97 protein-coding genes, 1 tRNA gene and 4 other RNA genes (2 of these 102 running past the window's edge) are annotated in these 115,343 nt (G+C 64.8%); 57 read left to right on the top strand and 45 right to left on the bottom strand.

The window, feature by feature from the left end; genetic code table 11:
- The 4 genes from VC212_RS01020 to VC212_RS01035 all read right to left on the bottom strand — a co-directional run.
- Positions 1 to 329, bottom strand: partial view of an efflux RND transporter permease subunit gene (locus VC212_RS01020; RefSeq protein ID WP_115553422.1) — the beginning only. The gene continues 2,842 nt to the left of window position 1, outside the view; only the first 329 of its 3,171 coding nucleotides appear in the window; the start codon lies at positions 327 to 329; the stop codon falls past the left edge of the window.
- Between the two features lie 104 nt (positions 330 to 433).
- The gene (locus VC212_RS01025; protein ID WP_115512092.1) at positions 434 to 1,624 is read right to left on the bottom strand and encodes an efflux RND transporter periplasmic adaptor subunit; all 1,191 of its coding nucleotides are present in this window, start codon (positions 1,622 to 1,624) and stop codon (positions 434 to 436) included.
- Complete coding sequence (locus tag VC212_RS01030; protein WP_161963029.1) at positions 1,621 to 2,394, bottom strand: SDR family NAD(P)-dependent oxidoreductase; 774 nt, start codon at positions 2,392 to 2,394, stop codon at positions 1,621 to 1,623. Before VC212_RS01030 ends, VC212_RS01025 begins: the two co-directional genes overlap by 4 nt.
- Positions 2,391 to 2,618, bottom strand: a complete 228-nt coding sequence (locus tag VC212_RS01035) for a hypothetical protein (RefSeq protein ID WP_115512094.1) — start codon at positions 2,616 to 2,618, stop codon at positions 2,391 to 2,393. The genes VC212_RS01030 and VC212_RS01035 overlap by 4 nt, the downstream gene beginning before the upstream one ends.
- A gap of 129 nt (positions 2,619 to 2,747) precedes the next feature.
- Here VC212_RS01035 and VC212_RS01040 point away from each other — a divergent pair, with 129 nt between their 5' ends.
- Positions 2,748 to 3,779: a LysR family transcriptional regulator gene (locus VC212_RS01040; RefSeq protein WP_055844956.1), complete on the top strand. Its 1,032-nt coding sequence runs from the start codon at positions 2,748 to 2,750 to the stop codon at positions 3,777 to 3,779.
- A gap of 238 nt (positions 3,780 to 4,017) precedes the next feature.
- On the opposite strand, the gene VC212_RS01045 is transcribed toward VC212_RS01040, so the two are convergent.
- The 9 genes from VC212_RS01045 to VC212_RS01085 all read right to left on the bottom strand — a co-directional run bounded on the left by VC212_RS01045 (position 4,018) and on the right by VC212_RS01085 (position 16,627).
- On the bottom strand, positions 4,018 to 4,743 hold the full coding sequence (locus VC212_RS01045) for an OmpA family protein (protein WP_115528244.1): 726 nt from the start codon (positions 4,741 to 4,743) through the stop codon (positions 4,018 to 4,020).
- 267 nt (positions 4,744 to 5,010) lie between these two features.
- Positions 5,011 to 6,429 carry a deoxyribodipyrimidine photo-lyase gene (locus tag VC212_RS01050; RefSeq protein ID WP_115512095.1) on the bottom strand — a complete coding sequence of 473 codons (1,419 nt, stop codon included), beginning with the start codon at positions 6,427 to 6,429 and terminating at the stop codon, positions 5,011 to 5,013.
- Between the two features lie 252 nt (positions 6,430 to 6,681).
- On the bottom strand, positions 6,682 to 8,112 hold the full coding sequence (locus tag VC212_RS01055; protein ID WP_055844967.1) for a replicative DNA helicase: 1,431 nt from the start codon (positions 8,110 to 8,112) through the stop codon (positions 6,682 to 6,684).
- A 221-nt stretch (positions 8,113 to 8,333) separates the two neighbouring features.
- Complete coding sequence (locus VC212_RS01060; protein WP_115512096.1) at positions 8,334 to 8,888, bottom strand: NADPH-dependent FMN reductase; 555 nt, start codon at positions 8,886 to 8,888, stop codon at positions 8,334 to 8,336.
- Positions 8,889 to 9,147: 259 nt separating this feature from the next.
- Positions 9,148 to 11,088 carry an asparagine synthase (glutamine-hydrolyzing) gene (gene asnB / locus VC212_RS01065; protein WP_055844972.1) on the bottom strand — a complete coding sequence of 647 codons (1,941 nt, stop codon included), beginning with the start codon at positions 11,086 to 11,088 and terminating at the stop codon, positions 9,148 to 9,150.
- A 19-nt stretch (positions 11,089 to 11,107) separates the two neighbouring features.
- Positions 11,108 to 11,746, bottom strand: coding sequence for a glutathione S-transferase family protein (locus VC212_RS01070; protein ID WP_323514099.1), 639 nt, complete (start codon positions 11,744 to 11,746; stop codon positions 11,108 to 11,110).
- 149 nt (positions 11,747 to 11,895) lie between these two features.
- Entirely contained in the window at positions 11,896 to 14,439 is a 2,544-nt protein-coding gene (locus VC212_RS01075; protein WP_323514274.1) for a DUF3857 domain-containing protein, read from the bottom strand.
- Positions 14,440 to 14,527: 88 nt separating this feature from the next.
- A complete protein-coding gene (locus tag VC212_RS01080) occupies positions 14,528 to 15,703 on the bottom strand; it encodes an acyl-CoA dehydrogenase family protein (protein ID WP_323514275.1) in 1,176 nt (391 codons plus the stop codon).
- Positions 15,704 to 15,835: 132 nt separating this feature from the next.
- Positions 15,836 to 16,627 carry a glycine zipper 2TM domain-containing protein gene (locus VC212_RS01085; RefSeq protein WP_115553418.1) on the bottom strand — a complete coding sequence of 264 codons (792 nt, stop codon included), beginning with the start codon at positions 16,625 to 16,627 and terminating at the stop codon, positions 15,836 to 15,838.
- Positions 16,628 to 16,771: 144 nt separating this feature from the next.
- Between VC212_RS01085 and VC212_RS01090 the strand changes: the two genes are divergently transcribed.
- Together VC212_RS01090 and VC212_RS01095 are read left to right on the top strand one after the other, a co-directional pair.
- Positions 16,772 to 16,987 carry a DUF6116 family protein gene (locus VC212_RS01090; protein WP_115512099.1) on the top strand — a complete coding sequence of 72 codons (216 nt, stop codon included), beginning with the start codon at positions 16,772 to 16,774 and terminating at the stop codon, positions 16,985 to 16,987.
- Positions 16,987 to 17,754 carry a TatD family hydrolase gene (locus tag VC212_RS01095; RefSeq protein WP_323514100.1) on the top strand — a complete coding sequence of 256 codons (768 nt, stop codon included), beginning with the start codon at positions 16,987 to 16,989 and terminating at the stop codon, positions 17,752 to 17,754. Before VC212_RS01090 ends, VC212_RS01095 begins: the two co-directional genes overlap by 1 nt.
- 33 nt (positions 17,755 to 17,787) lie before the next feature.
- Here the strand turns inward: VC212_RS01095 and VC212_RS01100 are convergent, their stop codons facing one another.
- Positions 17,788 to 18,621: a tRNA threonylcarbamoyladenosine dehydratase gene (locus tag VC212_RS01100; RefSeq protein WP_323514101.1), complete on the bottom strand. Its 834-nt coding sequence runs from the start codon at positions 18,619 to 18,621 to the stop codon at positions 17,788 to 17,790.
- A gap of 71 nt (positions 18,622 to 18,692) precedes the next feature.
- On the opposite strand from VC212_RS01100, the gene VC212_RS01105 reads away from it, so the two are divergent.
- Together VC212_RS01105 and VC212_RS01110 are read left to right on the top strand one after the other, a co-directional pair.
- Positions 18,693 to 19,121 (top strand): hypothetical protein, encoded by a 429-nt coding sequence (locus tag VC212_RS01105; RefSeq protein ID WP_323514103.1) that lies wholly within the window; start codon positions 18,693 to 18,695, stop codon positions 19,119 to 19,121.
- Positions 19,122 to 19,251: 130 nt separating this feature from the next.
- Positions 19,252 to 19,734, top strand: a complete 483-nt coding sequence (locus VC212_RS01110; RefSeq protein WP_055844992.1) for a glycine zipper 2TM domain-containing protein — start codon at positions 19,252 to 19,254, stop codon at positions 19,732 to 19,734.
- A gap of 90 nt (positions 19,735 to 19,824) precedes the next feature.
- On the opposite strand, the gene VC212_RS01115 is transcribed toward VC212_RS01110, so the two are convergent.
- On the bottom strand, positions 19,825 to 20,040 hold the full coding sequence (locus VC212_RS01115) for a cold-shock protein (RefSeq protein ID WP_055844995.1): 216 nt from the start codon (positions 20,038 to 20,040) through the stop codon (positions 19,825 to 19,827).
- Positions 20,041 to 20,269: 229 nt separating this feature from the next.
- Here VC212_RS01115 and VC212_RS01120 point away from each other — a divergent pair, with 229 nt between their 5' ends.
- The gene (locus tag VC212_RS01120) at positions 20,270 to 20,755 is read left to right on the top strand and encodes a DUF456 domain-containing protein (RefSeq protein WP_115553414.1); all 486 of its coding nucleotides are present in this window, start codon (positions 20,270 to 20,272) and stop codon (positions 20,753 to 20,755) included.
- Between the two features lie 217 nt (positions 20,756 to 20,972).
- Positions 20,973 to 22,103, top strand: coding sequence for a phospholipase A (locus tag VC212_RS01125; protein WP_115553413.1), 1,131 nt, complete (start codon positions 20,973 to 20,975; stop codon positions 22,101 to 22,103).
- 201 nt (positions 22,104 to 22,304) lie between these two features.
- Here the strand turns inward: VC212_RS01125 and VC212_RS01130 are convergent, their stop codons facing one another.
- The 5 genes from VC212_RS01130 to VC212_RS01150 all read right to left on the bottom strand — a co-directional run bounded on the left by VC212_RS01130 (position 22,305) and on the right by VC212_RS01150 (position 26,207).
- On the bottom strand, positions 22,305 to 22,943 hold the full coding sequence (locus VC212_RS01130) for a carbonic anhydrase (RefSeq protein WP_193552589.1): 639 nt from the start codon (positions 22,941 to 22,943) through the stop codon (positions 22,305 to 22,307).
- A gap of 189 nt (positions 22,944 to 23,132) precedes the next feature.
- Entirely contained in the window at positions 23,133 to 23,768 is a 636-nt protein-coding gene (locus VC212_RS01135; protein WP_323514104.1) for a glutathione S-transferase family protein, read from the bottom strand.
- Positions 23,769 to 23,781: 13 nt separating this feature from the next.
- Positions 23,782 to 24,246: a hypothetical protein gene (locus tag VC212_RS01140; protein ID WP_323514105.1), complete on the bottom strand. Its 465-nt coding sequence runs from the start codon at positions 24,244 to 24,246 to the stop codon at positions 23,782 to 23,784.
- Between the two features lie 297 nt (positions 24,247 to 24,543).
- Positions 24,544 to 24,620, bottom strand: a non-coding RNA gene (locus VC212_RS01145) — sX9 sRNA.
- A gap of 69 nt (positions 24,621 to 24,689) precedes the next feature.
- A complete protein-coding gene (locus VC212_RS01150; protein ID WP_055845008.1) occupies positions 24,690 to 26,207 on the bottom strand; it encodes a fumarate hydratase in 1,518 nt (505 codons plus the stop codon).
- A 423-nt stretch (positions 26,208 to 26,630) separates the two neighbouring features.
- Here VC212_RS01150 and VC212_RS01155 point away from each other — a divergent pair, with 423 nt between their 5' ends.
- Both VC212_RS01155 and VC212_RS01160 read left to right on the top strand, forming a co-directional pair.
- Complete coding sequence (locus VC212_RS01155; RefSeq protein WP_115527466.1) at positions 26,631 to 28,511, top strand: ABC transporter ATP-binding protein; 1,881 nt, start codon at positions 26,631 to 26,633, stop codon at positions 28,509 to 28,511.
- Positions 28,512 to 28,727: 216 nt separating this feature from the next.
- Complete coding sequence (locus VC212_RS01160) at positions 28,728 to 29,507, top strand: ferredoxin--NADP reductase (RefSeq protein ID WP_005988314.1); 780 nt, start codon at positions 28,728 to 28,730, stop codon at positions 29,505 to 29,507.
- A 708-nt stretch (positions 29,508 to 30,215) separates the two neighbouring features.
- Here the strand turns inward: VC212_RS01160 and VC212_RS01165 are convergent.
- Positions 30,216 to 30,701 (bottom strand): glutathione peroxidase, encoded by a 486-nt coding sequence (locus VC212_RS01165; protein WP_115553409.1) that lies wholly within the window; start codon positions 30,699 to 30,701, stop codon positions 30,216 to 30,218.
- Positions 30,702 to 31,070: 369 nt separating this feature from the next.
- Here VC212_RS01165 and VC212_RS01170 point away from each other — a divergent pair, with 369 nt between their 5' ends.
- Positions 31,071 to 33,269 (top strand): M3 family metallopeptidase, encoded by a 2,199-nt coding sequence (locus VC212_RS01170; protein WP_323514106.1) that lies wholly within the window; start codon positions 31,071 to 31,073, stop codon positions 33,267 to 33,269.
- 90 nt (positions 33,270 to 33,359) lie between these two features.
- Here VC212_RS01170 and VC212_RS01175 read toward each other — a convergent pair whose 3' ends face one another.
- The 3 genes from VC212_RS01175 to VC212_RS01185 form a co-directional block, all read right to left on the bottom strand.
- A complete protein-coding gene (locus tag VC212_RS01175; protein ID WP_055845019.1) occupies positions 33,360 to 33,860 on the bottom strand; it encodes a MarR family transcriptional regulator in 501 nt (166 codons plus the stop codon).
- Positions 33,861 to 33,926: 66 nt separating this feature from the next.
- A complete protein-coding gene (locus VC212_RS01180) occupies positions 33,927 to 34,772 on the bottom strand; it encodes a hypothetical protein (RefSeq protein WP_323514107.1) in 846 nt (281 codons plus the stop codon).
- Positions 34,773 to 34,812: 40 nt separating this feature from the next.
- Positions 34,813 to 35,097, bottom strand: coding sequence for a GNAT family N-acetyltransferase (locus VC212_RS01185; protein WP_323514108.1), 285 nt, complete (start codon positions 35,095 to 35,097; stop codon positions 34,813 to 34,815).
- 212 nt (positions 35,098 to 35,309) lie between these two features.
- On the opposite strand from VC212_RS01185, the gene VC212_RS01190 reads away from it, so the two are divergent.
- Positions 35,310 to 35,510, top strand: a complete 201-nt coding sequence (locus VC212_RS01190; protein ID WP_055845030.1) for a hypothetical protein — start codon at positions 35,310 to 35,312, stop codon at positions 35,508 to 35,510.
- A gap of 140 nt (positions 35,511 to 35,650) precedes the next feature.
- Here the strand turns inward: VC212_RS01190 and VC212_RS01195 are convergent, their stop codons facing one another.
- The gene (locus VC212_RS01195) at positions 35,651 to 36,259 is read right to left on the bottom strand and encodes a rhomboid family intramembrane serine protease (RefSeq protein WP_055845033.1); all 609 of its coding nucleotides are present in this window, start codon (positions 36,257 to 36,259) and stop codon (positions 35,651 to 35,653) included.
- A gap of 7 nt (positions 36,260 to 36,266) precedes the next feature.
- Positions 36,267 to 37,832, bottom strand: coding sequence for an oligopeptide:H+ symporter (locus VC212_RS01200; RefSeq protein WP_323514109.1), 1,566 nt, complete (start codon positions 37,830 to 37,832; stop codon positions 36,267 to 36,269).
- 284 nt (positions 37,833 to 38,116) lie between these two features.
- Between VC212_RS01200 and VC212_RS01205 the strand changes: the two genes are divergently transcribed.
- The 4 genes from VC212_RS01205 (at position 38,117) to VC212_RS01220 (ending at position 43,739) form a co-directional block, all read left to right on the top strand.
- A complete protein-coding gene (locus tag VC212_RS01205; protein ID WP_323514110.1) occupies positions 38,117 to 39,886 on the top strand; it encodes a M14 family metallopeptidase in 1,770 nt (589 codons plus the stop codon).
- A 123-nt stretch (positions 39,887 to 40,009) separates the two neighbouring features.
- On the top strand, positions 40,010 to 42,256 hold the full coding sequence (locus VC212_RS01210) for a beta-glucosidase (RefSeq protein ID WP_323514111.1): 2,247 nt from the start codon (positions 40,010 to 40,012) through the stop codon (positions 42,254 to 42,256).
- A 131-nt stretch (positions 42,257 to 42,387) separates the two neighbouring features.
- Positions 42,388 to 42,474 (top strand) — tRNA-Leu (locus VC212_RS01215).
- A 341-nt stretch (positions 42,475 to 42,815) separates the two neighbouring features.
- Positions 42,816 to 43,739 (top strand): DUF2884 family protein, encoded by a 924-nt coding sequence (locus VC212_RS01220; protein WP_323514112.1) that lies wholly within the window; start codon positions 42,816 to 42,818, stop codon positions 43,737 to 43,739.
- Positions 43,740 to 44,021: 282 nt separating this feature from the next.
- On the opposite strand, the gene VC212_RS01225 is transcribed toward VC212_RS01220, so the two are convergent.
- The 5 genes from VC212_RS01225 to VC212_RS01245 form a co-directional block, all read right to left on the bottom strand.
- The gene (locus VC212_RS01225) at positions 44,022 to 45,581 is read right to left on the bottom strand and encodes a serine hydrolase domain-containing protein (protein WP_323514113.1); all 1,560 of its coding nucleotides are present in this window, start codon (positions 45,579 to 45,581) and stop codon (positions 44,022 to 44,024) included.
- A 462-nt stretch (positions 45,582 to 46,043) separates the two neighbouring features.
- A complete protein-coding gene (locus tag VC212_RS01230) occupies positions 46,044 to 47,624 on the bottom strand; it encodes a DHA2 family efflux MFS transporter permease subunit (RefSeq protein ID WP_115512116.1) in 1,581 nt (526 codons plus the stop codon).
- A 6-nt stretch (positions 47,625 to 47,630) separates the two neighbouring features.
- Positions 47,631 to 48,824 (bottom strand): efflux RND transporter periplasmic adaptor subunit, encoded by a 1,194-nt coding sequence (locus tag VC212_RS01235; RefSeq protein WP_323514114.1) that lies wholly within the window; start codon positions 48,822 to 48,824, stop codon positions 47,631 to 47,633.
- Positions 48,825 to 48,834: 10 nt separating this feature from the next.
- Complete coding sequence (locus VC212_RS01240) at positions 48,835 to 50,349, bottom strand: efflux transporter outer membrane subunit (protein ID WP_323514115.1); 1,515 nt, start codon at positions 50,347 to 50,349, stop codon at positions 48,835 to 48,837.
- On the bottom strand, positions 50,346 to 50,786 hold the full coding sequence (locus tag VC212_RS01245) for a MarR family transcriptional regulator (protein WP_316691754.1): 441 nt from the start codon (positions 50,784 to 50,786) through the stop codon (positions 50,346 to 50,348). The genes VC212_RS01240 and VC212_RS01245 overlap by 4 nt, the downstream gene beginning before the upstream one ends.
- Before the next feature lie 122 nt (positions 50,787 to 50,908).
- Here VC212_RS01245 and VC212_RS01250 point away from each other — a divergent pair, with 122 nt between their 5' ends.
- The 3 genes from VC212_RS01250 (at position 50,909) to VC212_RS01260 (ending at position 55,506) form a co-directional block, all read left to right on the top strand.
- Entirely contained in the window at positions 50,909 to 51,760 is an 852-nt protein-coding gene (locus VC212_RS01250; RefSeq protein ID WP_055845056.1) for a helix-turn-helix transcriptional regulator, read from the top strand.
- Between the two features lie 60 nt (positions 51,761 to 51,820).
- Positions 51,821 to 54,064 carry a DNA topoisomerase IV subunit A gene (parC, locus tag VC212_RS01255; protein ID WP_323514116.1) on the top strand — a complete coding sequence of 748 codons (2,244 nt, stop codon included), beginning with the start codon at positions 51,821 to 51,823 and terminating at the stop codon, positions 54,062 to 54,064.
- Positions 54,065 to 54,849: 785 nt separating this feature from the next.
- The gene (locus tag VC212_RS01260) at positions 54,850 to 55,506 is read left to right on the top strand and encodes a thiopurine S-methyltransferase (protein WP_115527454.1); all 657 of its coding nucleotides are present in this window, start codon (positions 54,850 to 54,852) and stop codon (positions 55,504 to 55,506) included.
- Positions 55,507 to 55,792: 286 nt separating this feature from the next.
- On the opposite strand, the gene bfr is transcribed toward VC212_RS01260, so the two are convergent.
- Complete coding sequence (gene bfr, locus VC212_RS01265) at positions 55,793 to 56,278, bottom strand: bacterioferritin (protein WP_074059611.1); 486 nt, start codon at positions 56,276 to 56,278, stop codon at positions 55,793 to 55,795.
- A gap of 265 nt (positions 56,279 to 56,543) precedes the next feature.
- Between bfr and VC212_RS01270 the strand changes: the two genes are divergently transcribed.
- From VC212_RS01270 to hpaM, 4 genes are all read left to right on the top strand, one after another.
- Positions 56,544 to 58,949, top strand: coding sequence for a penicillin acylase family protein (locus VC212_RS01270; protein WP_323514117.1), 2,406 nt, complete (start codon positions 56,544 to 56,546; stop codon positions 58,947 to 58,949).
- A gap of 470 nt (positions 58,950 to 59,419) precedes the next feature.
- Positions 59,420 to 59,488: non-coding RNA, sX9 sRNA (locus VC212_RS01275), on the top strand.
- A gap of 171 nt (positions 59,489 to 59,659) precedes the next feature.
- Entirely contained in the window at positions 59,660 to 61,801 is a 2,142-nt protein-coding gene (locus tag VC212_RS01280; protein ID WP_323514118.1) for a TonB-dependent siderophore receptor, read from the top strand.
- A 300-nt stretch (positions 61,802 to 62,101) separates the two neighbouring features.
- Entirely contained in the window at positions 62,102 to 63,154 is a 1,053-nt protein-coding gene (gene hpaM / locus VC212_RS01285; protein WP_323514119.1) for a type III secretion-associated outer membrane-bound protein HpaM, read from the top strand.
- 66 nt (positions 63,155 to 63,220) lie between these two features.
- Here the strand turns inward: hpaM and asnB (VC212_RS01290) are convergent, their stop codons facing one another.
- From asnB (VC212_RS01290) to map, 7 genes are all read right to left on the bottom strand, one after another.
- Positions 63,221 to 64,915 (bottom strand): asparagine synthase B, encoded by a 1,695-nt coding sequence (asnB, locus tag VC212_RS01290; RefSeq protein ID WP_055845080.1) that lies wholly within the window; start codon positions 64,913 to 64,915, stop codon positions 63,221 to 63,223.
- Positions 64,916 to 65,210: 295 nt separating this feature from the next.
- Positions 65,211 to 66,341, bottom strand: a complete 1,131-nt coding sequence (gene dapE / locus VC212_RS01295) for a succinyl-diaminopimelate desuccinylase (protein ID WP_323514120.1) — start codon at positions 66,339 to 66,341, stop codon at positions 65,211 to 65,213.
- A 209-nt stretch (positions 66,342 to 66,550) separates the two neighbouring features.
- Positions 66,551 to 66,907, bottom strand: coding sequence for an arsenate reductase (locus tag VC212_RS01300; protein ID WP_115512125.1), 357 nt, complete (start codon positions 66,905 to 66,907; stop codon positions 66,551 to 66,553).
- A complete protein-coding gene (locus VC212_RS01305; RefSeq protein ID WP_323514121.1) occupies positions 66,904 to 67,371 on the bottom strand; it encodes a hypothetical protein in 468 nt (155 codons plus the stop codon). The genes VC212_RS01300 and VC212_RS01305 overlap by 4 nt, the downstream gene beginning before the upstream one ends.
- Positions 67,368 to 68,564, bottom strand: coding sequence for a 2,3,4,5-tetrahydropyridine-2,6-dicarboxylate N-succinyltransferase (dapD, locus tag VC212_RS01310; RefSeq protein WP_323514122.1), 1,197 nt, complete (start codon positions 68,562 to 68,564; stop codon positions 67,368 to 67,370). The genes VC212_RS01305 and dapD overlap by 4 nt, the downstream gene beginning before the upstream one ends.
- A gap of 17 nt (positions 68,565 to 68,581) precedes the next feature.
- Complete coding sequence (locus VC212_RS01315; RefSeq protein ID WP_323514123.1) at positions 68,582 to 71,191, bottom strand: [protein-PII] uridylyltransferase; 2,610 nt, start codon at positions 71,189 to 71,191, stop codon at positions 68,582 to 68,584.
- Positions 71,188 to 71,964 (bottom strand): type I methionyl aminopeptidase, encoded by a 777-nt coding sequence (gene map / locus VC212_RS01320; RefSeq protein WP_055845099.1) that lies wholly within the window; start codon positions 71,962 to 71,964, stop codon positions 71,188 to 71,190. The genes VC212_RS01315 and map overlap by 4 nt, the downstream gene beginning before the upstream one ends.
- Positions 71,965 to 72,282: 318 nt before the next feature.
- On the opposite strand from map, the gene VC212_RS01325 reads away from it, so the two are divergent.
- The 16 genes from VC212_RS01325 (at position 72,283) to bamA (ending at position 90,288) form a co-directional block, all read left to right on the top strand.
- Positions 72,283 to 72,807 carry a spore coat U domain-containing protein gene (locus VC212_RS01325; RefSeq protein WP_055846220.1) on the top strand — a complete coding sequence of 175 codons (525 nt, stop codon included), beginning with the start codon at positions 72,283 to 72,285 and terminating at the stop codon, positions 72,805 to 72,807.
- 8 nt (positions 72,808 to 72,815) lie between these two features.
- Positions 72,816 to 73,583, top strand: coding sequence for a molecular chaperone (locus VC212_RS01330; RefSeq protein WP_055845102.1), 768 nt, complete (start codon positions 72,816 to 72,818; stop codon positions 73,581 to 73,583).
- A gap of 16 nt (positions 73,584 to 73,599) precedes the next feature.
- Complete coding sequence (locus VC212_RS01335; RefSeq protein WP_323514124.1) at positions 73,600 to 75,948, top strand: fimbria/pilus outer membrane usher protein; 2,349 nt, start codon at positions 73,600 to 73,602, stop codon at positions 75,946 to 75,948.
- Positions 75,945 to 76,979, top strand: coding sequence for a spore coat U domain-containing protein (locus VC212_RS01340; RefSeq protein ID WP_323514125.1), 1,035 nt, complete (start codon positions 75,945 to 75,947; stop codon positions 76,977 to 76,979). The genes VC212_RS01335 and VC212_RS01340 overlap by 4 nt, the downstream gene beginning before the upstream one ends.
- A gap of 48 nt (positions 76,980 to 77,027) precedes the next feature.
- Complete coding sequence (locus VC212_RS01345; RefSeq protein ID WP_323514126.1) at positions 77,028 to 77,354, top strand: hypothetical protein; 327 nt, start codon at positions 77,028 to 77,030, stop codon at positions 77,352 to 77,354.
- A 2-nt stretch (positions 77,355 to 77,356) separates the two neighbouring features.
- Entirely contained in the window at positions 77,357 to 78,064 is a 708-nt protein-coding gene (locus VC212_RS01350) for a fimbria/pilus periplasmic chaperone (protein ID WP_323514127.1), read from the top strand.
- Positions 78,065 to 78,378: 314 nt separating this feature from the next.
- Positions 78,379 to 79,230 carry a 30S ribosomal protein S2 gene (gene rpsB, locus VC212_RS01355; RefSeq protein WP_115512133.1) on the top strand — a complete coding sequence of 284 codons (852 nt, stop codon included), beginning with the start codon at positions 78,379 to 78,381 and terminating at the stop codon, positions 79,228 to 79,230.
- A gap of 170 nt (positions 79,231 to 79,400) precedes the next feature.
- Entirely contained in the window at positions 79,401 to 80,279 is an 879-nt protein-coding gene (gene tsf, locus VC212_RS01360; RefSeq protein ID WP_055845120.1) for a translation elongation factor Ts, read from the top strand.
- Between the two features lie 280 nt (positions 80,280 to 80,559).
- The gene (locus tag VC212_RS01365; protein ID WP_115553379.1) at positions 80,560 to 82,083 is read left to right on the top strand and encodes a GGDEF domain-containing protein; all 1,524 of its coding nucleotides are present in this window, start codon (positions 80,560 to 80,562) and stop codon (positions 82,081 to 82,083) included.
- 106 nt (positions 82,084 to 82,189) lie between these two features.
- On the top strand, positions 82,190 to 82,912 hold the full coding sequence (pyrH, locus tag VC212_RS01370; protein ID WP_046963035.1) for a UMP kinase: 723 nt from the start codon (positions 82,190 to 82,192) through the stop codon (positions 82,910 to 82,912).
- 199 nt (positions 82,913 to 83,111) lie between these two features.
- On the top strand, positions 83,112 to 83,669 hold the full coding sequence (frr, locus tag VC212_RS01375; protein WP_055845126.1) for a ribosome recycling factor: 558 nt from the start codon (positions 83,112 to 83,114) through the stop codon (positions 83,667 to 83,669).
- 17 nt (positions 83,670 to 83,686) lie between these two features.
- Complete coding sequence (gene uppS, locus VC212_RS01380; RefSeq protein WP_323514128.1) at positions 83,687 to 84,448, top strand: polyprenyl diphosphate synthase; 762 nt, start codon at positions 83,687 to 83,689, stop codon at positions 84,446 to 84,448.
- Positions 84,445 to 85,272, top strand: a complete 828-nt coding sequence (locus VC212_RS01385; protein ID WP_323514130.1) for a phosphatidate cytidylyltransferase — start codon at positions 84,445 to 84,447, stop codon at positions 85,270 to 85,272. Before uppS ends, VC212_RS01385 begins: the two co-directional genes overlap by 4 nt.
- Positions 85,273 to 85,274: 2 nt before the next feature.
- On the top strand, positions 85,275 to 86,465 hold the full coding sequence (locus tag VC212_RS01390; RefSeq protein WP_115512138.1) for a 1-deoxy-D-xylulose-5-phosphate reductoisomerase: 1,191 nt from the start codon (positions 85,275 to 85,277) through the stop codon (positions 86,463 to 86,465).
- A gap of 26 nt (positions 86,466 to 86,491) precedes the next feature.
- A complete protein-coding gene (gene rseP / locus VC212_RS01395; RefSeq protein ID WP_323514131.1) occupies positions 86,492 to 87,838 on the top strand; it encodes an RIP metalloprotease RseP in 1,347 nt (448 codons plus the stop codon).
- A gap of 83 nt (positions 87,839 to 87,921) precedes the next feature.
- The gene (gene bamA, locus VC212_RS01400; protein WP_055845140.1) at positions 87,922 to 90,288 is read left to right on the top strand and encodes an outer membrane protein assembly factor BamA; all 2,367 of its coding nucleotides are present in this window, start codon (positions 87,922 to 87,924) and stop codon (positions 90,286 to 90,288) included.
- 75 nt (positions 90,289 to 90,363) lie between these two features.
- Here bamA and VC212_RS01405 read toward each other — a convergent pair whose 3' ends face one another.
- Positions 90,364 to 90,555, bottom strand: a complete 192-nt coding sequence (locus VC212_RS01405) for a hypothetical protein (protein WP_115527438.1) — start codon at positions 90,553 to 90,555, stop codon at positions 90,364 to 90,366.
- Positions 90,556 to 90,682: 127 nt separating this feature from the next.
- Here VC212_RS01405 and lpxD point away from each other — a divergent pair, with 127 nt between their 5' ends.
- From lpxD to VC212_RS01450, 9 genes are all read left to right on the top strand, one after another.
- Positions 90,683 to 91,696, top strand: coding sequence for a UDP-3-O-(3-hydroxymyristoyl)glucosamine N-acyltransferase (gene lpxD, locus VC212_RS01410; RefSeq protein WP_323514132.1), 1,014 nt, complete (start codon positions 90,683 to 90,685; stop codon positions 91,694 to 91,696).
- Positions 91,693 to 92,151: a 3-hydroxyacyl-ACP dehydratase FabZ gene (gene fabZ / locus VC212_RS01415; RefSeq protein ID WP_055845149.1), complete on the top strand. Its 459-nt coding sequence runs from the start codon at positions 91,693 to 91,695 to the stop codon at positions 92,149 to 92,151. The genes lpxD and fabZ overlap by 4 nt, the downstream gene beginning before the upstream one ends.
- Before the next feature lie 25 nt (positions 92,152 to 92,176).
- Positions 92,177 to 92,968: an acyl-ACP--UDP-N-acetylglucosamine O-acyltransferase gene (gene lpxA / locus VC212_RS01420; protein WP_055845151.1), complete on the top strand. Its 792-nt coding sequence runs from the start codon at positions 92,177 to 92,179 to the stop codon at positions 92,966 to 92,968.
- A gap of 29 nt (positions 92,969 to 92,997) precedes the next feature.
- Positions 92,998 to 94,284 carry a lipid-A-disaccharide synthase gene (gene lpxB, locus VC212_RS01425; protein WP_323514276.1) on the top strand — a complete coding sequence of 429 codons (1,287 nt, stop codon included), beginning with the start codon at positions 92,998 to 93,000 and terminating at the stop codon, positions 94,282 to 94,284.
- Between the two features lie 77 nt (positions 94,285 to 94,361).
- Complete coding sequence (locus tag VC212_RS01430) at positions 94,362 to 95,027, top strand: ribonuclease HII (RefSeq protein WP_323514277.1); 666 nt, start codon at positions 94,362 to 94,364, stop codon at positions 95,025 to 95,027.
- Positions 95,028 to 95,310: 283 nt separating this feature from the next.
- Positions 95,311 to 98,901: a DNA polymerase III subunit alpha gene (gene dnaE, locus VC212_RS01435; protein ID WP_323514134.1), complete on the top strand. Its 3,591-nt coding sequence runs from the start codon at positions 95,311 to 95,313 to the stop codon at positions 98,899 to 98,901.
- A 177-nt stretch (positions 98,902 to 99,078) separates the two neighbouring features.
- Positions 99,079 to 100,038: an acetyl-CoA carboxylase carboxyltransferase subunit alpha gene (locus tag VC212_RS01440; protein WP_055845163.1), complete on the top strand. Its 960-nt coding sequence runs from the start codon at positions 99,079 to 99,081 to the stop codon at positions 100,036 to 100,038.
- Between the two features lie 64 nt (positions 100,039 to 100,102).
- Entirely contained in the window at positions 100,103 to 100,858 is a 756-nt protein-coding gene (locus tag VC212_RS01445) for a tetratricopeptide repeat protein (protein WP_055845166.1), read from the top strand.
- A gap of 359 nt (positions 100,859 to 101,217) precedes the next feature.
- Positions 101,218 to 101,294, top strand: a non-coding RNA gene (locus tag VC212_RS01450) — sX9 sRNA.
- A 29-nt stretch (positions 101,295 to 101,323) separates the two neighbouring features.
- On the opposite strand, the gene VC212_RS01455 is transcribed toward VC212_RS01450, so the two are convergent.
- Positions 101,324 to 101,770, bottom strand: a complete 447-nt coding sequence (locus tag VC212_RS01455; protein WP_115512148.1) for a CopD family protein — start codon at positions 101,768 to 101,770, stop codon at positions 101,324 to 101,326.
- A gap of 74 nt (positions 101,771 to 101,844) precedes the next feature.
- Here VC212_RS01455 and VC212_RS01460 point away from each other — a divergent pair, with 74 nt between their 5' ends.
- Positions 101,845 to 102,447, top strand: a complete 603-nt coding sequence (locus VC212_RS01460) for a class I SAM-dependent methyltransferase (protein WP_323514135.1) — start codon at positions 101,845 to 101,847, stop codon at positions 102,445 to 102,447.
- A 418-nt stretch (positions 102,448 to 102,865) separates the two neighbouring features.
- Entirely contained in the window at positions 102,866 to 104,209 is a 1,344-nt protein-coding gene (locus VC212_RS01465) for a polyhydroxyalkanoate depolymerase (protein ID WP_005993627.1), read from the top strand.
- 132 nt (positions 104,210 to 104,341) lie between these two features.
- Here the strand turns inward: VC212_RS01465 and VC212_RS01470 are convergent, their stop codons facing one another.
- Together VC212_RS01470 and VC212_RS01475 are read right to left on the bottom strand one after the other, a co-directional pair.
- Positions 104,342 to 105,256, bottom strand: a complete 915-nt coding sequence (locus VC212_RS01470) for a sensor domain-containing protein (RefSeq protein WP_161963873.1) — start codon at positions 105,254 to 105,256, stop codon at positions 104,342 to 104,344.
- Positions 105,256 to 105,618 carry a PadR family transcriptional regulator gene (locus VC212_RS01475; RefSeq protein WP_323514136.1) on the bottom strand — a complete coding sequence of 121 codons (363 nt, stop codon included), beginning with the start codon at positions 105,616 to 105,618 and terminating at the stop codon, positions 105,256 to 105,258. Before VC212_RS01475 ends, VC212_RS01470 begins: the two co-directional genes overlap by 1 nt.
- Before the next feature lie 378 nt (positions 105,619 to 105,996).
- Between VC212_RS01475 and VC212_RS01480 the strand changes: the two genes are divergently transcribed.
- From VC212_RS01480 to VC212_RS01500, 5 genes are all read left to right on the top strand, one after another.
- Entirely contained in the window at positions 105,997 to 107,550 is a 1,554-nt protein-coding gene (locus tag VC212_RS01480; RefSeq protein ID WP_323514138.1) for an alginate export family protein, read from the top strand.
- 225 nt (positions 107,551 to 107,775) lie between these two features.
- The gene (locus VC212_RS01485; protein ID WP_055845184.1) at positions 107,776 to 108,450 is read left to right on the top strand and encodes a DUF502 domain-containing protein; all 675 of its coding nucleotides are present in this window, start codon (positions 107,776 to 107,778) and stop codon (positions 108,448 to 108,450) included.
- 4 nt (positions 108,451 to 108,454) lie between these two features.
- On the top strand, positions 108,455 to 109,231 hold the full coding sequence (locus VC212_RS01490) for a queuosine precursor transporter (protein WP_115553365.1): 777 nt from the start codon (positions 108,455 to 108,457) through the stop codon (positions 109,229 to 109,231).
- Between the two features lie 61 nt (positions 109,232 to 109,292).
- Positions 109,293 to 109,368: non-coding RNA, sX9 sRNA (locus tag VC212_RS01495), on the top strand.
- Between the two features lie 228 nt (positions 109,369 to 109,596).
- Positions 109,597 to 111,546: a DUF885 family protein gene (locus VC212_RS01500; protein ID WP_323514140.1), complete on the top strand. Its 1,950-nt coding sequence runs from the start codon at positions 109,597 to 109,599 to the stop codon at positions 111,544 to 111,546.
- A gap of 188 nt (positions 111,547 to 111,734) precedes the next feature.
- Here VC212_RS01500 and mmuM read toward each other — a convergent pair whose 3' ends face one another.
- Together mmuM and mmuP are read right to left on the bottom strand one after the other, a co-directional pair.
- Positions 111,735 to 112,697, bottom strand: a complete 963-nt coding sequence (gene mmuM, locus VC212_RS01505; protein ID WP_323514141.1) for a homocysteine S-methyltransferase — start codon at positions 112,695 to 112,697, stop codon at positions 111,735 to 111,737.
- Entirely contained in the window at positions 112,694 to 114,091 is a 1,398-nt protein-coding gene (gene mmuP, locus VC212_RS01510) for an S-methylmethionine permease (protein WP_323514142.1), read from the bottom strand. Before mmuP ends, mmuM begins: the two co-directional genes overlap by 4 nt.
- A gap of 139 nt (positions 114,092 to 114,230) precedes the next feature.
- On the opposite strand from mmuP, the gene VC212_RS01515 reads away from it, so the two are divergent.
- From VC212_RS01515 to VC212_RS01525, 3 genes are all read left to right on the top strand, one after another.
- Positions 114,231 to 114,398 carry a hypothetical protein gene (locus tag VC212_RS01515; RefSeq protein ID WP_323514143.1) on the top strand — a complete coding sequence of 56 codons (168 nt, stop codon included), beginning with the start codon at positions 114,231 to 114,233 and terminating at the stop codon, positions 114,396 to 114,398.
- The gene (locus tag VC212_RS01520; RefSeq protein WP_323514144.1) at positions 114,395 to 114,784 is read left to right on the top strand and encodes a VOC family protein; all 390 of its coding nucleotides are present in this window, start codon (positions 114,395 to 114,397) and stop codon (positions 114,782 to 114,784) included. The genes VC212_RS01515 and VC212_RS01520 overlap by 4 nt, the downstream gene beginning before the upstream one ends.
- Before the next feature lie 151 nt (positions 114,785 to 114,935).
- Positions 114,936 to 115,343 carry the 5' end (the start) of an ABC transporter ATP-binding protein gene (locus tag VC212_RS01525; RefSeq protein ID WP_323514145.1) on the top strand. Its footprint extends 486 nt past the window's final position, so only the first 408 of its 894 coding nucleotides appear in the window; it begins with the start codon at positions 114,936 to 114,938; its stop codon lies off the right edge, out of view.

Below are 115,343 nucleotides of genomic sequence, written 5' to 3' on the forward strand. Positions count from 1 at the left end.
TGCACCTGCACCTGTGCCTGGTCCGGATCGGTGCCGGGCTTGAAGGTCACGGTGACCACCAGCACGCCGTCCGAGCCGGCCACCGACTTCATGTACATCATGTTTTCGACGCCGTTGATCGCTTCTTCAAGCGGCGTGGCGACGGTCTCGGCGATGACCTTGGGGTTGGCGCCCGGATACACCGCACGCACCTGCACGCTCGGCGGTACCACTTCGGGGTATTCGCTGATGGGCAGCAGCGGCATGGCGATCAGGCCGGCCGCGAAGATGATGATCGACAGCACCGCGGCAAAGATCGGCCGGTCGATGAAAAAACGGGAAAAGTCCATTGGGGTGGTCCTGAAAGAGGTTGCCGCCGGGTGGCGGCGCGGCACAGCGGCCCCGATCCGGTCTGGGTGTCAGGCCGGTGGTCGAAGCGCGATGCAGCGATGAATCAGTTCGACGCGGTGCGTTTGTCCGATGCGGCGGCCATGGCCACGGCCTTGGCATCGACCGGCATGCCGGGCATGAAGATCTTCTGCACGCCATCGACCACGACGCGGTCGCTCGCGGCCAGACCCTTGCGCACGATGCGCAGCCCATCCGCACTGCGACCGAGCTCCACATCGCGACGCTGCGCCTTGCCGTCCTTGTCGACCACGTACACGTACTTGCGGTCCTGGTCGGTCAACACGGCTTTTTCGTCGACCAGCATGGCCTTGAACTGGCCGCTGCCCAGCAACTGCACGTGCGCATACAGGCCCGGCGTGAACTGCCGCTGCGCGTTGTCGAGCACGGCACGCACGCGGATGGTGCCGGTGCTGCGGGTCACCTGGTTATCCAGGAAATCCACGCGTCCGGCGTGCGGGAAGCCCTGCTCGCCAACCAGGCCGATGCGCACCGGCAATTCGCCGCCGCGTTCGTCCGGACGCTCGCCGTTGCGGGCCATCTGCGAGTAGCGCAGGAAGGTGCCTTCGTCGGCATCGAAGTAGACGAACACCTTGTCCAGCGACACCAGCGTGGTCAGCACGCTGGCGCTGTCGCCGGCGGTGACCAGGTTGCCGGCGGTGACCATCGCGCGCCCGGCGCGGCCGTCGATCGGCGCGCGCACGCGGCTCCAGTCCAGATTGAGCTTGGCGGTGTCCACTGCCGCTTGTGCGGCCAGCAGATCGGCATCGGCCTGATCGGCGGCGGCGCGGCGCTGCTCCCAGATTTCGGTGGAAATGGCCTGCTGGTCGGAGAGTTTGCGCGCACGTGCCGCTTCGCTGCGCGCCAGCGTGGCCTGGGTGCGGGCCCGCACCATCGCTGCGTTGGCGCGGGCGAAATCGGCGCGGTAGCTACGGTCGTCAATGCTGAAGAGCACATCGCCCTTCTTCACTTCGGCGCCTTCGGTGTAGTTCACCTTGTCGATGTAACCGGACACGCGCGGGCGCAATTCGACGCTTTGGACCGCCTCGATGCGGCCGCTGAATTCGTCCCACTGGCTGATCTCCTTCATCAGCACCGGCGCGACGCTGACGCTGGGCGGCGGCGGTGCGCCGGTCTGCGCGGCACCGCCGCCGCAGGCGGCAAGCACGACCGCGAGCACGGCGCCCGTCAGAACAGTACGCATTGGAAAACGGAACGGGGTGGCGTTCGGGGTCATGGAGAGATCTCTCGAGTGGGGATGGGCAAATGCAGACCAGCCAGCCGGTCCACCGACGGCGCGGTAGAAAGACGACGACTGACGGTCACGATGGGTTGTCCGGGCTGGCCAGGCCCGGCGATGAGCGAGACGGCGGCGCGGCCGACATCCACGGCGCGAATCCATTCCGGGCACGCATCCTTGGCACGGCCCGGCGTGCACACCGGTTGTTCGACCGAGAGCAGATGCACGCGCACGCCCAGCGGTTTGGCTTCTTCATGCAGCACCTGGGCGAGCATGCGGATGGCGGCGGCGGCCACCGAACTGTCGCCGTGCGCCGCCCAGGCGCGCAGCGCGCACGGGCTGCCCAGCAACAGATAGCGGCCGCCGCCGTCGGCTTCGGCCAGCAGCGGCAGCAGATGACGTGCCGCCGCCAGATGCGGCAGCACGTCGCGCTCCAGGCGCCGACGCAGTGCCGTCACCGGCCGATCCAGCAAGCGCCCGGCCTTCCGCGGGCTGCCCAGGCTGGCGATCACTGCGCCCAAGGGGCGCGGCCGCTGCGCCAGCTCGGTGGCTAGCGCCTGTGCCGAGGCGTCATCGGCCACCGAGCCTTGCAGGGTCTCCAGCAGCGGGGCATTGCCATGCTGCGCGCGTAGCGCGTCGAGCTTGGCGGCATCGCGTCCAATCACCAACACCGGCATGCCGGCGTCGAGCAACGCGGTGACGATCCCGGCACCCACGTTGCCCGCACCGCCGATCACGACGGTTTCGGATTGGACCATCCCGATCATGGGACTTTCACTCCCGACATCGGGACAATTCCGCGCTGTGCCCAGCGCGCCTGCAGTCCAGTCCGCTGCATGGGCGCACCGCCAGCCTGCCGCTTGGGCGAGGCAGAAAAGCCACGTGAAACGCTGGCACGCGGGCTTCTTGCCGAGGAAACCACCGGATCGAAAGCGCTTTCGATGGCGCTGCGCGCGTTAGAGGACAAGCCGAAGACATCGCACAACCACATGGCCGTGCTCCTGCATGGAGGGGATGCCGCATAAGCTAGGCCTGAAAGTAGCACTTGATTAGTCCGGATTTAGGGGAATAATCGTCCCGCAAGCGGTCCAATCCCTCCTGACCCCCGGAAGGCAGTCCCATGACACACGATCTCAACGACACCCTGATCTTCGTCAAGGTGGTCGAACAAGGCAGCTTCATTGCTGCCGCCAACGCACTTGGCCTGCCCAAGACCACCGTCAGCCGCAAGGTGCAGGAACTGGAAACGCGCCTGGGTGCGCGCCTGCTGCACCGGACCACGCGGCGCATCGGCCTGACCGAAGCCGGCTCGGTGTATCACGAACATTGCCAGCGCATCGCCCGCGAACTGGAAGAAGCCGAAAGCGCGGTCGGGCAATTGCAGTCCGGCCCACGCGGCTGGCTGCGGTTTACCGTGCCGTATTCGCTGGGCATTACCTGGATCGCGCCATTGCTGGGCGAATTCCATGCGCAATACCCGGAAATCCAGCTGGATATGCATCTGGGCAACGAGAAGCTGGACCTGATCGGCGGCGAAGCCGATCTGGCATTGCGCGTCGGCGCCCTGCCCGATTCGAACCTGGTCGCACGCAAGCTCGGCAGCCTGCGCACGCAGGTGTTTGCCAGCCCGTCGTATATCGAACGCTATGGCGAGCCGCTGCATCCGGACGAGCTGCAATTCCATCGCACGCTGGCATTGCGCAAGAACCGCAACGTGCACAACAACCGCTTTTTCTGGTCGCTTAGCGATGGCAGCGATGTGCGCGATTTTCCGGTCAATCCATTGATGGTGGCCAATGACCCGGCCGCGCTCAACGGTGCGGTGTTATGCGGCGAAGGGTTGCTGCTGACCGGCGATGTGATGGCCAAACCGTTCGTGCAATCGGGCCTGGTGCGTCGCGTACTCGCTGGCTGGACCGGGCCGGAAGTGGATTTCAACGCAGTGTTTGCCGGCGGCCGCCTGGTGTCGCCAAAAGTGCGCGCGTTCGTGGACTTTCTGGTGACGCGGATGAACTTCGACGCGGATTACATGATGGCTCAGTGCCCGGCACGGTTGGCTGCGCAAAAGGCCAACAGCGAAGCAGAAGTGGAAGTCGAAGTAGAAGCCGAACGTGCGGAAGGCAAGCGCATTCTGGAACACGTGACTGCGTGACTGCGTGCTTGAGTCGCGCGCGTTAGTCGAGTGGGCTTAGATGGATCCATCTCCCGTCGGGAGAAGCTGCCCGAGGGGCGGATGCGGGTACGTGCGCAGATCAAACTGGCAACATCACGCCGCGCTTTCAATTGAAATTTTTCGTTCGACATAAAAAAGCAGGCCGCTCTCGCGGCCTGCTTCAGGACTTCTGCGCTGGCGAGGAATCACCAGCGCACACTTCACAGGTACGACGTACTCAACGCATGCCGGTATTGCTGGCAGCGCCTTCCGCACGCAGCGGAATCAAGCGAATTTCCACGCGGCGGTTCTGCGCGCGACCGGCATCGGTGCTGTTGTCGGCGATCGGGTAGCGCTTGCCGGCACCCATGGTTTCCATGCGTTCGCGCTGCACGCCCTGCGCGGTCAGATACTGCGCCACTGCACCGGCACGCTCTTCGGACAGGCGCTGATTCACCGCATCGCTGCCGACGCTATCGGTATGGCCCACCACTTCCACCATGGTCTGGTTGTACTCGCGCAGCGTGGAGGCGACGCCATTGAGCGCGCTGTAGAACTGCGGCTTCAACGCAGACTTGCCGAAGTCGAAGGTGATGCCGTCGGGCAGGTTCAAGGTGATGTTGTCGCCCTGACGCTGCACGTCGATACCGGTGTTGGCGGTGCGCTCACGCAGCGCGCGTTCCTGCCGATCCTGGTACTGGCCAACCGCCGCGCCGCTCAGTGCACCGATACCAGCACCGACCATGGCGTGCTGACGACGCTCGGTGGCGCTGTCGCCGGTGAGCAGGCCCGCAGCCACACCGATCGCGGTGCCGATCAGCGCATTGCGGCCGGTGCGGTTCTGCTGTTGGGTCTGGTCGCCATATTGATCGCGCTGCACATACGAGCCGCCGGTGGCGCAGGCGGACAACGCGATGGCGCTGGCCAGGGCAACGGCGAGACTCTTGGTGGCTGCTGGGGACATGGTGTTCTCCTGTGGCCGGAACATCCGGCACTCAATCGTGGTGGCGAGGATAAACAGGCCAACGCGACTGGCGCATGATGAAAATGGCCATGGATGACGTGCGGATAGCCGTCCATTCAGGAAAACGTTTTCGGTGACTACGTGCGAAAACATGACGAAAATTGCAGCTGCCTGCGCTGCAACGCGACTGCATCGAGGGCGCGTTGGGCGTTGCGACTTACCTGCACTGCAGACGCACACGCACATGCCGCAGCACACGCGCCGCAGTCAGCCCCGCGTCTTTGCATAGGCGGCCAACGCCGCATCGCGCCCTTCTGCAAGGCCGATGATGGGTGTACGCGGATACTCCGGTGCGAAGCGTGCGAGCGACAACGGATGCAGCCACGGGGCGAAGCGTTCCTTCACCGCGAGCTTGCCGAGTTCGGGCACCCAGCGCGTGATGTAGGTGGCCTGCGGATCGAATTTTTCTGCCTGCGTGACCGGGTTGAACACGCGGAAGTACGGCGCGGCATCGGCACCGGTGCCGGCCACCCATTGCCAGCCCATGGTGTTGTTGGCCAGGTCCGCATCCACCAGCGTGTCCCAGAACCAGCGCGCGCCTTCGATCCAGTGCACGCGCAGATGCTTGCACAGCAGACTGGCCACGATCATGCGCACACGGTTGTGCATCCACCCGGTGTGCCAGAGCTGACGCATGCCTGCATCGACGATCGGAATGCCGGTGCGGCCGCGTTGCCAGGCCTGCAATGCGACCGGATCGACCTTGGCCCAGTCGAACCCTTCGAAGCGCGGGTTGAGATTCTGATTGGTGGTGTCCGGGAAGTGATGCAGCAGGTGGTAGGCAAAATCGCGCCAACCCAGCTGGCGGATGTAGCCATCGATCTCGGCACCATTGCGCGCATTGCGATGCGCTTCCAGTGTGCTGGCAATCCGCCACGGGGCGATCTCGCCGAAATGCAGATGCGGCGACAGTTGCGAGGTACCGACGCGATCGGGACGGTCGCGGTTTTCGCGATACCCGTTGAGCGCACCATCGATGAAGATCTCCAGCATTTCATGCGCACCGGCCTCGCCGGGCTGCCAGTGCTCCCAGAATCCTTGGTCCCAGTTTAAGCGCGGCAGCAACTCCAGCGACTCCAGCGCAACGGTTTTCAACTTCGCCGGCAACGGCGGCAAACTGCGCGGCGCCGGCACGGCAGTGGGCAGCTGCAACTGGGTCAGCGCGTTGCGCCAGAACGGGGTAAAAACCTTGTACGGGCCGCCCTGTTGCGTCGACAACTGCCAGGGCTCCAACAGCAACGCGGAATTGCAGCTTTGCACCTCAATGCCGCGCTCACGCAGGCTGCGCTTGATCTGCGCATCGCGCGGCTGGGTGGCCGGTTCGTATTTGCGGTTCCAATACACCGCCACTGCGCCGGTCTGCGCGATCACCTCATCCAGCACCTGCGCACTGTTGCCGGCACGGATGACCAGGCCGCTCCCCAACGCACGCAGCGCGTTGTCCAGCGCCGCAAGCGAACGATGCCGCCAGCTGCGCGAAGCCGCGCCAGGCGCCCACTCGCCTTCTTCGTGCGGTGCGTCGATGTAGAGCGGAATCGGGTCATGCCCGGCATCCAGCGCAGCGCGCAGGGCCGGGTTGTCCTGCAGACGCAGATCGCGACGGAACCAGACGATGGCGTATGACATGCGAACTCGGCAGCGGCGGTGAGGCTGCGCAGCATAAGCCAGCGCACGCAACGATGGCGCGATGCCCGGCCCACTCCGACATGCGGGTCGTCCGCCGGCAGCACACGTTGCGCGGCAGTGGATCGCTCACGCGTGACCGCAGCGACATCGATATCGATATCGCCGCGCGCGCTCATGGATGGAGGCGCAAGCGTTGCCGCGCCAGTGCCGTTCAACCGCCGCCCACGACCGCAGGCAGCGCTGGCAAGGCACTTACTCGAAGCTGCCCACCGAGTCGTGCGACAGATTGTCGAAGCGGGTGTATTCGCCGAAGAACTTGAGCTTGCACGAGCCGGTCGGTCCGCCACGGTGCTTGCCGATGATGATCTCGGCCAGGCCCTTATCCGGCGAATTTTCCTTGTTGTAGTAATCGTCGCGGTAGATGAAGACGATCATGTCGGCGTCCTGCTCGATTGCGCCGGATTCGCGCAAGTCGGCCATCACCGGGCGCTTGTCGGTACGGGTTTCCAGCGAGCGGTTGAGCTGCGACAGCGCAATCACCGGTACGTTGAGTTCCTTGGCCAGGCCCTTGAGACCACGCGAGATTTCCGAAATTTCGGTCGCGCGGTTTTCGCTGTTGCCCGGCACCGACATCAGCTGCAGGTAGTCGATGACGATCAGGCCCAGGTCGTGTTCGCGCTTGAGCCGGCGGCACTTGGAACGCAGCACTTCTGGCGACACGCCCGGCGTATCGTCGATGAAGATTTTGGTTTCTTTCAGCATCTTGATCGCGCCGGTCACGCGCGCCCAATCCTCGTCTTCCAGCGCACCGGTACGCAGACGCTGCGCATTGATGCGGCCGTTGGAGGAGATCAGACGCATCGCCAGCTGCGATGCCGACATTTCCATCGAAAATACCGCCACGCCCTTCTTGGACTTGATCGCAGCGTATTCGGCGATGTTCAGCGCCAGCGTGGTCTTGCCCATGGCCGGACGCGCGGCCAGGATGATCAGATCGGTCGGCTGCAGGCCGGCGGTCATCGCATCGAAGTCGGTGTAGCCGGTCGGCAGGCCGGTGATGTTGCCGCCGTTTTCGAACCGGTTGCGCAGCTCTTCGAACGCGTCCTTCAATGCGCCCGGCATCGCCACGAAATCGGTGCGCCCGCGCGCGCCTGCTTCGGCGATCTTGAACACCGCTTTTTCCGCCGATGCCAGCAGCTCCACGCTCTCGCGTCCTTCCGGCTGAAAGCCATCGTTGACGATGGTGGTGCCCACTTCGATAAGCTGCCGCAGCACGGCCTTGTCGCGCACGATTTCCGCGTACGCGGCGATATTGGCGGCCGACGGCGTGGTGCTGGCCAGCTCGATCAGATACGCGCCATCGCCCACCTGCTCCAGCTTGCCCTGCGACTCGAACCACTCGCCCAGCGTGACCGCGTCGAACGGACGGTCTTTCTCGTTCAACTCGCGAATCGCGCGGTAGATCAGCCGGTGGTCGCGCCGGTAAAAATCGTTATCGGTGAGCTGGTCGTTGACCCGGTCGAATGCCTCCGGTGCCAGCATCAGCCCGCCAAGCACAGCCTGTTCGGCTTCGACCGAATGCGGCGGCACGCGCAACTGGTCCAGACGCGGCTCGGGACGATCGTAATCGTCGTCGTCGCGATCACGATTGCGCTTGGAACGGAAACCAGGACGAGCGGACATGGACGAACAAACCTGACGCGGGGAGACGAGGGCAGGAAGCATAGTCATCGACGGCGCCGACGACCATGCACAACTCTGTGGATAACTGGTGGACAGCCAGTGCATCACCCTTGTACGCGAGCGCTGTCGCAGCAGCCGCGACCCTTGCCCTGCCTGGCTTTCAGCAGCCTGGCCAGGCTGCCCGGCGAGCTCACACCCGCCGCGACAACGCTGTGATCAACTCAATGCTTGAGGTGCGCGACCAGGCCCAAAAACGCATCGACAAAGCTCTGCAGGAATTTGCGGCTGTCGGCATTGGCAATCTGATCGTCCGGGCCGAACAGGCCGTCCTTGTACTGCAGGAAGACCTCCGGCTGGCCCAGCACATGCATGTTCAGATAGGCCAGCACATTGCGCAGATGCTGCTGTGCAGTCGCGGTACCGATCGCGCCGACCGAGATACCGACCACCGCTGCCGGCTTGCCGCTAAACGCGCTGTCGCCGTAAGGACGCGAGCCGGTGTCGATGGCGTTCTTGAGCACGCCGGGAATCGAACGGTTGTACTCGGGCGTGACGAACAACACCGCATCGGCCGCGCGGATCTGCTGCTTCAGGCGCGTGCCCTCGGCCGGGTAGTCGCCGTCGTGGTCCTGGTTGTACAGCGGGATATCGCCGATTTCCACATACTCGAACACGGCCTTGTCGCCAGCCAGATGCTCCAGCGCGCGCGCCAGCTGACGGTTGTACGACTCAGCGCGCAGGCTGCCGACCAGGACGGCTATAGTGATCTTGCTCATGGGGGACGCTCCGTGGAATCAGGGCCCCACCCTACCCAGCCCCGTGCTCAGAGTTGGTGAAACGCCGCCCGGCACCGGCGGCTCAACCGTCGGCGCACGCATCGACGGCGCGCGGATCACGAGGATTTCGCCTGCAAGGCGCTGACGCTCCGCTCCTACCCGGCCTGATCTTCAAGCCGCGGCGTCCAGCGTCACACTCCACGCGGGCGCAGCAACGCCATCTCCCGCACCTAGGGACGGTTGATCGCCACGATCACGGTCAGCGCGTCATCGCCGCGCGTTGTTCGCGCCAGTGCGCCTGCCAGGCCTGGAACATCAGCACCGTCCACAGGTGCGTATGCCATTTGCGTTCGCCACCGTTGAAGTCGCGCCATAGTCCGGCCACGGTGTCGGCGGCAAACACGCCCTCGCGCTCCAACGTGCCGTGCGCCAGCAGATCGTCCGCCCAGCCGTTCAAATCGCCACGCAGCCAGGCACTGACCGGCGCGCCGAAGCCGCGCTTGCCGCGGTAGACCATCGGGTCGGGCAGATAGCGGCACAGCACGCGCTTGAGCAGGTATTTGCTGACCCCGTCGCGGTACTTGAGCGAGAGCGGCAGCGACCAGGCGAATTCGGCCACGCGCCAGTCCAGCAGCGGTGCACGCGCTTCCAGCCCCACCGCCATGGTGGTGCGGTCGACCTTGCACAACAGGTCGTCGGGCAGATACGCGGCGAAATCGGCCAGCATCATCGCGTCGGCCGGCGTGCCGGAGCCGTGCAGCGGGTCGGCCAGGCTGTAGAAACTGTCCGGCTCGGTGGCGCCCAGCACCACTGCGGCCGGGTCGCGCCAGCGCGAAATGCGATTGCGGTAGATGTCGCCGATGCCGCGCGCGCCGGCCTCGGCCACCAGCGCGGCCAGCCCGCCGGTACGCGAGGATTCGCCATTGCTGCGCGCCGCCACCGCCATCAGGCGACGCAACGGGCCAGGCACCAGGCCGTGCATGCGCCAGTTGCGCAGCGCACGCTGGTAGCGGCCATAGCCGAAGAACAATTCATCGCCGCCATCGCCGGACAGCGCCACGGTCACGCCGCCGCGTGCCAGGCGTGCCACCAGCGCGGTCGGCACCTGCGACGCATCGGCGAAGGGCTCGTCGAACATGTCCGGCAAGGTCGGCACCACCGCCAATGCATCGGCACCGCTGACGTACAGCTCGGTGTGGTCGGTATGCAGATGCGTGGCCACTTCGCGCGCCAGCGGCGCTTCATCGTGATGCGAGCCTTCAAAGCCGATGCTGAAGGTGTGCACCGGCTGGCTGCTTTGCGCCTGCATCATCGCGGTGACGATGGACGAGTCGGTGCCGCCGGACAGGAACACGCCGACCGGCACGTCGGCCACCATGCGTAGCGCCACCGCATCGCGCAGCACGCCATCGAGTTGTTCCTCGGCCTGCGCATCGGTGCCGGTAAATGGGGCTGCCAGGGCGCGCTGCATCGCTTCGCGCGCATTCCAGAACGGCTGTTGCGCCTGATCGGGACGATGCGCGGCCGCACCTGCCGCCACGGTCTGCGCATCCATCCGCAACACGCGGCCGGGCATCAGCTTGAAGGTGCGCTCATGGATGCAGGCAGGCGCCGGGATGTAGCCCAGCCGCAGCAGCAAGGTCAGCGCGTCGCGATCGACCCCATTGTCGAAATCCGGGTGCTGCCACAGCGCCTTGAGTTCGGAACCGAACACCAGCGTGTCGCCGGCCCAGCCGTAGTACAGCGGCTTCTTGCCGACACGGTCGCGCGCCAGGAACAGGCAGTTGTCGCGCTCGTCCCACAGTGCGATGGCGAACATGCCATTGCAGCGGGTCAAGGTGTCGTCCAGCCCCCATTCCACCACCGCTGCCAGCAGCACTTCGGTATCGGAATGCCCGCGGAAGCGATGCCCGAGCGCAGCCAGTGCGGCACGCAGTTGCGCAAAGTTGTAGACCTCGCCGTTGTAGGCCAGCACATAGCGGCCGTCGGCCGAACGCATCGGCTGATGGCCCAGCGGCGACAGATCCAGAATGCTCAGCCGCTGGTGCGCCAGGGCCACGCCGGCCTGCGCATCGCACCAGGTACCTGCATCGTCCGGCCCGCGATGACGCAAGGCCGCCCCCATCGGTCGCACCAGCGCGTCGAGCTGCTCGCCATGCAGACGCGGCGACGCCAGCAGCATTCCTGCCAATCCGCACATGCTCAGCGCTCCTGCCGACTCATGCCGCCACCGCCGCACGTGCGGGCATCGGCACGAAGCCCGACAGCGCCCGCACGCGTTGCAGCCAGGCACCGATCGCCGGCCAGCGCTCCAGATCGAAACCGCCGTCTTCGGCGCAATGCGTGTACGCAAACAGCGCGATGTCGGCGATGCCGTAGTCGCTCCCGGTGAACCAGGCGTGCTGCTGAAGATGCTGTTCCATCACCGCCAGCGCCTGGTCGCCGCGCGCGCGCAGCTGCGGCAATTCGGCGCGGCGCGCGGCATCGCGCGGGGTCCACACGCTAATGAAGCGCGCCACCGCCAGATACGGTTCGTGGCTGTATTGCTCGAAGAACATCCAGCTCAGCGCCTGCGCACGTTGCCACGCATCGGTGGGCAGGTACGGCGTGCCTTCGGCCAGCCAGAACAGGATCGCGTTGGATTCGGTCAGCACGCGGCCGTCGTCGCGTTCCACCATCGGCACCTTGCCGTTGGGATTCTTGGCCAGGTACTCGGGCGTGCGGGTCTGCCCCGCCACGCTGTCTACTTCGACCCAGTGATAACGGCTACCCAGCTGCTCCAGCAGCAGACGCACCTTGTAGCAGTTGCCGGAACTGGACATGCCATGCACGGTCAACGGGGGACGCACGGTCGACATCAAGCTGGCTCCGCGACAACGACGAGGGGGCTGGCAGTGTCACAGCCCCGTGCGCCTTTGCAAAGCCCTTTGCACGCATCGGCAGCCGCCTGCCGCCACCGGTGCGTGCACTGCAATCGCCAGTCCGGCTGCAGCAGCGATTGCCCATCTCACCCCGTCGCCACGATCGCCACCGGCACGCCCAGCACGGCGATCACCACACCCAGCAGCGACAGCGTCAATGCCCAGGCACCGAAGGCGCGCGTGCGTCCGCACCCGGTGGCACCGGCAACGGCCTGCACCGAGCACACCGACCACCACAGGCCGCCGAGCATCAACAGCAGCACGCACATCGACAACTGCGCCATGCCGGCCGGATCGCTGGCACCGCTTTGCAGCAGGGCCGGCTTGCCCTTGAGCGCCGCCAGCCCGGCGAGCACGCACACCAGCCATGGCAGGACGCTGCCCGCCATTGCCGGCAGCAGCCACGCGACCTGCGCCGCGCTGCCCATCCAGCGCAACAACTGTTTGAGCAGCACGCAGCCCAGTACCAGCACCGCGCCCACGGCCAGAGCACCGGCCAGCTGCATCCACCATGGCAGCCCATGCAGCCACATCCACGCCGACACCAGCGTGGTCACAGCAAACACCGCCAAGGCACTGCGCCGCAGCCCGACCTGCTGCGGCATGCGCTGCACCGTGCCGTGCGGGTCGAACAACAGGCCGCCCAACCCACCGCCACGCCACCAGGCCAGACAACCCAGCACCAGCACGATCAAGGCCAGCAACCCGACCAGCGGATAGCTCAGCGCCCGCCAATCGGTCGGTTGCTTGCGCCGCTGCGGCTTGAGGTCGTGATTGAAGTACAGCAGGTCGCGCGCACGCTCCATATCGGCCGCCGCACGCTCCACCCCGTTAGCGGGAATGCGGTCGGCGAAGCGCTGCCATTCGCCGACAATTTCAATGCGCCCATCGCGCATCGCAATCGTGCGCGAGAAGCGGAACCAGGGGTTGCTCACGCTCTGCGTGTCTGCATCCACTTTCGTCACCGGGTCGCTCTGCACGCGCACGGTCTGCCGCGCCAGCTGCGGCCCGCGCAGCACCAACGGGCTCTTGCGCGCCTCCTTGGGCAAGCTATCCATCCAGTCGCCGAGCTGAAACAGCGGAAAACCCACTTCATCGCCTTCTGCCACCGGCCATTCCAGCCGATAGGTTTCGTGCGTGCGCACATTCAATGCATCGCTATCGTCGATGGTCGGCGCATCGACCTGTGTCAGCGCGGTGTAGTACTGCTGCATGAACTCCAGATAGCGCTCGCCCATCGCTTGCGCGCCATCGTTTTCGAAACTCGATGTCACCCGTTCACCGCGTCCCTGCCGATACGTGGTGTCCACGCTGAAAGTGGCGACGCGCTGCGGTTTGCGCAGCGAAATCGCGATGTCTTCGATGACATCCACCTGCGGCAAGGTCGGCATCGGCGCCGGTACGTCGACCAGGGCGTCCTGCCCGGCCAGGACCGGCAATCCACGTACGAACGGCAGCGGCCGACGCTGCGCAAGCGGGCCGTCCTCGCGGTCGCGCGTGGCGTCCACCCACACATCGCCCTGCGGCAGATGTGCGCGCACCACCACATGGTCGAAGGCGTAGGGGCTGGGCAGGCGCTTGTCCAGTGCGGCGCCCTTGTCGCTGCTGACCAGCACCGGTTCGGCGCGGATGCCGGCCAGCTGCAACAACGCAATCAACAAGGTCGCCTTGTCCTTGCAGTCGCCATAGCGGTTGCGCAACGTCACTTCCGGCGCATGCGGCGCGTGCGAGTTTTCGCCCATGTCCAGGCCGACGTAGCGGATCTCGCCCTGCACGAAGGCCACCGCGCGCAACAACGCGCCCTGCGCATCGTCGCTGTGCAGCCGCAGGCTCTGCCTCATGCTGGCGGACACCTGCGCATCCTTGAACGCATCCGGATACAACTGCGCGGCCCATGCGGCCACATTCGCCCAGTTTCCGGCAGTGGACACTTCGATCACGCCATACGGATCCACATCGTCGGGAGCGCCTTTTTCCTCCTGCACCGCGGCGATATTGCTTGCCCCGATGTTCAACAGCGTGACCCCATCGGCACTGCTGACATTGCGGCTGAAGCCTGGCGCGCTGATGCGCCACTGCAAGGCCATGTCGGCGGGATAACGCACACGAATCCGGCGTTCGCCCAGCGGCACGCCGTAGCGCGCATCGAAGATGTCGTAATAGCCCTTGCCGAACACCGGGTTGCTGCCGGTGATGGTCACCCCGTAATCCACCCGGTCGCCGACGCGCAGGTCCGGCAAAGTGATCGACAGCGTCAGCGCGCCATCGATCAAGCCTTCTTCCAGGCCGCTTTCGCGGCGTAGCTTGGCGTAATGCGCGCGGCTACGCATGTCGATGCGCTGGCCCGCGCGCCAGACATCCAGGCTGTTGAGCTGCAACGTCTGATACTGCGGCTGGTAGTCGATGGAGATCTGCCCGGCCTCGTCCAGACTCTTGGCCCGCTGCACCGTATAACTCAGCCGCCGATACGCGCGCGCCGCAGGGCCGGTCAGATCGACCTGATCGGAGACCAGTTCATAGCGCAATCCGCTCGCGCCCGGCACGCTGTCGGGCACCGCATCGGCGACCACCCATGCCGGTGCCGGCGCCATGCTCGGCGCCTCGTTCGCCTGCGCCGGCGGTATCGCGATTGCGGCAATCGCGCAGATCCCGCACACCGTCCAGAAGACGCCGCGTAGGCGCCGCATCACATCCTTGCCGATCAACACCTACTCCTCGTTAAAACGCGTTGAGTCCCGTCAGCGCACGTCCCACCACCAGCTGATGCACGGTTTCGGTGCCCTCGTAAGTAATCACCGATTCCAGGTTGAGCGCATGCCGGATCGCCACATGTTCGGTGGTGATGCCGGCCGCCCCCAGCAGATCGCGGCATTCGCGTGCCACGTCCAGCGCCATGCGGCAATTATTCCACTTTGCCAGCGAGATCTGTTCCGGTCGCAACGTCCCGGCCTCCTTCAAACGGCCAAGCTGCAGCGCCAGCAGCTGTGCGGTGGAGATCCGTCGCGCCATGTCGGCCAGCTTGATCTGCGCGCTCTGGGTGGCCGCCAGCGGCCGGCCGAACAGGATGCGCTCGCCCGCGTAGGCCAGCGCCTCGCGCAGGCAGGCCACCGCTGCACCGATGGCGCCCCAGGCAATGCCGTAACGCGCCTGGTTGAGGCAGCCCAGCGGCGCCTTCAACCCGGCCGCGTTCGGCAGGCGCATCTGCTCGGGCACGAACACGTTGTCCAGGAACAGCGCCGAAGTGACCGACGCGCGCAGGCTCATCTTGTGGGTGATGTCCTGCGCACTGAACCCGGGGCTGTCGGTGTCGACCAGAAAACCGCACACGCCATCGTCGGTATGCGCCCAGATGACAGCCAGGCTGGCGATGCTGCCGTTGGTGATCCACATCTTGGCGCCGTTCAAGCGCCAGCCGTCGCCGTCGCGCACCGCACGGGTGGTCATCGCCGCCGGGTCCGAGCCACCTTGCGCCTCGCTCAGGCCGAAGCAGCCGATCACCCGGCCGGCGGCCATCTCCGGCAACCAGCGTTGGCGTTGCGCGTCGCTGCCATAGGCATGGATGGGATACATGCACAGCGAGGACTGCACGCTGACGAAACTGCGCAAACCGCTGTCGCCGCGCTCCAGTTCCTGGCAGATCAACCCATAGGACACCGCCCCCAGACCCGCACCGCCATCGCCGACCGGCAGGCTGGCGCCGAGCAATCCCAACTGCGCCAGTTCCGGCACCCATTCGCGTGGGAACCGCCCCGCATCGAAGGCATCGCCGATCGCCGGCAGTACCCGGGCATCGGTAAAACGCGCGACGGCATCCTGCACCGCCCGCTCCTCGTCGGTCAGCAGCGCTCGTACATCGAACAGATCATCGGGACGCACCGGCATGCTGGTTTCCACCACAGGAGAGGCGGCGATTATCTGCCAGTTCACGACCCAGCATCGTGGTGTGCGTGCGGCAGCTCGCTGGGCTGAAACGAAAAGAGCCGGCAATGCCGGCTCTCTCGTTGCAGTGATGTCGATCCCTGCGGATTACTGACGGGTGCTCACCGCGTCCTGACGGACGCCGGGATCGCCCGCCGTCGAGGCGGTCTGGGTCACCAGCTGACCATCGACCACGGCCAGACGATCGCTCGCCGGCTTGTCGTTCATCCGCACGGTCTTTTCGAAACCGTCGTAGCGGTAGGTCACGTCGTAGGCCACCACGTTGTCGGCATCGCCCAGCGAAATGCGCTCGCCCGGCTTGCTGTCCATACGCATGGTGCCGGTTGTGCCGTCGGCATTGCGGTAGGTCACGTCGTAGCCCACCACACGCGACGAGCTCGAATTGGCGTTTTCGGTATGGCACTGGCGCTCGGTGCGATCCACCACGCGGCCACCGACATGGTTGCGGTCCACACGATTGCCGACCATGCCACCACCGACAGCGCCGGCAACGGTCGCCAGCTTGCGGCCATTACCGCCACCCACCTGGTTGCCCAGCAGGCCACCGATCACTGCGCCTGCGACGGTGCCGCCGACGTTGCCATCGCGCTCGGGCAGACGTTCCTGCACCACCACGTCGCGACATACTTCGCGCGGCGAAGAACTGGTGGTGGTTTCGCGGATTGCGGCGCTGTTGACGACCTGCGCATACTGCGGCTCGCGCTGGGTGATCGGTGCGACCTTGACCACATCGGCGTATTCCAGACCGCGCGGCGCCGGCTGGCCGTTGGCGACGAAGTCGCCCGACGACGGACGGTTATTCATGAAGGCGGCAGTGGCCACGCCTCCTACCAGCAAGGCACCGGCAGCGACCAGTATAGTTGTCGTGTTGCTCTTCATGACCAGCTCCCTGCGGACGTGCCGCGTTGTTGACGGCGTGATTCCAGCACGTGAACCCTGAACGAAAACGCCCTCGCTCATGAACGCCGCGGTTAAGTTCAGCTAGCGGTTACTTCATGCACTTCTAACAGCCGGAGCTCTCGCATGCGAAATCCTCTGACCGCACGTGCCCTGGACTGGGCGGCCAAGCTGCGCTATCCCACGCTGTTCAAGCTGGCTGCGGCGTTGTTTTTGGTCGATGTAGCGTTGCCCGACCCAGTCCCGTTTTTGGACGAATTGCTGTTCGGCCTGACCACGCTGCTGCTGGCGAACTGGAAAACCCGCAAGGCGCCACTGCCGGCACCGGTGCGCCGCGACTGATGCAGTTGATCGACAGCCATTGCCATCTGGACGCCAGCGAATTCGACCAGGACCGCGCTGCGGTGGTTGCCCGCGCGCGCTCGGCCGGCGTCGTACAACAAGTAGTGCCGGCGATCACCGCGGCCAGCTGGCCGAACCTGCGCGCAGTGTGCACGCAGGCTCCAGGGCTGCATCCGGCCTATGGCCTGCATCCGATCTTTCTCGATCAGCACCGCCCCGAACATCTGGAACTGCTGGCCGAGTGGATCGAACGCGAGCGCCCCTGCGCGATCGGCGAATGCGGGCTGGATTTCTATCTGGAGGGCCTGGACGCGCAGGCCCAGCGCGACTACTTCGATGGGCAATTGCGCCTGGCCAAACGCTTCGACCTGCCGCTGATCGTGCACGCGCGCCGCTCCACCGAAGAAGTCATCGCGCGCATCAAGGCCATTGGCGGCCTGCGCGGCGTGGTGCATAGCTTTGCCGGCAGCCCCGAGCAGGCGCAGCAGTTGTGGAAGCTGGATTTCATGATCGGCCTGGGCGGCCCGGTCACCTACCCACGCGCCAATCGCCTGCGCGGCCTGGCGGCGACCATGCCATTGCAGCACCTGCTGCTGGAAACCGACGCACCCGATCAACCCGATGCCAGCATCCGTGGTGCGCGCAACGAGCCGGCCGCTCTGCGCATGGTGTTGGCGTGCATCGCGCAGCTGCGCGGCGAAGACGCCGAACACATCGCAACGCAAACCACGGCCAACTCGCGCGCCTTGTTCGGCTTGCCGGGCTGATAGGCCAGCTGCCGCCGCAGCGCGCGCGTGCAGTTATGGCGACGCGGCAGCAACCTCGGCTAGCGGCTTGGACGCAACGGCCTTGGGCTTGAGCAACATCTCCAGCGCCTTGCCCACCGCCACAAACGCGAACGTGCCGGTGATATGCGTGGCCGCGCCCAGCCCGGCACCGCAATCCAGCTTGAGCGTGGCATCGGCATCGAGCTGTGGGCGAATGCCGCACACGCTGCCATCGGCCTGCGGGTATTTGACGTTTTCCAGCGAGTACACCGCCGGCACGCCGAAATAGCGCTGCGCATTCTTGGGGAAATTGAAATCGCTACGCAGCTTCTTGCGGATCAGCGCCAGCATCGCATCGTGTTCGGTGCGCGAGACATCGCGCACGCGCACCAGGGTGGGATCTGTGCGCCCGCCGGCGGCGCCCACGGTCAGCAGCGGCAGCTTGCGACGGCGGCACCAGGCGATGGTTTCCACCTTGACCCGGAAACTGTCGCAGGCATCGATCACCAGATCCAGGCCATCGCCCAGCAGCGTTTCGATATTGCCGGTGGTGAGAAACGCCTCCACCGCATCGACCTCGATCTCCGGGTTGATCGCAACGCAGCGCTCGGCCATGGCCCGCGCCTTGTTGCGCCCGTACTGCCCGGCCAGCGCCGGCAATTGCCGATTGGTGTTGGACACGCACAGGTCGTCGGCATCGATCAGGCGCAGATGCCCGACGCCGGTCCGTGCCAGCGCCTCCACCACCCACGAGCCCACCCCGCCCATGCCGACCACTGCCACGCGGCAGGCGGACAGCCGCTCCACCGTGCCGACTCCGTACAGCCGGTCGATACCGGCAAAGCGTTCACGCCATTGTGCTTTCATCGGCCTATTTTACGCGCGCCACCTCCCGCGCGTCCGCCCCATCGCACGCCTTCCTGCCGGAGCAGCTCACCATGTCCGCCACACCTCCCAACCAATCCCGCGCTGCCCGTTACGCGTTCATGCTAGTGCTGGGTGTGTTGATCGGGCTGATCACAACCGTGATGGTGGCGCGTGTGCTGCAGGCACGGCGCGACCCGGTACCCGACAGCCTGATGCACGTGCTGGACTACCAATTGCGCGCATTGCAGCCGCCGCCGGGCACCGAATGCACACCCGCGCAGCAACTGGCGCGGCTGCAATCGCTGCGCTTGCTGGCCGACGAACTGGAACCGGCATTTCCACAGATCGGCGAGGACCGCCGCTTCGGCGAACATGCCCAGGCACTGCGTGTCGCACTGGAGCAGGCGCAGCGCAGCGCGCCGTCCAGCTGCGCCGCGTTCGTACCGATCAAACGGCAGATTTCAGAGGCCTGCGAGGCGTGTCACCGCGACTTTCGATGAGGTTGGATGAAGGCGGCGCTCGGGTTTCGTTAAGCCTGGAGTGATCCAGTTGGCAGACCGTTCACCTGGACCAACACAGGATGACGTCGCCGCGGCCCTGACCGCCTTCAGAACCCTCCGGAGATATTTCATGAAGACCCGACTGCTTGTTATTGGCCTGGCTGCAACCGCGACACTGGTCGGCTGCGCCACGTCCCAGCCCCAGTACGGCAGCTATCGCGGCGACCGCGGCTACGACCAGGGCTATTCCCAGCCGGCGCCGCGTTGCGTGGATTGCGGCATCGTGACCCGTATCGATGAAGTCGGCCCCACCCGCTCCGCCCCCACCGGCACCGGCGCGGTGCTCGGCGGTATCGTCGGCGCAGTGGCCGGCCGCCAGATCTCCAAGGAAACCGGCGGCAGCAAGGGCAACAAGAATGTGTCGGCCGTGGCCGGTGCCGCTGCCGGCGCGCTGGCGGGCAACGCCATCCAGAACAACGTCACCAGCGACAGCTTCGACGTGCAGGTGCGCATGGACGATGGCCGCGTGGTCGTGGTCAACCAGCGCGACCTGGCCGGCGTGCGCGAAAACGCCTACGTGCGGGTGGTCAACGGCAAGGTGGTGCTGCGCTAAGCAGCGGCTGCCGCCAACGTGCAGACAACAAAAAGGCCCGGCAACGGGCCTTTTTGCTGGGCGCGTGATGTATTACCCCGGTGCCGTGGCTCAGACCAGCTGCACCGCATCGGCCTGCAGGCCTTTTTGACCTTGCACGACGGTAAAACTGACCTTCTGCCCTTCCTTGAGACTCTTGAAGCCCTGGATCTGGATGGCGCGGAAATGGACGAAGACGTCTTCGCCGTTTTCGCGACTGATGAATCCAAAGCCCTTGGCATCGTTGAACCACTTCACGACACCATTCTCGCGTTCGATATTGGACATCTCGACTGACTCCCTACGACACTGTGATGGACTGGCGGTGGCGGCTGTGATTGCAAGGAGGAAGCGAGGTACAAGAGATGTAGCGGATCGGGCGATCTACCGCATCAGGCCACGATTCACGGTGACCTTTGCAAACAGCAGCGGCTGCAACTTAACCCGCACAAAACCAATTTTCAAGCATCCCTTGCGTATTCTTGTAAAGCCTGAAATAGGACATTTCTAAACCATCATGGACACGACTGTCGTTTATTACGTGCTGGCTGGCGTGCTGGTGCTGGTGGGCCTTGCCGGCGTCATCCTGCCCGCGCTGCCGGGCTTGCCGCTGGTCTTTGCCGGGCTGCTGGTGGCCGCCTGGGCCGACGGGTTCACCCATGTCGGTTGGGTCGCGCTGGTGATCCTCGGGTTGATCACCGCGCTGTCTTTTGTCATCGACTTCCTGGCCACCCTGTACGGCGCGCAGCGCGTGGGGGCCAGCAAGATGGCGATGTGGGGCTCGGTGCTCGGCGCCATCGCCGGTATTTTCTTCATGCCGATCGGCTTGTTCGTCGGCCCGTTTGCCGGCGCGTGGCTGGGCGAGTACTACCAGACCCGCAAGACTGGCCAGGCCACCAAGGTCGGCTTCGGCACCTGGGTTGGGATCATGCTGGGCACGGCCACCAAGCTGGCGCTGGGCCTGTGCATGCTGGGCGTGTTTGCGATCGCCTGGTTCTTCTGACGCAGCAGTCAAAGGTCCCAAGCCGGCGCGGCCACCGTCGCTGCAAGCGTGCAGAACCCGCAGCAGCAGCGACCCGGTGAGCGTCGCGACACCTGTTTAGTCGACCCGCCGCAGATGTTATGCCACCGTGTACACATCGCGTATGCAGACGCGACCGTTAAGCTACGCGCCTGATGCGCCTGCCTGGCGCCTACACTCGGCCAGACTGCCCATGCCCATGCCCAAGCACCGCACCCGTCCCCTGATGCTGATCGCCCTGGCCGCCGCGCCGCTGGCGCATGGGCAGGAAATCGCTCCGCAACCCGCATCGCCGCAGGCCTGCACGTCCGTGACCTCGGATGCCGCGCGTCTGGCGTGTTACGACCAGGCGCTGGGCTACACCCCGCAGGCGGTGCAGGAGGCAGATGCCGCAGCGCAATTGGCCAAGCAGGCTGCCAAGGCGGAAGACAGCCCAAAGAGCAGCCGTCTGGGCGATTTCTTTCGCGCCGACGTCCAGGAGCAGCCGAAGGAAGAAGCGGTCGCCAATGCCGGCCGCGGCTCGCTGCTGGATCGCCGCTGGGAACTGGCCAAGGACTCCAAGCTGGGCACGTTTCAGCTGCGTGGCTACAAGCCGGTCTATCTGCTGCCGGCGTTCTGGACCAGCGACACCAACCGTACCCCGCAATCGCCGAATCCGGCCAACTCGGTCAGCACGCCGCAGCAGCTGGACAGCGCCGAGCTGAAGTTCCAGCTGAGCTTCAAGACCAAGGTGGTCGAAGACCTGTTCGGCGACAACGGCGACATCTGGATGGGCTACACCCAGAGCTCGCGGTGGCAGGCCTACAACTCCGATGCATCGCGCCCGTTCCGCGAGACCAATTACGAGCCGGAAGCGATGCTGGTGTTTCGCAACAACTACAGCCTGTTCGGCTGGAAGGGCCGCATGAGCGGCATCAGCCTCAACCACATGTCCAACGGCCGCGAAGATCCGCTGTCGCGTTCCTGGAACCGGGTGATCCTCAACATCGGTCTGGATCGCGAAAACTGGGCGCTGACATTGCGCCCGTGGTTCCGCATCAAGGAAGACCGTGCCGACGACAATAATCCCGACATCGAGGATTACATGGGTCGCGGCGATGCCACCCTGGTCTACAACAAGGATGGGCATGAATTTGCGTTGATCGCGCGGCATTCGCTGCGTGGCGGCGACCGCTCGCATGGCTCGGTGCAGCTGGATTACGGCTTCCCCATCACCAACCTGCTGCGCGGCCATGTGCAGGTGTTCGACGGCTACGGCGAAAGCCTGATCGACTACAACCACAAGGCCACCTATATCGGCCTGGGCGTGTCGTTGCTGGAGTGGTTCTGACGCGTCGATGTCGGGCTGCGCGGGTGTAGACACGCACCCATCGCCTCCCGCGAACGTTGCCGCGCCGGTGCTGCATCGGCGCCGCGTCCACAGAAGATCGCCACAAAAAAGCCGGCATTGCTGCCGGCTTTTTTTGTGGCGATGACGATGGCGGTCGGCAGGCGTGTGGAGGATCGCTACTGCCGCTTTTCATGCGCCGACTCAGACGTCGAAGAAATCCACCTTGCCGTCCTTGAGGGTGTAGTAAGCCCCCACGACGCGGCATGCGCCTGCGCTCAGCGGTTCGAGCAAGGCGGGTTCGGAAGCACCGCGCAGGCGGTCGACCGTGCGCTTGACGTTGGCCTTGACCGACGCTGCGAGCAGGTCGTCGCCACCATTCTTCTTGGCGGTCAGCACGGCCGGGACGATCGGTTCGATCATGGCGCCGATCGCGCCGGGGAAGAACGCGCCCTGCTCCACCACCGACACCGCGGCGGCAACCGCGCCGCAGCTCTCGTGGCCCATCACCACCACCAGCGGCACGCCGAGCTGGCTCACCGCATATTCGATCGAACCCAATGCCGTGGTATCGACGGTGTTGCCGGCGTTGCGAACGATGAACATCTCGCCCAGGCCGCGACCGAACAGCAGCTCCGGCGGCACGCGCGAATCCGAGCACGACACCAGGATGACGAACGGGGTCTGGCCCAGCGCCAGTTCCAAGCGGCGCTTGCCGTCGGAGATCACCTTCTTGGGACGGTTCTCGACAAACGCAGCGTTGCCGTCACGCAGGGTCTGCAGCGCCTGCTCGGCATTCAAATCGGTTTTCTTGCTGGGCGCGGCGCGCAACGAAAATGGCAACGACGCGGCGGCCGCGGCCACCGGTGCGCAACATGCGCATTGCAACAGCTTGCGACGGGATACGGACTGCAACATGGTAGAGCCCCTGTTCTCTGGTGTGTCGCGCGATCGTACACCCCAGCGGGCATAACCAAACGGACTCTACCGGCGCTATCGACGCACTACTTCGCTTTAGCGTGCGCGCCGCGGTCACGTCCAGTCAGTCAGGCCTTCGCGCCGGTAGGTTTCCTGGAACGCCGGCCGGGCCTTCATCCGCTGCGCATGCTTCTTCAGTGCCGGCCAGGTATCGGTCGCACGCGGCATGTTGCGCGACCAACGCATCAACATGGTCAGCATGAAATCGGCGGCCGACAGCGTTTGGCCGAGCAGATAGGGCCCGTGTTCCTGCAGATGCGCATCGACCTGGGTCCAGGCCGCTTCCAGTCTGTTGCGTGCCTGGGCCTGCGCCGCATCGGCGTGCGCAGCGCCGGCCGGCTCGTGCGGGTAGAACCAGGCGCGATAGGCCGGCTGCAAGGTATTGGCGCAGAAAAACATCCACGTGTAGTACGCCGCACGCTCGGGCGTGCCGACCGGCGGCGCCAGCCCGGCCTGTGGGTAAAGATCGGCCAGGTGCATGGCGATCGCGGCCGCTTCGGTCAACACCTGACCGTCCAGCACCAGCGTCGGCACCACACCGGCCGGGTTGAGCGCCAGATAGTCCGGCGCCTTTTGCTCGCCGCGCTCGAAATCCAGCGGATGCAGCACGTGGGCAACGTCCAATTCGATCAGCAGCCAATGGACGACCAGGGCGGCGGTACTGGGGGTGTGATAAAGCGTAGCGGCCATGCGGGCTCTCGGGTCAATTGGTACAGGCGCGCAGGCAGGCGAGCTTGCGCGGTTCGCAGCGATTGTCGTCGCTCTGCTGGGTGCAGTCGAAGACTTGCGCCATGCAGTTGGCCCGTTGCGCCGGATTTTGTACGTCGTCGCAGCGCTTTCCACGCGGTGCTGCCCTGCTGCTGCAACTGGACTCGCTGGGTCGGTCGGCGCGGCATTGTCGGGCGCTGCTGTTGCACTGCGCGATGCAGCGATCCGCAGCCGAGGGTCCGTTGAACCGAGTCGCGGTGTCGTTTGTCCTGAGCGGCTTGCGCTCTGCGAACGGCCCCGGGGCGGCCGGTGGCGGCGCGTAGTTGCGCGAGGGAAACAACACCGTGGGTGCCTTTTGCTGCTGCGCCGCCGAACTCAGGCTCAGGCACAACAACAACGCGATACAGACGAGTCGGAGCATTCCTGTTCTCCTTGAGTTACCGGCCAGTGCAGCGAGCATAGCCGGTTCGCGTAGGGCAACACCGGTCTTCCTTTGTCGAGAGGTCGCAGATGCTCCGCCTCCCGACAGCACTAGACCCGCTGCCGACAACCGCCTCCATCTGCCCGGTTATCTGCGGCAAACAGCAAGACGTGTCATCGCCTCGCCATTCCACATCAAGCCTGACGACCGCACTGGCGTGCACGGTCGTCAGCCGGATGCAGACAGTGCGGAGAAAACACACCCGCGTGTCCGCGTACGTCTTGCACCAACTGGCAGCCCGCCTTGCTGACGGGCTGCGCAGTCGGTACTAAGAGTGGCTAACAAAACGTAGCGAGCAGTCGTCAGGTGGGTGTGGACGGCGCGCTCAGAACCGGAGTGTACGAGTGGTACATGAGGATTCCGAGCACCGGCCGCGCCCGCCTGGCGGCTGCACAGTAGTTTTATTAGCTGCTCTAACGCGGTTACTCCACCACCACCGGAATCTTGCCGATACGTGACTGCCACAACCGCGGGCCGGTCTTGTGCACCGATTCGCCGGTGGAATCCACCGCCACGGTGACCGGCATGTCCTTGACCTCGAACTCGTAGATCGCTTCCATGCCGAGGTCTTCGAACGCCAGCACGCGGGCGGCCTTGATCGCCTTGGACACCAGATACGCCGAGCCGCCGACCGCCATCAGGTAGACAGCCTTGTTGTCGCGGATCGCATCGATGGCCGCATCGCCGCGCTCGGACTTGCCGACCATGCCGAGCAGGCCGGTCTGTTCCAACATCTGGCGGGTGAACTTGTCCATGCGGGTGGCGGTGGTCGGGCCGGCCGGACCGACCACTTCATCGCGCACCGGGTCGACCGGGCCGACGTAATAGATGAAGCGATTGGTGAAGTCGACCGGCAACGTTTCGCCGCGATTGAGCATGTCGATCATGCGCTTGTGCGCGGCGTCGCGGCCGGTCAGCAGCTTGCCGTTGAGCAGGACCACTTCGCCCGGCTTGAAGCTGGCGACTTCTTCGCGGGTGATGGTGTCCAGATTCACCCGGCGCGCGTTGGTCGGGTTGTAGGTGAGCTTGGGCCAGTCTTCCAGCGACGGCGGGTCCAGCATCACCGGGCCGCTGCCGTCCAGGGTGAAGTGAGCGTGGCGGGTGGCGGCGCAGTTGGGAATCAGCGCCACCGGCAAGTTGGCGGCATGGGTGGGATAGTCCTTGACCTTGATGTCGAGCACCGTGGTCAGGCCGCCCAGGCCCTGCGCGCCGATCCCGAGCGCGTTGACCTTTTCGTACAGCTCCAGACGCAGTTCCTCGGCACGATTGGACGCGCCACGCGCCTGCAGGTCGACGATGTCGATCGGCTCCATCAGCGCTTCCTTGGCCAGCAGCATCGCCTTTTCGGCAGTGCCGCCGATGCCGATGCCGAGCATGCCCGGCGGGCACCAGCCGGCGCCCATGGTCGGCACGGTCTTGAGCACCCAATCGACGATGGAATCGGACGGATTGAGCATGGCGAACTTGCTCTTGGCCTCCGAGCCGCCGCCCTTGGCCGCGACGATCACGTCCAGATGGTCGCCCGGAACGATCTTGGTGTTGACCACTGCCGGCGTGTTGTCTTTGGTGTTGGCACGCTTGCCGGCCGGATCGGCCAGCACGCTGGCGCGCAGCTTGTTGTCCGGATGGTTGTAGGCGCGGCGCACGCCTTCGTTGACCATGTCTTCCACGCCCATGGTCGCGTCGTCCCAACGCACGTTCATGCCGATTTCCAGGAACACGGTGACGATGCCGGTGTCCTGGCAGATCGGGCGGTGGCCTTCGGCGCACATGCGCGAGTTGATCAGGATCTGCGCGATGGCGTCCTTGGCGGCCGGCGATTCTTCGCGCTCGTAGGCGGCCGACAGATTCTTGATGTAGTCGACCGGGTGGTAGTAGCTGATGTACTGCAGCGCATCGGCGACGGACTGGATGAGGTCTTCCTGCTTGATCGAGGTCACGGCTGGCTCTACGGCTGGCGGGGGCAATCCGCACATTTTAGAGCAAACCACGGCCGCGGCCGGATCTGGCATCTATTGAAGCGATTGACTGGGGCCGGCGACGATGGCAGCCGACCTGCGAGGGCGCAGGAGACGCTGCGACATCGCAGCACGCCGCACGGAACACGGGCACGTGCAGAAGACCGAATGGACCTCCAACGGCCGTGCCGCCCTGGAAAGCCTCTCGTATTGCCACCACGCTAGACGAACGCCTGCAGGCCTGTGCGGCCCAACTCGACCCGCACAGGCGGTGGCGCTGCTGTCGCGGCTGGCCAAGGCATTGTGTCGAGCGGCAGGTATTGCCGGCCGCTGCGATGCGTGCACGTCCTCCCCGGCTAGCGGCCCAACACTCCGCACCGACGCCGCGCGCGGCACACTAGTGCGATGTCAGCTTCCCGTTCCAGCGCTACTGCGCCTGCCGCCCCTCGTACCGGCCCTACCCTGCGCGAGCGCCTGGATGCGCTGCGTAATCTGCCCCCGTTCCTGCGCCAGATCTGGCAGACCAGCCGCTGGTTGAGCGCCAGCAGCATCGGCCTGCGTGTGCTGCGCGCGCTGATGCCGGTGGCCACGCTCTACATCGGCAAATTGATCATCGACGAGGCGATTCACCTGGTCGGCCAGCCGCCGGCATTCGAGTCCTTTACGCAGGCGCTGAGCAGCGGGCGCTTGAACCGCTTGCTGGAATTGCTGGCGCTGGAATTGGCGCTGGCGATCGGCTCGGACCTGCTCGGGCGCATGGTCGGTTATGCCGATGCGCTGTTGTCGGAGCTGTTCAATAACGCAGCCAGCGTGCGACTGATGGAGCATGCCGCGCAACTGGATCTGGAAGATTTCGAAGACCCCGACCGCCAGGACAAGCTGGATCGCGCGCGGCGTCAGACCATGAACCGCATGAACCTGATGAGCCAGTTGTTCGGCCAGGTGCAGGATGCAATCACCGTAATCAGCCTGGCGGTGGGGCTGGTGGTGTATGCGCCGTGGTTGATCGTGCTGCTGGCGGTGGCGCTGATCCCGGCCTTCATCGGCGAGGCGCATTTCAATGCGCTGGGCTATTCGCTCAACTTCCAGTGGACGCCGGAGCGCCGCCAGCTCGATTACCTGCGCCAGGTCGGCGCCAGCGTGGAGACCGCAAAAGAAGTCAAAATCCTCAACCTGCACCGCTTCTTGATCGCGCGTTATCGCCGCCTGGCCGACAAGTTCTTCCAGGCCAACCGCGCACTGGCGCGCAAGCGTGCGTCGTGGGGTGCGTTACTGGCGGCGCTGGGTACGCTGGGCTACTACATGGCCTATGGCTACATCGCCTGGCGCACGGTGCGCGGGGATTTCAGCATCGGCGACCTGACCTTTCTGGCCGGTAGCTTCCTGCGTCTGCGTCAGTTGCTGGAAGGTCTGTTGATCGGGTTTTCGCAGGTTGCCGGCCAGGCCTTGTATCTGGACGATCTGTATTCGTTCTTCAATATCGTGCCGGAAATCCGCTCGCGCCCCAACGCCTTGCCGGTGCCGCGGCCGATCCGCCAGGGTTTCGTGTTCCAGGATGTGGGCTTCCGTTATCCGGACGCCGAGACGTGGACGGTGCGGCATCTGGATTTCGAACTGCGCGCCGGCGAAGTGCTGGCCCTGGTTGGCGAAAACGGCGCCGGCAAGACCACCCTGGTCAAGCTGCTGGCGCGGCTGTACGACCCCGACGAAGGCCGCATCCTGCTCGATGGGCAGGACCTGCGCGACTACGATCTGGACGATTTGCGCGCCAACTTGGGCGTGATCTTTCAGGACTTTGTGCGCTACCACCTGAGCGTGGGCGAGAACATCGGCGTGGGCCAGGTCGATGCGATGGACGATGCGCCGCGCATCCAGGCCGCTGCGCAGCGCGCAATGGCTGGCGAGCTCATCGACAGCCTGCCCGATGGCTACGATCAATTGATCGGCCGCCGCTTCAAGAACAGCGTGGATCTGTCCGGCGGGCAATGGCAGAAAATCGCCATCGCACGCGCCTACATGCGCGATGCGCAGCTGATGATCCTGGACGAACCCACCGCCGCCCTGGATGCGCGCAGCGAGTTCGAGGTGTTCCAGCGCTTCAAGGAGCTGTCCGACAACCGCACTGCGGTGCTGATCTCGCACCGCTTCTCCAGCGTGCGCATGGCCGACCGCATTCTGGTGCTGGCCGACGGGCGCATCGAAGCCAACGGCACCCATGCGGAACTGATGGCGCAGGGCGGGCGCTATGCGGAGCTGTTCGAGCTGCAGGCGGCGGGGTATCGGTGAGGCCGGAATCGGGAATCGGGAATGGGGAATCGTTAGAAGCGGCGTCGCAGCGGCTGACGGGTACTGAGCCTCCCGATCCTGCAGAGGCCCCAGATCTTGCGGCCCTGCACCCCATTTCCGATTCCCGATTCTCCATTCCCGCCAAATGAGAGCCCCTCTCATTTGGCCAGCTTGAGGTAGAATTGCCGGGTATTCCTCCCACGACACTAAACCGGTATGTCTTCCGCTTTCGGCGCCGAAACGGTGCTTGAGGTCCGTCATTGGACCGATGCCTACTTCAGCTTCACTACCACCCGCGATGCCGGTTTCCGCTTCGAAAACGGCCAGTTCGTGATGATCGGGCTGGAAACCGAAACCCGGCCGTTGCTGCGCGCGTACTCGATCGCCAGCGCCAACTGGGAAGAGCATCTGGAGTTCTTCAGTATCAAGGTGCCGGACGGCCCGCTGACCTCGCGGCTGCAGCACATCCAACCGGGCGACAAGGTGCTGGTCGGCAAGAAACCCACCGGCACGCTGCTGATCAGCGACCTGCATCCGGGTCGCAATCTGTATTTGCTGGGCACCGGCACCGGCCTGGCGCCGTGGCTGTCGATCATCAAGGACCCGGAAACCTACGAGCGCTTCGACAAGGTGATCCTCACCCAGGGCGTGCGCTTCGTGCAGGATCTGGCCTATCGCGACTACTTCGAGCGCGAGCTGCCGCAGCACGAATTCCTCGGCGATCTGCTGCGCGAAAAACTGCTGTATTACCCGGCAGTCACCCGCGAAGCGTTTGCCAATCAGGGCCGCCTGACCGAGCTGATGGCCGATGGCCGCATGCAGCAGACGCTGGGACTGCCGACCCTGGACCCGGCCAACGACCGCTTCATGATCTGCGGCAGCCCGCAGATGCTGGCCGATCTGCGCACGTTGCTGGACGCACGCGGTTTCCAGACCTCGCCACGCATCGGCACCCCGGGGCATTACGTGTTCGAGCGCGCCTTCGTCGAGAAGTGAGGCAACGCGCAGGCGTGCCGCTACTGCACCGTCGTAGGAGCGCACCTGGGCGCGACGAAGCGCTGCCGGTAAAGCCTCATCCCGGGTAACGCCTCGCATTTTCGGTAACGCCTCGTCGCGCCCGGGTGCGCTCCTACGAGCCCGCGGTGTTTAAAAGGTTGGGCGTGCGCCCGCGATATCACGCGCGCAGTGCACGCTCGATATCGGCGGCCAGAGCCTTCGGCTTGGTGGTCGGTGCGTAAGGTGTTCGAGCGCGCCTTCGTCGAGAAGTGAGGCAACGCGCAGGCGTGCCGCTACTGCACCGTCGTAGGAGCGCACCTGGGCGCGACGAAGCGCTCCCGGTACAGCCTCGTCCCCAGTAATGCCTCGCATTTTCGGTAACGCCTCGTCGCGCCCGGGTGTGCTCCTACGATCCAGGCGCATCTAAGATTGGGCGTGCGCCCGCGATGTCACGCGCCCAGCGCACGCTCGATGTGGGCGGCCAGAGCCTCCGGCTTGGTGGTGGTGCGTAAGGTGTTCGAGCGCCGCCTTAGAGAAATCGACAGCACCGCTACTACACCGTCGTAGGAGCGCACCTGGGCGCGACGAAGCGTTCCCGGTACGGCCTCGTCCTAGGTAACGCCTCACATTTTCGGTAACGCCTCGTCGCGCCCGGGTGCGCTCCTACGAGCCCGCGGTGTTTGAAAGTTTGGGCATGCGCTTGCGATGTCACGCGCCCAGCGCACGCTCGATATCGGCGGCCAGGGCCTCCGGCTTGGTGGTCGGTGCGTAGCGCTCCAACACGGTGCCATCGCGGCCGATCAGGAACTTGGTGAAGTTCCATTTGATCGCCTCCGATCCAAGCAGGCCGCGCTGTTCGTGCTTGAGCCATTGCCACAGCGGATGCGCGCTGCTGCCGTTGACCTCGACTTTGGACGCCAGCGGAAAATCCACCGCATAGTCGAGCGAGCAGAACTGCCGGATCTGTGCAGCATCGCCGGGCTCCTGGTGACCGAACTGATCGCACGGGAAACCGATCACTACCAGGCCACGCTCACGATAGCGCTGCCATAAGGCCTGCAACCCTGCGTACTGCGGGGTAAAGCCGCATTTCGAAGCCACATTCACCACCAGCACCACACTGCCGGCGTAGTCGCGCATCGATTGCGTGCGACCGTCCAGGTCGGTGAACTCAAAGGTGGATAGCGCGGTCATCGACAACTCTCGATAGGGAAAGCGCTAGCCTAACCCAGCCCTCTCGGCCCGCCACACCCTCTCCGCACAGCGCTACCTCTCGCCCATGTGACATCCGCGCCCCCCGATCCAGCCGCGTATCGTTGGCCGTTCGCCGGCCTGTATGCAGGACGTCCGGCAGCGCATTCGCTGAAGCAGGCCTTGCAGCATGTCCCGATGTGTCGCCGAGCCGCTGGCGGCTGTCCTGGCGAAGTCCCGGCGTCTTGGCAGCCTTGGGGCCTGGCGTGACCTGGCGCATGGTCGCGTCCGCCAGCCAGACATGCCTTTTGTCACACGCCTGTCCCGGCGGGCTGGGTTAGCCTCGGCGGCTCGCACTTTGGAGCCACCCTCTTGACCACCCGTCTCGCTTTTGCCCTGGCCGCCTCCCTGGGACTTGCCATGCCGTCCTACAGCATCGCCGCACCCGCCACCACGCAGGCTGCCACCCAATCCAACCCCTTCTTTGCCGACAGCACGTTGCCACTGCATTACCCGCAGTTCGACAAGATCAAAGACAGCGACTTCGCACCCGCCTTCGACGCCGGCATGGCCGAGCAGTTGAAGGAAGTGGACAAGATCGCCACCCAGAAAGCCAAGCCGAGCTTCGACAACACCATCGTCGCACTGGAAAAGAGCGGCGCCACGCTCGATCGTGCCACCACGGTGTTCTTCAATCTGGTGGGTGCCGACACCAACGATGCACGCAAGAAACTGCAGGCCGACTACTCGGCCAAGTTCGCTGCGCATCGCGATGCGATTTCGCTCAACGGCAAGCTGTTCGCGCGTATCCAGAGCTTGTACGACCAACGCGCCAAGCTGGGCCTGGATGCACAAGGCCTGCGTCTGGTCGAGAAGTACTACAGCGACTTCGTCCGCGATGGCGCCAAGCTCTCCGATGCCGACAAGACCACGCTCAAGGCGATGAATGCCGAGCTGGCCAACCTGGGCACCACCTTCAGCCAGAACGTGCTGGCCGAGGTCAATGCGGCGGCAGTCGTGGTGGATGACGTCAAGCAGCTCGATGGTCTGTCCGAGGAGCAGATCGCTTCTGCTGCCGAAGCGGCCAAGGCACGCAAGCTCGATGGCAAGTACGTGATTGCGCTGCTCAACACCACCGGCCAGCCGCCGCTGACCCAGCTGAAGAATCGCGACCTGCGCAAGAAAATCTATGACGCGTCGGTCTCGCGCGGCAGCCATGGTGGTCAGTACGACAACACCGCGCTGGTGTCGCGCATCATGAAGCTGCGCGCCGACAAGGCCAAGCTGCTCGGCTTCCCGACCTACGCCGCGTACTCGCTGGAAAACCAGACCGCCAAGACCCCGGAAGCGGTGAACGCCATGCTCGGCAAGCTGGCACCGGCCGCGGTGGCCAACGCCAAGCGCGAGGCTGCCGATCTGCAGGCGATGATCGACAAGGAACAAAAAGCCGCACGCAAACCGACCTTCAAACTCGAAGCCTGGGATTGGGCCTACTACAGCGAGAAGGTGCGCCAGGCCAAGTACAACTTCGACGAGTCGCAGCTCAAGCCGTACTTCGAGCTCAAGAACGTGCTGGAAAACGGCGTGTTTTATGCAGCCAACCAGGAATATGGCCTGACCTTCAAGCAGCGCACCGACCTGCCGACCTACCGCGACGACATCACCGTCTATGACGTATTCGACGCCGACGGCAAGCAGCTGGCGATCTTCATCGCCGACATGTATGCACGCGAATCCAAGCGCGGTGGCGCATGGATGAACTCGTACGTGTCGCAGTCGGACCTGACCGGTTTCAAGCCGGTGGTGGCCAATCACCTCAACATCCCCAAACCGCCTGCCGGCCAGCCCACGCTGCTGACCTGGGACGAAGTGACCACCATGTTCCATGAGTTCGGGCATGCGCTGCACGGCATGTTCTCCGACGTCAAATACCCGTATTTCTCCGGCACCAGCGTGCCGCGCGACTTTGTGGAGTTCCCCTCGCAGGTCAACGAGATGTGGGCCGACGAGCCGTCCATCCTGAAGAACTACGCCAAGCATTATCAAAACGGCACCCCGATGCCGCAGGCCTTGCTGGACAAGGTGATTGCCGCGTCCAAGTTCAACCAGGGCTTTGCCACCACCGAATATCTGGGTGCGGCGATGCTGGATCAGAACTGGCATCAGATCAGCGCCAACCAGGTGCCCGATGCAGCCGGCGTCATGGCGTTCGAAGCCAAGGCCTTGCAGCAGGACGGCATTGCCTACGCGCCGGTACCGCCGCGCTACAAGACCCCATACTTCAGCCACATCATGGGCGGCTATGCGGCGGGCTATTACGCCTACATCTGGTCCGAAGTGCTGGATGCCAACACCCAGCAATGGTTCAAGCAGAATGGTGGATTGAGCCGCGCCAATGGCGATCGGTTCCGCAAGACGCTGCTGTCGCGCGGTGGCAGCGTGGATGCGATGGAGCTGTTCCAGAACTTCGCCGGGCATGCGCCGCAGATCGAGCCCTTGCTTGAAAAGCGCGGTCTGAGCGCGCAGGGCGGCGATGGCGCCACCCCGGAAGCGCCGCAGTCCAAGCCGTGATCGGAGCTGCGTAACGACAACGCCGCCCGGATCGCTCCGGGCGGCGTTGTCGTTTTGGCGATGGCGTGCGTGGCAGCCACCGCGCATCGCTCAGGACTCTACGGCGTCCACGCCATTGAGCAATTTCTTGAGTAGTTTTTCCAGACGCGCCTGTTCGGCCTCGCTGATGTCGCCCGCCTGCTCGTGCAACAGCGTGCATGCTTCCGGCAACAGGCTTTCGATCAATGCCAGCCCGGCCGGTTGCAGGGACAGCACGATCTTGCGTCGGTCGTCGGGACTGCTGCCACGTGCGATCAAACCCTTCTCGCACAACTGGTCGGTGAGCCGGGTGATGTTGGCCGGCTTCTCGCTGGCCGCCTCTGCCGCCTCGGTCGGCGTAATGGCCTGCTCGGGCGTGCCGTACAACATCATCAGGATCTCGTATTCCGGCGGACTGATCCCGTACGGCCTGAGTCGCACACAACTGATGGTGTGCAGCCGCTTGTAGAGATGCTTGATCAACCTCACCAGGACAGCCGGCTCCCGCGGAAAGGCTGGATAGCGCGCGCAGGTGTGGTCTACGCGATTTGCGGTTGGATCGAAACTGCTCATATCACCCGTTTGGTTACATTACTGAATGGCCTGAGCATTCAATCACATCACTTGCGGGGCGACATCTCAGCGAGCGAAAAGATGTACATATTCCGGCGCGACCCACGGCATCAACGTGGATGCAGCGACCTCGGCCGTTTGCGTGCCATCCGAATATGGCCCGACCTGATAAGGCGGAAACACGAAGCGCACTGCGGTGATCTGTCCGGCCGCATTCAACACCGGCACGAACTGCGCGAAGTTGTCCACCTGCGCTGCGGTTCCTTCGGCAATCATGCGGTCGGCCGATGCGACTTGTTCGGCCTGTTCTTCCACCGGCACACGATCGGCTTCCACGCGCTGGGTGGCAGCGGCATGCAATTGCGCCGCTACATCGCGGCCGATCTTTTCCCAGCCGGCCGGATCGGGAATCATCGCTTGCGCGGTCAGTTGCTTGCGCTCCTTGATCAGCCAGACGAAGCGCGCCACCAGCGGATCGCCATGCGCGCCGCCGGTATAGCGGCTGCCATCGGCGGAGACGACGATCAGGTCGGAGGTCTGCAATAGTTTTTCGAATGCCAGCGACAACTCATAGGGCGCTGCCGGCTTGTCGTTGCCCAGACCGGTTACCGCTTCCATCAGTTCGCTGCGGGCATCCTGCGCGTACGTGCGAATCAACGCGGCCAGTTCCGGATACGCATCCAGCCCAGGCGGATAGCTGATCCCGACCATATAGGCCGGCGCGTGTTCGATCACATCTTCCAGCGGGCCACTCTGCACCATCAGCGGTTCCGGAGGCGGCGTTGTCGCTGCAGCCGCATCGGCTGCCGGCTCGGTCGGCTCGACGACTGCCGGTTCGCGCTGCGTACAGCCCGCCAACAGGGCCAGCATCAGCAGACCCCGCACACTATTGAATCCAAGCAACCGCACCATTCCCACCTGCTCCCCTGATCGAACCACCCACTGCTGTCCGTCAGGCCAGCAGATCCTGAAACTGTTGATGCCCGCGCACGTAGGCGGCGGCGTAGCTGCACGCTGGCACGACCTTCAGGCCGGCCTCGCGCGCATGCTGCAAGGCAGACTCGACCAACACGGCGGCAATACCGCGCCCGGCAATCGCATCCGGCACCAGCGTGTGCGTGATGGTCATGCGCGCACCCTCGAGCTGATACACCAGCTCGGCGCGATGTCCCTCGGTGTCAATAACGAAGCGCTGCTGTGTCGGGTCGTGTTCGGCGTGCACTGTCGCTGCCTCCATCGTGGTGTGCGCCCGGCAGTGAATGTGCGGCAAGTGTGACCAGCGCGACGCCGCGCCTGCGTGAAAATGAATCCACGCTGTGACCGTTAGCCCGACTCGGCAACGACATCCTTAAGTTCGCTCAACCAGCGCCGATAGCTGACTCGAAGGCGCTGCCTGCAACCGGTCTCCGGCCTGGCCAGCGCCCTCGCCTTACCAACGAGGAGTCACGCATGCAAAACGATTCGGCAGGAAACGGCACAGACAGCGACAGCTCGCTGCTGGAAGGCTTGTTCCAGTTCGCCATCAACGGCGACACCCACAACCCCGACTTCGCGCAGCTCAACGATACCGTCTACGAGCGTCTGCAGCAGGCCTACGGCGCGGTGTCGGGCTCGGCGCTCAGTACCGACCGGGAACGCAGCGCAGCCTGATGCCTGCGTCGCTCCACCTGCCAGGACCTGTGACGCCATGGCGTCGGTCCTGGCCCGGTTGCCGCACGCAACCGCTGCACTGACGCATTACCGCAACGCCGGCCAGCCCGGTACCCGAGCGGCCGGATCTGCCAGCGCCCTCAGCCGAAGCGTGGATTGGACAGCTGCTCCAGAAAGATCTGCCACACCCGCGGCTCCATGATCAGCATGAACATGACACCGAATGCCGCGCCGGCCAGATGCGCGCTGTGGTTGATGCGATCGCCGCCGCGGCGGTCCATCCACAGGCTGTAGCCCACGTAGAACACCGCGTAGATGATCGCCGGTGCCGGAATGAACAGCACCAGGATGATGGTCCACGGCTGCAGCAGGATGAAGGCGAACAGCACCGCCGACACCGCACCGGAGGCACCCAGGCTTAGATAATTGGGGTTCTTCTGGTTCTTCAGATAGCTGGGCAGGATCGACACCACCAGCGCGGCCAGATAGAACAACGGATAGGTCAGCACGCTGCCGGTCAGCTGCGTCATCACCTTTTCGATCACCCGTCCGAAAAAGAACAGCGTGATCATGTTGAAGACCAGGTGCCCCAGGTCGGCGTGGATGAAGCCGTAGGTCACCAGGCGGTCGTACTGCCGGTTCTTGTCCAGCGCCGGCGGCCACAGGATGAGCCGGTCGGCCAGCTTGCGGTTATTGAACGCCAGCCACGAGACGATGCCGGTGATGGCGATCAGGATCAGGGTAATCATGGGGACCTCAGGCAGAACGGTAATTGTCGACCATGCGATAACGGCGCGCGTACAAGCCAAAGGCCAGTGCTGCCAGGAATGCGAAGGCCGCGAAGAAGAACATCAAAAATGCCGCTTCGCTGAGCCCAGTATCGGCGATATGCGAGGTCACCGTCGCATTGCGCACCGCCACGTTCGATAGCAGCACCCACAGATTGCCGACCGTGGTGGTCAGATACCAGAAGCTCATCACCACGCCCTTCATCGACGGCGGCGCCTGGCTATAAGCGAACTCGATGCCGGTGGCCGACACCAGCACCTCGCCGAAGGTAAGCAAGGCATAGGGCAGCATCTGCCAGGCGATGTGCATCGGCTCGCCGCCGTCCATGACGACCTGGATCGCGCCGACCGCAATCCACGCCACGCCACTGAAGGCGATACCGCTGGTCATGCGACGCAACGGCGTCGGCTCCCAGCCACCACGGCGCAACAGCGGATACAGCACCAGATTGTTGAAGGGGATCAGCAACATCACCAGCAGCGGATTGAGCGCCTGCATCTGCGAGGCGGTGAACCACGCCGGCATGGTCATCTCGCGTCCCTGCAGCACCCAGGTCGAGGCCTTCTGATCGAACAACGAAAAGAACGGCGTCACCAACGCGAAGATCACCAGCACCCGCAGCAAGGCGCGCACGCCTTCGACCGCGGCATCCGGATGCGTACCGCGCGCGCGCTCCAGCTGCCACCAGGTGCCACCGCCGATCCCGGCCAGCAGCAGCACTAGCGCCATGCACAGGCAGATGACGATGCCCAGCGGCTCGATCAGCGTCATGCAGGCCAGTGCAGCGACCACCGCGATGACTGCCAGCGCCAGACCAGGCCGCCCTTGCCCTGGCGCGCGGGCCAGCAATGCCGTGCGCAGCACCGCGCCGAACCCGTGCGGGTCTTTCGGCGGCAACGGCACCAGCACATAGCGCTTGCGGCCCAGCCAGAACACCAGCGTGGCCACGAACATCAAGATGCCGGGAATGCCGAACGCCCACGACGGGCCCAGATGTTTCAGTGCGACCGGGATCAGCAACGAGGCGAACAACGAGCCGAAGTTGATGATCCAGTAGAAAGCATCGAACACCACCTTGGCCATGTGCTTGTTGGACTGGTCGAACTGGTCGCCCATGAACGAGGCCACCAGCGGCTTGATGCCGCCCGCGCCCAGCGCGATCAGGCCCAGCCCCACGAAGAAGCCTTGACGGCTGCCCTCGAACATCGCCAGACACGCGTGGCCGGCGCAATAGATGAGGCTGAACCACAGAATCGTGTTGTATTTGCCGAACAAGCGATCAGCCAGCCAGCCGCCCAGCAGCGGGAAGAAAAACACCCCGATCATGAAGCTGTGCAGGATGTGCTTGGCTTCGGCCTCACGGCCTGGCCCACCAACCTCCTGCAGCAGCAGCGAGGTGATCAGAAACTGCACCAGGATGTTGCGCATCCCGTAGAAGCTGAAACGCTCGCAGGCTTCGTTGCCGATGATGAAAGGAATCTGGCGCGGCAGGCGCGCGCCGGCCGTGGGGCCCGGCAGGGTCGAGGTGGTCAAAGGCGGTCCGACGAGCTGAAAACAGGCCCTATCGTACCGGCGCCGAGCTGCCGGCCGCCATGCGCGCGCTGGTCGGCTGCTGGCGTTGCAGTCCAAGGACATCGCGCTGCGCGCAGTCGACGCCGAGTGCATGCGTGCGCAGAACGCATCAATAACCCGCAAAAATCGGCGTTTTCGACTTGCTCGCGTCCGCTTGAAGCCGGCGGCCATGCCGCAGTGCAGATTGGCCTGCCAGCTCGGCTCGGCTACATTGCAAACGTTTTCCTGGAACACTGGACCGCTGGATGCCCCGCTTCACCCGCCTGGCCCTGAGCCTGTTGTTGTTGACCTGCGCCCCTGCCGCGCTGGCCGCCGAACCGTTGACCACCCAGGCCGAGCGCAGCGGCTTTGTGCAGACCGGTCGCTATGACGAAGTCATCGCGCTGTGCGATGCGTTTGCGCAGCGTTACCCGCAGGCGGTGCGCTGCGTGGAGTTCGGCACCACGCCGGAAGGCCGGCCGATGAAGGCCTTGATCGCCTCCACCAGCGGCGCGCTGGATGCGGCCAGCGCCGCGCAGCGCAAGCTGCCGGTGGTCTTGATCCAGGGCGGCATCCACGCTGGCGAAATCGATGGCAAGGACGCTGGTTTTCTGGCCTTGCGCCAGCTGCTTGATGGCAAGGCCGGCAAGGGCGTGCTCGACACGTTGGTATGGGTATTCGTGCCGGTGTTCAACGTGGATGGACACGAGCGCTTCGGCGCCTGGAACCGCCCCAACCAGCGCGGCCCCGAGCAGATGGGCTGGCGCACCACCGCGCAGAACCTCAATCTCAACCGCGACTACGTCAAGGCCGACGCGCCGGAGATGCAGGCCATGCTGCGGCTGGTACAGCAGTGGGACCCGCTGATGTACGTGGACCTGCATGTCACCGACGGCGCCAAGTTCGAGCACGACGTCTCGGTGCAGGTGGAGCCGGTGCATGCCGGCGACACCACGCTGCAGCGCGACGGCACGCGTTGGCGCGATGCAGTGCTGGGCGATCTGGCCAAGCAGGGTTCGCTGCCGCTGCCGTATTACCCCTCTTTCGTGCACGAAGACGACCCCACCTCCGGCTTCGCCGACGACGTGTCGCCGCCGCGGTTTTCGCATGGCTATTTCCTGCTGCGCAACCGCTTCGGCATGTTGGTGGAAACCCATTCGTGGAAGGACTACCCCACGCGCGTGCGGGTCACCCGCAATGCCATCGTGTCGGTGCTGCAGCAGGCCGCAAAACATGGCAGCACTTGGCGCGCCGATGCGCTGGCAGCCGATCAGCGCGCCAGCCAGCTGGCCGGCATGCCCGAGCCGCTGCGCTTTGCCGCCGGCCCTGCCGCGCGCACCGTGGCATTTCGCGGCTATGCGTATACGCGCACGCCGTCGCCGATTTCCGGTGCGTTGATGACGCGCTACGACGAGAGCAAACCGCAGATCTGGAAGGTACCGCTGCGCGATCAGATCAAACCCGACCTGATGGTCGACGCACCGCGTGGCGGCTATCTGGTGCCGGCAGCACAAGCGGCCTTCGTCGCCGAGAAACTACGCCTGCATGGCATCGATTTCCGCATCGTCGCCAGTCCGGCAGAACATCCGGTGCAAACCTTCCGTGCCGACACCGCCACCTTTGCCGCGCGCTCGAACGAAGGTCACCAGACCTTGGAGGTCGGTGGGCAATGGCGCGATGAAACCCGCAGCGTGCCGGCCGGCGCGTTGTTCGTGCCGATTGCGCAACCCAAGGCACGCCTGTTGATGGCGATGCTGGAGCCGCAGGCACCGGACTCGTTGCTGCAGTGGGGCTTTTTCAACACGGCCTTCGAGCGCAAGGAATACATGGAGGCCTACGTGGCCGAAGACGTGGCGCGCGACATGCTGGCCAACGACGCCGCGTTGAAGGCGCAGTTCGAACAGCGCATCGCCAGCGACCCGGAGTTTGCCAACAGCCCGCAAGCGCGCCTGGAGTTCTTCGCCAAGCGTCACTCTTCCTGGGACGAGCGCTACCAGCTCTATCCGGTGCTGCGTACCGCGCAGACCGACTTCTAACCGCGCCACCTCTCCAGGCGAGCGACCGAACCGCGCCTGTGCGCGGCTCCCATCCGGGCATCTCGCTGCCCCCAATTTCGTAATGACTCAGCACCACAAGGACACCCCGTGCCACATCCCGCTATGAAACCGTTTACAACGACTACTTTTCGCCCTCGCCCGCTCGTCTTGGCGGTGGTCATGGGCCTGGGCATTGCGCTGACTGCGCCGTTGGCACTCGCACAATCCGCAGCGGCAGCGCAGCCATGGATGGACACCGCGTTGACCGCCGACCAGCGTGCGGACCGGCTGCTGGCGCAGATGACCGACGACGAAAAATTCCAGATGCTGCGCAGCTATTTCGGCCTGGGCACCGACAAGATTCCCAAGCCGGAAGGCGCGCTGGGGTCGGCAGGCTATGTGCCCGGCATTCCACGCTTGGGCATCCCGGCGCAGCAGCTGGCCGATGCCGGCGTGGGCGTGACCAATCCGGGTGGCATTCGCAAGGGCGACTTCGCCACCGCGATGCCGTCCGGCCCGTCCACGGCATCCAGCTGGAACCCGCAACTGGCCTTTGCCGGCGGCAAGACCATGGGCCGCGAATCCTGGCAGCAGGGCTTCAACGTGCTGCTGGCCGGCAGCGTCAACCTGCAGCGCGATCCGCGCAACGGGCGCAACTTCGAATACGCCGGCGAAGACCCGCTGCTGGCCGGCACCATGGTCGGCGAATCGATCCGCGGCGTGCAGAGCGAACACGTGCTATCGACGATGAAGCACTTCGCGCTCAACGACATGGAAACCCGGCGCAACTTCCATAGCGCCGACATTGGCGAGCAGGCGATGCACGAGTCGGACCTGCTGGCCTTCGAGATTGCGCTGAAGATCGGCGACCCGGCGTCGGTGATGTGTTCGTACAACAAGATCAACGGCATCTACGGCTGCGAGCACGATTACCTGCTCAACCAGGTGCTCAAGCAGGAATGGAAATACCCCGGCTATGTGATGTCCGATTGGGGCGGCGTGCACAGCGGCTCCAAGGCCGCGCTGGCTGGACTGGATCAGCAATCGGCCGGCGAAGTGTTCGATGCGGCGGTGTTCTTCGATGCGCCGTTGCGTATGGCGGTGGGCGCCGGCGTGGTGCCGCGCGCGCGCTTCGACGACATGGTCAAGCGCGTATTGCGTAGCCTGTTTGCGCATGGCGCGTTCGATCACCCGACCCAGCGCCAACCCATCGATGGCAAGGCCGGGCAATTGGCCGCGCAGCATGTGGCCGAAGAAGGCAGCGTGCTGCTGCGTAATGAGCAGGCCCTGTTGCCACTCTCCAAGGACGTGCGCCGCATCGCGGTGATTGGCGGCTACGCCGACAAGGGCGTGATGTCCGGCGGCGGCTCCTCGCGGGTGGACTACACCATCAATGGCGGCAACGCGGTGACCGGGCTCACCCCGACCACCTGGCCGGGCCCGGTGATCATCCATCCGTCCTCGCCGTTGCAGGCCCTGCGCGCCGCATTGCCGAACGTGCAGATCGATTATGTCGACGGCAAGGACCGCAATGCGGCCGCACGTGCGGCCAAAGCAGCCGATGTCGCCATCGTGTTCGCCACCCAATGGGCCGCCGAATCGGTCGACCTGCCGGACATGCAGTTGCCCGACAACCAGGATGCGTTGATCGACGCAGTGGCCAAGGCCAACCCCAAGACCACCGTAGTGCTGGAAACCAACGGCCCCGTGCGCATGCCCTGGGCCGAGCGCGTACCGGCGGTGCTGCAGGCGTGGTATCCGGGTATCGGCGGCGGCCAAGCGATCGCCAATCTGCTGACCGGCGCGGTGAACCCCTCCGGCCATTTGCCGGTGACCTGGCCGGTGGACGAATCGCAGCTGCCGCGCCCGTCGATTCCGGGGCTGGGTTTCAAGCCGGCCAAGCCGGGCGAAGACAGCATCGACTACGCCATCGAAGGCGCCAACGTCGGCTACAAATGGTTTGCCGCGCGCAAGCTCACCCCGCGTTATCCGTTCGGCCACGGTCTGTCGTACACGCAGTTCCGCATGGGCGGGCTGCAGGTGGACGCGCAAGGCAGCACCCTCACCGCACGCTTCGAGGTGGAGAACACCGGCCAGCGCGAAGGCGCTGCGGTGCCGCAGCTCTACGTCACCTTGCCCGATGGCCATGCCACACCGCTGCGCCTGATCGGCTGGCAGAAGCTCACCCTCAAGCCCGGCGAAAAGCGCAGCGTGCAGGTGATTGCAGAACCGAAGACGCTGGCCGATTTCGATGCCAAGGCACGTCATTGGAAGATCGCTGCCGGCACCTACCGCGTGCAACTGGCACGCTCGGCGAATGAGCCGGTGCAGAGTGCGGAGGTCCGCTTGCAGGCGACGCAACTGCCGTAACCAGCGGCGCGGCGCGCGCGATCCATGCGCCCGCCGCGTCCAGCTGCCGAGCGCTGCATGCCGCACACAAAAAATGTAGGAAAGTGCGTTGACAGCCGCACGCGCAGCTTGCACAATTCGCCCCCTGAGTCGCCCAGGTGGCGGAATTGGTAGACGCACTAGCTTCAGGTGCTAGCGGGGGCAACTTCGTGGAGGTTCGAGTCCTCTCCTGGGCACCACGACTCACGGTAGATCGTAAAAAACCTCGCTTCGGCGGGGTTTTTTGCGTTTGGGCGTTTGCTTTAGCGCACTACTGGCCGCTGAGCCGTGGTTTGTAGCAGGCAGTCTCCGGCGGCAGGTCCGTCGAACGATTCCGCCATCACGCGGCCAGGGCACCAGCCAAGCTCACGCCGGGCAGCAAGCGCATGCGTGGTGGACCCCTGTGATGTGTTGCCAGCAACCCATCACAGCGCGCCGGCGCGCCCAACAAACACCCAAGCGCCATAGCAATGACTTTCGACACGCGCCGCACGCGATCCAAACGCATGAGGATGCCTCGTCACCATCATGGCAATCCCCGATGCGCCGCTCGCTGCCACTTGCCTTGATGCTGATTGCCACGTTCAGCACGCCCGCGTGGCCACAGCAGGTCCATCCCGGCGCGTCGCAGACGCATCGAGCCCAGGTGTCATCGCACCAATGCGGCCTCGGCACGGCGTTCAATGTGCTCGCCGACAGCGGCGGCATCTGGCTTTACCGCGACAGTGGCGTGCCGCGCGAGGTGTTCTTCCACGCTGGCGAGCTGAGCATCGATCACCAGGTGCAACAGATCAGCGCTGCCGACAGCGAGCGATTGCGCGCGATGGAACAGCGCACCCGCGCGCTGATGCCGCAGGTCGCCGAGCTGGCACACGCGGTGGTCGACCTGAGCTACGACGCGCTGGGCGGCGTGATCGAGGTGCTGACCGGCAGTTCGCTCAACGCCCGCAAGATCACGCGCCTGCGCAAGCGTGCCAACGACTATGTCGATGGCACACTTGGCAAGGGACGCTGGGACCAACAGGCCTTTGATGGGAACTTCGAGCGCTATGTCGAACACGAAGCCGAAGCCTTCAAAGGCAGCATCGCGCGTCACATGCTGTGGCAGATCATGACCGGCCGCTCGGATGCGATCGATGCACGCGCTAAGGCGATGGATGGCCAACTCGACGCCAGACTGGATGCGCGGGCACGCGCAATCGAAGCCAGGGCCAGCGCCTTATGCAGCGATGTGCAAACACTACGCGCCTTGCAGGATGCACTGGATGTGCGTTATCAGGGCCATGCATTGCAGTTGCTCGATGCAATGCCTGAAGACGATCGCAACACCATCACCGCAGCCGCCCGCGCACGCACAGTGGTTGAAAAAGATATCGCCAGCGATGGAGCGCTTGCGTTACCGCAACCGGTAAAACTGCAAGACGGCACCGAAGATGCGCCGGCAGCTTCGGTGACGCATCACTAGTGTGTCGGAGCGGCTGACAAATGCCGCGAGCGGGATCGGGCGCACCGCGCGGAGAAGCGGGTTGTAGGAGCGGCATCTGCCGATTGCGAACACGAGCCGCACTCGCCGGGAGATCGCGCAACGTTGTGTTAGCTGCACCTAGAGCGGCCAAAACGTGGCGAGCAGTCCTCAGGTGGGTACGGACGGCACGCTCAGAAACGCAGTGTACAAGTGTGTTCTGTGCCGCACTGAGCACCGGTCGCACCCGCCTAACGGTGAGCACAGTCGGTTTGTTAGCGGCTCTCAGTCGGCCGTGCTGGACTTGTCCTTGATCGCTTGCCTGATGCGCTTGGCGCGTGCGAGGTCTCCGGCTGCCTCATACGCCTCGGCAAGACTGTCCAAGGCATTTCTGGATGCCGGAAACAGCAGCACATTGAGTGCGAACACGCGGATCGCCGCATCCGCCCCGAGATTGGATAGAACGGTATAGCCCGTCGTGTTGACCACACCTTCAAGTTGATTGATGGGGATGCTGTTGTCGGCACGCAGTGCATCGGCAAACACCTGCGTGTCGTGATCGACAGGCGACTGCAGCGCGAAGGCGATAAGTTTCTCCGACACGGCTTCGGCGGGAAACGTCTGTGGCGCGATGCTGGCCATGATGCTGTCCACCAGCACCCGGGACCACACCCCGCGCGTACTGCCATTGGTTAGGTAAACGATGGTGTAGCTATCGCCATCCAAGGCATCGGCGAACAGCAGGCGCACCCTCACCCGCGCGCCGCCATCATGACCGACGTGCCGATAGGCACCATTTGCGCCAACCTCCCAGCCGCTGGCAAACCAGCCGCGCTGCCCGTTGGTCAGCAGCTGCGGTTGCCAGAGCTGTTGCAGCGTTGCCTTGCCGACTAATTTCCCGGTGCGCATCGCGTCGATGAAAGCGGCCAGATCGTCGATGCCGGTGTACAGCTCGGCATGCCCGAGGGCGTAATCGGGCCAGGCAATCTCTGGTTGTTTCTGCAGCTTCCCGTCTTTGCCAAGGTAAGCACTGACCACTCCCTCAGCCGGCAATCGTGAGCGCCCGAGAAAGGTATGCGCCAGCTTTAACGGCTCGATGATCCGCTCGGACACGATCTGCGAATATGGCTTGCGGTAATGCACCTGGAGCAGTTGCGACAGCACCAGATAGTTGGTGTTGATGTAGCGCGTGTCGCTGCCGGGTGGAAAGAGCAACGGTTGACTGCCCAGCGCTGCAAAGACAGCGCGCGCAGTTGCAGGAAACGAAGCATTTGCCTCCGGCGAGCCGCTCATCTGCTCCTCGGTGAAATACTCGGGCAATCCGGAGGTGTGATTGAGTAGCTGACGCACCGTGATCTTGTTCCAGCGCTGCGGCAACGCTGGCAGGTAGACCCGTGCAGGTCGATCCAGATCGATCCGGTCAGCTTCGACCAGCTGCATGATCAGCGTGCTGAGCAACAGCTTGCTTACCGAGAACACTGGAAAGATCTGCTCAAGCTTGACCGGCTGTTGGCTGTCGAGATCGGACAGCCCATCGCCACCGCGAAACAGCAGCTTGCCGTTGTGGGAGACGTAAACAGCCTGCCCTACGATGCCGTAGCGCTGCCGATTGAGCTGCATCTGCTGTGTCACGTTGTCGCTCAATGCATCGGCCGCCGCGATCAACGGCAAACACAGCCACAGAAGGAGCACAGTCTGCAACAGACGTCCCATCGCCGTCGCTGCAGGTCGTAACTCACGATGACGATGGACCTCTTGATCCAGCGTGCGCCTGCCTTGGCGCTGCGTCGCATCCATGAGGCAGAAGGACTGCGGTAAACCGGTCTTAGAAGGCGTCACTGCCATTGGACTGCTCCCACTTGGAGAGCGTCAGTCTAGAGGGTGTTGACAGGTACAGCACGATTGTTGGAGCGGCTCATAAACCGTAGCGAGCCCCCGGCTGGTGGTGCGCAGTGGTTTTGTCAGCCGCATCTTGTTGGACGCAGTCGGAAGCCCAAGTCAAACATTGACCTGGTCCAGGCTGTGGTGCCCTGACCGCTCCACGCGGTTTGCTGATTGCTTTGAGAAGACCCACGCACACCGACTATGCACGCCGACCATCTCCACTGATCCTTGCCCGCCCACCGTCGCGGGACCTTGCGCGGCATGGATGCCGCGTAAGAGCTTACAGGGACGTACTTGCAGCGTGTCCCGCGATGGTGGGCGGGCAAGGGCCCTGCAGCTAACTCGCAGATCACCGCTCTGCACTAGACCGGCGTGAAGTCGTTTGCTTAGCCGCTCGTAGTACAGCGCCTTGTCAGCCGGCGCCTAGTGCCCACCCGCCGCCGCTGCACCACCGGCACCTGCACCGAACGGCGGCTTCGCCAACCACAGGAAGAAGATGATCGCCAGGAAGGTCCAGCCAAGCAGATAGAAGATGTCGTTGAAGCCCATCTGCGAGGCCTGGTGGTTGATCATGTTGTTGAGCGAGGCCGCGCCGCGTTGCAGGTCGCCCTGGCCCATCGCAGTGACCTGTTCCTGCATGCCGGGCGTGTAGACCGAGATGTGTTCGGTGATGTGCGCGTGGTGCACTTGCGTGCGGCGCGCCCATAGATACGTGGTCAGCGATGCAGCAAAACTGCCGCCCAACGTCCGCAGGAACGTGGCCAGGCCGGAGCCGGCTGCGATCTCGCGCCCGTCCAGATCCGATAGCAGAATCTGCAGTACCGGCATGAAGAACAACGCCACGCCGACACCCATCACCAATTGCACGGTGGCCACGTGGCTGAAGTCCACCTGCAGGTTGAAGTTGGAGCGCAGGAAGCTGGTGAACGACAAAAAGATAAAGGCGACGGTGGCGAGCATGCGCAGATCGAACCGCAATGCGTACTTGCCCACGAACGGCGTCATCAACACCGGCAGGATGCCGATTGGCGCGGTGGCCAGGCCCGCCCAGATCGCGGTATAGCCCATGTCGCGTTGCAGCCACTGCGGGATCAACAGGCTCACGCTGAAGAACGCCGCATACGCCACCACCATCGCCAAGGTGCCGGCGCGGAAGTTGCGGTGCCGAAACAGTTTGAGATCGACGATGGGGTCCTTGTCGGTGAGTTCCCAGATCACGAACACCACCAGCGCCACGGCGGCGACACAGGCCAGCACCACGATCTTGTCGGACGAGAACCAGTCTTCGTCATTGCCCAGGTCCAGCACCAGCTGCAGCGCGCCCACGCCGACCACCAGCAGGATCAGGCCGATGTAATCCATGCGCGGTTTTTCGAGCTGTTCGGGGCGATGCCGCAACTGTGACCCCACAATACTGCTGGCGATGATGCCCAGCGGCACGTTGATCAGAAAGATCCATTCCCAGCTGTAGTTGTCGGTAATCCAGCCGCCCAGGATCGGGCCGGCAATCGGCGCGACCACGGTGATCATTGCGAGCAACGCCAGCGCCTGCCCACGTTTTTCGCGCGGGTAGATCGACACCAGCAAGCTCTGGGTGATGGGATACATCGGCCCGGCGACAAACCCCTGCAGCGCGCGTGCGACCACCAGCATGCCCATGCTCTGCGCAAGGCCGCACAACAGCGATGCCACGGTGAAGGCCAGCGTCGACCACACGAATAACTTGGTTTCGCCAAAGCGCCGGCTCAACCAGCCGGTCAGCGGCAACGCGATCGCCGTGCTCACCGCGAACGAGGTGATGACCCAGGTGGCCTGCTGCGAACTGGCGCCGAGATTACCGGCGATGGTCGGCAGCGAGACGTTGGCGATGGTGGTGTCCAGCACCTGCATGAACGAGGCCATGGCCAGACCCATGGTGCACAACGCCACGCTGGCCGGACGAAAGCCGGCAGCGGGCGCCGGCGCCGCCGGGCCGCCGGACGCGGTGGGAGCTTGCGAAGACATGGTGGCTTAGCCCGCCTTGCTGGCAGCCTGCGACGGCAGGTTGTCCTGGATGATGCGATGGATGTCGGCGTCGGCAGCCTGCAACTGCTGCGCATACACATCGGTGGAGAACACCGAGCCGGTCGCCAGCTTGGTCGGCAGCACGCTGCCCTGCTGGTCATGCAGATTGACGTCGACCTTCATCGACAAGCCAATGCGCAGCGGGCTGTCGGCCAGTTGCTTGCTGTCCACCGCAATGCGCACCGGCACGCGCTGCACGATCTTGATCCAGTTGCCGCTGGCGTTTTGCGCCGGCAACAGCGAGAACGCGCTGCCGGTGCCCAAGCCCAGGCTCTCGATGCGACCGGTGTAGTCGACGCCACCGCCGTACAGATCCGAATGCAGTTCCACTTCCTGGCCCAGGCGCATGTGCTTGAGCTGGGTTTCCTTGAAGTTGGCTTCCACCCACACCTGCTCCAGCGGCACCACCGCCATCAGCACGCTACCCGGCTGCACGCGCTGGCCAACCTGCGCCGAACGGCGTGCAACATAGCCGGACACCGGTGCCACCACACCGGTACGCGCGTGGTTGAGATAGGCCTGGCGCACCTGCGCTGCAGCCGCCTGCACATCCGGCTGATTGGACAACGCGCTGTCGTCGATCAGCGCACGGTTGCGCTCGAAGCTCTCGCGCGAGCCGCTCACTGCCGCTTCGGCGGCAGCCAGTTCTTCGCGGACATGCGCCAGTTCTTCGTTGGAGATGGCGCCGCTGGCAGCCAGATTCTTGCGTCGCGCAAAGTCGGCACGGGCGCTGCGCAAGGTGACTTCGCGTGCCGACAATTCGGCCTGCGCGCCTTCCACGCTGCGGTACAGACCACGCACCTGGCGCACGGTCTTGGCCAGGTTGGCTTCGGCCTGCTGCAACGCCACTGCGGTATCGGCCGGGTCCAGTTGCACCAGCAGCTGGCCGCGTTCGACGCGCATGCCGTCTTCGGCACCGATGCTGACCACCGTGCCGCCCACCATCGGGGTGATCTGCACCTGGTTACCCTGCACGTAGGCGTCGTCGGTGTCCTCGTACCAGCGGCCGACCAGGACGTACCACGTCACGATGCCGATGATCGCCAGGATCACCACAATGGCCACGATGCGCAGCGCCGCACGGCGCTTGCTCGGTGCGGCGGGCGCGGGTTGGGAAGAAGTTGGAGTCGTTTGGCTCATCGTCGATGTCTCAGGAATTCGGTTGTGCGGAAGTGGGCGCGGTGTGTGCGGTGTCGCGTGCGGGCTCCGGCGTGAATCCGCCGCCCAGCGCACGCTGCAACCTCACCGAGGCCAAAAGTTGTTGCGACTGCAGCCCGGCCATGCGCTGGCGTGCGACGAGCAATTGCTCCTGCACGCTGAGCACGTCCAGATAGCCGCCGATACCGGCGCGGTAGCGCTGCTGCGCCAGATCGAATGCCGCAGCAGCGGTCTGCACGGCATCGTCCTGCGCACGTGCGCGTTGCTCCAGCGAACGTACTGCGTTGGCCTGGTCGGCCACTTCGCGCAGCGCCGCGATCACTTTCTGGTTGTAGTCGGCCACCGCCAGGTCGTACTGCGCGTCGCTGCCGGCCAGACTGGCGCGCAGCTTGCCGCCGTCGAAAATCGGCAGGCTCAATGCCGGCGCAACCACGCCGAACACCGACGCGCTTTCCAGCAACTGGCCGACATCGCGGTTCACCACGCCGCCCAGGGCGATGATGTTGAAGCTGGGATAGAAGCGCGTCTTGGCTGTGGCGATGTCCTTGTCGGCCGCCTCCACGCGCCAGCGCGCAGCCACCACGTCCGGGCGACGGCCGAGCAGATCGGCCGGCAGGTTGCTCGGCAGCTGCGCGGCGATGGTCGCGCCCAGCACCGGGCGTGCGATGTCCAGCCCGCGGTCCGGGCCCTGGCCAAGCAACGCCGCCAGCGCGTTACGCGCCTCGTCGATCTGCTGCTGCGCCGACTGTACCTGCTGCTGTGCGGCCGGCACTCGGGCCTGCGCCTGACGCAGCTGCAGATCGCTGTCGATGCCGGCACTGCGGCGCTGCTGGGTGAGTTCCACGGTCTTACGCGAGCGCGCCAGTTCTTCGTCGGCCACATCGTGCAGACGCCAGGCGTAGTCGAGCTGCGCATAGGCTTCGGCGATCGCCGCCGACAGGTTAAGGCGCGCTGCCTGCGCATCCACCTCGGCCGCGTGCGCGGTGTCCACCGCCGCTTCCCAGGCGGCGCGCTTGCCGCCCCACAGGTCCACGCCGTAGCGGAAATCCACCACCAGCTGACCGTTACCGCCAAAGCGTCCGCCGCGTTCCTCACCGGCCACCGATTCCGGCAACTGCACGCCTGCGTAGCCGCCGGAGACCGACAGGCTGGGGCCGCGATCGGCCTGCGCGGTGCCGATACGGGCCTGTGCCTGGCGCAGGCGCGCGTCGGCGGCGTCGAGGCTGGGGCTGTGCTGCAGGCCTTCGCCGATCAGCGCATTCAATTGCGCATCGCCCAGCGCGCGCCACCAATCGCTAGCCGGCCATGCGGCCGGGCTCAGCCCGGCTTGCGCCAGGGTGCGCTCGGCATGCAACTGGCTGGCGTCGAGCACGGTGCCCTGCGGCGCCAGGCCACGGCTGCTGGCGCAGGCCGCCAGCGCCAGCGTCAACGCGGTAAGAACAAGCGGCCGCGCCAGGCGCATCGAGCGCGGGCGCAGCGTCTGGATGAAGGAACTAGCAGCGTTCATGAGTTGAGTGCATCGCGGACACGGATAAGAAGGGAGGTGAGTTGCTCGCGCTCAGGGGCATCCAGGTCGCGCAGGCCATGCTCGATCGCACGTTCGCCGCGCAAGCGCAGCCGTTCCCACAGCGCCACGCCCTGCTCGGTCATGACGATCTGCAGCGCGCGCCGGTCCTGGGCATGCGGCTCGCGCCGCACTGCGCCCAAGGCCTCTAGCTTGTCGAGCAGGCGGGTCACCGCGCTCGGCGTCTGGTCCAGCGCCTGCGCCAGTTCGTTGGCCGTGCAGGGCGAACGCACTGCCAGGATCTTCAAACCGACGTAGTGACTGAAACCGAAGTCGGGCAGCTCGCCCTTCATCTCGGCATCGAGCTGACGCATCAGCGCGTCGCGCACCTGGCGCAACAGCAACCCGAACGACGGCGGAGCGGTGGGGGTTGAATTCATGCGACACATTTTGTTCCGAAAAATATATTTGTCAACGCAAATATCTCAACCGGGATTAAACCGTCAGCAAGGATCGTCACCTTACGCGCCACACCGCCTGGCCCGGTAATACAATCAGGCCAATGACTATCGAAAACCCGCCAACGACCGTGGACGCCCTTCCCCCTGGCGTACGTGCCAGCTTCGAATGGGCCGACGGGCCGGTGCTGATCGCGTTCCTGGCCGACCTGCGCGCGGTGTGGGCGCCGGAGACCGCCTGGCATACGCATGTGCGCGGGCAGCTGATGTTTGTCGAGCAAGGCGTGCTGACTGTGCACACCGAGCAAGGCGCGCTGTCGCTGCCACCGGGCTGCGCCGGCTGGATGCCGCCCGGCCAGCAGCACACCGTGGAGCTGGCCGGTCCGATGCGCGGCTGGGGCGTGGTGGTGCGGCCGGACGCCTGCGCCGCCCTGCCTGCGCAAGGCGGCGTGATCCGGCTGACCGGGTTGGCGCGCGAAGCAATCATGCGCGCCGCAAGCTGGCCGCTGGATCAGCCGCTGGATACCGCCCAGCAGCGGCTGGCCGCGGTGCTGCTGGACGAGCTATGCCAGGTCCAGATCGACCACCTGCACCTGCCGATGCCGGCCGACCGCCGCCTGCTGCGGATTGCCCGGCAATTGCTCGCCACCCCCGCCGACCCGCGCCCGCTCGATGCCTGGGCCGATTGGGGCGGGCTGTCGCCGCGCAGCCTGAGCCGGCATTTTCGCGACGAGACCGGGTTGAGTTTTGCGCAGTGGCGCCAGCAGGCCCGGCTGGCCGAAGGCCTGCGCCGGCTCAGCCAGGGCAGCGCCGTGGCGCAGGTCGCCGACCAGCTCGGCTACAGCAGCCCCAGTGCCTTCGTCAGTGTGTTTCACCGCCATTTCGGCGCCCCGCCCACCCGTTATCTGGCCGCCGGCCACGCGCGCGGCTTGGCATCCCCCGCCGCATCCGGATAATCGGCGCTCTTCGAGTCCGCGCTCTGGTGCGGGTTCTTCTTTCGCAGGACCTGGCTTTACATGACCGATCTGACCCGCCCCACCTTCCACGGCTTCGAACAGCTGCCGCTGCGCGAGTACGCCGAACGCGCCTATCTCGATTATTCGATGTACGTGGTGCTCGACCGCGCCCTGCCGTTCCTGGGCGATGGCCTGAAGCCGGTGCAGCGCCGCATCATCTTCGCGATGAGCGAGCTCGGCCTGAACGCGGCCGCCAAGCCGAAGAAGTCCGCGCGCACCGTGGGCGATGTCATCGGTAAGTACCATCCGCACGGCGATAGCGCGTGCTACGAAGCGCTGGTGCTGATGGCGCAGCCGTTCTCGTACCGCTACCCACTGATCGAAGGCCAGGGCAACTTCGGCTCCACCGACGACCCCAAGTCGTTTGCGGCGATGCGTTACACCGAATCCAAGCTCACCCCAATCGCCGAAGTGCTGCTGGGCGAGATCAGCCAGGGCACCACCGACTGGGCGGCCAACTTCGACGGCACCCTGGAAGAGCCGACCTGGTTGCCGGCGCGCCTGCCGCACCTGCTGCTCAACGGCACCACCGGCATTGCCGTCGGCATGGCCACCGACGTACCACCGCACAACCTCAACGAGATCGTCAGCGCGCTGCTGCGCCTGCTCGACGACCCCGATGCCACGGTCGCCGAGCTGTGCGAACACGTGCTGGGCCCGGACTACCCGACCACCGCGGAGATCATTACCCCGGCCGCCGACCTGCGCGCCATCTACGAGACCGGCCATGGCAGCGTGCGCGCACGTTCCACCTATAAACGGGAACACGCCAACATCGTCATCGATGCGCTGCCGTATCAGGTGTCGCCGTCCAAGGTGATCGAACAGATCGCCCAACAGATGCGCGCCAAGAAGCTGCCGTGGCTGGAAGATATCCGCGACGAATCCGACCACACCAGCCCGGTGCGTGTCGTCCTGGTGCCGCGCTCCAATCGCGTGGATGCCGAGCAGTTGATGGGCCACTTGTTCGTCACCACCGATCTGGAACGCAGCTACCGCGTCAATCTCAATGTGATCGGTCTGGATGGCCGCCCGAAGGTCAAAAACCTGCGCCAGCTGCTGACGGAGTGGCTGACCTTCCGCAGCGACACCGTCACCCGGCGCCTCAACCATCGCCTGCAGAAGGTCGAGCGTCGCCTGCACCTGTTGGAAGGCTTGTTGATCGCTTTCCTCAATCTGGACGAAGTGATCCGCATCGTCCGCAGCGAAGACGAACCCAAGCCGGTGTTGATCGCCCGTTTCGCGCTCAGCGAGGAACAGGCCGAATACATCCTGGAAACCAAGCTGCGTCAGTTGGCGCGCCTGGAAGAAATGAAGATCCGCGGCGAGCAGGAAGCGCTGGCCAAGGAACGCGCGCAGTTGATGGCCATCCTGGAAAGCAAGACCAAGCTAAAGAAGCTGATCAAGGACGAGCTCACCGCCGACGCCAAGAAGTTCGGCGACGCGCGTCGCTCGCCGCTGGTGCAGCGCGGCGCGGCGCAAGCGATCGACGAAACCGAGATGGTCGCCAGCGAACCGATGACGGTAGTGCTGTCGGAAAAGGGCTGGGTGCGCGCAGCCAAGGGCCACGAGGTCGATCCGGCCGGCATGTCGTACCGCGATGGCGACAGCCTGCTGACCGCGGTGCGTAGCCGCAGCACGCATCAGGTGGCGTTTCTGGATTCGGACGGCCGCGCCTATTCCACTGCCGTGCATACCCTGCCATCTGCGCGTGGTAACGGCGAACCGCTGACCGGGCGTTTTTCGCCGGCCTCCGGCGCATCGTTCCAGGTCATGGCCAGTGCCGACAACGCCACCCGCTTCGTGCTGGCGTCCTCGCACGGCTACGGCTTCGTGACCCGTTTCGAAAACCTCACCGGCCGCAACAAAGCCGGCAAGGCGATGCTCAACCTGACCGCCGGCTCGCATGTGCTGAGCCCGGCGCAGGTGAGCAACCCGCAGACCGACCGCATCGTCGCCGTCACCAGCGCCGGCAACCTGCTGGCCGTGCTGGCCACCGACGTGCCTGAGCTGGACAAGGGCAAAGGCAACAAGATCATCGAGATCCCCAAGGCCAAACTCAGCACCGAGCGCGTGGTGGCGGTGGTCGCGGTGGCACCGGGCAACACCCTGCTGGTCCGCAGCGGCGCGCGCACCATGAGCCTGTCGTTCAAGGATCTGGACACCTATGTGGGCGCACGTGCGAGTCGTGGCTCGTTGTTGCCGCGAGGGTGGCAGAAGGTGGATGGACTGGAAGTGCAGTAACGGTCTGTCATCGCGGTGATGCACGGCGGCGCGGTTGGCATTATTGCCGCCGCCGCGTTTCACTGAGGCGCGGCAAAAGGTGGATGGCCTGGAAGTGCAGTAACGGCCTGTCATCGCGGTGATGCACGGCGGCGCGATTGGCACTGACGCTGAGCCCTGATTCACTGAGGCGCAACAAAAGGTGGACAGGCTGGAAGCTCAGTAACGGTGGTTCGCTGACGCGCCGCGCGACTGCACGTTGTCCGGGCGTTTTGAGTGGCTAATAAAATCACCGCCAGATAGGCGCGGCCGGCGTTGTGGTTCCTATCAGCACACGGCCAAATTGCAGGTGCGATGTCCTCAGCGCTCTCGGGACCCTGTGGCGACATGGATGTCGCCACGGAGTCTCCATGGATGGATATACGACGTGTCCCGCGAGCGCTGAGGGCATCGCGCCCTCGATCAGCTCGGCTTGGAACAACGAGACGACGCTGAAGCTCAAGCTCTGCCTCGCACGGTGCAGATGCGTCGGTTGTAGCGTGGTTGATCTGCGGATTTACTGCAGGGCCCTTGCCCGCCCACCATCGCAGGACACGCTGCAAGTACGTCCATGTAAGCTCTTATGCGGCATCCATGCCGCATAAGGTCCCGCGACGGCGGGCGGGCAAGGACCAGTCAAGATGGTCGGTGTGCATGTCGCGCGGATGCCCGGCGCGGTGCGGTCTGATCGGCTCCTTTAGATCTGAGATGTCACTGCTATTCCCGCCACCACGTCACTCGTCAACGCAAACCAACAAGGCAACAGCATGGACACAAATTTCTGGCTACAGCGCTGGCAGGACGGGCAGACCGGCTTTCATCAGGATGAGGTGATGCCGCTGTTGCAAAAGCACTGGCCCGCACTGCAGTTGCCACACGTTGCACGCGTATTGGTGCCGCTCTGCGGCAAGACGCTGGATATGCATTGGCTGGCTGCACAAGGCCATCGTGTCCTGGGTGTAGAGCTATCGCCGCTGGCCGTGACGCAGTTCTTCGATGAGGCCAACCTGCAACCGCAGGGCCACACCAGCAGCGCTGGCGAACATTTCGTCGCCGGCCCCATCGAGATCATCTGCGGCGACGCCTTTGCGCTGGACGCAAGCGTGTTGGCCGATTGCACGGCGGTTTACGACCGTGCCGCGCTGGTGGCCTTGCCGGCGGATCTGCGCCGGCAGTACTTGGAAACCACCTACGCGCGCTTGCCTGCAATGTGTCGCGGGCTGCTGATTACGCTGGATTATCCGCAAGCCGAAAAGGCCGGCCCACCCTTCGCGGTGGATGCGGCCGAAGTGCAGACGCTGTTTCAGGCGCAATGGCAGGTGCAGCAGTTGGAACAGCGCGACATCCTGGAGCAGGAACCGCGTTTCCGTGCCGATGGCGTCACCGCACTCTCCACCGCGGTGTATCGCCTGCAACGCAGCTGACACCCGGCCTCACCGCCGGTGTCGGCTACATCGCGGCTGACCGCAGGCAACGTCGAGACAAGGTCTGCAACGCCACTCTCGACGCCTGGACGGCCTTGACGAAAAACGCCGACACCAAGCCGGCGATCTATCTCAGCTCGACCAGCGGTAGAGCGATGAGATCAGCACATCCGATCGGGGCGCAATCGATGCATGGGCCGTCTATCGCGCTGGCCCATCTGCCGAGGCCACCTCAGCCACCGCCGCGCGGCCTTGCACCGCACAGCGGTCAACAGCGATCCCGCAATCAACCGGCCACGTGGCCCTTGTCGATCTTCGAGGTCTGGTACAGCTCCAGGCCGATCCGCTTGATCAGGCCGAGCTGCTGCTCCAGCCACCAGGCATGATCTTCTTCGGTGTCCTGCAGCTGCTTGAGCAGCATGTCGCGGCTGACGTAATCGCCGTGCTCTTCGCACAGCTTCATGCCGGCAGCGAGCGCCGCGCGTACTTCGTATTCCACCACCAAATCGCGCTCGAGCATCTCGACCACGGTCTTGCCTGGCGCAAACTCCGCGGGACGCATATCCGGGTCGCCTTCCAGGAACAGGATGCGACGCAGCAACGCGTCGGCGTGCTCGGTCTCTTCCTGCATCTCATGGTTGATGCGCTCGTACAGCGCCATCAGGCCCTGATCCTCGTAGCGGCGCGAATGCAGAAAATACTGGTCGCGTGCCGCCAGTTCGCCGCGTAGCAGCTGCTTGAGGTAATCGACGACTTCGGGATGGCCTTTCATGGTGTGCTCCAGCAACGCAATGCGCGCATGGTGCACTAAGCCGGCGGGCAATGATCTAATCGGAATCACTTTCAGTTGCGCTTGCGGCAAGACCCGTCGCGGTCATGATCTGCGGCCACACTGAGACGCCCCACACCACCACGGCGCAGCCGCAAACGGGCGGTATCGGCCGGCACTGCACTTGATGCGCCGGTGCTGCTGCTCCCGCCCCACTGCCCGCCCAGGTCTGTCGGCTACCCACGAACCACGCTCCAAGGAATAGACGATGCGCAAATGGCTGACCCGGCTGATGTTGGCAACTGTGGTGCTGGTGCTCGCCGCCGGCCTGACGCTGTATCTGCTGCTGCGCGGCAGCCTGGCGCAGTTGGACGGCGAGACGCCCTTGACCGGCCTGACCGCCCCAGTCGGCGTGCAGCGCGACCACAACGGCGTGGTCACCATCGACGCGGCCAGCCAGGCCGATGCGATGCGCGCACTCGGCTACGTGCATGCGCAGGAGCGCTATTTCGAGATGGATCTGATGCGCCGCGCGCCTGCCGGTGAATTGTCCGAACTGTTCGGCCCCAAAGCGGTGGATCTGGACAAGCGCAACCGCGTGCATCGGCTGCGCGCACGCGTGCATGCCAACCTGGACATCGCCGCCGGCAGCCAGCGCGCGGCTCTGCAGGCCTACACCGACGGCGTGAATGCAGGTCTGGCCGCGCTGCCGGTGCGGCCGTGGCCATATCTGCTGCTGCGCCAGACCCCGCGCGCCTGGACGTTGGACGACTCCATCCTCACCGGCCTGGCGATGTATGCCGACCTGCAGGACAGCGACAATCAGACCGAACTGGCTGCCGCGCGCATCCGCGCCGTGGTGCCGCCCGCCCTGGCGGCGCTACTCGATCATCAAGGCTCCAGCTGGGACGCGCCACTGTTCGGCGCCGCGCACGGCGATGCCGTGTTACCCGATGCGGCTGCGCTGGATCTGCGTCGCTTGCCGCATCCGCCCGCTACACCGCCTGCCGAGCAACCCACCCCGGGCAGCAATAATTTTGCAGTGGATGGCAGCCTCACTGCCGACGGCCGCGCCATCGTCGCCGACGACATGCATCTGGGCCTGCGCGCGCCCAATATCTGGTTCCGCGCGCGGCTGCGCTATCCCGACGCCGCGGCGGCAGACGGCAAGGTGGACGTCACCGGCTTCACCCTGCCCGGCCTGCCCGCGGTGGTGGTCGGCAGCAATGGCCATGTGGCCTGGGCGTTCACCAACAGCTATATCGACACCGCCGACTTTGCGCGGATTCCCGCCGCCACGCCCGAGCATCCGCAAGCGCTGACCACGCATGTGGAAACGATTCGTGTGGCGGGCGCGGCGCCGGTGCGCCTGGACGTACGCGAAACGGCGTGGGGGCCGATCCTGCATGAAAACCCGGATGGCAGCCTGCTGGCGCTGCGCTGGGCCGCGCAGCTGCCCGGCGCAATCCGTCTGGACTTCGCACAGATGAGCAGCGCACGCGACCTGCAGAGCGCATTTGAAGTGGCCGACCGCTCGGGCATTCCGGCACAGAACCTGTTGCTGGCCGACCGCAGCGGGCGCATCGCCTGGCGCCTGATCGGCGCACGTCCTGCACGCAACGCCGGATGCGGCCCGACCGGCATTGCCGAGCTTGCGCCCCCCGCAGCGCAGCCGACCTTGCCCACACCTCCTGCGCAGACCGGCACACCACCTGCCACCTGCATGCCATGGCCGGTGCGCAGCGATGCGGCGCCGGCATTGGTCGACCCGCCCTCGCATCGGCTATGGACAGCCAATAGCCGCGTGGTCGATACGCAACAACTGGCCACGCTTGGCAATGCCGGCTACGACCTCGGCGCGCGTGCGCAGCAGATCCGCGACGACTTGTTCGCAAAGCAGCGCTTTAGCGAGCGCGATCTGCTAGCGATCCAGCTGGACGACCGTGCGCTGTTGCTGACGCGGTGGTGGCAGCTGTTGCGCAGCGTTGTCGAGCACAGCAAAGACCCGGCGTTGCAGCAGATCGAACAAGCAACGCGCCAGTGGGATGGCCATGCATCCACCACGTCGGCCAGCTACCGCATCGTGCGCGATTTCCGCAGCAAGACCATCGATGCGGTAGAAGCCGGTCTGCTGGCGCCCGCCCAATCCGCATTGGGCGAGCAGTTCCTGACGCCGCGCCGCGCACAGCTGGAAGGCATCGTCTGGCCGATCTTGCAGCAGCGCCCCGCCAACCTGCTGCCGCCTGCCTTTGCAAGCTGGGACCAATTGCTGAGCGATGCTGCACGCAATGCGCAAGCAGAGTTGGTGGCGCAGGCCGACCCAGGCCAGCCACTCGACAAACGCACCTGGGGCGAGCGCAACACCGCCGCCATCTGCCACCCGATCGCCCGCGCGCTGCCGGCATTGGCCGCGCGCTGGCTATGCATGCCGGCCGACCAACTCCCAGGCGACCGCGACATGCCGCGCGTCCAGGGTCCGGCCTTTGGCGCCTCCGAACGCATGGTGGTGTCGCCCGGCCACGAGCAGGACGGCATCGTGCACATGCCCGGCGGCCAGAGCGGCCACCCACTATCGCCGTTCTGGGGCGCCGGCCACGACGACTGGGTCCACGGCCGTCCGACTCCGTTCCTGCCGACCACCACAACCCACACGCTGCGTTTGCAGCCGCAGTAAGCGCGCTGGCGTTGTCCGATCTGTCGGATACCGGTCTCGATGCAAGCGAAGAATGATTGAGCTGCAGTAGCACCTCTCCTGCGGGAGACCTGCCGACCACCACAACGCACACGCTGCGTTTGCAGCCGCAGTAGGCGCGCTGGTGTTGTCCGATTTGTCGGATACCGGTCTCGACGCAAGCGAAGAAATGGTCGAGCCGCAGTAGCCCCTCTCCTGCGGGAGAGGGGTTGGGGTGAGGGTACGTGCGCACGCATGCGACCGATGGCATGCGATGCGACGCATCCTCGGCTTGTTGCAAGCGGCTTGTGCATGACAAACACCACGAGGCTTCGTGTGTCCCCTCATCCGCCCTTCGGGCACCTTCTCCCATCGGAAGCAGGAGAGCGCTGCACTTCTGACGCCTGCATTTAGAACAGCTAACAAAAGGACTGTGCAGCCACCAGGCGGGCGCGGCCGGTGCTCGATGCGGTATGGACCACGCGTACGCTCCGGTTACTCCGCGCCCCCGCCTGACGACTGCTCGCTACGTTCTGTTAGCCACGCCTATGAGGTGCGTTTGGCGTTTGGCGTTTGGCGTTTGGCGTTTTGGATGCTGCACCTCGCACATCTGCACGTTTCAGCGTCCAGGCATCCGCACGGCTGGCAGGGCATGTGATCAAGCGAGCACATCATGATAAGATGCATTTGATAACCATTATCATTAACGACCAATGCGCCCCACGCTTCTTGTCACCGCGCTGACCGCTGCGCTCGCCCTGCCCTCGCCCTCCGCTTTCGCTCAGCACACCAGCACCTCGCCTGCGGTCACCGAACTGGATGGCGTCAACGTGGTCGGTCGGGCGCAGACGTTATACAAATCCGACGATGCAGCGGTCGCCACGCGTACCGACACGCCGCTGGCGCTGGTGCCGCAATCGGTGCAGGTGCTGCCGCGCGAGTTGATCGACGACCAGGCCGCGCGCCAGATCACCGATCTGTATCGCAGCATCAGCGGCATCAGTTTCTTCAGCTACGCGGGCGTCACCTTGCGGGGTTTTCGCCAGGAAAACGTGCTGTATGACGGTCTGCGTGGCGATCCGTATGCCGGTTTTTCGGTGCCGCAGCTGTTCAACATCGAACGCGTGGAAGTGCTCAAGGGTCCGGCCGGTGCGTTGTATGGCGGCGGCGAACCCGGCGGCGTCATCAATTACGTCACCCGCAAGCCTGCGCACCAGCCGCAGCGGCGGGTGGAGCTGCAGCTGGGCAATCAATCGTTCGGCGCAGCGTCGTTCGAAGCCACTGGTCCGGCACGCGAAGACGGCCGCATCCGCTATCGCATCGGCGCCTATGCCGATGGCGAGGATGGCTTTCGCCGGAACACCGATAGCCAAAGCCAGATCGGCGATGCCTCGGTGGCCTTCGATGTCGGCGACACCGGCGAGCTCACCCTGCAATACACCGATATCACCCAGAACCTGGGCGGCAATCGCCTGCGCGGCGTGCCGGTCGATGACGACGGCAACTTCCTCACCGACCGTCGCTGGAACCACAACGAGCCCACCGATTTTCTCGACATGCGCGCCAAGGTCGCCTTCGCGCAGTATCGGTTTGCACCCTCCAGCGCGTGGGATGTGGACATGGCGCTGCGCTGGTTCAAAAACGATGAGCATCAGATCTATCACGAGCCGATGGGCTTGATCGACCGCGATCGCGACGGCACCGCCGAGTGGATGACGCGGCAGTTGCGCAACCAGTACCGCGACAACGATGCCATTTCCAGCAACGTCAATGCGGTGTTCCGCACCAGCACCGGTGCCATCGCACACAAGCTGCTGATGGGCGCCGATTACTATCGACTGGACGCCGATTTCCGCGCACAAACAGCCAACACCGCAGATAGCGGACGCGTGCGCGGGCCGGTGCCGGGCATCGACCTGTTCAACCCGGTCTACGGGCGCAGCGGCTTTTACGATTACGGCCTGGACACGCTGCCCTGGCGTGCCACCAGCACGCGTAGCCTGCGCTACGGCGCGTATTTACAGGACGAACTGACGTTGACCCCACGCTGGTATGCGATGGCCGGACTGCGCTGGGATGGCTTCAAGGACGACAACCTGCTAGATGGTTCGCGCATCACCGGCAACGACCTCAGCTGGCGCGTGGGCAGCACTTTCGTGCTGCGCGATGGCGTCAATGCCTATGCGAGTTATGCCAGCGGGTTTGTGCCGCAGGACGCGGCAAATCAGGATGCGAGCGTCGGCGGGCCGTTCGACCCGGAGCGCAGCAAGCAATGGGAGCTTGGCCTGAAGACCGCGCTCAACGATGGCGGGCTGACGCTCAACACCGCGCTGTATCGCATCGAGCGCAGCAACATCGTGCAGGCCAATGGCAGCGTCGTCGATGGCGTCAACCAACTATCTGCGCTGGGCCTGGTGCGCAGCGAAGGGCTGGAGGTCGACCTGCTGGCAGATCTGACCCAGCGCTGGGTGCTCAACCTGACCTACGCCTACAACGATGCGCGCGTGCTCGATGCCGGTAGCGACGGCATCACCAATGCATCGGGCGATCGCTTCGCCAACGCACCGCGCAACACGCTCGGGCTGTGGACCCGCTACGACTTGCCGGCCTGGCGCTCGGCGGTGGCCTTCGGCGCCGACTATGTGGGCGAGCGCGTCAGCCTGGACGGCCAGCGCGTGAAGCCGTACGCCATCTACGACATCAGCTGGCAGACGCAATGGGACGCATGGAAGCTGCAGATCAACGTCAAGAATCTATTCGACAAGGTGTACGCGATGAGCGGCTTCAATGCGCGTGGCGGGCACTTTCCGGGCGAGCCGCGACGCATCTATGCGCAGTTGGCCTATACCTTCTGAGCGCGGCGACTCGTCGCTCAAACATCTGCAGCACGGACGCTTGCAACGCCGACGTCGCCCTCCGGCAAGCATCGCCATCACGATCACGCTTGCGTCCATGCAACACGCACTCGCCACCACCGCAACTGCGCGTTGAAGCACAGTTGCACTGCGCACGATTGCCACGCAATGAACCTGCGCCGAATCGCGCAGGCCGTCATGGGCTGGAACTTAACGTTCGGTGGGACACACTAGAGGCCGTCGCGATCTGAAGATCTCTCCACACCGATCGCACCCCTCCCCTCACTGACCGGAATCCGCATGCCTCAGCTTGCCCGCTCCGTTTCCGCCCTGTTGCCCTTGGTGTTTGCAGCCGCCTGCTCGGCCGCACCACCGGCCACATCCGGCCCACCCGACGCGCCTGTCGCCAGCTGCACCGCCAAGGTGAAGCCGGGGCAGGATCTGCAAAAGGCCATCGATAAACTCCCGCAAGGCGATACGCCGTCGGTGTTGTGCCTGGAAAAAGGCGAATTTCCGCTGCGTGGGCTGATCTCGATCCACCGCGGCAACCTGACCTTGCGCGGCAAAGGCCCAAGCACGGTAGTGCGTATGGCCGATGGCGTGCAGCAACCGGCACTGGTGGTGGGCGACTACGAAAATCAGCAGCCGACCGGTGTAATCCGCAATGTCAGCATCGAAGACATGCAGATCGTTGCCAGCACCGGCGACAAGGAATTCATGCCCGAGCGCCCGTACTTGAGCAACAGCGCGGTGGTGGTGCGCTCCGGCCAAGGCATTCGCCTGGCGGGGTTGCAGGTCAACAAGTGCCGTAGCGCCTGTCTGTTGAGCGAATACGACACGCGCGAGATCACCATTGAAAACAACGATGTGTCTGGCGCGATCTGGGACGGCGTGTCGTTCAACCGCACCGCCAAGGTCACCATGGTCAACAACTACATCCACGACAACGTGGCGGCCGGGTTGACCACCGAACATCTGGAAGACAGCGAGATCCGCAACAACCGCTTCGAACGTAACGGCAGCCAGGGCATCTATCTGTCCGATGCGCGGCGCAACCGCTTCAGCAACAACGTGTTCGATGGCAACAAGGTGGCCGGCGTGTTCCTGGCCTGCGCCATCCGCTATCGCACGCCGGAAATCCTGTGCTGGGACAACAGCATGAGTCAGGACAACGTGTTCGAGAACAACCGCTTCTCCAATACGCCGTTCACCTACACCATCGGTGTGGACCGTGCCGCCAACTGCACCGCGGCCGACTTCAAGCCCAACCTGTGGCGCAACAACCAGGCCGATGTGGCCGGTGTGGATATCGAGCCGCAGCGCTACGGCTATTGCGTGCGCCACGAGCAATAAACACGTGCACTACAGAGCGGCCGGCAGCGCGTTGGCGCATGCCGGCTGCTGCAGTTGCAACGCGCGTTATGAGGCCAGTGCCTGTTCGTGCACGCCGGCGATCGCACGGCCCGACGGGTCGGCCATCGCGGCAAAACTCGCATCCCAGGCAATCGCGGTCGGCGACGAGCACGCAATCGACTTGCCGCCCGGCACCGTTTCTGCCGCCGCCTGGCTCGGGAAAAACTGCTCGAACAGGCTGCGATAGAAATACGCTTCCTTGGTCTGCGGCGGGTTGACCGGAAAACGCCGGTCGGCCGCAGCCAGCTCGCGGTCGCTCACATGCGCGGCGGCATGCGCCTTGAGCCCATCGATCCAGCCGTAGCCCACGCCATCGCTGAACTGCTCTTTCTGCCGCCACAGGATCGATTCCGGCAGATAACCGGCGAACGCTTCGCGCAGCACGCCCTTTTCCATACGCGTGGCGCCGGTGCTGGTCTTGTCGATCATCTTGAAGCTGGCATCCATGCGCATGGCCACATCCAGGAACTCGCGGTCCAGGAACGGCACGCGTGGCTCAACGCCCCAAGCCATCATCGACTTGTTGGCGCGCAGGCAATCGAAGTTGTTGAGTGCATCCAGCTTACGTACCAATTCCTCATGGAATTCGCGCGCGTTCGGTGCCTTGTGGAAATACAAATAGCCGCCAAAGATTTCGTCGCTGCCTTCGCCAGACAGCACCATCTTGACGCCCATCGCCTTTATGCGCCGCGCCAGCAGAAACATCGGCGTGGACGCGCGAATGGTGGTGACGTCGTAGGTTTCGATGTGGCGGATCACTTCAGGCAACGCGTCCAGGCCTTCTTCGAAAGTGTATTCGAACCCGTGGTGCACGGTGCCCAGCGCTGCGGCGGCCACTTCTGCAGCGGCAAGATCGGGCGAGCCTTTCAGGCCGATCGCGAACGAATGCAGCCGCGGCCACCACGCTTCGGTGGTGTCGTTTTCTTCGATGCGATGCCGTGCATAGCGCGCGGCGACGGCTGCAACCAACGACGAATCCAGGCCGCCCGAGAGCAACACGCCGTATGGCACGTCGGTCATCAACTGACGATGCACCGCCCGCTCGAAGGCTTCGCGCAATTCCTGCAGTTGCACCTGCACGCCTTCCACTTCGCCGTATTCGCGCCAGGCGCGTTCGTAGTAGCGGCTCAATGCACCGGTGGCGCTGTCGTACCAATGGCCCGGCGGAAACTGTGCGGCATCGGCGCAATCGTCCACCAACGATTTCAGCTCGGAGGCCACGCGCAGGCGGCCTTCGCGATCGTGGCCCCAGTACAGCGGCACCACGCCGATCGGGTCGCGCGCAATGATCACGCGCCCGGCCGCCTTGTCCCACAGTGCGAACGCAAAGATGCCGTTGAGGCGGTTGAGATACGAAGCCGGTGCATCTTCGCGATACAGCGCGTTGATCACCTCGCAATCGGAACCGGTCTGGAAGGCGTACGGCTGCTGCAGCTCCTGCTTGAGTTCGCGATGGTTATAGATTTCGCCATTCACCGCCAAGGCCAGCTGCCCATCTTCGGAGAGCAAGGGCTGCGAGCCGCCGGCCGGGTCGACGATGGCCAGCCGCTCGTGCACCAGGATTGCGCCGGTGTCGACATACACGCCGCTCCAGTCCGGACCGCGATGCCGCTGCCGCTGCGAACATTCCAGCGCCTGCCGGCGCAGGGCCTGCAGATCGTCGCCGGGTTGCAGGCCGAAAATGCCGAAGATGGAACACATGGAGACACTCCTGATCAAACTGCGGGGATGGATGGCCGATGGACGAGCATGCTGCTTGGAAGTGACGCCCAAAAAAAAACCCGCATCGGCCGATGCGGGTTTTCTGATTCCTGGGCGTTTGGATGTACTTCGCCTAGTCGCAGACCCGCATCGGCCGCGCACGATTATTCGCGCGCAGCGTGTTGCGGTTGGCGTTATTAAGCTTGGCGAGGTGGATGACCATGTAACCGACGCTAACCGTTCGTTTTCGCTGGCGCAACTGTTTCAGCGGCAACGACGGCGACGCAGCGCTTGCTCAACCGATCAACAAGCGTTTGACAAGCGTGCGGTACAGCGACGGCAACGCCCCCAGATCGGCCACGCGCACATGCTCGTCGACTTGGTGGATCGACGCGTTGACCGGGCCGACCTCGATGCATTGCGCGCCCAGCGGCGCGATGAAGCGCGCATCGGAGGTGCCACCGCCGGTGCTCTCCTCCGGCGGCGCGCCAGCGAACTGGCCCAACACTTCGCGCGCGACGCTGCGCAGGCGCCCCTCCGGGGTGTAGAACGGCTCGCCGCTGCGGTGCCAGCGCACGCTGTAATCCAGCGCATGGCGATCCAGCACTGCGGTGATTTCTGCCTCCAGCCGCGGCGCATCCCACTGCGGGGTGTAACGCAGATTGAAGGCCACCTGCAGCTCGCCGGGGATCACGTTGTTGGCACCGGTGCCGGCATGGATGTTGGAAATCTGCAGACTGGTGGGCGGGAAACTTTCGAACCCGTCGTCCCAGCGCCGTGCGACCAATTCGGCCAACGCGGGCGCTGCCAGATGGATCGGGTTGCGCGCCTTGTGCGGATACGCCACATGGCCCTGCACGCCGTTGACGGTCAGCGTGCCGGACAGGCTACCGCGGCGTCCAACCCGCAGCAGGTCGCCCAGTCGCTCGGTGGACGATGGCTCGCCGGTGATGCACCAATCGATCGCTTGCCCACGTTCGCGGAACAGATCGGCCACACGCCGCACGCCATCGATGGCATCGCCTTCCTCATCGGAGGTCAACAACACCGCCAACGTACCGGGGTGCTCCGCATGGGCCGCAACAAACTGCTCGGCGGCAATCACGAAGGCAGCCACGCTGCCTTTCATATCGGCGGCACCACGCCCGTACAGCACGCCATCGCGGATCTGCGGATCGAACGGATCGCTGGTCCACGCTTCGCGCGGGCCAGGCGGCACCACATCGGTATGCCCGAGCAGCACCAGCACCGGCGCGCCGCTCCCGTGCGTGGCCCACAGATTGTCGACCTCACCCAAGCGCAGGTGCTCGCAGGCGAATCCGGCAGCGGCCAGGCGCTGCGCGATCACGGCCTGGCAGCCGGCATCCACCGGGGTCACCGAGGCGCGCGCAATCAAATCACGGGTCAGATCCAGCACATCACTCATCGAAACATCACCATAGCGAGGCCGCACCAGCGGCGTGGATGGATCATGGACAGCGTAGAGCAAGCGCACTGACCAGGTCCGCGCCGCGCGCGGTGCGTCGTGGTACTGCGGTCTACGCTGCAGCAAGCTGCAACCAGCATGGCCGTCTTTCGCCACCGCAGCAGCCACCGCTGCGGCGGCATTGCCGGCAGCGTCGCGACTGCAGCTGCTCAGCCCACACCAAACGCTTTCTTGAAGCCGTTATCGGAAAAGCCCTGGGTCAATGCACCATCATCGGTGACGACCACCGGCCGGCGGATCAACTGCGGGTACTCGCGCAATAACAGCTTCCACTCCGCCTCCGAGCCGGGCGCCTTCTTGTTGTCGGGCAGCTGCCGCCAGGTGGTGGACGACTTGTTGATCAAGGCATCGAATCCACCCGCTTTGCCGGCCCACTCCAACAGTGTCTCCGGCGAGGGCTTGTTGTCGCGGTAATCCACAAACGAGTAAGCGACACCGAAGCGGTCCAGCCACTTGGTGGCCTTCTTGCAGGTGTCGCAGTTCTTCAATCCATACAACGTGGTCATGTCGTGCTCTCTTCAACTGCATGGTGCGCGCCTGCACGCGCCAGCAAGGTGGTGGCCAACGCGGTGGGGTCTTGCCCGCGCGCAGGCAGGAACACCACCCGTGCGCGCTCACCGTGGAATTTCAACGCCAGCCGCACCGGTGGAACCAGCCAGGCCGGATCGACCGCACGCAACTGTGCAAGGTCCACACGCTGCGACCGCCCCTGCTGCACGATCTCCAGTGCATCGCCGGCATCGCGCACCTGCGCCCATCGCCTGCACAACACGATATGCCGCACGGTCAGCCCAAGCATGGCGACAGGCGCCAGCCAGCGCAGCACGTCCAGCTGCTGCGGCACGCCGTCGCGCGCCAGCGAGCCCGCCACGTAGACCGCAGCCCATCCCAGCCACAGGGCCGGGATGCCCCACCGGATCCAGCCACTGCCCGGACGCGACAGCAGGGTGCCGGCGGATGCGGTACTCAATCGGCCAGACCGCGCAGCAGCTCGTTAACGCTGGTCTTGCTGCGTGTCCTGGCATCCACCTGCTTGACGATCACTGCGCAATACAGCGAATGCGAGCCGTCCTTGGACGGCAGCTGGCCAGACACCACCACGCTGTACGGCGGCACATAGCCGTAAGAAATCTCGCCGGTAGCGCGGTTGTAAATACGCGTGCTCTGCGAAATGAACACGCCCATGCCGATCACGCTGTGATGGCCGATGACCACGCCTTCGACCACTTCCGACCGCGCGCCGATGAAGCAATGGTCTTCGATGATGGTCGGGCTGGCCTGCAGCGGTTCGAGCACGCCACCGATGCCGGCACCGCCGGACAGATGGCAGTGCTTGCCGATCTGCGCGCACGAGCCCACCGTGGCCCAAGTGTCAACCATGGTGCCTTCGCCGACATAGGCGCCGATATTGGTGAAGCTCGGCATCAGCACCACGTCCTTGCCGAAATAGGTGCCGCGACGCGCGACCGCACCGGGCACCACGCGCACGCCGGCCTTGCGGAAGTCGGCTTCATGGAAGCCGGCAAAGCGCGATTCCACCTTGTCCCAGAACGGCGCCGGCTGGGCGTCGATTACCGCCATCTCGTTGACGCGGAAATACAGCAGCACAGCTTTCTTCAACCACTCGTTGACGGTCCAGCCGCCCTGCCCGTCCGGCTCGGCCACGCGGAATTCGCCGCTCTCCAGGCCATCGATCACGCGGGTGACGATCGCGCGGGTGGAGCCGTCGATCTCATCCATCGTCAAGGTGGCACGGCGCTCGAAGGCGCTTTCGATGCCGAACTTCAGTTCATCGCTGCCCACATGGGATGCCGCGCTCTGCACGGCCTGCTCGGCAATCGGCCGTTTCTTTGCAGCGGCCGCTTTCTTTGCAGCTGGCGCCGACACCACGCCGGTCGCCTGCCTGGCCACGCGCGGTGCATCGGCCGTCTTCTTTGCAGCGATTTTCTTTACAGCAGCCTTGTTTACAGCGGTGTTCTTGACCGGCGCGGTCTTGACCGCCGCCGTCTTGACGGCGCCCTTCTTGCCGACGCTCGCGACCGGTTTGGTCGTGTCTGCTGCGGGCGTCTTGCCGGCCTTGGCGGTGGAGGTGGCTGCGCGCTTGGGTGCGGCGCTGGCGGTGGTCGCGCCGGGCTTTCGCGCGGTCTTCTTGGTGGTGGCCATGGGGGTCTCCGGACGTACTAGGCGGGGTCGAGACAGGCGCACAACGCATCGCGCAGGGCCTGCCGGGCGGATTCGGACAACGGGCGATCGTGCTCGTCGGTGATCTGGAACTGATCTTCCGCACGCTCGCCAAAGGTGGCGATGCGCGCGTCGTGCACGCGCAGCTGTTGCATGCGCAGGACATACGCCACATCGGCCAGCAGGCCGGGGCGATCGGGGGCGACCAGACTGATGCGGGTGCGGCGGCCGCCGGCGCTTTCGCTGAATTCCACGCGCGGCGCAAAGCGGAAATGCCGCAACTGGCGCGGCACGGCACGCCGCGATGGCCGTACTTTTTGCAGGTCGCCGGCCAGCACCTGGCGTAGCGCAGCGGCAAGACGCTGCGGATCGCCATCGGCATAGCCTTCCTGCGGCAGCACTTCGAACACGTCGAAGATCGCATCGTGCGGCGCGTCCAGCACGCGCGCGCGGTGGATGCCGTAGCCCTTGCGATCCAGCGTGGCGACGATCGCCGAAAACAGGCCATCGCGGTCTGGCGAATACACGAACAGTTCCAACGCATCGTTGTCCGGCACCGCACGACGCGCTTTGACCAGGGTCTGGCCGATCTGCACTTCGATCAGCGAGACGGCCTGCCAGGCGAGCTGCTCGGGACGGAAGCGCAGGAAGTTTTCATCCGGCATGCCGGCGAACTGGCGATCGATGGTGGCATCGTCATGGCCTTGCGCCTGCATCAGCGCGCGTGCGGAGTCGCGCGCTTCGCGCAAGCGTTCCTCGCGCGGCGGCGGATGTTCCAGGCCTTCGCGCAGCGCGCGACGCGCGGCGAAATACAGATCCGCCAGCAACCGGTCCTTCCACGCATTCCACAACTTGGGGCTGGTGCCGGCGATGTCGGCGCAGGTCAACAGATACAGATAATCCAGACGCTCGCGAGTGCCGACCAGGGTGGCGAAGCGATGGATCACCTCCGGATCGGAGATGTCCTGCTTTTGCGCGGTCACCGACATGCGCAAGTGCTGCTCCACCAGCCAGGTCACCAGTTCGGTATCGCCTTCGCTGAGCCGATGCGCAAGACAGAACGCGCGCGCATCGACTGCGCCTAGTTCGGAGTGATCTCCACCGCGGCCTTTGGCGATGTCGTGAAACAACCCGGCCAGCAGCAGCAATTCCGGCTTGCGCAGACGCGGCCAGACTTCGTGGGTGATCGAAAAACGCTCGTCGGCACGGCCGGCGGCGAACAGCGCGATGTTCCGCAGCACCATCAATGTGTGCTGGTCCACCGTGTAGACGTGAAACAGATCGAACTGCATGCGACCGGACACACTGGCAAACGCCGGAATCCACTGCCCCAGCACACCCAGCCGCGCCATGCGATTGAGCGTTTCCACCGCACGCGGGCCGCGCAGCAGCGCCATGAAACGGTCGCGCGTGGCGGCATCGGCTACGTCGTAAGCCGGCAGTTGCTGCAGCACTTCGGCCAGCGCGCGTGCGGTCAACGAGTGCAACCCGCGCACATCGCGATGCGCGGCCCACTGCGCAAACAGCGCGAATACCCGCAGCACATCGCCATCCGGCCAGCTGTCGGCATCGGCGGCCAGGTAACCACGACGCAGGCTGAAGCCGTCGTCCAACGGCTCCGGTACCGCCTCGCCATCGAACTGTTCTTCGAAGCGCTGCAGCAGCCGGTCGCTGATCCGGCGGATCAACGCAGCGCTGCGGTAGAAGCGCTGCATCATTTTTTCGACGCCCAGGCTTTCCGGGTCGTCGGCAAAGCCCAGCCGCTGCGCCAGGGTCTTTTGATAATCGAAACGCAGGCGTTCTTCCGGCCGGTTGGCCACGATGTGCAGCCCGAAGCGCAGCCGCGCCAATTCTTCGCGCTCGCGCCGCAACGCAGCCGCTTCGTCGAAGCCGACATGGCCCAGCCCGACCAACGCTTCCAGATCCTTGACCCCGAACGCGCGCAACGCCATCCAGCCCAGGGTCTGCAAATCGCGCAGGCCACCCGGGCCGTCCTTGATGTCGGGTTCGAGATTGTCGGCGGTGTCGCCAAAGCGCTGATGCCGCGCCAGCAATTCTTCGCGCTTGGCCTGGAAGAAATCGCGCGGCGGCCACACCCATTGCGGCGCGATCGCCGCAGACAGCGCCGCACGCGCGTCTCCATCGGCCACCAACGGCCGCGACTCGATCAATGCGGTGAGCACGGTCTGATCGATCGCAGCGGCGGTGCATTGCGCCGGCGAGCGCACCGCGTGACTGATCGGCAGGCCCACATCCCACAACAAAGCGAACAACCGCGCCAGCGCCTGCTCGTGATGCTGCTGCACGGCGGTGTCACCCAACACCAGCACGTCCACGTCCGAACGCGGAAACAGCTCGCCGCGGCCATACCCACCGACCGCATGCAGCGACAGGCCGCTATCGGCCGGAATACAGCGGGTCCAGGCGTTGCGCATCAACTGGTCGACCGCGCGTGCGCGTAGCGCAACCAACCGTTCGATCGGTTCGCCCTGATCGAAGCGTTTGCACAGCCGCATGTCCGCGTGCACCAGCAGCGGACGGGCCTGCGCGGCCCATTCCGCATCGCCGGCGACGCCCGGGTCGGGTCGATCCGCCGGCGTGGCCGTCATACCGGCGCGGGCGAATTGGCAGACAGCGTCAGCACATCCACGCCGTCTTCGGTCACTGCGACCATGTGCTCCCACTGCGCGGACAACTTGCGATCCTTGGTGACCACGGTCCAGCCGTCGGGCAGTGTCTTATGGTGATAGGTGCCTTCGTTGATCATCGGCTCGATGGTGAAGGTCATGCCCGGCTTGAGCACCAGGCCTTCGCCCGGACGGCCGTAATGCATCACCTGCGGTTCGTCGTGATAGACCTTGCCGATGCCGTGGCCGCAGTAGTCGCGCACCACGCTGAAACGTTCGGCCTCGGCAAACTTCTGGATCGCATGGCCCACATCGCCCAGCGTGGCGCCCGGCTTGACCGCGCGGATGCCGCGCCACATCGCTTCATACGTGGTGTCCACGAGGCGTTTGGCCATCACCGACGGCGTGCCCACGTAATACATGCGGCTGGTGTCGCCGTGCCAGCCGTCCTTGATCACGGTGACATCGATATTGACGATGTCGCCTTCCTTCAACACCTTGGCCGCGCTCGGAATGCCGTGACAGATCACGTTATTGACCGAGGTGCATACGCTCTTGGGAAAGCCGCGATAGCCAACGTTTGCAGGAATGGTGCCCTGCACGTTGACGATGTGGTCGTGGCAGATGCGGTCGAGCTCGGCAGTGGTCACGCCCGGCTTGACGTGCGGGCCAACGATGTCGAGCACCTCGGCGGCCAGGCGGCCGGCGATGCGCATCAGTTCGATTTCTTCTTTGGTTTTTAGATTGACGCTCATGCCCCAGATTATCGCCGATCCGGGCTGAATCTGAACGACCCGCGACAGCGTTTTTTGCAGGACACAGTGTCGACACGGCAAGCGGACCGGGCAACAGCAAACCGTCGCACATGCCTATTCATGTGTGACGCAGTTCCTCACGCGTCAAGAATCCCGCGAGCGAAGTCATCAATAGGACATCGCAAATTTCGCAAAAGATGCAAGCGAAACAGCTAGATACAAGATGAATTCGCAGTTATGTTTGGCACAGTTGATGCATTGCATGGAGGGCGACAGCTTGTCGCGTCATCAAAGACCTGACCGGTCAAGGAAATGTCCATGCGCACTGTCCGCCCTGTCCTGCTCTCCATCGGCCTGCTCTCGACCATCGGCATGGCGACGGCAGCAGATACAACCACCTTCAACGTCAAGATCGCCGTCACCAAGGCCTGCACCATCACTGCCGCCTCCGCCACGGACGTCGACTTCGGCTCGGTGCTCTCCACCTCGACCGCCAACGCCGATGCCAACGGCAGCGTGACCGCCCAATGCACCGCATTGACGCCCTACAACATCGCGCTGAGCGCGGGCAGCAACGCGGGCACCGCCAACGATGTGACCACCCGCCGCATGAAGAACGCCGACCCACTGGTCACCACCAACAACTTCATCGCCTATCAGCTCTATCAGGACCTGGGCCGCAGCACGGTGTGGGGCAGCACCACCGGCACCAACACCCTGAGCCGCACCGCCACCGGCATCAACCAGGTCTACCCGGTCTACGGTCGTGTGACCAATCCGTCGGTCAACAACGCCGCGACCGGTAGCTACCAGGACACGATCACCGCGACCATCGTCTATTGAGCTCACGCATGCCATTGCAACAGCTGCCGTCGCGCCTCCGTGCGTGGCTGGTCCCGGTTGGACTCGCCCTGAGCCTGTCGCTGAGCTGCGCCTGGCTGTTGCCGTCTGCGCAGGCGGCCAGCCTGCAGCTGGCACCGACCTCGCTGACCCTGAGCGCAGAACAGACCGCCGACGGCCTATGGCTGAGCAACAGTGGCGGCGCGCCGGTGCAAGTGCAGACCCGCGCCTATCGCTGGACCCAGCGCGATGGGCAGGACCAGCTCGATCCGACCCAGGAAATCCTGATCAGCCCACCGATGCGCACCCTGGCTGCAGGCGAGCGCCAACTGATTCGCGTGATCCGCGCCGGGCCTGCGCCCAGTCGCCAGGAGCTCTGCTACCGCATCATCGTCGACGAACTGCCCAGCGCCGATGCCGATCGCAAGGGCATGCAGTTCGTGCTGCGCTACTCGGTGCCGATCTTCGTCCTGCCACCCGGCAAGGCCGAGCCCACGCCCACCCTGAGCGCGCAGGTGATCGCCGGTACCGACGGCAATGCGCAGATCCAGATCAGCAACAGCGGCTCCGGGCATGCGCAGGTCGCCGATCTGCAGCACCGGGTCGATGGCGCAACCAAGACCACCTTGAACGGCTTGGTCGGCTACGTGTTACCGGGCCAGACCATGCGCTGGTCGCTGGGCGCACCGCTGGCGCAGTTCGGCCGCGGCTCCATCGTCGCAAGGATCAATGGTGAGGCTGACGAACGCACCTTGTTGGCCGCGCCCACGGCGCCGTGATGCGGCCCGGCTGGCGATGACCCTGCTTGCGACCGCCACCGGGTTTGCGAACGCCATGGCCGGCGATCTCGCCGATGTCGCATCGTTGCCCGACCAGATTGCGCAAAGCGCCGCCACTCAACCGCAGTCGCTGTATCTGGACGTCACCTTGAATCAGGCCGATCGCGGCCTGGCGCCGTTCGAACTGGTCGACGGCCATTTGCGTGGCTCGGTGGAAACGCTGCGCAAACTCGGCTTCATCCTGGCCGATCGCCTGCCCGGTGAATTGGTCGATCTGGATCGGCTACCCGATGTGGAAGTGCGCTACGACGCCGCGCTGCAGCGGCTCGCGCTGCAGGTACCGCTGGCGCAGCTGTCGCTGTCCACCACCGTGCTCAAGGCCGAAGAAGCCGCCCCGCCCAGCGCCACCGCATCGCCGGGCATGCTGCTCAATTACGACTTCTATGCCACGCGCAATGCCGGTTCCAGCAGCATGTCGCTGGCCACCGAACTGCGCGGCTTCGGCCTGGGCCGCGGCATGGTCGATACCACGGCCATTTTTCTGGCCTACGACCGCCCGCAGGACCAACGCTGGCGCAGCGAGGCGGTGCGCCTGGACAGCGCCTGGCAGATGGATTTCCCCGACAGCGCCACCAGCCTGCGGGTGGGCGATTTCTATAGCGGGTTCGTCGACTGGAGCCGTTCACTGCGGTTGGGCGGCGTGCAGATCGGCCGCAATTACGCGCTGCAGCCCTACCGTGTGCTGACCCCGACGCCCAGCTTTCTGGGCGAAGCGGCGGTGCCCTCCACGGTGGAGCTGTATGTCGATGGCCTGCGTCAGTACAGCGGCCAGGTACCGGCCGGGCCGTTTCAACTGGCCGCGCAACCGGGCATCAGCGGCACCGGGCAGGCGCAGATCGTGGTGACCGATGCCTTCGGCCGGGTGCGTCGACTGGACTTCGCGTTTTACGGCACGCCGCAACTGCTTGCGCGCGGCATTTCCGAGTGGTCGGCAGGCCTCGGCCATCTGCGCCGCGACTATGGCGTGCGTTCGTTTTCCTATGCCTCGCAGCCGGTCGCCAGCGCCAGCTTGCGTAAGGGCCTACGCGACGATTTCACCATCGAGGCGCACACCGAAGCCGGCGGCGGCGTGATCAATGCTGGCGCAGGCGGGGTGTGGTTGCTCGGCGCTGGCGGCGTGTTCAATGCGGCCTACGCACACAGCAGCATGCATGCGCTGCGTGGCGGCCAGTCTGTGCTGGGCTACGCCTGGAACAATCGGCGTTTCAACGTGAATCTAGGCACCCAGCGTACCCACGGCGATTACCGCGACCTCGGCGCGTTGCAGGGCAGCCTGCCGGCGCGCGTCAGCGACCGCGCCGCATTCGGCGTCAATGCCGACCCGATCGGCTCGCTGGGCACCAGCTATGTGCGCCTGAGCTACCCGCAAGGCGACACCTCGCGTTATGCCAGCGTGTTCTGGTCACGCAGCTTCGGGCGCAACTGGGCCGCCAATCTATCCGGCAATCAGAACCTGGATATCCGCAGCGACCGCAGCCTGTATCTGTCGCTGTCCACCACCTTCGGCGAATTGCGCCAAGCTAGCGCGTCGATGCAGCGCAACGGCAATCGCACCGGGTTTGTGGCCGATGTCAGCCAGCCGCTACCCGGCGACGGCGACCTGGGCGGCATCGGCTGGCGCGTGCAGGCACGCGCGGGCGACGATGCCAGCGGCGGGCTGGCCGAGCTGGGCTGGTTGAACCGCGTCGGCCGCTACAACTTCGGCGCCGCCACCCAGGACGGCGACCAGTTCGGCTATGCCAGCGCCAGCGGCAGCCTGGTGTGGATGGACGGCCGCAGCTTTGCGGCGCGCGACGTCCAGGACGCGTTTGCGGTGGTGTCCACCGACGGCCAGGCCGGCATTCCGGTACGGCTGGAGAACCGCTTGATCGGGGTCACCGATGCACGCGGCACCTTGTTGGTGACGCCGCTGCAATCGTGGCAGCGCAATCAGCTATCGATCGACACGCTGAGCCTGCCGGCGGACCTGCGCGTGGATCGGGTCGACACCACGGTGACGCCGCGCCAGCAATCCGGTGTGGCGGTGCGCTTCGGCATTACCCGGGTGCGGGCTGCGGTGATCGTCTTGCACGACGCAAATGGCACGCCGGTACCGGTGGGCAGCGTGGCGCAACGCGAAGGCGATGCCGAACGCGTGGTGGTCGGCTACGACGGCGAAACCTATCTGGACAATCTGCAGAACGACAACCGCATCCTGGTGGAATTGCCGGAGGGCCGCTGCATCGCGCAGTTCGCGTATCCGGCCGACGCTGGCCGCATTCCGCGGGTCGGCCCGTTGCGCTGTATCTCGGAACCGACGCCATGAGCGTGCAGGCGCTCTGGCGAGTCTTGCTTGCACTGAGCCTTGCACTGCTGTGGCTGACGCCCAGCCAGTCGGCGCATGCCGATACCACCTGCACGGTGACGTTGGGGACGCCCTTGGCCTTCGGCAACGTGGCCGCCAATGGCGCCACAGATGCGGTCGCGAGCTTCAACGTGTCCTGCGCCACCACCGCGCTCAGCGTGCTGGGCCAGGCGCGGGTGACGCTGTGCCTGGACCTGGGGCCCGGCAGTGCCAGCGCAGGCGTGTATACGCCGCGCCGCATGCTCAACGCCACCAGCGATGCATTGAGCTATCAGATCTACGGCGACGCGGCGCGCACGCAGGTCTGGGGCGCCACCGGATCGAGCACGCCGTCACCGCTGGTGCTGAGTTTCGCCTATTCGGTACCGATCCTGGTCGGCGGCTCGCAGACCACCACGGTCACCTTCTACGGACGCATTCCCGGCAGCCAGACGCTGTCGGTGGGCAACCACACCAGCAGCTTCGGCGGCGCCGATACGGTGATGCGCTACGCCTACAACGAAAGCATCATCGGCGGCATCCAGCCGCCGGCCAACTGCAACACGGGCGGCAGCGGCGCCAAGACCGCCAGCAACGCGTTCCCGTTCACCGCCTCGGCCGATGTGCCGGCGCGTTGCAATACCTATGTCACCACCGATCTGGACTTCGGCAGCATCGCCGGCAGCATCGACACCCAGATCGACCGCAGTTCGACCATCAGCCTGGCCTGCACCAACCGCACCGCCTGGAACATCGGCCTGGACGTCGGCGTCAACGCCAGCGGCGGCACCCGACGGATGCGCCACGCCAGCAGCGCCAACTTCATCACCTACGAGCTCTACAAGGACTCGGGGCGCAGCAACCGCTGGGGCACCACGGTCGGGGTCGATACCCTGGCCGGCAGCGGCAACGGGGTCGCGCAGACGGTGACGGTCTACGGCCGCGCGCCGGCGCCGCAGCTACCCATCGCCGGGGCCTATACCGACACGGTGACTGTCTCGATCACTTACTGACCGTTAATTAAGTTCGCTTCGGGGGCGTCGCTATTTGTAACGACTCCAATGCAAACGATTGCCTTCATGACGCCGGTCACCTTCCTGAAGTGCTTCACGCTGGTCGCCCTCGCTTGCAGCGCCGCTGCCGCAACTGCGTCCACTAACCGCGGCCCGGACAACTCCAGCCTGCACATCGGCCTGCGCCTGCTCAGCGGTTGCGAGCTGCGTACGACCGCGCCGCGCGCCAGCTGCTCGCGTGGCACGCCAGTCGCAGTTGCGCAGCCGTCGCGCAACGTCAACACCCCCTCGACCACCAGCACTGGCCAGGATGCCAGCGCACTTGCAGGGCCTGCGCCCAGCGGTGCGACGCGCATCACCACCATCGCGTTCTGAGCATGGCCGCCGCCCGCCCGCGCTGCAGTTGGCTGATGCTGGGCCTGCTATGCATGGCCGCAAGCGGCAGCGCTGTCGCTGCCGAGATCGCCATCGCCCCTACCACCGCGCACATCCCGGCCAATAGCGACCAGGCGGCGGTCTGGCTGTACAACCAGGCGGCGCAACCGTGGCGTGCCGATGCCAAGCTTTACCGCTGGAGCCAGGACGGCGGGCGCGAAGTACTGGAACCGGCCGTCGGCGCAACCGTCAGCCCCAGCCAGTTCGAAATCCCGGCGCAAGGCCGCCAGCTGTTACGGGTCATCCGCCTCGGCCCTAGCCCGGCCCGGACCGAAGACAGCTATCGGTTGGTGGTGACCCAACATGCCGTGGGCGATGAAGCCGAGCTGTTGCGGTATTCCACTCCGGTGTTTGCGATGCCCAGCGAGCCGGGCGAGTTGCACCCGCAGCTGCAGGCGACGCTGTCCGGCCAGGGCAGCGGCCGCAGCTTGCGCATCCACAACGCCGGCGTGCACCACGCCCGCCTGGCCGACCTGGCCTTTATCGATGCCGGCGGTACCCGGCACAGCATCGGCAACGATCTGGCCGGCTATGTGCTGCCCGGCCAGACCCGGCAATGGGCGCTGCCGGCAACCCTGTCCGCCGATCTGGGACGCTTCGTGGCCCGCGTCAACAGCGACACCGAAACCACGCTCGCGCTGCAGCCCTGAGTCCCCTCGCCCGCAAGTCCTGGCGATGCCGGCTGTGCACATTGCATACGGCCGGCCCGGCCGGCTATACTCCGCCGGCTGTTTTGCGTCTTTGCCGCATCGCGCCGTCCACGTCGGACGTCACCGACGAATCCACACCTGCTGCCGCCATCCGTGCCGGGGTGCCCTCACAAGGGTTCGTCGCGGAGGCAACAGGGAAGCCCAACCCCGGAATCTTGTGCGTTTGATGCGAGTGTTCTCGCAGCGCCCGCACTCCCTGCGCTGACTTCAAACAACAGCTGCGCACGGCGATTCCGCTACCAGGAGTTTTTTCAATGCCTCAGGTCACCATGCGTCAGATGCTGGAAGCCGGCGTCCATTTCGGCCACCAGACCCGCTACTGGAACCCCAAGATGGCTCCGTACATCTTCGGCGCGCGCGGCAAGATCCACATCATCAACCTCGAGAAGACCGTCCCGCTCTTCAACGACGCGATGAACTTCCTCTCCTCGATCGCGCAGAAGCGCGGCACCGTGCTGTTCCTGGGCACCAAGCGCAGCGCGCGCGAGTCGATCAAGGAAGAAGCCGAGCGTTGCAACATGCCGTTCATGACCCAGCGCTGGTTGGGCGGCACGCTGACCAACTTCCGCACCGTCAAGCAGTCGGTTGCCCGCCTGAAGGAACTGGAAGCCGCTGAAACCGACGGCACCTTCGAAAAGCTGGTCAAGCACGAAGTGCTGGGCCTGCGTCGCGAGCGCGAAAAGCTGGACGCGTCGCTGGGCGGCATCAAGGAAATGAACCGTCTGCCCGACGCGATCTTCGTGATCGACATCGGCCATGAAGACATCGCCATCAAGGAAGCCAAGAAGCTCGGCATCCCGGTGATCGCCGTGGTCGACACCAACTACGATCCGGCCCTGGTCGACTACGCCATCCCGGGTAACGACGACGCCATCCGCGCCGTGCAGCTGTACGCACGTGCCGCTGCCGATGCCGTGCTGGAAGGCAAGGCTGCTGCGCCGAACTCGGCGTCGGTGCGCGAAGAAGAGTTCTCGGCTGACGCCGGCGACGAAGGCAAGGGCCGTCGTGCCCCGGCCAAGAAGTCCGCCGAGAAGAAGGCCGACGCACCGGCCGCTGCTGCGGCACCGGCAGCAGCTGAAGCACCTGCAGCACCGGCTGCCGAGTAATCGGCATGCAATGCGGCCGCTCCATGCTGGGCGGCCGCAGCCCCGACGGGTCCATCGCGACCCGTCGCTGAGGCCACCAAAGATTTTTACGGGGGCGGCCCGCACGCTGCACCGTCTCCTCACTGGCGGAACACTTCCGCCGTACGCATTCGTCCATACGAGGTAATTCCATGGAAATCACTGCTTCCCTGGTCAAGGAACTGCGCGAGCGCACCGGCGCCGGCATGATGGAGTGCAAGAAAGCACTCGTCGAAAACGCTGGCGACATCGATGCCGCTGCCGAGTGGCTGCGCAAGTCGGGTCTGGCCAAGGCCGACAAGAAGGCCGACCGCGTTGCTGCCGAAGGCCGCATCGCCACCGCACAGGCCGGCGGCAAGGCCGTGCTGGTCGAAGTCAATTCCGAGACCGACTTCGTCGCCAAGGATGAGAACTTCCTGGCCTTCACCGAGGTTGTGGCCAACGCCGCACTAAACTCCGACGTCGCCGATGCCGAAGCGCTGAAGAGCGTCAAGCTGGACAGCGGCGAGACCATCGAAGAGCGTCGCGCGGCGGTCATCGCCAAGGTTGGCGAGAACCTGCAGGTGCGTCGCCTGGCCCGTATCGACAGCGCCAACAACGTCGCGGCCTACGTGCACGGCGGCCGTATCGGCGTGCTGGTCGAGCTGAAGGGTGGCGACATCGAGCTGGCACGCGGCATTGCCATGCACATCGCCGCAATGAACCCGCCGCACATCAAGGCATCCGACGTCCCGGCCGAGTTTGTCGCCAAGGAAAAGGAAATCGAACTGGCCAAGATGTCCGAAAAGGACAAGTCCAAGCCGGCCGAGATCCTGGAAAAGATCATCAGCGGCAAGATCAGCAAGATCGTCAACGAAGTCACGCTGTACGGCCAGCCGTATGTGCTGAACACCGATCAGACCGTCGAGCAGGCCGTCAAGGCCGCTGGTGCCGACGTGATCGGCTTCCAGCGCCTGGCCGTTGGCGAAGGCATCGAGAAGGTGGTGGAAGACTACGCCGCCGAAGTGATGAAGCAGGCCGGTCTGGCCTGATCTTCGCCACAGAGTGAAAAAAGCCGCGGCCATGCCGCGGCTTTTTTTTGCCTGCGAATCCGCGCTACATCGAAGCGCGCGAAACTGAAACGCACACATCCGTGGTGCCCGCAACCGGCCTCGACGCTATAGATGTCGTCGGCCGTGCCGCTAAACCTAGATGCCAAGCAGACTCTCAGCACCCCTCACGCATGCGTTCCAGCGCAGCGACTGCGAGCCGTGGCGTGCTCAAACTCACCGAACGCAGCTGTATGCTTGCGTTCACTGTTGGCGATGACTCATGCAACCAGATCTCCAGGCCGCCCTGCACTACTGCCGTAACCTGCCATCGCCACCCGGCGTCGCGCTGCGCATCATCGAGCTGGCGCAGGACCCGGATGTGGACATGACCACCACCGCGAAAGTCATCGGCATGGACATCGCCCTGAGCGCACGCATGCTGCGCGTGGCCAACTCACCGCTGTACGCCAGCCGCCGCCGTGTCGACAACCTCGGCCAGGCACTCACCATGCTCGGCCTCAACGCGACCCTGAGCCTGGCGCTGGGGTTTTCGATGGTGCACGGCGTGCGCAGCACCTTCGTCGCGCACCCGTTGCATGAGCGCATCTGGCGTCGTGCCGGGCTATGCGCGCTGGCCAGTCGCATCCTGGGTCAGGCCTATGGCATCCGCAAACCCGAAGAATTGATGCTGGCCGGCCTGCTGCAGGACATCGGCAAGCTGGCACTGCTGCAAGGCGCGCCCGAGCTGTATGCGCCGCTGCTGGAACAGGCGCCCGACAATGCATCGCTGCTGGATGCCGAACGCGAACACCTGGGTGCCACCCACGCCGAAATCGGCGCCTGGCTTGCGCACCAGTGGCAGTTACCGCACTACCTGCAGAACGCGATCGCGAAAAGCGAAGAAGAACCGTCAGGCCTGGAGCCCTTCATGGCCTGCGTCGCGCTGTCCGGACGTCTGGCCGACATCTGGCTCTCCGCCAGCGCGGCTACCGCCACCGAGCATGCGCAGCGCCAGGCGCAGGACGTGCTGGAACTGGATGCCGAACGCTTCGAAAAAGTGATCGAACGCATCGCCGAATCCTTGCCCGAGCTCGAAGCCTTATTCGACATCCGCGTGCCGCAACCCGAGCACATCCAGCTGATCTTCGAGCAGGCGCGCGAGCTGGCCCTGCTGCGCAGCCTGCGCGAATTGCAGGACGTTGCCGAAGCGCGCCGCCATGCCGACGAGTCGGAAAACCGCATGCGTCATCTGGCCGAGCAGGCCAGCCGCGATGCGCTGACCGGCGTATTCAATCGGCATCAGCTCGGCACCGCGCTGGCGCATGAGTTCGAACTGGCATCGCGGCAGGCCTGGCCGCTGTCGATCGCCTTCATCGATCTGGACGATTTCAAGCGCGTCAACGATGCGCACGGCCATCTGGTCGGCGACGAGGTGTTGCGCAACTTTGCGCAGACGCTGCAACGCATGGTGCGCACCAGTGACCTGGTGGCACGCTATGGCGGCGAAGAATTTCTGGTGATCCTGCCCAACACGCCTGCCGATGCGGCGTTGATGGTGATCGAGCGCATCCTTGCCGAAACCGCGCGCACGCCGATGGCGCAACTGCAGGGCGGCCCGCTGCACATCACCTTCTCTGCAGGCCTGGCCACGCATGGCGGCATCGAGCGCCAGTTCGAAAGTATCGAACACCTGTTGCAGGCCGCAGACAGCACGCTGTACCGCTCCAAGCATCGCGGCCGCAACCGCGTCACCGCCTACGATGCGACCGATGTTCCGACGCCACCGAACCCGCGGGCGCACTGAGCCGCACGTCACCTCGATGACGACAAAGGAATTTTTACCACGCCCGGTGGCACGCTTCCGCTAGAATTGCCGGCGTTTGTCGTCCCCCACCCCCGAGGTCTCCCCCATGTCCGAACTTTCCTATCGCCGCATTCTTCTCAAACTTTCCGGGGAGGCGCTGATGGGGGACGGGGATTACGGCATCGATCCCAAGGTGATCAACCGCCTCGCCCATGAAGTGATCGAAGCGCAGCAGGCTGGCGCACAGGTCGCACTGGTGATCGGCGGCGGCAACATCTTCCGCGGCGCCGGCCTGGCCGCCAGCGGCATGGACCGCGTCACCGGCGACCACATGGGCATGCTCGCCACCGTGATCAACGCGCTGGCCATGCAGGACGCGCTGGAAAAGCTCGGCGCCAAGGTGCGCGTGATGAGCGCGATCAAGATCAACGACGTCTGCGAAGATTTCATCCGTCGCCGCGCCATGCGTCACCTGGAAAAGGGCCGTATCGCGATTTTCGCCGCCGGCACCGGCAACCCGTTCTTCACCACCGATTCGGGCGCGGCGCTGCGTGCGATCGAAATCGGTGCCGACCTGCTGCTCAAGGCAACCAAGGTCGATGGCGTGTACGACAAGGACCCGAAGAAGCACACCGATGCGGTGCGCTACGACAGTCTGACCTACGACGAAGTCATCATGCAGGGCCTGGAAGTGATGGACACCGCCGCCTTTGCGCTGGCACGCGACAGCGATCTGCCGCTGCGCATCTTCGGCATGAGCGAGCCCGGCGTGCTGCTGCGCATCCTGCGCGGCGAGCAGATCGGTACCTTGGTGCAGGGCCGTAGCTGAGTTTTTCGGATTGGAGAATCGGGATTTGTGATTCGTCACAGCGTGGATCGGGCGCTCCGCTCGTGCCCGATCCATCGCAGCGCCTGGCGTGAACGCGCCAGGCAGGTGAACCGGCTGCGCCGGCTCATGCGGGCCGGCGAGTCGTGAAACCCCAGTCCCGGCTATAATCCCCGGATTCAGCTCCACACGGATTCCGGCGATGCTCAACCAGATCAAACAAGACGCGCAGGCGCGCATGACCAAGAGCATCGATGCTCTGCGCCATTCACTGACCACCGTGCGTACCGGCCGCGCTTCGCCGGCGCTGCTGGACGGCATCAAGGTCAAGGCCTACGGCACCGACACTCCTCTCAATCAGGTTGCCAGCATCAGCGTGTCCGAAGGCCGCTCGCTGGTGATCAGCCTGTTCGACAAGGGCATGATCAAGGACGTGGAAAAAGCCCTGTACGCCTCGGACCTGGGCCTGACCCCGACCGTGGTGGGCACCGTGATCCGTCTCAACCTGCCGCCGCTGACCGAGGAGCGCCGCAAGGAGCTCAGCAAGTCCGTGCATGGCGAAGGCGAAGACAGCAAGGTCGCCATCCGCAACATCCGTCGCGATGCCAATCAGCAGGTCAAGGATCTGCTGAAAGACAAGAAGGTCACCGAAGACGAAGCCCGTGCCGCCGAAGACGACATCCAGAAGTTGACCGACAAGGCCATCAAGGATGTGGATGAGGTCGTCAAGGGCAAGGAACAGGAATTGATGACGGTCTGATCGTAGCATCGCCTGCCATGCATCCAGTCCCTTCTACCGACGCGATACCGCGCCACATTGCCATCATCATGGATGGCAACGGGCGTTGGGCGCAGCGTCGGCGACGTCCGCGCATGATCGGCCATCGCGCCGGTGCGCGGGCGGTCAACCGCACCATCGATTTCTGCCTGGAAAAGGGCGTGTCGGCGCTGACCCTGTTCGCGTTCTCCAGTGAAAACTGGGGCCGCCCGCAGGAGGAAGTCGATTCGCTGATGAAGCTGTTCCTGCATGCGCTCGACCGCGAGGTCGAAGAACTGCAACGGCGTGGCGTGCAGGTGCGTTTCATCGGCGAGCGCAATCGCTTCGCTGCGCCGTTACGCGACCGCATGGCCGCTGCCGAACGCACCACCGCGGGCAATGCGCGCCTGGTGCTCAGCATCGCGGCAAGTTACGGCGGCCGCCAGGACATCGCGCTGGCGGCACGTGCGCTGGCCGAAGAGGTGGCGGCCGGCCGCCTGCAACCGCATCAGATTGACGAGGCCCTGCTGTCCAGCCGCGTCGCGCTGTCCGACCTGCCGGCGCCGGATCTGTTCATCCGCACCGGTGGCGATACCCGCATCAGCAATTTCCTGCTCTGGCAGCTGGCCTACACCGAGCTGTGGTTCACCGAAACCCTGTGGCCGGAGTTCGATGCCGGCGTGCTGCAGCAGGCGCTGGACGACTATGCCGGGCGCGAACGCCGCTTTGGCCTGACCAGTGCCCAGATCGCCGACAAGGCGACGGAGATCTCCTCCGCATGACCAAGACCCGCGTGATTGCTGCGCTGATCATGGCGCCGCTCGCCATCTGCGCGATCGTGCTGCTGCCCACCCAATGGCTGGCGGCGCTGGCAGCGATTCTGTTCCTGACCGGCCTATGGGAGTGGCTCAAGCTCTCCGGGATCGACGACAGCCTGCCGCGCACCGTGCTGCTGATGCTCAATCTGCTGCTGATGGTGCTGATGGTGTGGGCGTCGGCCGGCTCGATGGTGCTGTTCCAGATCGCCGCCCTGGTGGGTGTGGCCTGGTGGGTGCTGGCGCTGCTGTGGCTGCGCTTTTTCACCTTCGGTGCCGATCATGGCAACGGTCAGGCGCGCGCGCTCAAACTGGCGGCCGGCACCCTGGCGGTGCTTCCCGCCTGGGCTGCGCTGGTGCTGCTGCACGCCAACCCGGACAAGGGCAACCTGTGGCTGCTGACCGCCCTGACCATGGTCTGGGCGGCCGACTCGGGTGCGTATTTCGCCGGACGTGCGTTCGGCAAGCACAAGCTGGCGCCGCGCATCAGCCCGAACAAGACCATCGAAGGCCTGCTCGGCGGAATGGTTGCCGGCATCGCGGTGGCCTGCGCCTTCGGCTGGCTGGCCGGACTGACCCTGGCGCATGTGCCGCAGTTGGTCCTGGTCGCGGCGGTGGCGGTGCTGGCGTCGGTGCTCGGCGATCTGTTCGAGAGCCTGCTCAAGCGCCACGCCGGCGCCAAGGACTCGGGCACGGTGATTCCCGGCCACGGCGGCGTACTGGATCGCATCGATGGCGTGCTCGCCGCCCTGCCGGTGTTCGTACTCGGCAAGGAAATTCTCGGATTCTAAGCATGGCTGGCTCTTCTCCCCGCCAGGTCGCCATCTTCGGCGCGACCGGCTCGATCGGTACGTCGGCACTGGACGTGATCGCCCGCCATCCCGAGCGGCTGCGCGCCAGCGTGCTGTCTGCGGGCCGCCAGGTCGACGCCTTGCTGGCGCTGTGCGCCACGCATCGGCCTGCGCATGCGGTGATTGCCGACGAGGCGCTGTACCCGGCCCTGCGTGACGGTTTGCGTGCCGCCGGCCTCGCCACCCAGGCGCACGCCGGCACCGCGGCGCTGGATGCGCTGGCCGGCAGCGATGCTTGCGACACCGTGGTGGCTGCCATCGTGGGCGCCGCCGGCCTGCCGTCGACCCTGGCCGCCGCCCGCGCCGGCAAGCGCCTGCTGCTGGCCAACAAGGAATCGCTGGTGCTGGCCGGCGAGTTGCTGACCCGCACCGCTGCTGCGGCGGGCGCGGAAATCATTCCGATCGACAGCGAACACAGCGCCATTTTTCAATGCCTGCGCTCGTGCGACGCCAGTCGCGGCGTGCGTCGGGTGGTTCTGACCGCGTCCGGCGGCCCGTTCCGTGGCTGGGATCGCACCGCGCTGGCGGCAGTGACGCCTGCGCAGGCAGTTGCGCACCCGAAGTGGTCGATGGGCCCGAAGATTTCGGTGGACTCGGCCACCCTGATGAACAAGGGCCTGGAAGTCATCGAGGCGCATCATCTGTTTGGCCTGCCCGGCGAGCAGATCGACGTGCTGGTACACCCGCAAAGCCTGGTGCATTCGCTGGTGGAATTCGTCGACGGCTCCACCCTGGCCCAGCTTGGTCTGCCGGACATGCGCACCACGCTGGCGGTCGGTCTGGCATGGCCGGAACGGGTGGAATCGGGCGTGGCGGGACTGGATCTGCTGCAACAGGGCCGACTGGATTTCGAGGCGCCCGACACCGATGCATTCCCCTGCCTGCACCTGGCCTGGGAAGCTTTGCGCGCCGGCGGAACCGCGCCGGCGATCCTGAACGCGGCCAACGAAGTGGCTGTTTCAGCGTTTCTTCAGGGCCAGATAGGTTTCCTAGCGATCCCTGCGTTGGTCGAACACACGCTGACAACGCTCTCACGGCACAATGCCGACTCCCTCGACACCCTGCTTTTTGCCGATGCGCAAGCCCGGCAAATCACTGAACGCGCCCTCGCCAACTACGCCCATCATGCTTGATCGATCCACGCAGCCGAGTTGCATCCATGGGTGATTTCATCGGTTCGGTCTGGTGGATGATCGTCAGCCTGGGTCTATTGGTGACGTTCCACGAATTCGGACACTTCTGGGTCGCGCGCCGCTGCGGCGTCAAGGTGCTACGGTTTTCGGTGGGCTTCGGCAAGCCGCTGTGGATGCGCCGCGACCGCCACGGCACCGAGTTCGTGGTGGCGGCGATCCCGCTGGGTGGCTACGTCAAGATGCTCGATGAGCGCGAAGGCGACGTACACCCGGCCGAACTCGATCAGGCATTCAATCGCAAGACGGTGTGGCAGCGTATCGCGATTGTTGCTGCCGGCCCCATCGCCAATCTGCTGCTGTGCATGGCGATGCTGTGGGCGATGTTCGTGGTCGGCAAGCAGGATTATTCGGCCACCGTGGGCCGCGCCGATGGTCTGGCCGCCGAAGCGGGGCTGACACCGGACGAGCGCATCGTGCGCATCGACGGACGCAGCGTGAGCAGCTGGAGCGATGCCAGCATGCAGCTCACCACTGCGGCCATGGATCGGCGCGATATCCAGCTGCGCACCGCCGTCGAGGGTGGCGGCAACAGTGAGCACACCTTGCGTCTTTCGCAGTTGCCGGTCGGTTTCGACGAGCGCCGTGTGGCATCGCTGGCCGGCATCGGCTGGCAATTCATGTTGCAGCCGCCGGTGATTGCCGAAGTGGTGCCAGGTTCGGTGGCCGACGGCCTGCTCAAGCCGGGCGATCGCATCGTGGCCATCGATGGCCAGCCGATCCGCTCGGCCCAGGACATCATTCCGCAGGTACAGGCGCTGGGCGCACACGGTGGGCCGGGCATGATCGAAGTGGCGCGCGGCGAAGATCGCCTGGCGCTGGAAATCGCACCGCGCAAATCGCCGCAAGGCCAGTGGATGATCGGGGTCCGCCCCGCCGCCGCGCCGGCGCCGGAATACGATAGTCGCCAGCAGTACGGCATCTTCGCTGCGGTGCCGGCAGCCATCCGCGAAACCGGCAAAATGACCGCCGATTCGCTGGGCATGATGAAGCGCATGCTGACCGGCCAGGCCTCGGTCAAGAACATTTCCGGCCCGGTCACGATTGCGCGCGCAGCCAACGCTTCGGCCGAACGCGGGCTCGACTGGTTCCTGTATTTTCTGGGCTTGCTGTCGCTCAGCCTGGCGATCATCAACCTGATGCCCATCCCGATCTTGGACGGTGGGCATCTGCTGTATTACCTTATTGAGTTGGTCAAGGGCAGCCCGATCAGCGAACGGGCCATGATTGCCGGGCAATATGTCGGCCTGGCGGTCCTGGCCGGGTTGATGGGACTGGCGTTCTACAACGACATCCTCGGCCTGGTTCCACGATGAAATTGCTCCACTCTTTCCGCCTGTTGTCGTCGTCATACGTCGGCATCCAGCAACACCCGAAATCGACTCCAACCGGATGTGACATGACGCGTCTTCCCACTCGCCGCCTGCTTGCCCTCGCTCTTGCCGCCGGCCTCAGCCTGCCAGCCGTTGCCCTGGCCGCAGAGCCGTTCGTTGCCAGCGACATCCGCGTCGACGGCCTGCAGCGCATCGCTTCCGGCACCGTGTTCACCTATCTGCCGGTGAACCGCGGCGACACCGTGGACGACACCAAGGTGGCCGACTCGATCCGGGCGCTGTACCGCACCGGCTTCTTCGAAGACGTGCAGCTGGACCGCCAGGGCAACATCCTGGTGATCACGGTCAAGGAACGCCCGGCGATCAACAAGCTCACCGTGACCGGCAACAAGGACATCAAGTCCGAAGAGCTGCTCAAAGGCCTGGGCGATATCGGCCTGACCGAAGGCGGCACCTTCGATCGCCTGAGCCTGGACCGCGTGACCCAGGAACTGACCCGTCAGTACAACAACCGCGGCAAGTACAACGTCGAGATCACTCCGACCGTCAGCCCGCTGGACCGTAATCGCGTCGATGTGGCCATCGCGATCAAGGAAGGCAAGGCGGCGAAGATCCGTCACGTCAACCTGATCGGTACCGAAAAGTTCGCCAACGAAGACATCCTGGAGAACTGGGAATCCAAGGAGCACAACTGGGCCTCGTGGTACCGCCGCGACGACCAGTACTCCAAGGAAAAGATGTCCGGCGACCTGGAGAAGCTCAACTCCTGGTACCTGGACCGTGGCTATGTCGACTTCAGCATCGACTCCACCCAGGTGGCGATCAGCCCCGACAAGCGCGACATGTTCGTCAGCGCCGGCGTCACCGAGGGCGAGCAGTACAAGATTTCCGACATCAAGGTCACCGGCGACACCGTGCTGCCGCAGGCCGACATCGAGCGTCTGGTGATTCCCAAGGCCGGCGATATCTTCTCGCGCGCGTTGCTGGAATACACCTCCGATGCGATCACCAACACGCTGAGCAACGTCGGTTACGCGTTCGCCAAGGTCAACCCGCTTCCGACGCCGAACCGCGAGGACCGCACCGTTGCGGTAAACCTGCAGGTGGTGCCGGGCCCGCGCGTGACCGTGCGCCGGATCCTGTACAAGGGCAACAGCCGCACCTCCGACGAAGTGTTGCGCCGCGAAATGCGCCAGTTCGAGAACACCTGGTACTCGCAGGCCGCGATCGACCGTTCCAAGATCCGTCTGCAGCGCCTGGGCTACTTCGAGTCGGTGAACGTGGAGACCCCGGCGGTGCCTGGCAGCAACGACCAGGTGGACGTGATCTACGACGTCAAGGAAACCACTTCCGGCAGCTTCGTGTTCGGCCTGGGTTACTCGCAAAGCTTCGGTGTGACCACCTCGGTGCAGTTGTCGCAGAACAACTTCCTGGGCGGCGGTAACCGGGTGGCGGTGGAAGCCTCGCGCAGCACCTTCCAGCAGCGTTACGCGTTCTCCTATACCAACCCGTTCTTTACCGACGATGGCGTGTCGCTGGGCTACAACCTGTCGTGGCGCTCGCTGGATTACTCGGACTTCAACACCGCGCAGTTCAACAGCAAGAACGGCTCGGCGCAGGTGGTGTTCGGCGTGCCAATCACCGAGAACGACACCGTCTCGGCAATGATCGGCATCGACAGCAACCAGATCACCACGTTCCCGGGCACCACGCCGCAGGCGATCGTCGATTACATCGATGCGATCGGCACGCGCACCTTCCATGCCTGGCGCAGCGAGCTGGGCTGGGCGCGCGACACCCGCAACGACTTCTTCATGCCGACCCGCGGCATGTACCAGCGCGTCGGCCTGGAAACCACCCTGCCTGGCTCCACGGTCGAGTACTACAAGCTCAACTACCAGATCTCCAACTACTGGCCGATCATCCCGGCGCTGGTGTTGAACACGCGCTTCGAGCTGGGTTACGGCGATAGCTATGGCAACGACAGCACACGCGTAGTGGCCGGCCCCAATGGCACCTCGCGCACCATCACTGCGACCGGCCTGCCGTTCTACGAGAACTTCTACGCCGGCGGTACCAACTCGGTGCGCGGCTTCGAAGACAACACCCTGGGTCCGCGCTCGGAGCCGATCAACGGCTTCAACCGCGGCCAGCCGCTGGGTGGGTCGTTCAAGACCGTCGGCTCGGTGGAAATGTACTTCCCGAAGCTGTTCGACAGCCCGTCGGCGCGCATCTCGGCGTTCTTCGACTTCGGTAACGTGTACGACGGCGTGGACAACTTCAAGGCCAACGAGTTGCGCGCCTCCACCGGTGTGGCGCTGTTGTGGCGCGCCCCGGTCGGCCCCATCTCGATCAGCTACGCGTTCCCGCTGAAGAAGGAAGACAACGACGAGATCGAGCGCCTGCAGTTCACCTTCGGCGGCCAGTTCTAAGACGCACGCAAAACAATGGCGGCCCGACTGGTCGGGCCGCCATTGTTTGTCTGTCATGCCTGAGGTGTTACAGGCTCAGAAGTAGCTCTGGAACAACGTGCTCAGACAGGTCGCCGTCCCGCTCCAATCGGATGTATCCACACACTGGACCTGCTGGTCCCAGAAGCTATGAGCGTCGGCACGCTCCTGCGCGAAATCATCGGCCGAGGCGCTGCTGACTGCGCCCAACAGGACCACGCCTGCGAACATGGAGAGGAGAGTTTTCATATGCTTCTTCCTGGGTTAGCCGCTCGGTTGCGGCCAGGCAACAGATACGCCTGACTGTTTAGCGAATTTTTGGCGATGTTTTTTTTCCGTAAAAACAGCCACTTACTGTTTACGCGAGGTTCACCTGATGCCCCTGACTGCCAGTGCGATTGCCGAACAATTTGGTCTGACCGTCGCGGGCGACGGCGCGACCGAGGTCACCGGGGTGGCGACGCTGGCGCACGCCGGAGCGGGCCAGCTGAGCTTCCTGTCCAACCCGCGCTATCGGCCGCAGTTGGCTGACACGCAGGCTGCCGTGGTGGTGGTGCGCGCCGAGGACGCCGAGGCGGCGCACAGCACCGTGCTGGTTGCCAAGGACCCGTACACCGCATTCGCCAAGATCGCGGCGTTGTTCGATGTGGCGCCGGTGCGCGAGCCCGGCATTCATCCCTTGGCGGTGATCGACCCCAGCGCACAGGTGTCGCCTGGCGCGCATGTCGGACCGTTCGTCAGCATCGGTGCGCGCAGCCGCGTGGGCGATGGCTGCATCATCGGCACCGGCAGCATCATCGGCGAAGACTGCGTGGTGGACGATGGCAGCGAGCTGATCGCCCGCGTCACCCTGGTCACCCGGGTGCGGCTGGGCAAACGCGTGCGGATTCATCCCGGCGCGGTGATCGGCGCCGATGGGTTCGGCCTGGCGATGGATGCCGGCCACTGGATCAAGGTGCCGCAGCTGGGCGGCGTGGTGATCGGCGACGACTGCGAGATTGGCGCCAACACCTGCATCGACCGCGGTGCGCTGGAAGACACCGTGCTGGAAGAAGACGTGCGCGTGGATAACCTGGTGCAGATCGCCCACAACTGCCGGATCGGCGCGCACAGCGCGATCGCTGGCTGCACCGGCATTGCCGGCAGCGCCAAGATCGGCCGCTATTGCCTGCTCGGCGGGCATGTCGGCGTGGTCGGCCACCTGGAGATCTGCGACAAGGTCGTGATCACCGGCAAGTCGGTGGTGCGCAATTCCATCCATGAGCCGGGCGAATATTCGTCTGGCACCCCTCTCACCGACAATCGCACGTGGCGCAAGAATGCCGCGCGCTTCAAACAACTCGATGCGCTGGCAAGGCGCATCCTGGCTGTGGGCAAGGAGAACGCATGAGTTACCCCGTTTACGAGCTGCCGATCGACGTCAACCAGATCCAGACGCTGATCCCGCACCGCTACCCGTTTCTGCTGGTCGATCGGGTCATCGAACTGGACCTGGAAGCCAAGCGCATCGTCGGGCAGAAGAACGTCAGCATCAACGAGCCGTTCTTCCAGGGCCACTTCCCGAACCGTCCGGTGATGCCGGGCGTGTTGATCATCGAAGCGCTGGCGCAGGTCGGTGGCGTGATGACCCAGCTCGGCCTGGGCCGCGATGCGTTGTCCCAGCTGTTCTACATGGTCAAGGTGGACAATGCGCGCTTCAACAAGCAGGTGGTCCCCGGCGATGTGCTGATCATGGAGGTGCAGATGAAGCGCCTGATCCGCAATGTGGGATGCTTCTATGGCGAGGCCAAGGTCAACGGCGAAATTGTGGCCAGTGCCGAGGTGATGTGCGCCGGCGCCAGGTAATGACCCGCTCCCGGAGTGAGACACGATGCGTGATTCGACACCTTTGATTCATCCCACCGCCGTCATCGACCCGTCGGCGCAACTGGCCGACGATGTGCGCGTTGGCGCGTTCTGCCTGATCGGCGCCGATGTCCACATCGGTGCCGGGACCGAGGTGGGGCCGCATTGCTCGATCCACGGCCCGACCCGGATCGGCCGCAACAACCGCTTCATCGGGCATGCGGCGATCGGCGGCGAACCGCAGGACAAGAAGTACGCCGGCGAGCGTACCGAGCTTACGATCGGCGACGGCAACGTGATCCGCGAATTCGTCACCATCAATCGCGGCACCGGCGGCGGCGGCGGCATCACCGTGGTCGGCAACGACAACTGGATGCTGGCCTACACGCATGTGGCGCACGACTGCCATGTCGGCAACCACTGCGTGTTCTCCAACAACACCACGCTGGCCGGCCACGTCACCGTGGGCGATTACGTGATCATCAGCGGCTTTGCCGGTGCGCATCAGTTCTGCCGTATCGGCGCGCACGCCTTCCTGGGCATGGGCGCGCTGACCAACGGCGACGTGCCGCCGTTCACCATGGTCGGCAGCGAGTCGCTGGGCCGCCCGCGCGGCATCAACAGCGAAGGCCTCAAGCGTCGCGGCTTCGATGCCGAGCGCATCACCGCGATCAAGCGCGCCTACCGCACGCTGTACGTCGCCGGCCTGCCGCTGGCCGACGCCAAGCTGCAACTGGCCGAACAAGCCAAGGACAGCGAAGACGTCCGCGGCATGCTCGAGTTCATCGAAGCGGCAGAAAGGCCGTTGCTGCGATGACGGGAATCGGGAATCGGGAATCGGGAATCGTGGACGGCCAGCGCAACGGCCCGTCGGCCGGCAGCGTTCCGACTGCACGACCGATTCCCCATTCCCCACTCCCGATTCCCGGCGCGCGCAAGCGCGCGCCCCGCATTGCCCTGATCGCCGGCGAAGCCTCCGGCGACATCCTGGGCGCCGGGCTGATTGCGCAGTTGCGGCTGCGGTATCCCGATGCGGAATTCGCGGGTATCGGTGGCGATGCGATGCGCGGTGCCGGTTGCCAGACCTGGTTCGATGCAAGCGAGCTGGCGGTGATGGGGCTGACCGAAGTACTACGCCATCTGCCGCGCCTGCTCAAGCTGCGCCGCGCCTTCCGCGAGCGCGTGCTGGCGTGGAAGCCGGACGTGTTCATCGGCATCGATGCGCCGGATTTCAATCTGCCGGTCGAACGCTGGCTCAAGCAGCGCGGCATTCGCACCGTGCACTACGTCAGCCCATCGGTGTGGGCATGGCGCGAGAAACGTGCCGAGAAGATCGGCGCCAGCGCCGACCTGGTGCTGTGTCTGTTCCCGATGGAGCCGCCGATCTACGCCAAGCACGGCGTGGATGCGCGCTTTGTTGGTCACCCCATGGCCGACGACATCGCTTACAAGGCCGACCGCGAGGCGGCCCGCGCCACATTGGGAATTTCCGCCTCCAGCACCGTGCTGGCGGTGCTGCCGGGCAGCCGGCATGGCGAGATCAGCAAGCTGGGCGACACCTTCTTCCAGGCCGCCTGGCTGGTCTCCGAGCACCTGCCCAATCTGCATGTGCTGGTCCCCGCCGCCAATCCGGGCTGCAAGCAGTTGCTGGCCGAACAGCTGTCGCGCAGTTCGTTGCCGGTGATGCGCTCGCACCTGCTCGACGGCCAGGCGCGCACCGCCATGCTGGCCGCCGATGTGGTGCTGCTGGCCTCGGGCACCGCCACGCTGGAGGCGATGCTGGTCAAGCGGCCGATGGTGGTCGGCTACAAGGTCGCGCCACTGACCTATCGCATCGTCAAGACACTGGGCTTGCTCAAGGTCAACCGCTACGCGCTGCCCAACATCCTGGCCAACGCCGACCTCGCCCCCGAGCTGATGCAGGACGACTGCACTCCGGAACGGCTGTGCGTGGCGCTGCTGGATTGGTTCAAGCACCCGGACAAGGTCGCCGCCCTGCAACCGCGTTATCTGGCCCTGCACGCCGAACTCCGCCGCGACGCCTCCGCACGCGCAGCCGATGCGGTGGCAGAGCTGCTTGAGGGCGGGGATTCGAGAGTGGGGAGTCGGGATTCGTCAGGAGCCACGGCATGAAAATCGCTGCTCCATCCACATTGCCCTTGGGCGAGAACGCCGAACAACGCCAATCGCCGTTGTTCGGCCAATCCCAAATGCCCAATCCCCAATCCCGGCTCTTGATCGCCGGCGTCGACGAAGCAGGCCGGGGGCCGCTCGCCGGGCCGGTGGCGGTGGCGGCGGTGGTGTTCGACCCGAGCAAACCGCGCATCAACGGGCTGGACGATTCCAAGCAGCTCAGCGCCGAGCGCCGCGAGCAGTTGTATGCGCGCATCGTCGACCGGGCGCTGGCGTGGTCGGTGGTGTTGATCGACAGCGAAGAAATCGACCGCATCAACATCTACCAGGCCACCATGCTGGGCATGCGGCGGGCGGTGGAAGGCGTGGCGCACGTGGCCGGGTTTGCGCGCATCGACGGCAACCGTGTGCCCAAGGGACTGCCCTGCCCGGCCGAGGCGCTGATCGGCGGCGACGCGCTGGACCGCGCCATCATGGCCGCTTCGATCGTGGCCAAGGTCACCCGCGATCGGCTGATGCACGAACTGCACGCGCAGCATCCGGAATACCGCTTCGACCAGCACAAGGGCTATGCCACGCCGGTGCATCTGACCGCGCTGCGCACCCATGGGCCGTGTCCGCAGCATCGCCGCAGCTTTGCGCCGGTGCGGCTGGCGCTGGAAGGCCGTGAAAGCCGGGACCCGGGACCCGGGAGCGGCGACCCGCAACAGCTGCAGGTCGTGGAGCTGGTTGTCCGGCCATAGGCGGCGGGCGTTCTGGCACCGTTGGTTTGGTTTCTCCTCGGGACCTGTGATCGGAACATCTGCACATTGTGCAATCCGTCGCTGGAGTTGCAGACATGGATCGTTCTACCCGCAAAGAACCTGAATTCCTCATCAGCCAAATGCCTCCCCAAGGCCCCGGCAGCTGGCGATTCAGCGCTTTCCCGGCCCCCTGCTGCCGGATCCCGCGTCCCGCACCCACCTGTCAAGCCTTGTTCGTCCCCGCCCCCGCCGGTACCCTGACCGCGCATTATTCCGGTCTCGCATGTCCACTTCCCGTTTCGTCCATCTGCACGTCCACACCGAGTTCTCGTTGGCGGATTCCACTATCCGCGTGCCCGAGAAACCGGATCAGGCTGACCCGAAAAAGGCCAAGCAGGCCAACCTGCTGAGCCGCGCGGTCGAGCTCGACATGCCATCCCTGGCAGTCACCGACCTCAATAACCTGTTCGCGCTGGTCAAGTTCTACAAGGCCGCCGAAGGCGTCGGCATCAAGCCGATTGCCGGCGCCGACGTGATGATCGCCACCCCGGACATGACGCCCTGGCGCATGACCCTGCTGTGCCGCGACCGCGAGGGCTACCTGAGCCTGTCGCGGCTGCTGACGCGCGCCTGGATGGAAGGCCACCGCCCCGAAGGCGGCGTGGCAATCCACCCGGAATGGCTGCAGGCCGGGCATGCCAATCTGTTCGCCCTGGCCGGCCGCGACAGCCTGGCCGGCCGCCTGTTTTCCGAGGGCCGCGCCGATCTGGCCGAGCAACAGCTCGCCGACTGGCAACGCGTGTTCGGCGATGGCCTGCACCTGGAGCTGACCCGCACCGGGCGCGAGGGCGAAGAACGCTTCAACCAGTTCGCCCTGCATGCCGCCGGCGTGCGCGGGCTGCCGGTGGTGGCCAGCAACGATGTGCGCTTTCTGTATGCCAGCGACTTCAATGCGCACGAAGCGCGTGTGTGCATTTCCTCCGGCCGCGTGCTGGACGACCCCAAGCGCCCGCGCGACTACAGCGACCAGCAGTACCTGAAGTCCGGCGATGAAATGGCCGCGCTGTTCGCCGACGTGCCCGATGCGATCGACAACACGCATGCGCTGGCGCAGCGCTGCAACATCGAGATGCGCCTGGGCACCTACTTCCTGCCCGCCTATCCGGTGCCCGAAGACGAGACCCTGGACAGCTGGATCCGCAGCCAGTCGCGCGACGGTCTGGCCGCGCGCCTGGAAAAGAGCCCGATCGCGCCCGGCAAGACCCGCCAGGACTATGTCGACCGGCTCGAATTCGAGCTGGACACCATCATCAAGATGGGCTTCCCCGGCTACTTTCTGATCGTCGCCGACTTCATCCAGTGGGGCAAGAATCAGGGCATCCCGATCGGCCCGGGCCGCGGTTCCGGTGCCGGTTCGCTGGTGGCCTGGGCACTGCAGATCACCGATCTGGACCCGCTGCCGTACAACCTGCTGTTCGAGCGCTTCTTGAATCCAGAGCGCGTGTCGATGCCCGACTTCGACATCGACTTCTGCATGGATCGCCGCGACGAAGTCATCGACTACGTGGCGCGCAAGTACGGCCGCGAGCGGGTCAGCCAGATCATCACCTACGGCACCATGGCCGCCAAGGCGGTGGTGCGCGACGCCGGGCGCGTGCTTGGCTTCACTTATGGTCTGGTCGACAGCGTCGCCAAGCTGATCCCCAACATCCTGGGCATCACGCTCAAGGATGCGATGGGCGAAGGCAAGGATTCGGAGATGGCCTCGCCGGATCTGATCCAGCGCTATCAGGTCGAAGACGACGTACGCGACCTGATGGACCTGGCGCGCCAGCTCGAAGACCTCACCCGCAACGCCGGCAAGCACGCCGGCGGCGTGGTGATCGCGCCCGAACCGCTGAGCGAGTTCTGCCCGCTGTTCGCCGAACACGACGAAGACGGCCGCGGCAAGAATCCGGTCACCCAGTTCGACAAGGACGACGTCGAAGCGGTGGGCCTGGTGAAGTTCGACTTCCTCGGCCTGCGCACGCTGACCATCATCGACTGGGCGGTCAAGGCGATCAACGTGCGCCACGCGCGCGCCGGCATCGACCCGGTCGACATCACCACCATTCCGCTCGACGACGTGCCCACCTACAAGGGCGTGTTCGCCTCGGGCAATACAGGTGCGGTGTTCCAGTTCGAATCCTCGGGCATGCGCCGCCTGCTCAAGGACGCGCGCCCGGACCGTTTCGAAGACCTGATCGCGCTGGTGTCGCTGTACCGCCCCGGCCCGATGGACCTGATCCCGGACTTCAACGCGCGTAAGCACGGCCAGCAGGAGATCATCTACCCGGATCCGCGCACCGAAGCGATCCTGAAAGACACCTACGGCATCATGGTGTATCAGGAGCAGGTGATGCAGATGGCGCAGATCGTCGGCGATTATTCGCTGGGCGGCGCCGACCTGTTGCGTCGTGCGATGGGCAAGAAGGTGCCGGCCGAAATGGCCAAGCACCGCGAGATCTTCCGCGAAGGTGCGGCCAAGGGCGGCGTGAGCGCGGCCAAGGCCGATGAAATCTTCGACCTGATGGAGAAGTTCGCCGGCTACGGCTTCAACAAGTCGCACGCCGCCGCCTACGCGCTGGTCAGCTACCAGACCGCGTGGCTGAAACGCCATTACCCGGCCGAATTCATGGCCGCGACGCTGTCCTCGGACATGGACAACACCGACAAGGTGGTCGGCTTTCTCGATGAAGTGCGCAACCTCGGCCTCACCGTCAAGCCGCCGCGCGTCAACGAATCGGCCTACATGTTCGAGGCCGCCACCCCGGACACCATTCAATATGGTCTGGGCGCGATCAAGGGCGTTGGCCACGGCGCATGCGAGGCGATTGTCGAAGAGCGCCAACGCGGCGGCGCGTACACCACGTTGCTGGATTTCTGCACGCGCGTAGGCACCGCAAAGCTCAACCGCCGCACGCTGGAAGCGATGATCAATGCCGGCGCGATGGATGGCCTGGGCAGCAACCGCGCCTCGCTGATGCTGCAATTGCCGGAAGTGATGAAGGCGACCGAGCAGATGGCGCGCGAACGCGCTTCCGGCCAGAACTCACTGTTCGGCGGCGCAGATACGCGTGCGCCGGCGCTGCGTCTGGACCTGCCCGAAAGCAAGGAATGGCCGCTGGGCCAATTGCTCACCGGCGAGCGCGAAACGCTGGGTTTCTATCTCAGTGGTCACCCGTTCGACCCGCACCGCGACGAAGTCCGCGAGCTGGTCGGCTGCGATCTTGGGTCGCTGGAAAAGATCCTGGCCTCGCAACAACGCGGCGGCGGCGGGGGTGGCGGCGATGGCGAAAAACGCGCCTGGCGCCCGGAAGTCAGCGCCATTCTGGCCGGCCAGGTGATCGGCGTGCGCCGCAAGGGCGACAGCCAGGTCTTCGTGCAGCTGGAAGACGGCCGCGGGCGGGTGGAATGCAGCGCCTTCTCCGATGCGATGGCCGAGTTCGGCCACCTGCTCACCCGCGACCGCATCCTGATCGTCAAGGGCGGCCTGCGCGAGGACGAATTCAACGGCGGCTACAGCCTGCGTATTCGCCAATGCTGGGACTACGAGCAGATCTGCGCCGAGCATGCGCAACGGCTGTCGCTGCGCCTGGATCTGCGCGAAAAACAGGCCTTCAAGCGCATCGACGCCCTGCTGGCCAAGCACCGACCCGGCAAGACGCCGCTGCGTCTGGACCTGCTGTTGCGCGCGCCCGGCGGCGGCGTGGCCGGCATGCTCGACCTCAATGGCAGCAACTCGGTGCGCATCGACCAGCACCTGATGGACAGCCTGCGCGCCGATCCGGCGGTGCGTACGTTGAAGATCAAGTACAGCCCACCGTGGGCGTGAGAATGGGGAGTCGGGAATGGGGAATCGCAAGAGCGAACCCCGATTTCTTGCTCTGATTCCCGATTCCCCATTCCCGATTCCCCATTCCCCATTCCCGATTCCTCTCCCAACCCCACCGTACGGGTCCATCGGACGCATTCGGCTACACTCCCCGCCTTACGTTGACGACGCCATTGCATGAATCCTAACTACCTCGACTTCGAGCAACCCATCGCCGATCTGGAAGCCAAGATCCAGGAACTGCGCAACGCCAGTACCGGGCCTGCAGTCAATGTGGAGACCGAGGTACGGGCGCTGCGCGACAAGGCCCGCGTGCGCACCGCACAGATCTTCCGCGACCTGTCGTCGTGGCAGATCTCGCAGCTGGCGCGCCACCCGCAGCGCCCCTACACGCTGGACTACATCAACACCATCTGCGACGAATTCCAGGAACTGGCCGGCGACCGCGCCTACGCCGACGACAAGGCGATTGTCGGCGGTCTGGGCCGCATCGACGGCCGCCCGGTGGTCATCATCGGGCACCAGAAGGGCCGCGACACCAAGACCAAGGTGGCGCGTAACTTCGGCATGCCGCGTCCGGAGGGTTACCGCAAGGCGCTGCGCCTGATGAAGCTAGCCGAGCGCTTCCGTCTGCCGTTGCTGACCTTCATCGACACCCCCGGCGCCTACCCGGGCATCGGTGCCGAAGAACGCGGCCAGTCCGAAGCGATTGCACGCAACCTGCTGGAAATGGCCGAGCTGAAAGTCCCGGTGATCTGCACCGTAATCGGCGAAGGCGGCTCCGGTGGCGCGCTGGCCATCGGTGTCGGCGACCGCACCCTGATGCTGGAGTACGGCACCTACTCGGTGATTTCGCCCGAAGGCTGCGCCTCGATCCTGTGGAAGGATGCGGGCAAGGCCAAGGACGCCGCCGAACAGCTCGGCCTCACCGCCAAGCGCCTCAAGGGCCTGGGTCTGGTCGACAAGGTGATCCGCGAGCCTACTGGCGGTGCACACCGCAATCCCGAACAGATGGGCAAGCGCCTGAAGGCCGTGCTGCTCAACGAGATGGACGCGCTGGAGAAAATCCCGGTCGAAGCACTGCTGCAACAACGCTACGAGCGTCTGCGCAGCTACGGCGCCTACGAAGGAAACTGAATCCTGCGGCTCCGCGTGGCGGAGCCTTAAGGAACTTGCACTAAGGACAAGGACTCCTACCGGCATGAGCCCACTCATTCTTCTGTCGATCGTGTTGCAAATCGCCTGCTGCGTGCATGTCGTGCGCAGCGGTCGGCCGCTGTACTGGATCTTGATCCTGCTGACGTTCTCGTATCTGGCCGTGTTGATCTACGCGTTTGTCGCGGTCATCCCGGACATGCGTAACGACCCGACCGCACGGCGTGGTTTGCAGCGCGTGCGCCGGAAGCTGGACCCGCAGCGCGACCAGCGCGATGCCGCCCGCAAACTGGATGTCTCCGACACCCCGGAAAACCGCCGCCAGCTGGCACGCACGCTGCTTGAGCAGGGCAACTATGCGCAGGCCGCAGAGGTGTACGAAGGCGCATTGCGCGGCCTCTATCGCGACGACCCGGACCTGATGCTGGGGCTGGCGCAGGCGCAGTTCGGTCTTGGCAATGCCGCGCAGGCACGCCAGACCCTGGATGCCTTGATCGCCGCGAACCCCAACTTCCGCTCACATGACGGGCATCTGCTGTACGCCCGCGCGGTGGAAAGCAGCGGCACCATCGAAGAAGCGCTGCACGAATACGAGACGCTGGTGCAGGGCTACCCAGGCGAAGAAGCACGCGTGCGCTATGCGCAGTTACTAAAACGCGCCGCGCGCCCGGAAGAAGCCAAGGCCGTGTTCGACCAGGTGGTGCGTCGCGCTGCGGCCTCGCCCAAACATTACCAGCGCGAGCAACGCAGCTGGATCGATCAGGCGCGCAAGGGTCTGAGCGAGCTGAGTTCGATCGCCTGAGTCAGGCCTGCGTTTTGCGTGCACCTATCCGTCGCGATGCTGGCGCACTCGCTGCGTAGATGGAGCGCAAGCCAATCGCGCTCCGCTGCGGGATATCGCCAATGACGAGCATCGTGTTGCTTGTCCGGAAGTGCTGCGCGATCGCTGCAGGGCATGCAGCGCGCGGCTGCACTGCAGGCAGTGCTCCGCCAGCCAGCAGTGTTTTTTCCAGCGAACGCATCGGCATCCGTCGATGTGCCTGCGTCGCGGCGACTTCAGCACCTGGCACATGCCGACGAGGCGACAAGGCGACGCCAAGAGGCAGCTAGCAACCCTACTACGCCCCTCGCCAGGCAGGCACAGCTGCTGCGCGGTGCGGCCTGTACCACACGGACACTCCTGCTCATGGCGCGCCGTCCACGCCTACCGGACCACTGCTCGCCATGTCTTGGTAGCCGCTCCACGCCGCCTTGCGCGCATCACCGCTTAAAAAGGCTTGGCCAGCACCAGCCAGATCACGCCGACCAGCAGAATCACCGGCACCTCGTTGAACAAGCGCAACGCCCGACCGCTCGGGACCGCACGACCCTGATCCACGCCCTTCAACCAGCGTCCGGCCACGATGTAGTGCGCCAGGATCAGTGCCACCGCGAACAACTTGGCGTGCAGCCAGCCGCCGGTCACCATCGTGGGGAAATCCGGTATCACCCGGTAGCCTTGCCACAGCACCGCGCCCAGCAGCAGCGCCAGACCGAGCATGCTGTGTCCGAACCTGTAGAGGCGGCGGCCCATCAGCACCAGCCGTGCACGCACGGAGGGTTCGCTGCCGGCTTCGGCGATGTTGACCAGAATGCGCGGCAGGTAGAACACCGCTGCCATCCAGGCGATCACGAACAACAGATGGAAGGTCTTGATCCACAAATACAGGGTCATGCGCTGGCTCCGCTGGCTCGCGTAGGATGACCCGCATTTTCACCTATCCGCGCACGCGAAAGCAGCTGAGCCCCATGCAGCAGTCAGACGAAAAACAGTACGACGCCCAGTATTTCCGCCGCTGGTACCGCGATGCCGGGCTGGCCGACCCGGCCCGGCTGCGACGCAAGGTCGCACTCGTCGTCGCACAGGCCGAGTACTACCTGGAGCGGCCGATCCGCAGCGTGCTGGATATTGGCTGCGGCGAAGCTGCCTGGCGCGCCCCCTTGCTGGCGCTGCGGCCCAAGCTCAGCTACCTGGGCTTCGACAGCAGCGCATACGCCTTGCAGCGCTACGGACGCAGCCGTCAGATCCACCCTGCGCGCTTTGGCGATTTTGCCTGGCTACGTCCCTGCGCACCGGTGGACCTGCTGATCTGCTCGGACGTGCTGCATTACGTGCCCACGCGCGAATTCAACCAGGGCCTGCCGGGGCTGGCCGACATGTGCGCAGGCGTGGCGTTTCTGGAGACCTTTGCGCAGGAAGACGCATTCGAAGGCGACCACGACGGCTTCCAGCCACGCCCGGCGCGCTGGTATCGCAAACGCTTTGCCAGCGTCGGCTTCGCCGCGCTGGGTTCGCATTGCTGGTTGTCGCCGCAGCTGGCAGGTGAGGCGTCGGCGCTGGAGCATGGTTGACGCAACGTTGGCTGTTTGAGGCAGTTATCGTGTGTAGCGTCGCTCCGTAGCCTCACCAATCTCCCGCAGGAGAAGGGCTTACTCCTGTCAGACCCGCCGTTACCCTGCGGACGAGCGCGATCTTCCAGCCCAGCGAGCTGCTCCTTCTCCCACCGGGAGAAGGTGCCCCGCAGGGGCGGATGAGGGTACGGACGAAGCCACAGCAAGTTGGATGCACATGTGGCTTCGCCCGTACCCTCCCCCCTCTCCGGCAGGGAGACAGAGGCTTACCCCGCCGGCGAACGCGGTCTTCAAGCCGTGCGAAGCCGCTCGAAAGACCACGACCAGCGGCAGCTAAAGCTGCTTACGCCTGCCCTAGCTTCTGTGACAGCGTCTACCGTCCGGAGCCCCATTAAGGTGCAAATGCGCCAAACCCGGTATGCTGCGCGGCAGCAAAACCGCACGGATGGGTGGAATGCTTTATCAACTGCATGAGCTGACCCGCAATCTGCTAGCCCCCTGGGTGCATCAGGCCCAGGCGAACGCCAAGATGTTTTCCGACCCCGACAGTCTGTGGGCCTCGCTTCCCGGCGCCGAACGCATGGCGGCCAGCAATGAGCTGTTCCATCGGCTGGGCAAGGAATACGAAAAGCCTGCCTGGGCGCTGGACGATGTCGAGGTCGACGGCCACTCGCTGCCGATCATCGAACGCGAGGTGCTGAGCAAGCCGTTCTGTCGCCTGCTGCGCTTCAAGCGTTTCAGCGACCACGTCGAGCTGATCGGCAAGATGAAGGAGCAACCGGCCGTGCTGGTGGTGGCGCCGTTGTCCGGCCATCACGCCACGCTGCTGCGCGACACCGTGCGGACCCTGCTGCGCAACCACAAGGTCTATGTGACCGATTGGGTGGACGCGCGCATGGTGCCGCTGGAAGCCGGTGCGTTCCGGCTCGAGGACTACATCACCTATATCCAGGACTTCATCCGCCATATCGGCGCCGAGCGCCTGCATGTGGTGAGCGTGTGCCAGCCCACCGTGCCGGTGTTGGCGGCTGTGTCGTTGATGGCGACCAACGACGAGCCCACGCCGCGCTCGTTGGTGATGATGGGCGGGCCGATCGATGCACGCCGCAGCCCCACCCAGGTCAATAACCTGGCGACGGAAAACGGCATCGAGTGGTTCCAGAACAACCTGATCCACACCGTGCCGTTCCCGTATCCGGGACATGGCCGCCAGGTGTATCCAGGCTTTTTGCAGCACGCCGGTTTCCTGTCGATGAACCCCAATCGGCACGTGATGTCGCACTGGGATTTCTACACCGATCTGGTCAAGGGCGATCTGCAGGATGCGCAGGCGCATCGGCAGTTCTACGACGAGTACAACGCCGTGCTTGACATGCCGGCCGAATACTATCTGGACACGATTCGCGTGGTGTTTCAGGACTTCCTGCTGCCGCAGGGCAAGTGGAAAGTGGACGGCCAGCTGGTCAAGCCGTCGGCGATCCGCAACACCGCCTTGTTGAGCATCGAGGGCGAACTGGACGACATCGCCGGCCTCGGCCAGACCGAAGCGGTGCACGATCTGTGCACCGGTATCGATGCGGCGCACCGCCGCCATCTGGTGGTGGAAGGTGCCGGTCATTACGGCATCTTCAGCGGCCGTCGTTGGCGCGAAGTGGTCTACCCGCAGGTGCGCGAGTTCATTGCGCGCTATGACGCAGACCCGGTCGGCAGCCGCGACCCGGCCACCGTCACCCCCATCCGCAAACGCGGCAAGCGCGCCTGATCTGCACAACAAAAAATCCCCGGCATGTCCGGGGATTTTTTTTATGCTGAAAAATCGAGAGGCAATTTAATCCGTGTCATGCAAAGTGCGCTGCGCTAAGGCCACGCGCGTGTTGCACGCCACTCTCGATCATCACGCCTCCGCATCACCGCTTTTGACCAGCAGATGCTTGGCCAGCATGCCGTGCAACGTGCCTATCCCGCGTGCCGCATGCAGGGTGACGAACAGCAACAGCACCCCCAGTAGAGACAACGGCACCACCATCAGCGGCATCACGATCACCTGTCCGTCCCAGGTGATGGACATTCCTTGATCGAAGAACAGCGCCAGCGGTGCAGCAGTGAGCGTCAACGACACGCTTAGCAGAGTAGTAAACAGCGTGAAGTAGACACTGCCCAACGGCAGCATCAACACGAAGTACAGCAGCGTGCTCCAGGTCCGCAGGTCGGTAAACATCGCAGCGATGCGCTGTAGCCAGCCGCCTTGCACGCCCGGATGTTGCGGGCGACGTGGCATGCGCACCCCGAGCAGGGTTTCCACCATGCGTCCTTCCACCAGCGACAACACGCGCACCGAGCCGAAGAACAGCACCAGCAGCGGAACGCCGATGATCAGGATCAACAGGCCCAGCGACAGGCTGACCCCGGTGACCACCCAGGTGAAATAGAACACGCCGGTGAGTAGCGACAGCAACATGTAGAACAGTGCGCCGTAGGTGCGCGGGTCGGCGGCCACGCCAAAGAACTTGCCGATCAATGAAGGACGCTTGGGCGGCAGTGGCGGGCGCAACGCGCGGCTGACCGTGACCTCGGTTTCGCGATAGATCTCGGCCACTTCATCGGGCGCACCGTAGCTGGCGGCAACCCCTGCAATGACGTCGGCTTCGCTCTTGCCGCTTTGTTCGGCAAGCTCGGCGCGCAGATATTCTTCGGCGTCGTAAAGCGCATCCTGGATCATCGCCGGGTCGGCACCAACCAGCGCCTGCCGCAGCTGCAGCAGGTAGTCGGCAATGGTGGTCGGCAACGGACGTGTCGGTAAGGTCGTCATCATGGGTGTGTCCCCTGCAGCACTGAATCAACGGAATCACGGGTGGCGCGCCAGGCGGCGGTCCATTGGCGCAGGCAGTCACGCCCGCTGTCGGTAATGCGGTAGTAGCGGCGTGGCGGCCCCGATGCGGACGGCTCGATATGGCTTTCCAACAGTCCTGCCCCTTCCAGATTGCGCAACACCGGATACAAGGCGCTCTGCTTGCCGCTCAGCACGCCTTCCAGATGCTCGAGCCGCTTGGCGATCAGATAGCCGTACAGCGGTTCGTCGGCCTGGGCCAGCACCGCCAGCAAAGCCAGCGACACGGTGCCGGCGCTCAGCTCCTTCTGAAATTTGCGTAGGTGGACATCCGGCTCGGTCATCGGTCATCTCCGCTAGGTCGAAGGTGATGCTATGTAGAACCTAGCTATAGCGAATGTGCCGGTAGTCATGGGCGGGGAGTGGGGAGTCGGCAGCGATGAGTCGCAAAGGTCAAGGCCGAGGCTTGGTCGGCCGGCCACGCTTGAGCAATTGTTGGTATCGCAATGAAGTCACCGCATCCCGCATCGGCGCCGTTGCGAATCCGCACTGCCCAATCCCCAGTCCCCGCTCCACTAGCGCTCGCCTGCGCAAACCCTAGTGCGTTCATGAGCTTAGAACCTTTGGGTTACTGCCTTTCTGGCGCGGCTTTACTACAGTCGACGTCCCCCGTGCCGATAAGTTTCGCTCAGGGGTTTTTCACTTTTCGATGGGGCAACACGATGCAATTGACACGCTTGGCGCAGCCGGCCATGGCTGAAACTTCTTTTGGAGCCACCCGGCGCCTGTGCCTTGCGATCGGGTTGGCGCTGCCGGTACTGGGCTTTGCGCAGACACAACCGGCGCCGGCCAATGCCGAACAGACCCAGCCGGAACCCGCCAAGCCGCCGGTCACCGCCGCGCCCGCCACCGCCAAGGGCTATCCGCTCGAAGCGCGGGGCTGGGGCGCCAAGCAGGGCGGCAACATGTGGCAGGTGCGCTGGGCCGAAGACTGGTCGTATCTGAAGGATCCGTCCAAGCGCAAGAGCCCGTTCGACCCGCTCAAGTACATCCCGCTCACTGCGTCGGGCGATGTCTACGTCTCGCTCAGCAACGAGCTGCGCGTGCGCAGCAATACCATCACCAATCCCGGTCTGATTCCCGGCAGCCATTCGCAGCAGCAGTACCTGTTCCGCGCGTTCTTCGGTGCGGACCTGCATGTGGGCGAGCACTTCCGTCTGTATACGGAACTGGCGCACGGCAGCCTGGATGGACGCAACGAAGGCGCCAAGACCGGCACCCAGGAAAACAACGCGATCCTGCAACAGGTGTTCTTCGACGTGAAGGGCAACATCGGCGGCGCCGACACCGGCCTGCGTGTCGGCCGTCAGGTGTTCGTCGACGGCCCGACCACATTGATGGCGCTGCGCGACAACACCGATATCTTCGTGACCTTCAACGGTGTGCGCGCCTGGGCCATCGGCGAAAAGACCCGCGTGGATGTGTTCGATTTCAACTTCAACCTGGATGGCACCGAAGGATTGGGCGACGACCGCATCGACCGCTCGCGGCATTTCCGCGGCGTGGTGGGTGGCTATCGGTTGCCGACCGCCAAGCCGATGTATCTGGAGCCGTTCTTTTACCAGTTCCGCAACGACAATCAGCTCTGGGGCCGCCAGACCGCTGAAGAAAATCGCAACTACTACGGCCTGCGGCTGTGGGGCAACGTGGGCAAGCTGCGCACCGATTCGTTCGTGACCGTGCAGCGCGGCAGTTTCGGCGGACGCGACCTGCGCGCGTATATGGCCAGCACCTCCAATGCGTGGACGCTGAGCGACAGCGGCTGGAAGCCGCGCCTGGGCTTCCATAGCGAAATCGCCTCCGGCGGCGGCGGCACGTCCGGCACCGGCACGCTACGCAATAACAATTTTCTCTATGGCAACACGATCTACTTCAGCTGGGCCACGTTCTTCGGCCCGGTGAACCTGGTCACTGCCGCGCCGACATTCACGTTCTCGCCTACCTCCAAGCTCACCGTGAATTTGGAATGGGAAACCCTGTGGCGCCAGACCACCAGCGATGCGATCTACAACAACCAGGCGCGCGCCTACGCACGCACCCAGAGCACCGGCGAGCGTCGCATCGGCACCATGCCGCGTATCAACGCTACCTGGAACATCGATCCGAACTGGTCGGTAACCTTCCGCGCCGAGCACCTGATGGCCGGTCCAGCGCTGGAAAAAGCCGGCTACGGCGATTCGACCTTTGTGATGGGGTGGTTGAACTTCCGCTTCTAAACGCGGTGTTTGGTCAGCGCGCTGCACTGTGCTGACTCGATGTGCAGGCATTTTGTTTTAACGAGTCGTTGCTCGATCACATGCCGCGTCCCGCAAGGACGCGGCATGTTGGTTTTCAGCGTTGGCGTGTCTGATGACCACGCACTCTTTTACCAATCCCCACTGCCCAATCCCAAATCCCCGCCCCACCTGCACCGGACGCGGCCGAATGCCTACACTACGCAGATGTCTGAATCCCCCACTCCGCATACCCGCCCTTCCCTGCAACGCGTGTTTCTGACCGGGTTGCTCACCCTGCTGCCGGTCTGGCTGACCTGGGTGGTGGTGAAGTTCGTCTTCTCGCTGCTCTCTGGCATCAGCAGCCCGTGGGTGGTGCCGCTGTCCGGGCGCATCGCCGCCTCGTTTCCCGATTACCTGGGCTGGATCAAGGCGCTGTGGGTGCAGAACACCATCGCCTTGGTCGCCACGGTGGCGGCGATCCTGTTCGTCGGCATCCTGAGCCGGCGGGTGATCGGCCAGCGTCTGCTGCGCTGGTTCGAGGCGATCATGCGGCGCATTCCGCTGGCCAGCGTGGTCTACGACAGCGCGCGCAAATTGCTCGACATCCTGCAGACCCAGCCCGGCAGCACACAGCGCGTGGTGCTGATCGACTTCCCGCATCGCGACATGAAGTCGGTCGGCCTGGTCACGCGCGTGATCAAGGAGCAAGGCACCGGCCGCGAGCTGGCGGCGGTGTATGTGCCGACCACGCCCAACCCTACCTCCGGCTATCTGGAAATCGTGCCGGTGGAGCTGCTCACGCCCACCGACTGGACTGTGGATCAGGCAATGAGTTTCATCATCTCCGGCGGCGCGGTTTCGCCGGAGTCGGTTCCCTTCACCCGTACTGCGGATCGCTGACGCCATGACACACACGCGTACCCTCGACGATCGTGCGGTCCGCCTGTTCATTGCCTTGGCGGCGTTCTTCTGCGTCAACGCGGCGCTGGCCGAGTTCATCGGCGTCAAGATCTTCGCGCTGGAAGACACGCTCGGCATCGCACCGCTGAACTGGAACCTGTTCGGCCAGACCGGCTCGCTCAGCTTCACCGCCGGCACCTTGTTGTGGCCGGTGGTGTTCATCATGACCGACACCATCAACGAGTTCTTCGGCAGCCGCGGGGTGCGTTTCATCTCGTGGGTGGCCGTGGCGCTGATCGGCTACGGCTTCCTGTTTGCGTTCGCGGCGATTGCCCTGGCGCCGGCCGGCTGGTGGGTGACCGCAGCGCAGAGCCAGGGTGTGCCGGACTATCAGGCTGCATTCGCCGCGGTGTTCGGGCAGGGCTTGTGGACGATCGGCGGCTCGCTGGTGGCGTTTTTGTTCGGCCAGTTGATCGACGTGTCGGTGTTCCATCGCATCCGCAAGGTCACCGGCGAAAAACACGTGTGGCTGCGTGCCACCGGCTCTACCGCGGTGTCGCAGTTGGTGGACAGCTTCGTGGTGATCTACATCGCCTTCGTGCTTGGCCCGCAGCATTGGTCTATCGACCAGTTTCTGGCGGTGAGCACGCTCAACTACATCTACAAGATGGGTTTTGCGATCGCCCTGATTCCACTGCTGTACGTCGCGCGTCGCGCCATCAGCGCGTATCTGGGCGCCGATCGCGCTGAGCAGCTGCGCGAAGAAGCCGCTGCCGACTAAGCGCAGCTCGCAAAACGACTGTGCTCACCACCAGGCGGGCGCGGCCGCTGCTCGGTGCGGCATGTACCGTTCGTACACGCCGGTTCCTCCGCGCCGTCCACACCCACCTGCCGACTGCTCGCTACGACTTGTGAGCCGTTCTTAAGGCGGCACCTCGCCCACCCACTGCCTGCCCGTGACCGGCAGTGACCGGCAGTGCCCGTGGCAGCACGCTGCGCGGTGCGTTATCGCAGCGCACCATTCCAGCGATGCACTGCGCCTGCCCGTGCCGCATCTGAATTGCATGTGCGCCGCATGCCCCGGATAGCTGGCCGTAACGGTGCGGATCGGGCAAGCTCCCCGCTCGCTTGTTTCCGGAGCCGGTAATGCCCCTCAGCTTTTCCCGCCTGCTGTCGCTGGTCCTCGCCGCTGTGTTGAGCCTGTCAGTGGCAGCGCCCGCCGATGCGGCCAAGAAGAAGACCGCCAAGGCACAGACCTCGCAAACGCGCGCGAAGGCGAGCAAAGGCAAGAAGACCGCCAAGCCGGCGGCCAAGGCGTCGAAGACGGCCAAGGGCAGCAAGGCCGCCAAGGCCAGGCCACGCGCGGTCGCCGCGCCAGTGGTGCTGACCAAGGCCCAGCAGCTCAACCTGCTCTACGACCAGTACTGGGACGCCTCGCTCAAGCTCAATCCGCTGCAGGCCACCTTCCAGGGCGAGAGCCGCTACAACGACCAGCTGCCCAACTTCCTCTCGCCAGCGTTCCGCCAGCAATCGCACGACTTCACCGTGTTGTGGCTGGGCAAGGCCGAAGCGCTGGGGCCGGACGGTCTAAGCGGGCAGGACCTGCTCAGCTACCAGATCTTCGTGCGCGATGCGCGCAGTGCGCTGGCCGCCGAGCAGTTCCCCAGCTGGATGCTGCCGATCAACCAGTTCTACAACATCGCCAGCATTGCGGTGGTGCTCGGTTCTGGCACCGGCGCGCAGCCGTTCAAGACGGTCAAGGATTACGACAACTGGTCGCGGCGTGCGCTGGGCATTCCCGACCTGTTCGACCAGGCCATCACCAACATGCGCGCCGGCATGCAGGCCGGCGTGGTGCAGCCCAAGGTGCTGATGCAGAAAGTGCTGCCGCAACTGGATGCGATCATCGCGCGCAGCGCCGAAGACAGCCTGTTCTGGGGGCCGATCCGCAACCTGCCGGCCGACATGCCCGAGGCCGACAAGCAGCGCCTCACCGCCGAGTACAAGCGGATGATCGAGGTGCGCATCCTGCCGGCGTATCGCGCGCTGCGCGGCTTTATCGCCACCGAATACCTGCCCGCCTGCCGCGACACCGATGGCTTGGCGGCGCTACCCAACGGCGCGGCGTGGTACGCCTACGACGTGCGTCAGAGCACCACCTCCGACCTGAGCCCGGAGCAGATCCATCAGATCGGGCTGGACGAGGTCGCGCGCCTGCAGGGTGAGATCGCCGCGCTGGCCAAGCAGGTCAAGTTCCGCGGCAACCTGCCCAAGTTCTACAAGTTCATGCAGACCGACAAGCGCTTCAGCTTCCGCAGCGATACCGAGCTGCTGGGCTATTACCGTGGCCTGCAGGGACGCGTGCAAGGCGCGGTACCGCGCCTGTTCGCCAGCCAGGACATGCCGCCGCTGGAAGTGCGCGCGGTGGAACCGCAGCGCGCGCAAGCGGCGGCCAGCGGCTCGTACATGCGCCCCAGCGTCGGTGGCAGCACTGGCGCCACGCCGGGCATCTTCTACGTCAATACCTCCGACCTGCCCTCGCGCAAGACCTGGGAAGCGGAGAGCCTGTACCTGCACGAGGCGATTCCCGGCCACCATTACCAGCTTGGGCTGCAGCAGCAGCTGACCGACCTGCCCAAGTTCCGTCGGCTCGGGGGCGAGACCGCCTACATCGAAGGATGGGGCCTGTATGCCGAATCGCTGGGCCGGGAATTGGGGCTGTATCAGGACCCGTACAACACCTACGGCTATCTGCAGAATGCGCTGTGGCGCTCGATCCGGCTGGTCGCCGATACCGGCCTGCACAGCAAGGGCTGGACCCGCAACCAGGCCATCGACTATATGCTGGACAACTCGGCGATGAGCCGCATCGACGCCGAAGCCGAAGTCGACCGCTACATGGCCATCCCCGGTCAGGCGCTGGCCTACAAGGTCGGCGAAATGAAGATCGCGCAGCTCCGCGAGCAGGCGCAACGCGAGCTGGGGCCGCGCTTTGACATCCGCGCCTTCCACACCGAAGTGCTAAAGGACGGCTCGGTGCCGCTGGAGATCCTGCAGGACAAGATCCAGCGCTGGATCGCAGCGCAGAAAGGCTGAGGGCAACGATTGCGGCCGATGCAAGGTCGCGGTCAGGCCGGTGTTAGGCCTGGGTGCGGATCTGCGCTTGGCATGCGTCGCTTAACACCGGCATGACGTGCCGGTTGCCGGTTGCGGGTGCCGCAGCGGCCACGCTCGCCGATTGTGAGGCGCGTCCTCAAGGCGCGCCACCGACGACGGTGGTGCCCTCAATCCATCGCCCGCGCCGCTGCCAATGCAGCGATATCGCGCGGCGTGGTGCGGCAGCAACCACCGATCAACCGCGCGCCTGCAGCCAGCCACTGCCTGTGCTGGTCCGCCAGACTGCACGCGGGCGCATCGCCGGCATGCCAGCGTTTGTCGCCAGCGTCGTAGTGCTCGCCCGAGTTGGGATACACCACCAGCGGCAAGGCGGTCAGCGCCGACAGGCGCTGCAACGCGGCGGTGACCTGATCCAGCGCAATACAGTTGATCCCCACCGCGATCACCTGCGCGCAGGCATCCAGTGCCGGCACTACCTGCGCCAACGGCGTGCCATCGCTCAAATGGTCGGCATCGCGCAAGGTGAAAGAGAACCACGCATGCAGCTGCGGAAATTCTTCCAGCAGCAGACGTAACGCCACGATCTCGTTCGCCGAGGGCAGCGTCTCGCAGGCCAGTACATCCACACCCGCGGCAGCCAGCGCGGCGATGCGTGAGCGATGGAACTCCATCAGCTGCGCCAGCGGCAAAGTGTAGTCGCCACGGTATTCCGAGCCATCGGCCAGATACGCGCCATATGGCCCGACTGAGCCTGCCACCCACAACGGCGCAGCGTCCGGCTGCGCCTGCAGATGATCGGCACGCGCCTGTGCGGCAAGAGCCACGCTACGGGCGATCAAGGCCTGCGATTGCGCCAGATCCAGCCCGCGCGCCGCAAAGCCCAGCGGCGTGGCCTGGTAACTGGCAGTGATCGCGCATTGCGCGCCGGCAGCGAAGTAGTCGCGATGCACCTGATAGATCAGCTCAGGCTGCTCCATCAGCACGCGCGCCGACCACAGCGCGTCGTTGAGATCGCAGCCGCGTTGTTCCAGTTCGGTGGCAAGCGCGCCATCCAGCAGCACATAGCCATCGTGCTGGAGCGCCGCACTGAACGGCGCAGTTGCGCGCGGCTGGCGGGGAAGAATCGTCATGTGTGCAGTCTCCTGGCCGCGAGCCATTGGGTCAGTGCATAGGCGCCGTAACACAGCGCCACAAATGGAATGCCGCACCACAGCGCGATGCGCTGTTGCGGATCGAATGCCAACCCGATGCAGGCCAGCAAACACAGCGAGAATCCAAGGATCGGCGTCCACGGATACCAGGGCGCGCGATAGGCCAGCGTCTCTACGGCAATCCCGTCGCGGACCAGCTGCTGACGAAAGCGGTAATGCGATGCGCAGATGCTTAGCCACACCACCACCACCGCAAAGCCGGACACTGCGGAAATCGCAACGAATACCGTCTCGGCCGCGTACACGCCGGTGAGCAGGGCCAGCAGACCGCCCAGCATGCTCAGCAGCAAGGCCGGCAACGGAATGCCGCGCCGGGTCAGGCGCGCAAGGCGCGCCGGGAGCGTGCCTTCGTTGGCCAACGACCACAGCATGCGCGCCGCCGCATACAGGCCGGAATTGGCCGCCGACAGGATCGCGGTCAGGATCACCGCATTCAAGATATCCGCCGCGTACGGAATGCCCAGCAACTCGAACGCACGCACGAACGGGCTGGTCTCGACGGCCGCCTGGCTGGCGGGCAGCAAGGCAGCAAGCACCAGCACGGTACCCACGAACAGCACCACCAGCCGCACCAGCGTCGTGCGGATCGCCAGCGGAATGGCGCGTGCCGGCTGCGCGGTTTCCCCCGCGGCCACGCCGATCAATTCGGTGCCGGAAAACGCAAAGTTCACCGCCACCATCGTCATCAAAATCGGCAACGTGCCGTGCGCAAACCAGCCATCGGCGCGCAGATGGCGCAAGCCGGGCGCAGGCGCACCATCGGCCAACGGCAGCAGGCCGATCACCGCCGCGCCGCCCAGCACGATGAACACCAAAATCGTGATCACCTTGATCAACGAAAACCAGAATTCGCCCTCGGCAAACCAACGCGCCGACACCGTGTTTAAGCCGAAGATCAGCGCGCAGAACAACAGACACCATGGCCATGCCGGGCTTTGCGGAAACCAGTACTGCATGCAGAACGCAGCGGCGGTCAGGCTCGACCCCAGCGCCACCGTCCAGGTCAGCCAATACAACCATGCCACCACATACCCGGTGGCCGGCCCCAGATAGCGCGCCGCATACACATGAAACGCCCCGGTCTGCGGCATCGCCACCGCCAGTTCGCCCAGGCATTGCATCACCAGATACACCACCAGCGCACCGATCAAATATGCGATCACCGTGCCCAGCGCACCGGTGCTGGCGATGATGTAGCCGGTGTTGAAGAACAGCCCGGTGCCGATCACCCCGCCCAGCGACAACATCACCAGATGGCGCACCTGCATGCTGCGCTGGAACTGCGGTGCGGCGCGGGAAGAAGAGTCTGGCATGCGTCGGTCTGATGGGCGGCGCACCATCCTGCCACGCGCATGCAGGCGAGCACAGCCATGCGGTGGCGAGCTGTGACGCTGTACAAGCACTTCAGGCAGGCGCGGGTATGCTCGCGTGCCGATCCTGCGGACCACCGTCATGTCTGACACACGTTACCTGCGCCTGCCTGCAGCGTTGCTGCCCCGCGCACGCTGCGCGCTACCTGCGCATGCGCCACACCGCCGCCCGCTGGATCTGCGCGAAGCGGTGATGGCGGTTGATCGCAGCCAGCAACACGATCTGTCGGTACAGCGGAGCGCAGCATGAGATTGGCCGGCATCCACCATGTGGCGATCATCGCGGGCGACTACGCGCTTTCGAAACAGTTTTATTGCCAGATCCTGGGCTTGCGCGTGCTCGACGAGCATTACCGCCAGGCACGCGATTCCTGGAAGCTGGATCTGGCGCTGCCCGACGGCAGCCAGATCGAGCTATTTTCGTTCCCCAACGCACCGCTGCGCCCCAGCCGCCCGGAAGCACGCGGGCTGCGTCACCTGGCCTTTCGCGTAGAAGACCTGGATAGCGCGGTGGCGCATCTCAACGCCCATGGCGTCATCACCGAAGACATCCGCATCGACGAATACACCGGCCGGCGGTTCACCTTCTTCGCCGATCCGGACGATCTGCCGCTGGAGCTGTACGAGATCGGCTGAGGAACCACCACGCCGGGTATCGGCTCGACGGGCACCGGTTCGACATCCACTCAGCGGCGCTTCGCTAATCGATCCTCCACATGACTTCCGGCCGATGCGGCGCCGCAGCAACGCAATGAAGATCTAAGCATCCCCGGACACAGGAACGTCCATGCTGCAGATCCGTGCGTTGTCCAAGACCTACGCCAACGGCGTGCATGCGTTGCAAGGCGTCACGCTGGATATTCCTCGCGGCATGTTCGGATTGCTTGGCCCCAACGGGGCCGGCAAGTCGTCCTTGATGCGCACGCTAGCCACGTTGCAGGAACCCGATGCCGGCAGCGTCAGCCTCGGCTGCGCCGACGGCAGCAGCATCGACGTGCTCAGGGACAAGGACGCGTTGCGCCGCCGACTGGGCTATCTGCCGCAGGATTTCGGCGTGTATCCGAAAGTCAGTGCGCTGGACATGCTCGATCACTTTGCGGTGCTCAAAGGGCTGACCAACCGTGCACAGCGTAAGGAGGTGGTCGAACGTTTGCTGCAACAGGTCAATCTGTGGGACGCGCGCAAGCGCAAGCTC

Origin of the sequence: Xanthomonas sp. WHRI 8932A (assembly GCF_035012785.1) — a bacterium.
Taxonomy (GTDB): Bacteria; Pseudomonadota; Gammaproteobacteria; order Xanthomonadales; family Xanthomonadaceae; genus Xanthomonas.

Coding starts and splice junctions, on each gene's coding strand:
- map (WP_055845099.1), bottom strand. CDS start 71,964: ATGAGCGTCAATCTAAAAACCAAAGAAGAAATCGAACTGATGCGCATC.
- VC212_RS01120 (WP_115553414.1), top strand. CDS start 20,270: ATGGACACGACTGTCGTTTATTACGTGCTGGCTGGCGTGCTGGTGCTG.
- VC212_RS01210 (WP_323514111.1), top strand. CDS start 40,010: ATGAAACCGTTTACAACGACTACTTTTCGCCCTCGCCCGCTCGTCTTG.
- VC212_RS01520 (WP_323514144.1), top strand. CDS start 114,395: ATGAGATTGGCCGGCATCCACCATGTGGCGATCATCGCGGGCGACTAC.
- VC212_RS01235 (WP_323514114.1), bottom strand. CDS start 48,824: ATGAGCCAAACGACTCCAACTTCTTCCCAACCCGCGCCCGCCGCACCG.
- dapD (WP_323514122.1), bottom strand. CDS start 68,564: ATGGCCACCACCAAGAAGACCGCGCGAAAGCCCGGCGCGACCACCGCC.
- mmuP (WP_323514142.1), bottom strand. CDS start 114,091: ATGCCAGACTCTTCTTCCCGCGCCGCACCGCAGTTCCAGCGCAGCATG.
- VC212_RS01220 (WP_323514112.1), top strand. CDS start 42,816: ATGCGCCGCTCGCTGCCACTTGCCTTGATGCTGATTGCCACGTTCAGC.
- VC212_RS01345 (WP_323514126.1), top strand. CDS start 77,028: ATGCAAACGATTGCCTTCATGACGCCGGTCACCTTCCTGAAGTGCTTC.
- VC212_RS01135 (WP_323514104.1), bottom strand. CDS start 23,768: ATGGCCGCTACGCTTTATCACACCCCCAGTACCGCCGCCCTGGTCGTC.
- VC212_RS01195 (WP_055845033.1), bottom strand. CDS start 36,259: ATGATTACCCTGATCCTGATCGCCATCACCGGCATCGTCTCGTGGCTG.
- VC212_RS01325 (WP_055846220.1), top strand. CDS start 72,283: ATGCGCACTGTCCGCCCTGTCCTGCTCTCCATCGGCCTGCTCTCGACC.
- VC212_RS01340 (WP_323514125.1), top strand. CDS start 75,945: ATGAGCGTGCAGGCGCTCTGGCGAGTCTTGCTTGCACTGAGCCTTGCA.
- VC212_RS01440 (WP_055845163.1), top strand. CDS start 99,079: ATGAATCCTAACTACCTCGACTTCGAGCAACCCATCGCCGATCTGGAA.
- asnB (WP_055845080.1), bottom strand. CDS start 64,915: ATGTGTTCCATCTTCGGCATTTTCGGCCTGCAACCCGGCGACGATCTG.
- pyrH (WP_046963035.1), top strand. CDS start 82,190: ATGTCCGAACTTTCCTATCGCCGCATTCTTCTCAAACTTTCCGGGGAG.
- VC212_RS01280 (WP_323514118.1), top strand. CDS start 59,660: ATGCGCCCCACGCTTCTTGTCACCGCGCTGACCGCTGCGCTCGCCCTG.
- VC212_RS01055 (WP_055844967.1), bottom strand. CDS start 8,112: ATGTCCGCTCGTCCTGGTTTCCGTTCCAAGCGCAATCGTGATCGCGAC.
- parC (WP_323514116.1), top strand. CDS start 51,821: ATGACCGATCTGACCCGCCCCACCTTCCACGGCTTCGAACAGCTGCCG.
- mmuM (WP_323514141.1), bottom strand. CDS start 112,697: ATGACGATTCTTCCCCGCCAGCCGCGCGCAACTGCGCCGTTCAGTGCG.
- VC212_RS01095 (WP_323514100.1), top strand. CDS start 16,987: ATGCAGTTGATCGACAGCCATTGCCATCTGGACGCCAGCGAATTCGAC.
- VC212_RS01455 (WP_115512148.1), bottom strand. CDS start 101,770: ATGACCCTGTATTTGTGGATCAAGACCTTCCATCTGTTGTTCGTGATC.
- VC212_RS01365 (WP_115553379.1), top strand. CDS start 80,560: ATGCAACCAGATCTCCAGGCCGCCCTGCACTACTGCCGTAACCTGCCA.
- VC212_RS01470 (WP_161963873.1), bottom strand. CDS start 105,256: ATGACGACCTTACCGACACGTCCGTTGCCGACCACCATTGCCGACTAC.
- VC212_RS01185 (WP_323514108.1), bottom strand. CDS start 35,097: ATGGAGGCAGCGACAGTGCACGCCGAACACGACCCGACACAGCAGCGC.
- VC212_RS01335 (WP_323514124.1), top strand. CDS start 73,600: ATGACCCTGCTTGCGACCGCCACCGGGTTTGCGAACGCCATGGCCGGC.
- VC212_RS01040 (WP_055844956.1), top strand. CDS start 2,748: ATGACACACGATCTCAACGACACCCTGATCTTCGTCAAGGTGGTCGAA.
- bfr (WP_074059611.1), bottom strand. CDS start 56,278: ATGAAAGGCCATCCCGAAGTCGTCGATTACCTCAAGCAGCTGCTACGC.
- VC212_RS01125 (WP_115553413.1), top strand. CDS start 20,973: ATGCCCAAGCACCGCACCCGTCCCCTGATGCTGATCGCCCTGGCCGCC.
- VC212_RS01230 (WP_115512116.1), bottom strand. CDS start 47,624: ATGTCTTCGCAAGCTCCCACCGCGTCCGGCGGCCCGGCGGCGCCGGCG.
- asnB (WP_055844972.1), bottom strand. CDS start 11,088: ATGTGCGGATTGGCAGGAATGCTGCTGGCGTCGCCGCGTCTGCATGGC.
- VC212_RS01045 (WP_115528244.1), bottom strand. CDS start 4,743: ATGTCCCCAGCAGCCACCAAGAGTCTCGCCGTTGCCCTGGCCAGCGCC.
- VC212_RS01030 (WP_161963029.1), bottom strand. CDS start 2,394: ATGATCGGGATGGTCCAATCCGAAACCGTCGTGATCGGCGGTGCGGGC.
- VC212_RS01480 (WP_323514138.1), top strand. CDS start 105,997: ATGCAATTGACACGCTTGGCGCAGCCGGCCATGGCTGAAACTTCTTTT.
- VC212_RS01240 (WP_323514115.1), bottom strand. CDS start 50,349: ATGAACGCTGCTAGTTCCTTCATCCAGACGCTGCGCCCGCGCTCGATG.
- VC212_RS01260 (WP_115527454.1), top strand. CDS start 54,850: ATGGACACAAATTTCTGGCTACAGCGCTGGCAGGACGGGCAGACCGGC.
- VC212_RS01070 (WP_323514099.1), bottom strand. CDS start 11,746: ATGTCGACCGTGCGTCCCCCGTTGACCGTGCATGGCATGTCCAGTTCC.
- VC212_RS01105 (WP_323514103.1), top strand. CDS start 18,693: ATGTCCGCCACACCTCCCAACCAATCCCGCGCTGCCCGTTACGCGTTC.
- fabZ (WP_055845149.1), top strand. CDS start 91,693: ATGAGTTACCCCGTTTACGAGCTGCCGATCGACGTCAACCAGATCCAG.
- VC212_RS01155 (WP_115527466.1), top strand. CDS start 26,631: ATGTCAGCTTCCCGTTCCAGCGCTACTGCGCCTGCCGCCCCTCGTACC.
- uppS (WP_323514128.1), top strand. CDS start 83,687: ATGCATCCAGTCCCTTCTACCGACGCGATACCGCGCCACATTGCCATC.
- VC212_RS01475 (WP_323514136.1), bottom strand. CDS start 105,618: ATGACCGAGCCGGATGTCCACCTACGCAAATTTCAGAAGGAGCTGAGC.
- VC212_RS01385 (WP_323514130.1), top strand. CDS start 84,445: ATGACCAAGACCCGCGTGATTGCTGCGCTGATCATGGCGCCGCTCGCC.
- VC212_RS01060 (WP_115512096.1), bottom strand. CDS start 8,888: ATGAGCAAGATCACTATAGCCGTCCTGGTCGGCAGCCTGCGCGCTGAG.
- bamA (WP_055845140.1), top strand. CDS start 87,922: ATGACGCGTCTTCCCACTCGCCGCCTGCTTGCCCTCGCTCTTGCCGCC.
- VC212_RS01300 (WP_115512125.1), bottom strand. CDS start 66,907: ATGACCACGTTGTATGGATTGAAGAACTGCGACACCTGCAAGAAGGCC.
- rpsB (WP_115512133.1), top strand. CDS start 78,379: ATGCCTCAGGTCACCATGCGTCAGATGCTGGAAGCCGGCGTCCATTTC.
- VC212_RS01225 (WP_323514113.1), bottom strand. CDS start 45,581: ATGGCAGTGACGCCTTCTAAGACCGGTTTACCGCAGTCCTTCTGCCTC.
- VC212_RS01180 (WP_323514107.1), bottom strand. CDS start 34,772: ATGGTGCGGTTGCTTGGATTCAATAGTGTGCGGGGTCTGCTGATGCTG.
- VC212_RS01205 (WP_323514110.1), top strand. CDS start 38,117: ATGCCCCGCTTCACCCGCCTGGCCCTGAGCCTGTTGTTGTTGACCTGC.
- VC212_RS01465 (WP_005993627.1), top strand. CDS start 102,866: ATGCTGCGCGGCAGCAAAACCGCACGGATGGGTGGAATGCTTTATCAA.
- VC212_RS01160 (WP_005988314.1), top strand. CDS start 28,728: ATGTCTTCCGCTTTCGGCGCCGAAACGGTGCTTGAGGTCCGTCATTGG.
- VC212_RS01445 (WP_055845166.1), top strand. CDS start 100,103: ATGAGCCCACTCATTCTTCTGTCGATCGTGTTGCAAATCGCCTGCTGC.
- dapE (WP_323514120.1), bottom strand. CDS start 66,341: ATGAGTGATGTGCTGGATCTGACCCGTGATTTGATTGCGCGCGCCTCG.
- VC212_RS01175 (WP_055845019.1), bottom strand. CDS start 33,860: ATGAGCAGTTTCGATCCAACCGCAAATCGCGTAGACCACACCTGCGCG.
- VC212_RS01035 (WP_115512094.1), bottom strand. CDS start 2,618: ATGTGGTTGTGCGATGTCTTCGGCTTGTCCTCTAACGCGCGCAGCGCC.
- frr (WP_055845126.1), top strand. CDS start 83,112: ATGCTCAACCAGATCAAACAAGACGCGCAGGCGCGCATGACCAAGAGC.
- rseP (WP_323514131.1), top strand. CDS start 86,492: ATGGGTGATTTCATCGGTTCGGTCTGGTGGATGATCGTCAGCCTGGGT.
- dnaE (WP_323514134.1), top strand. CDS start 95,311: ATGTCCACTTCCCGTTTCGTCCATCTGCACGTCCACACCGAGTTCTCG.
- VC212_RS01050 (WP_115512095.1), bottom strand. CDS start 6,429: ATGTCATACGCCATCGTCTGGTTCCGTCGCGATCTGCGTCTGCAGGAC.
- lpxD (WP_323514132.1), top strand. CDS start 90,683: ATGCCCCTGACTGCCAGTGCGATTGCCGAACAATTTGGTCTGACCGTC.
- VC212_RS01165 (WP_115553409.1), bottom strand. CDS start 30,701: ATGACCGCGCTATCCACCTTTGAGTTCACCGACCTGGACGGTCGCACG.
- VC212_RS01245 (WP_316691754.1), bottom strand. CDS start 50,786: ATGAATTCAACCCCCACCGCTCCGCCGTCGTTCGGGTTGCTGTTGCGC.
- VC212_RS01460 (WP_323514135.1), top strand. CDS start 101,845: ATGCAGCAGTCAGACGAAAAACAGTACGACGCCCAGTATTTCCGCCGC.
- VC212_RS01085 (WP_115553418.1), bottom strand. CDS start 16,627: ATGAAGAGCAACACGACAACTATACTGGTCGCTGCCGGTGCCTTGCTG.
- VC212_RS01350 (WP_323514127.1), top strand. CDS start 77,357: ATGGCCGCCGCCCGCCCGCGCTGCAGTTGGCTGATGCTGGGCCTGCTA.
- VC212_RS01430 (WP_323514277.1), top strand. CDS start 94,362: ATGCCCAATCCCCAATCCCGGCTCTTGATCGCCGGCGTCGACGAAGCA.
- VC212_RS01115 (WP_055844995.1), bottom strand. CDS start 20,040: ATGTCCAATATCGAACGCGAGAATGGTGTCGTGAAGTGGTTCAACGAT.
- VC212_RS01500 (WP_323514140.1), top strand. CDS start 109,597: ATGCCCCTCAGCTTTTCCCGCCTGCTGTCGCTGGTCCTCGCCGCTGTG.
- VC212_RS01515 (WP_323514143.1), top strand. CDS start 114,231: ATGTCTGACACACGTTACCTGCGCCTGCCTGCAGCGTTGCTGCCCCGC.
- VC212_RS01390 (WP_115512138.1), top strand. CDS start 85,275: ATGGCTGGCTCTTCTCCCCGCCAGGTCGCCATCTTCGGCGCGACCGGC.
- lpxA (WP_055845151.1), top strand. CDS start 92,177: ATGCGTGATTCGACACCTTTGATTCATCCCACCGCCGTCATCGACCCG.
- VC212_RS01140 (WP_323514105.1), bottom strand. CDS start 24,246: ATGCTCGCTGCACTGGCCGGTAACTCAAGGAGAACAGGAATGCTCCGA.
- VC212_RS01110 (WP_055844992.1), top strand. CDS start 19,252: ATGAAGACCCGACTGCTTGTTATTGGCCTGGCTGCAACCGCGACACTG.
- VC212_RS01485 (WP_055845184.1), top strand. CDS start 107,776: ATGTCTGAATCCCCCACTCCGCATACCCGCCCTTCCCTGCAACGCGTG.
- VC212_RS01405 (WP_115527438.1), bottom strand. CDS start 90,555: ATGAAAACTCTCCTCTCCATGTTCGCAGGCGTGGTCCTGTTGGGCGCA.
- VC212_RS01490 (WP_115553365.1), top strand. CDS start 108,455: ATGACACACACGCGTACCCTCGACGATCGTGCGGTCCGCCTGTTCATT.
- VC212_RS01190 (WP_055845030.1), top strand. CDS start 35,310: ATGCAAAACGATTCGGCAGGAAACGGCACAGACAGCGACAGCTCGCTG.
- VC212_RS01270 (WP_323514117.1), top strand. CDS start 56,544: ATGCGCAAATGGCTGACCCGGCTGATGTTGGCAACTGTGGTGCTGGTG.
- VC212_RS01025 (WP_115512092.1), bottom strand. CDS start 1,624: ATGACCCCGAACGCCACCCCGTTCCGTTTTCCAATGCGTACTGTTCTG.
- VC212_RS01250 (WP_055845056.1), top strand. CDS start 50,909: ATGACTATCGAAAACCCGCCAACGACCGTGGACGCCCTTCCCCCTGGC.
- VC212_RS01330 (WP_055845102.1), top strand. CDS start 72,816: ATGCCATTGCAACAGCTGCCGTCGCGCCTCCGTGCGTGGCTGGTCCCG.
- VC212_RS01315 (WP_323514123.1), bottom strand. CDS start 71,191: ATGACGGCCACGCCGGCGGATCGACCCGACCCGGGCGTCGCCGGCGAT.
- VC212_RS01090 (WP_115512099.1), top strand. CDS start 16,772: ATGCGAAATCCTCTGACCGCACGTGCCCTGGACTGGGCGGCCAAGCTG.
- VC212_RS01100 (WP_323514101.1), bottom strand. CDS start 18,621: ATGAAAGCACAATGGCGTGAACGCTTTGCCGGTATCGACCGGCTGTAC.
- hpaM (WP_323514119.1), top strand. CDS start 62,102: ATGCCTCAGCTTGCCCGCTCCGTTTCCGCCCTGTTGCCCTTGGTGTTT.
- tsf (WP_055845120.1), top strand. CDS start 79,401: ATGGAAATCACTGCTTCCCTGGTCAAGGAACTGCGCGAGCGCACCGGC.